Source organism: Sphingomonas sp. P3_C6, from assembly GCF_056402595.1.
Window position 1 is genome coordinate 57,672 of sequence record NZ_JBFUHB010000010.1, and the last position, 82,590, is coordinate 140,261.

At 64.2% G+C, this 82,590-nt stretch carries 77 protein-coding genes and 1 tRNA gene (1 of these 78 cut by a window edge); 41 read left to right on the plus strand and 37 right to left on the minus strand.

The window, feature by feature from the left end; translation table 11 throughout:
* On the minus strand, positions 1-3,665 hold the 5' portion of the coding sequence (locus tag AC1DT7_RS12000; protein WP_478036181.1) for an AMP-binding protein. Its footprint begins 235 nt before the window's first position; 3,665 of the gene's 3,900 nt are visible here — the first part of the coding sequence; its start codon is at positions 3,663-3,665; its stop codon lies off the left edge, out of view.
* A 449-nt stretch (positions 3,666-4,114) separates the two neighbouring features.
* Between AC1DT7_RS12000 and AC1DT7_RS12005 the strand changes: the two genes are divergently transcribed.
* From AC1DT7_RS12005 to AC1DT7_RS12040, 8 genes are all read left to right on the plus strand, one after another.
* On the plus strand, positions 4,115-4,390 hold the full coding sequence (locus AC1DT7_RS12005; protein WP_478036182.1) for a hypothetical protein: 276 nt from the start codon (positions 4,115-4,117) through the stop codon (positions 4,388-4,390).
* A gap of 310 nt (positions 4,391-4,700) precedes the next feature.
* Positions 4,701-5,963, plus strand: coding sequence for a threonine synthase (gene thrC / locus AC1DT7_RS12010; RefSeq protein WP_478036183.1), 1,263 nt, complete (start codon positions 4,701-4,703; stop codon positions 5,961-5,963).
* Positions 5,964-6,002: 39 nt separating this feature from the next.
* Complete coding sequence (asnB, locus tag AC1DT7_RS12015; protein ID WP_478036184.1) at positions 6,003-7,871, plus strand: asparagine synthase (glutamine-hydrolyzing); 1,869 nt, start codon at positions 6,003-6,005, stop codon at positions 7,869-7,871.
* Between the two features lie 53 nt (positions 7,872-7,924).
* Positions 7,925-8,515, plus strand: coding sequence for a nucleoside/nucleotide kinase family protein (locus AC1DT7_RS12020; protein WP_478036185.1), 591 nt, complete (start codon positions 7,925-7,927; stop codon positions 8,513-8,515).
* A gap of 15 nt (positions 8,516-8,530) precedes the next feature.
* On the plus strand, positions 8,531-9,406 hold the full coding sequence (locus tag AC1DT7_RS12025; protein ID WP_478036186.1) for a 3-hydroxyacyl-CoA dehydrogenase family protein: 876 nt from the start codon (positions 8,531-8,533) through the stop codon (positions 9,404-9,406).
* A 48-nt stretch (positions 9,407-9,454) separates the two neighbouring features.
* Positions 9,455-9,712 carry an acyl carrier protein gene (locus tag AC1DT7_RS12030; RefSeq protein ID WP_478036187.1) on the plus strand — a complete coding sequence of 86 codons (258 nt, stop codon included), beginning with the start codon at positions 9,455-9,457 and terminating at the stop codon, positions 9,710-9,712.
* 7 nt (positions 9,713-9,719) lie between these two features.
* A complete protein-coding gene (locus AC1DT7_RS12035; RefSeq protein ID WP_478036188.1) occupies positions 9,720-10,886 on the plus strand; it encodes an acyl-CoA dehydrogenase family protein in 1,167 nt (388 codons plus the stop codon).
* Positions 10,883-12,061 carry a class-II aminoacyl-tRNA synthetase family protein gene (locus AC1DT7_RS12040; RefSeq protein ID WP_478036189.1) on the plus strand — a complete coding sequence of 393 codons (1,179 nt, stop codon included), beginning with the start codon at positions 10,883-10,885 and terminating at the stop codon, positions 12,059-12,061. Before AC1DT7_RS12035 ends, AC1DT7_RS12040 begins: the two co-directional genes overlap by 4 nt.
* Here the strand turns inward: AC1DT7_RS12040 and AC1DT7_RS12045 are convergent, their stop codons facing one another.
* Both AC1DT7_RS12045 and AC1DT7_RS12050 read right to left on the minus strand, forming a co-directional pair.
* Positions 12,062-12,787: a 4'-phosphopantetheinyl transferase family protein gene (locus AC1DT7_RS12045; protein WP_478036190.1), complete on the minus strand. Its 726-nt coding sequence runs from the start codon at positions 12,785-12,787 to the stop codon at positions 12,062-12,064. It lies immediately after the preceding gene.
* A gap of 215 nt (positions 12,788-13,002) precedes the next feature.
* A complete protein-coding gene (locus AC1DT7_RS12050) occupies positions 13,003-14,478 on the minus strand; it encodes an asparagine synthase-related protein (RefSeq protein WP_478036191.1) in 1,476 nt (491 codons plus the stop codon).
* A gap of 36 nt (positions 14,479-14,514) precedes the next feature.
* On the opposite strand from AC1DT7_RS12050, the gene AC1DT7_RS12055 reads away from it, so the two are divergent.
* The gene (locus tag AC1DT7_RS12055; protein WP_478036192.1) at positions 14,515-14,727 is read left to right on the plus strand and encodes a hypothetical protein; all 213 of its coding nucleotides are present in this window, start codon (positions 14,515-14,517) and stop codon (positions 14,725-14,727) included.
* 205 nt (positions 14,728-14,932) lie between these two features.
* Here AC1DT7_RS12055 and AC1DT7_RS12060 read toward each other — a convergent pair whose 3' ends face one another.
* The 4 genes from AC1DT7_RS12060 to AC1DT7_RS12075 form a co-directional block, all read right to left on the minus strand.
* Positions 14,933-15,169, minus strand: coding sequence for a PqqD family protein (locus AC1DT7_RS12060; RefSeq protein WP_478036193.1), 237 nt, complete (start codon positions 15,167-15,169; stop codon positions 14,933-14,935).
* A gap of 90 nt (positions 15,170-15,259) precedes the next feature.
* Positions 15,260-15,409 carry a hypothetical protein gene (locus AC1DT7_RS12065; RefSeq protein ID WP_478036194.1) on the minus strand — a complete coding sequence of 50 codons (150 nt, stop codon included), beginning with the start codon at positions 15,407-15,409 and terminating at the stop codon, positions 15,260-15,262.
* 125 nt (positions 15,410-15,534) lie between these two features.
* Positions 15,535-19,875: a beta strand repeat-containing protein gene (locus AC1DT7_RS12070; RefSeq protein WP_478036195.1), complete on the minus strand. Its 4,341-nt coding sequence runs from the start codon at positions 19,873-19,875 to the stop codon at positions 15,535-15,537.
* 14 nt (positions 19,876-19,889) lie between these two features.
* Positions 19,890-21,593: a ShlB/FhaC/HecB family hemolysin secretion/activation protein gene (locus tag AC1DT7_RS12075; RefSeq protein WP_478036196.1), complete on the minus strand. Its 1,704-nt coding sequence runs from the start codon at positions 21,591-21,593 to the stop codon at positions 19,890-19,892.
* A gap of 71 nt (positions 21,594-21,664) precedes the next feature.
* Between AC1DT7_RS12075 and AC1DT7_RS12080 the strand changes: the two genes are divergently transcribed.
* On the plus strand, positions 21,665-22,855 hold the full coding sequence (locus AC1DT7_RS12080) for a helix-turn-helix domain-containing protein (RefSeq protein WP_478036197.1): 1,191 nt from the start codon (positions 21,665-21,667) through the stop codon (positions 22,853-22,855).
* 131 nt (positions 22,856-22,986) lie between these two features.
* Here AC1DT7_RS12080 and AC1DT7_RS12085 read toward each other — a convergent pair whose 3' ends face one another.
* A complete protein-coding gene (locus AC1DT7_RS12085; protein ID WP_478036198.1) occupies positions 22,987-23,217 on the minus strand; it encodes a hypothetical protein in 231 nt (76 codons plus the stop codon).
* A 146-nt stretch (positions 23,218-23,363) separates the two neighbouring features.
* On the opposite strand from AC1DT7_RS12085, the gene AC1DT7_RS12090 reads away from it, so the two are divergent.
* The 7 genes from AC1DT7_RS12090 (at position 23,364) to AC1DT7_RS12120 (ending at position 30,074) form a co-directional block, all read left to right on the plus strand.
* Entirely contained in the window at positions 23,364-24,107 is a 744-nt protein-coding gene (locus AC1DT7_RS12090) for an SDR family oxidoreductase (protein WP_478036199.1), read from the plus strand.
* A gap of 60 nt (positions 24,108-24,167) precedes the next feature.
* Positions 24,168-24,244, plus strand: a tRNA-Pro gene (locus tag AC1DT7_RS12095).
* A 340-nt stretch (positions 24,245-24,584) separates the two neighbouring features.
* Positions 24,585-25,658, plus strand: a complete 1,074-nt coding sequence (locus AC1DT7_RS12100; protein WP_478036200.1) for an alpha/beta hydrolase — start codon at positions 24,585-24,587, stop codon at positions 25,656-25,658.
* 13 nt (positions 25,659-25,671) lie between these two features.
* A complete protein-coding gene (locus AC1DT7_RS12105; protein ID WP_478036201.1) occupies positions 25,672-27,240 on the plus strand; it encodes a glycoside hydrolase family 43 protein in 1,569 nt (522 codons plus the stop codon).
* A 63-nt stretch (positions 27,241-27,303) separates the two neighbouring features.
* Positions 27,304-27,777, plus strand: coding sequence for a Cys-tRNA(Pro) deacylase (gene ybaK / locus AC1DT7_RS12110; protein ID WP_478036202.1), 474 nt, complete (start codon positions 27,304-27,306; stop codon positions 27,775-27,777).
* Between the two features lie 85 nt (positions 27,778-27,862).
* Complete coding sequence (locus tag AC1DT7_RS12115) at positions 27,863-29,476, plus strand: SulP family inorganic anion transporter (RefSeq protein WP_478036203.1); 1,614 nt, start codon at positions 27,863-27,865, stop codon at positions 29,474-29,476.
* On the plus strand, positions 29,460-30,074 hold the full coding sequence (locus tag AC1DT7_RS12120) for a ParB-like protein (RefSeq protein ID WP_478036204.1): 615 nt from the start codon (positions 29,460-29,462) through the stop codon (positions 30,072-30,074). Before AC1DT7_RS12115 ends, AC1DT7_RS12120 begins: the two co-directional genes overlap by 17 nt.
* Positions 30,075-30,082: 8 nt before the next feature.
* Here the strand turns inward: AC1DT7_RS12120 and AC1DT7_RS12125 are convergent, their stop codons facing one another.
* The 4 genes from AC1DT7_RS12125 to AC1DT7_RS12140 form a co-directional block, all read right to left on the minus strand.
* The gene (locus tag AC1DT7_RS12125; protein WP_478036205.1) at positions 30,083-31,030 is read right to left on the minus strand and encodes a DUF808 domain-containing protein; all 948 of its coding nucleotides are present in this window, start codon (positions 31,028-31,030) and stop codon (positions 30,083-30,085) included.
* Positions 31,031-31,336: 306 nt separating this feature from the next.
* Positions 31,337-31,753: a DUF4279 domain-containing protein gene (locus AC1DT7_RS12130; RefSeq protein WP_478036206.1), complete on the minus strand. Its 417-nt coding sequence runs from the start codon at positions 31,751-31,753 to the stop codon at positions 31,337-31,339.
* A gap of 18 nt (positions 31,754-31,771) precedes the next feature.
* Positions 31,772-33,412 (minus strand): glycoside hydrolase family 43 protein, encoded by a 1,641-nt coding sequence (locus tag AC1DT7_RS12135; protein ID WP_478036207.1) that lies wholly within the window; start codon positions 33,410-33,412, stop codon positions 31,772-31,774.
* The gene (locus AC1DT7_RS12140; protein WP_478036208.1) at positions 33,409-34,665 is read right to left on the minus strand and encodes an MFS transporter; all 1,257 of its coding nucleotides are present in this window, start codon (positions 34,663-34,665) and stop codon (positions 33,409-33,411) included. Before AC1DT7_RS12140 ends, AC1DT7_RS12135 begins: the two co-directional genes overlap by 4 nt.
* Positions 34,666-34,960: 295 nt before the next feature.
* Here AC1DT7_RS12140 and AC1DT7_RS12145 point away from each other — a divergent pair, with 295 nt between their 5' ends.
* Positions 34,961-35,989 carry an oxidoreductase gene (locus tag AC1DT7_RS12145; RefSeq protein WP_478036209.1) on the plus strand — a complete coding sequence of 343 codons (1,029 nt, stop codon included), beginning with the start codon at positions 34,961-34,963 and terminating at the stop codon, positions 35,987-35,989.
* Between the two features lie 75 nt (positions 35,990-36,064).
* On the opposite strand, the gene AC1DT7_RS12150 is transcribed toward AC1DT7_RS12145, so the two are convergent.
* A complete protein-coding gene (locus AC1DT7_RS12150) occupies positions 36,065-36,799 on the minus strand; it encodes a metallophosphoesterase family protein (RefSeq protein WP_478036210.1) in 735 nt (244 codons plus the stop codon).
* A gap of 188 nt (positions 36,800-36,987) precedes the next feature.
* Here AC1DT7_RS12150 and AC1DT7_RS12155 point away from each other — a divergent pair, with 188 nt between their 5' ends.
* The 4 genes from AC1DT7_RS12155 (at position 36,988) to mgrA (ending at position 42,087) form a co-directional block, all read left to right on the plus strand.
* Positions 36,988-38,064 (plus strand): LacI family DNA-binding transcriptional regulator, encoded by a 1,077-nt coding sequence (locus AC1DT7_RS12155; RefSeq protein ID WP_478036211.1) that lies wholly within the window; start codon positions 36,988-36,990, stop codon positions 38,062-38,064.
* Positions 38,065-38,096: 32 nt separating this feature from the next.
* Positions 38,097-39,005 (plus strand): hypothetical protein, encoded by a 909-nt coding sequence (locus tag AC1DT7_RS12160; protein WP_478036212.1) that lies wholly within the window; start codon positions 38,097-38,099, stop codon positions 39,003-39,005.
* Positions 39,006-39,139: 134 nt separating this feature from the next.
* Entirely contained in the window at positions 39,140-40,999 is a 1,860-nt protein-coding gene (locus AC1DT7_RS12165) for a glycoside hydrolase family 2 protein (RefSeq protein WP_478036213.1), read from the plus strand.
* 29 nt (positions 41,000-41,028) lie between these two features.
* Complete coding sequence (gene mgrA / locus AC1DT7_RS12170) at positions 41,029-42,087, plus strand: L-glyceraldehyde 3-phosphate reductase (protein WP_478036214.1); 1,059 nt, start codon at positions 41,029-41,031, stop codon at positions 42,085-42,087.
* 80 nt (positions 42,088-42,167) lie between these two features.
* Here the strand turns inward: mgrA and AC1DT7_RS12175 are convergent, their stop codons facing one another.
* The 4 genes from AC1DT7_RS12175 to AC1DT7_RS12190 all read right to left on the minus strand — a co-directional run bounded on the left by AC1DT7_RS12175 (position 42,168) and on the right by AC1DT7_RS12190 (position 47,601).
* A complete protein-coding gene (locus tag AC1DT7_RS12175; RefSeq protein WP_478036215.1) occupies positions 42,168-43,373 on the minus strand; it encodes a PepSY-associated TM helix domain-containing protein in 1,206 nt (401 codons plus the stop codon).
* 42 nt (positions 43,374-43,415) lie between these two features.
* Positions 43,416-45,503, minus strand: coding sequence for a TonB-dependent siderophore receptor (locus AC1DT7_RS12180; protein ID WP_478036216.1), 2,088 nt, complete (start codon positions 45,501-45,503; stop codon positions 43,416-43,418).
* Between the two features lie 346 nt (positions 45,504-45,849).
* Positions 45,850-46,083 (minus strand): hypothetical protein, encoded by a 234-nt coding sequence (locus AC1DT7_RS12185; protein ID WP_478036217.1) that lies wholly within the window; start codon positions 46,081-46,083, stop codon positions 45,850-45,852.
* Positions 46,084-46,212: 129 nt separating this feature from the next.
* The gene (locus AC1DT7_RS12190; RefSeq protein WP_478036218.1) at positions 46,213-47,601 is read right to left on the minus strand and encodes a M20/M25/M40 family metallo-hydrolase; all 1,389 of its coding nucleotides are present in this window, start codon (positions 47,599-47,601) and stop codon (positions 46,213-46,215) included.
* A 185-nt stretch (positions 47,602-47,786) separates the two neighbouring features.
* On the opposite strand from AC1DT7_RS12190, the gene ettA reads away from it, so the two are divergent.
* Complete coding sequence (gene ettA / locus AC1DT7_RS12195) at positions 47,787-49,466, plus strand: energy-dependent translational throttle protein EttA (protein WP_478036219.1); 1,680 nt, start codon at positions 47,787-47,789, stop codon at positions 49,464-49,466.
* Positions 49,466-50,008, plus strand: coding sequence for a hypothetical protein (locus AC1DT7_RS12200; RefSeq protein WP_478036220.1), 543 nt, complete (start codon positions 49,466-49,468; stop codon positions 50,006-50,008). The genes ettA and AC1DT7_RS12200 overlap by 1 nt, the downstream gene beginning before the upstream one ends.
* Here the strand turns inward: AC1DT7_RS12200 and AC1DT7_RS12205 are convergent.
* Complete coding sequence (locus AC1DT7_RS12205; RefSeq protein ID WP_478036221.1) at positions 49,998-50,291, minus strand: acylphosphatase; 294 nt, start codon at positions 50,289-50,291, stop codon at positions 49,998-50,000. The genes AC1DT7_RS12200 and AC1DT7_RS12205 overlap by 11 nt on opposite strands.
* Positions 50,292-50,395: 104 nt before the next feature.
* On the opposite strand from AC1DT7_RS12205, the gene AC1DT7_RS12210 reads away from it, so the two are divergent.
* Entirely contained in the window at positions 50,396-50,842 is a 447-nt protein-coding gene (locus AC1DT7_RS12210) for a nucleoside deaminase (protein ID WP_478036222.1), read from the plus strand.
* Positions 50,843-50,849: 7 nt separating this feature from the next.
* On the opposite strand, the gene AC1DT7_RS12215 is transcribed toward AC1DT7_RS12210, so the two are convergent.
* Positions 50,850-51,116, minus strand: a complete 267-nt coding sequence (locus AC1DT7_RS12215) for an acylphosphatase (RefSeq protein ID WP_478036256.1) — start codon at positions 51,114-51,116, stop codon at positions 50,850-50,852.
* A 262-nt stretch (positions 51,117-51,378) separates the two neighbouring features.
* Between AC1DT7_RS12215 and AC1DT7_RS12220 the strand changes: the two genes are divergently transcribed.
* A complete protein-coding gene (locus tag AC1DT7_RS12220; RefSeq protein WP_478036223.1) occupies positions 51,379-52,056 on the plus strand; it encodes a DUF3108 domain-containing protein in 678 nt (225 codons plus the stop codon).
* Positions 52,057-52,189: 133 nt separating this feature from the next.
* Here the strand turns inward: AC1DT7_RS12220 and AC1DT7_RS12225 are convergent, their stop codons facing one another.
* The 3 genes from AC1DT7_RS12225 to AC1DT7_RS12235 form a co-directional block, all read right to left on the minus strand.
* Positions 52,190-52,570, minus strand: a complete 381-nt coding sequence (locus tag AC1DT7_RS12225) for a DoxX family protein (RefSeq protein ID WP_478036224.1) — start codon at positions 52,568-52,570, stop codon at positions 52,190-52,192.
* A 78-nt stretch (positions 52,571-52,648) separates the two neighbouring features.
* The gene (gene greB / locus AC1DT7_RS12230; protein ID WP_478036225.1) at positions 52,649-53,131 is read right to left on the minus strand and encodes a transcription elongation factor GreB; all 483 of its coding nucleotides are present in this window, start codon (positions 53,129-53,131) and stop codon (positions 52,649-52,651) included.
* Positions 53,132-53,314: 183 nt separating this feature from the next.
* A complete protein-coding gene (locus AC1DT7_RS12235) occupies positions 53,315-55,306 on the minus strand; it encodes a lytic transglycosylase domain-containing protein (RefSeq protein WP_478036226.1) in 1,992 nt (663 codons plus the stop codon).
* 89 nt (positions 55,307-55,395) lie between these two features.
* On the opposite strand from AC1DT7_RS12235, the gene dapA reads away from it, so the two are divergent.
* Both dapA and AC1DT7_RS12245 read left to right on the plus strand, forming a co-directional pair.
* The gene (gene dapA, locus AC1DT7_RS12240; RefSeq protein WP_478036227.1) at positions 55,396-56,277 is read left to right on the plus strand and encodes a 4-hydroxy-tetrahydrodipicolinate synthase; all 882 of its coding nucleotides are present in this window, start codon (positions 55,396-55,398) and stop codon (positions 56,275-56,277) included.
* Positions 56,278-56,953: 676 nt separating this feature from the next.
* Complete coding sequence (locus tag AC1DT7_RS12245) at positions 56,954-57,190, plus strand: hypothetical protein (protein WP_478036228.1); 237 nt, start codon at positions 56,954-56,956, stop codon at positions 57,188-57,190.
* 99 nt (positions 57,191-57,289) lie between these two features.
* Here the strand turns inward: AC1DT7_RS12245 and rplI are convergent, their stop codons facing one another.
* The 5 genes from rplI to AC1DT7_RS12270 form a co-directional block, all read right to left on the minus strand.
* Positions 57,290-57,892 carry a 50S ribosomal protein L9 gene (rplI, locus tag AC1DT7_RS12250; protein WP_478036229.1) on the minus strand — a complete coding sequence of 201 codons (603 nt, stop codon included), beginning with the start codon at positions 57,890-57,892 and terminating at the stop codon, positions 57,290-57,292.
* A 12-nt stretch (positions 57,893-57,904) separates the two neighbouring features.
* Positions 57,905-58,129 carry a 30S ribosomal protein S18 gene (rpsR, locus tag AC1DT7_RS12255; protein WP_034158365.1) on the minus strand — a complete coding sequence of 75 codons (225 nt, stop codon included), beginning with the start codon at positions 58,127-58,129 and terminating at the stop codon, positions 57,905-57,907.
* A 14-nt stretch (positions 58,130-58,143) separates the two neighbouring features.
* A complete protein-coding gene (gene rpsF, locus AC1DT7_RS12260) occupies positions 58,144-58,566 on the minus strand; it encodes a 30S ribosomal protein S6 (protein ID WP_372853702.1) in 423 nt (140 codons plus the stop codon).
* A gap of 158 nt (positions 58,567-58,724) precedes the next feature.
* On the minus strand, positions 58,725-59,507 hold the full coding sequence (locus AC1DT7_RS12265) for an acid phosphatase (RefSeq protein WP_478036230.1): 783 nt from the start codon (positions 59,505-59,507) through the stop codon (positions 58,725-58,727).
* A gap of 117 nt (positions 59,508-59,624) precedes the next feature.
* A complete protein-coding gene (locus AC1DT7_RS12270; protein ID WP_478036231.1) occupies positions 59,625-59,996 on the minus strand; it encodes an RcnB family protein in 372 nt (123 codons plus the stop codon).
* A 279-nt stretch (positions 59,997-60,275) separates the two neighbouring features.
* Here AC1DT7_RS12270 and fabD point away from each other — a divergent pair, with 279 nt between their 5' ends.
* The 6 genes from fabD to AC1DT7_RS12300 all read left to right on the plus strand — a co-directional run bounded on the left by fabD (position 60,276) and on the right by AC1DT7_RS12300 (position 66,139).
* Entirely contained in the window at positions 60,276-61,211 is a 936-nt protein-coding gene (gene fabD / locus AC1DT7_RS12275; protein ID WP_478036232.1) for an ACP S-malonyltransferase, read from the plus strand.
* A gap of 161 nt (positions 61,212-61,372) precedes the next feature.
* Positions 61,373-62,110, plus strand: a complete 738-nt coding sequence (gene fabG / locus AC1DT7_RS12280; protein WP_478036233.1) for a 3-oxoacyl-[acyl-carrier-protein] reductase — start codon at positions 61,373-61,375, stop codon at positions 62,108-62,110.
* 105 nt (positions 62,111-62,215) lie between these two features.
* Positions 62,216-62,452 carry an acyl carrier protein gene (locus AC1DT7_RS12285; RefSeq protein WP_272627031.1) on the plus strand — a complete coding sequence of 79 codons (237 nt, stop codon included), beginning with the start codon at positions 62,216-62,218 and terminating at the stop codon, positions 62,450-62,452.
* Positions 62,453-62,583: 131 nt separating this feature from the next.
* Entirely contained in the window at positions 62,584-63,843 is a 1,260-nt protein-coding gene (gene fabF / locus AC1DT7_RS12290; RefSeq protein WP_478036234.1) for a beta-ketoacyl-ACP synthase II, read from the plus strand.
* A 6-nt stretch (positions 63,844-63,849) separates the two neighbouring features.
* The gene (gene mltG / locus AC1DT7_RS12295) at positions 63,850-64,815 is read left to right on the plus strand and encodes an endolytic transglycosylase MltG (protein WP_478036235.1); all 966 of its coding nucleotides are present in this window, start codon (positions 63,850-63,852) and stop codon (positions 64,813-64,815) included.
* 64 nt (positions 64,816-64,879) lie between these two features.
* Positions 64,880-66,139: a hypothetical protein gene (locus tag AC1DT7_RS12300; protein ID WP_478036236.1), complete on the plus strand. Its 1,260-nt coding sequence runs from the start codon at positions 64,880-64,882 to the stop codon at positions 66,137-66,139.
* Here AC1DT7_RS12300 and eda read toward each other — a convergent pair.
* The 8 genes from eda to AC1DT7_RS12340 form a co-directional block, all read right to left on the minus strand.
* Entirely contained in the window at positions 66,122-66,727 is a 606-nt protein-coding gene (eda, locus tag AC1DT7_RS12305) for a bifunctional 4-hydroxy-2-oxoglutarate aldolase/2-dehydro-3-deoxy-phosphogluconate aldolase (RefSeq protein ID WP_478036237.1), read from the minus strand. The two genes, AC1DT7_RS12300 and eda, sit on opposite strands and share 18 nt — an antisense overlap.
* Complete coding sequence (gene glk / locus AC1DT7_RS12310) at positions 66,724-67,692, minus strand: glucokinase (protein WP_478036238.1); 969 nt, start codon at positions 67,690-67,692, stop codon at positions 66,724-66,726. Before glk ends, eda begins: the two co-directional genes overlap by 4 nt.
* Before the next feature lie 2 nt (positions 67,693-67,694).
* Positions 67,695-69,512, minus strand: a complete 1,818-nt coding sequence (edd, locus tag AC1DT7_RS12315; protein ID WP_478036239.1) for a phosphogluconate dehydratase — start codon at positions 69,510-69,512, stop codon at positions 67,695-67,697.
* A complete protein-coding gene (gene pgl / locus AC1DT7_RS12320) occupies positions 69,509-70,219 on the minus strand; it encodes a 6-phosphogluconolactonase (RefSeq protein ID WP_478036240.1) in 711 nt (236 codons plus the stop codon). The genes edd and pgl overlap by 4 nt, the downstream gene beginning before the upstream one ends.
* Positions 70,220-70,266: 47 nt before the next feature.
* Positions 70,267-71,727: a glucose-6-phosphate dehydrogenase gene (gene zwf, locus AC1DT7_RS12325; protein ID WP_478036241.1), complete on the minus strand. Its 1,461-nt coding sequence runs from the start codon at positions 71,725-71,727 to the stop codon at positions 70,267-70,269.
* Positions 71,728-71,811: 84 nt separating this feature from the next.
* On the minus strand, positions 71,812-72,741 hold the full coding sequence (argC, locus tag AC1DT7_RS12330; RefSeq protein ID WP_478036242.1) for an N-acetyl-gamma-glutamyl-phosphate reductase: 930 nt from the start codon (positions 72,739-72,741) through the stop codon (positions 71,812-71,814).
* On the minus strand, positions 72,738-73,088 hold the full coding sequence (locus AC1DT7_RS12335) for an SH3 domain-containing protein (RefSeq protein ID WP_478036243.1): 351 nt from the start codon (positions 73,086-73,088) through the stop codon (positions 72,738-72,740). Before AC1DT7_RS12335 ends, argC begins: the two co-directional genes overlap by 4 nt.
* Positions 73,048-73,368, minus strand: a complete 321-nt coding sequence (locus tag AC1DT7_RS12340; RefSeq protein ID WP_478036257.1) for a MarR family transcriptional regulator — start codon at positions 73,366-73,368, stop codon at positions 73,048-73,050. The genes AC1DT7_RS12335 and AC1DT7_RS12340 overlap by 41 nt, the downstream gene beginning before the upstream one ends.
* A gap of 216 nt (positions 73,369-73,584) precedes the next feature.
* Between AC1DT7_RS12340 and secG the strand changes: the two genes are divergently transcribed.
* Together secG and AC1DT7_RS12350 are read left to right on the plus strand one after the other, a co-directional pair.
* Positions 73,585-73,953, plus strand: coding sequence for a preprotein translocase subunit SecG (gene secG / locus AC1DT7_RS12345; RefSeq protein WP_478036244.1), 369 nt, complete (start codon positions 73,585-73,587; stop codon positions 73,951-73,953).
* A gap of 88 nt (positions 73,954-74,041) precedes the next feature.
* Positions 74,042-75,676 carry a CTP synthase gene (locus AC1DT7_RS12350; protein ID WP_478036245.1) on the plus strand — a complete coding sequence of 545 codons (1,635 nt, stop codon included), beginning with the start codon at positions 74,042-74,044 and terminating at the stop codon, positions 75,674-75,676.
* Positions 75,677-75,728: 52 nt separating this feature from the next.
* On the opposite strand, the gene AC1DT7_RS12355 is transcribed toward AC1DT7_RS12350, so the two are convergent.
* Together AC1DT7_RS12355 and AC1DT7_RS12360 are read right to left on the minus strand one after the other, a co-directional pair.
* Complete coding sequence (locus AC1DT7_RS12355) at positions 75,729-75,887, minus strand: hypothetical protein (RefSeq protein ID WP_478036246.1); 159 nt, start codon at positions 75,885-75,887, stop codon at positions 75,729-75,731.
* 207 nt (positions 75,888-76,094) lie between these two features.
* Entirely contained in the window at positions 76,095-76,565 is a 471-nt protein-coding gene (locus AC1DT7_RS12360) for an Hsp20 family protein (protein WP_478036247.1), read from the minus strand.
* Positions 76,566-76,821: 256 nt separating this feature from the next.
* On the opposite strand from AC1DT7_RS12360, the gene AC1DT7_RS12365 reads away from it, so the two are divergent.
* From AC1DT7_RS12365 to AC1DT7_RS12385, 5 genes are all read left to right on the plus strand, one after another.
* Positions 76,822-79,302: a TonB-dependent receptor gene (locus tag AC1DT7_RS12365; RefSeq protein ID WP_478036248.1), complete on the plus strand. Its 2,481-nt coding sequence runs from the start codon at positions 76,822-76,824 to the stop codon at positions 79,300-79,302.
* A gap of 429 nt (positions 79,303-79,731) precedes the next feature.
* Positions 79,732-80,982, plus strand: coding sequence for a lipoprotein-releasing ABC transporter permease subunit (locus AC1DT7_RS12370; protein ID WP_478036249.1), 1,251 nt, complete (start codon positions 79,732-79,734; stop codon positions 80,980-80,982).
* Positions 80,975-81,649 carry an ABC transporter ATP-binding protein gene (locus AC1DT7_RS12375; protein ID WP_478036250.1) on the plus strand — a complete coding sequence of 225 codons (675 nt, stop codon included), beginning with the start codon at positions 80,975-80,977 and terminating at the stop codon, positions 81,647-81,649. The genes AC1DT7_RS12370 and AC1DT7_RS12375 overlap by 8 nt, the downstream gene beginning before the upstream one ends.
* Positions 81,646-81,846, plus strand: coding sequence for a hypothetical protein (locus tag AC1DT7_RS12380; RefSeq protein ID WP_478036251.1), 201 nt, complete (start codon positions 81,646-81,648; stop codon positions 81,844-81,846). Before AC1DT7_RS12375 ends, AC1DT7_RS12380 begins: the two co-directional genes overlap by 4 nt.
* Positions 81,843-82,325 (plus strand): glutathione peroxidase, encoded by a 483-nt coding sequence (locus tag AC1DT7_RS12385; RefSeq protein WP_478036252.1) that lies wholly within the window; start codon positions 81,843-81,845, stop codon positions 82,323-82,325. Before AC1DT7_RS12380 ends, AC1DT7_RS12385 begins: the two co-directional genes overlap by 4 nt.
* Positions 82,326-82,590 lie beyond the last annotated feature (265 nt).

An 82,590-nucleotide genomic window follows, 5' to 3' on the forward strand; every position in this document is an offset into this window, starting at 1 on the left:
TCGAGCGCGCCGCCCAGCATCGTCGCGGTCACGGAATCCATGCCGAAATCGCTGAACCGGTCCTCTGGGGCGATGGTGGCGCGGCTCTGACCATATTCAGCGGCGAGCCAGTCCTTCAGCCAGTCGAGGATCGCACTGGCCGGTCCCGCCATCTCAGCTTCGAGGGGAAGCGCCGGTGTTTCGACCGGGGCCATGGCAGGCAAGGGTGCCGCCCGGGTCGATTGCGCAAGCAGCGGATCGAGCCGGTTATCCTCGCCCGCCAGGGTCTGCTCGATATCGCCGATCGTGCCCGCATACCCGGCGACCAGTTCCTCGATCTGGCGCGCGTCCAGCAGCGCGGCAGCCGCAGGCGTCGCCGCGAGTGCCTTGGCCAGCCGCCGTTCGTATCGCAGCCGGGACCACTCGGCCGCGCGGGCCAGCAGCGGCGTCGGCGCCGTGCGATACTGATGGCCGACACAGGCAAGCAGCAATGCATAGTTCGCGATTTCGCCGATCTGGAGATGGGCCCATTGCCTGGCGGCATTGGGACCGCCCAGCCGGGCGCCCGTATCGAGACAATGCGCCCAGACGATCTGCGCCGCGCCGCGCAGCTCCTCGGCGAGTGCCGGCTCATCCAGTTCCTCGGCAAGGAAGCGGCTAAGCTGCTCGGGCAAATGGATCAGTCGCGATCCGACATGCATGTTCATCGGTTCGGTGGGGCCTTCGAAGATCCTGAGCACCCGCGTGTCGCGCAGGATCTGCGGCACGATATTCGTTTCGATAAAGCCGCGCCCGGCCAGTTGCTGCATCAGGCCATCAGCGGCGCGCCAGGCGAATTCAGGTCCGGCCGTCTTGCAGACGCAGAACAGCTCGGGCGGAATGTCGATGCCGCGATCGAGCCAGGCGCCAACGCTTTCGGTGAGTGCCCCGATCGCCGTCGCGGCCGCGCTCAGGTCGCTCATCCGCATCAGGGTGGCTGGATTGTCGATCAATCGCCCGGTCGCGATCGATCGCCGCGTGCCGTGCCGGACCATCAACTGCAGGCAGCGCTTGATAATGCCGACGCTCAGTGTCCCGATGGCGAAGCGGCCGAACTCCATCGTGTCCGTCGCCGCCGTCATGCCGTCGCCCAGCTCGCCGAGTCGGTCGGCGGCGGTGACCCGCACCCCTTCGAGCAGCACCTCGCTCTGGACCATCGCGCGCATTCCCATGGTCAGCGCTTCAGGTCCGCTGCGCAGACCGGGGCTGCCCTGGCGCAGCACGAAGCCCGATACGCCGCGCGGCGTATCCGGCCCATCATCCTCGAGCTTCACAAAGGTATTGATCACGCCTGCCCAGCTCGCCGATCCGCTCCACAGCTTGGTGCCCCAGAGCGACCAGCCGCCGGTGCCATCGGGGCGCCCGATCGAGGCGAGGTTGCGGATATTGGAGCCGGCATTGGCCTCGGTCATCGCGAAGGATGCAAGCTCCCGGCCCGGCGCGAGGATCGGCAGCAGCTCGTCGCGCTTTTCCTCGGTCGCGAAGCGCAGGATCGGACGGATGCCGAGCCCGTTATTGACCAGCACGAACGAGGCAAGCGTCGTGTCGATCGCGGCGAGCTGCTGGACGATCCCCCCCAGCGCGCGGTTGCTCAGCCCAAGCCCGCCATAGGCCTTGGGTGCCTGGAGACCGAGAACACCGCGATTGCCGAGATCGAGCACGACATAGGGCGGAATCGAACGTCGCTCATCCATCAGTCGCGAATTCAGGCGCTCGCCGGCATAGAAGCGCAGCCAGTCGAGCAGGTCGCCCACTGCGGCGGATTCGCCGGTCGTGGCCTGAATCGACAGTACAGTGCCGTCCGTGGCCGGGGCCGGCTCGGCCGGTCGCGCTGGGCGCTGCTTTACCGTCGATCGCAGGAACGGGGCGTCGGGGCCAACCGAATTCCGCAATCTGGGCGATACCCAGGTCAGGACGGCGGGCAGGGCGCCGGCAAGGAAGTCACGACGGCAGCCATGACGCTGCTTCTTGCCGCTATGCGTCTTCGGCAACCCGCGCGGCCCGAGCAGCACCACTGCCGATACTTCAAGGTCATGCTGTTCGGACACGGCCCGGCGGATCGCCCGGACGATCCTGTCGCCGATCCCGCTCTCGCCGTCGCCATCGAGCGCGCGTAGATCGCTGCGCCGCACTTCATGCGCTATGACCAGACGCGGCTCGCCCTGAACCTCCACGGTGAAGGCGCTGCCGCCGCCCGGCTCGAGCACGGGATCGCAGCTTTCCACGGCAATCTCGATATCCTCGGCACCATGGTTGACGCCGCGGATGATGATCAGATCGTCGATCCGCCCAAGCACGAACAGGCTTTCCCCCAGCATCCCGCCAAGATCGCCGGTGCGCAGGAAATCCTCTTTCATAGGGTCGCCGGCGAGATGCGCGTTGAACTTGCCGGCTGTCGCCTCCGGCCTTTGCCAATAACCGGCGGCGATGGACGGGCCGGAAAGCCAGATCTCGCCGATGCGCCCCGGCGCGAGCTGCTCCCCGCTTTCGGGATCGACCACCAGAAGGCGTGTCGGCGCCTCCGTGCCGCTCGATGATACGAGCGCCCGGCCTGGTTGGCCCTCGTCCACGGGAACCAGTCTGCCCTCGGCCAGCCCGTCGCTGGCGACGGTCACGATGGTCGGCGCCAGATCAGGGCCCGAGGTCGACGCTACCAAGGTCGATTCGGCCATCCCATATGCCGGGCACATCGCCTCCGGGCGGAAGCCGTAAGCGGCATAGGCGCGCGCAAAGGCCTCGACCGTATCTGCGCGGACCGGCTCGGCACCGTTCGCGACCATCCGCAGGCTGCTCAGGTCGAGACCCTGCCGCTGCTCTTCGGCAATCGCCGCGCAGCTTTGATAGGCAAAATTGGGCGCGGCCGTGTGGGTGATGCGGTGACGGGTGATAGTTTCGAGCCAGGACAGTGGCCGCTGGGAAAAAACGGCCGGGTTCATCAGAAAGCCCGGGCAGCCGGCAAATACCGGCTGGAGGCAGCCGAAGATCAGCCCGAGATCATGATAATGCGGCAGCCAGGACAGGGCACGGCTCTCCGGCGCGACCTGCCATAGCGCCGCCATGTCCTGCGAGTTTGCCATGATGTGGCGATGACAGATTGCTACGCCCTTGGGCGCAGCAGTCGATCCGGACGTATATTGCAGATGGGCGATATGATCGGGCGTGATTCCCGGGTCGCGCCACGCCGCCGCGTCGGCCGCGGCCAGGTCTTCCGGGGTCAGCACGGCGATCGGGTCGAGCTGTTCGGCCAGCACCGGCCGCATTTCAGGCGTCGTCAGCACCAGGGGAGCGCCTGAATCGGCCGCGACGCCCTTCAAATGAGTCAGCGGGCGACGCGGGTTGGGATAGCGAACCGGAACCGCGATCACGCCAGCATACAGGCAGCCGAAAAAGCCGATCAGGAAATCGAGCCCCGCCGGATAAACCAGCAGGACAGGCGCGTCGGCTGGCATCGCTCCGCGCTGTCCGACCGCCTCGATCACTCGAACCGCGACCGCCCGAGCCTTTTGATCGAGCTCGGCATAGGTCAGGCTGACGTCGTGACCAGTCCCGAGTGGCAGGAAAGTGTAGGCGACAGAATCTGGATCGGACATCGCCCGGGCACGCAAAATCGCGACGATCGTTTGGGGTGTCGTCAAGGCAGCGTCCATACCCGCAATCCTAACAATATGGATTTGCGAGCCGATCATGGCTGACGCTCGAAGCTTCGTTTCGAAATTGTGACAAAACTATTGTCTTCCCTCAAATTAGACCTCCCGCCGACACGGTCAAAATCAGATCAAACGGCGCGGCTGCGTGCGAAGCGAAGGCGGTGCTTAAAGTGTACGATTCCAACGCTGCGCATTCGGTCAATCCGTTATTTCGAAATCGCCAATCTGTAACATTGGGATGCCGGTAGATTGGCACGAGAACCACCTAATATAGTTGATCGTAATTTCGTAAAATGCGCGTTGTTGTATCAGATAAGTCTTCAGTATAAACTTCCGTTGCTGCCGCGAATCCAGCTATCACCTTAGCTCGAAAGATGGCGCCACCTTGTAAAACTGTAGCCAAAGTGGTTCGAATAATTGTATTGAACCTCTATTATTGTAATTCTAGGATGAAGGCCCCGGATCATAAGGAGGAGGTTGTTATGTCTAGTGAGCAAGCAAAGAATGAAGCCAAGGACGGCAATAAACTGAAGGCAAAGGCCCAGAAGGACGACGCCCGGAAGCAGGCGGAAAAAGAGACGCACAAGGCAAGTGCCAAAGCCGAGCACAAGGCTGCTGCGAAGGCGCAGTACAAGGCCGCTGCCAAGGCCGAGCACAAGGCTCCCGCCAAGGTTCAGTACAAGGCTGCCGAAAAGGCAAAGGCGCACCAGCTCGCCGGCCATTGATCTGACCTTGAACGTGAAGTTTCGCCGTGCCGTTGAGAATTGCGGTGTGACGAACCGGGCGTTGAATGGTCAGATCGAGTGCAGCGTCCGGGACAATGGCCGGATGCGTGGGCGTGGGCCGGACAGCATTGTTGTTCGCGCCCACCGTCCCGCACTTCAGATCATTCCCCGCAACCCGCAATTTGGTCGCTGAAGGACTGTCGCCGATGCCGTCAGCGGTCAGGAAGATGTGCCGTGCCGGATATGGCCCGCGCCCCGAGCATCCGTTGTCGCGCGCCGTGATCGCCAGCCATGTTTGAAGCCCCCGGCCATGTTTGAAGCCCGAAGTCCGCTCCGGACTGGTCGTGCCGATTGCGTTGCCTGCGGTAGATCACATGTCCTGACGGCCAGAAGCGAGACGTGCGATTGCGATCGTGGTGAGAATCTTGCCGTACGATATCGTCTCGACGGGAAGACCGGCAGCGCCCTGCGGCACAGCCTCGCCGAAAACGCGCCCTCGCTGTGGCGCTATGCACCCATCCTGCCGGTGGAACCGCGCTTCGCCAGCCGTCTTCAGGTCGGCTGGACGCCGCTGGTCGACTGCGGGCGGTGCGGATCGGTGAAACTCTTCCTGAAGGATGAAACGCGCATGCCGAGCGGCTCGCTCAAGGATCGGGCCAGCGAGATGGTCGTGGCGGTCGCGGTGGCGAACGGCATCGATCAGGTCATCGTCGCCTCGACCGGCAATGCGGCGGCCTCGCTCGCCTGTATCGGCGCAGCGGCCGGGGTCCGGGTCACCGTGCTGGTGCCGGCGACCGTGCCGCCCGCCAAGCTCGCGCAGATCGTCGCCTTTGGCGCGCGCGTCCACCGGGTTGCGGGGCGCTACGATGATGCCTTTGTCATGGCCGGCAAGATTGCCGAGACACAGGGAATCATCAACCGCAGCACCGGCCTCAACCCGTTCACGCGAGAAGGCAAGAAGACCTGCGCGCTCGAGATTGCCGAGCAGCTCGGCTGGGAGGCGCCAGACTGGGTGATCGTGCCGACCGGCGACGGCAACATCCTGAGCGCCGTCTGGCAGGGCTTCAAGGAACTGGCGGCGCTCGGCTGGCTGACGCGATTGCCGCGCCTCGTCGCGGTGCAATCCGTGGCGTCACGGTACATCACCAGCGTCTTCACCAACGATGAATCGCTCGCGACGGGCAGTGGCGAGACGATCGCAGACAGCATCACCGTCGGCCGCGCCCGCGATGCCACCGCCGCGCTGGCGGCGCTGACCGAGTCGGAAGGCCTGGCGATCACGGTCGATGACGCGGAAATCGTCGCCGCGGTGATGGCGCTCGGCGCCCGCTTCGGCCTGTTCGCCGAGCCATCGAGCGCAGCTGCCTTCGCCGCGTTCGAGCGGTTGAACGAGTCGGGGCGGTTCGAGCCCGGCAACCGGGTGGTGTGCCTGATCACCGGCACTGGCCTGAAAGACCTGCGTCCTGTTCTGGTGGCCTCCGCGCTCGACGCCGAGCCGGCGATTGATCCGGCCGACTGGCGGAGCATCGTGCCGTCGGCCGCGCGGCCGGCCGAACGGGCCAGCTGCCCATGATCTCCCCGTCCACCCCTGGTTTTCGATAGGATCGCGGCCTTGTGTGGCATTTGCGGCGCGTTCAGCCTCTCCACCGGCAGGCCGGTCCCGGAGGCTGCCATCAGCGCGATGAGCCGCACCATTACGCATCGCGGCCCGGACGATGACGGCCTGTTCGTAGAGGGGCAAGTCGGCCTCGGATTCCGCCGGCTCAGCATCGTCGATCTGGCCACCGGCAACCAGCCGATCCCCAACGAGGATCACACCGTCTGGCTTATCTGCAACGGCGAGATCTTCAATCACCGCGAGCTGCGCGACGAACTGCTCGCCGGCGGCCATCAATTCCGCACCCGGTCGGATGCCGAGGTCCTGATACATCTCTATGAGGAGATGGGCGAGCGGCTGCTCGAGCGGATCAACGGCCAGTTCGCCTTCGCGCTGTTCGACAAGACGCGCAATCGCCTCTTGCTGGCGCGCGATCATTTCGGCGTGGCACCGTTGTTCTACACGGTCGTCAACGACACCTTCGTCTTCGCCTCCGAGGTCAAGGCGATCCTCGCTTATCCCGGGGTCGAGCGCCGTGTCGATCTTACCGGGCTCGACCAGATCCTGTCGCTGCCGGGCCTGGTCAGCCCACGCACGATGTTCGGGGGCATTCGCAGCGTGCCACCCGGCCACCGGCTGATCGTCGATTCCCGCGGAGTCGAATCGCGCGCCTATTGGGATCTCATCTACCCACTGGAGGGTGAGGTGGACGGGACGCGCTGCGAAAATTCCTATCGTGAGGAGCTTGAGGCAAGCCTGATGCAGTCGGTGCGGCGGCGCCTCCAGGGCGAGGTCCATGTCGGTGCCTATCTCAGCGGCGGGCTCGATTCCTCGCTGGTCACTGCGATGATGGCGGCGAACACCACCGGCCAGATCAGCACCTTCTCGATCAATTTCGGTGACCGGATGTTCGATGAGGACAAATATCAGAAGATCGTCGCCGACCATGTCGGGTGCCGGCACAATCAGGTCGAGCTGAAGCTCGACGCGATCGAGAGCCGGCTGAAATTGGCGATCTGGCATTCGGAATGCCCGATCAAGGAATCCTACAATACGGCCTCGCTGAAGCTCTCTGCCGCGGCGCGGGCGCACGGTGTCCCGGTCGTCCTTAGCGGCGAGGGCGCCGACGAACTCTTCGCCGGCTATATCGGCTATCGCTTCGACGCCTTTCGCCGCCAGCGCGGGGCTGGCGCCCCGCTCGAACGGCGCGAGGCCGAATTGCGGCGGCGGCTCTGGGGCGACGAAGGCATCTTCTACGAGAATGATCTCGCCAGGCACGAAGCCGAGCGCGAACTGCTCTATGCGCCGGCGGTCCGCGAGGGTTTCGCGGATTTTGAATTCTCGCGTTCGGGGGTCGTCGATACCGATCGGCTGAAAGGTATCCACCCCCAGCACCAGCGCGCCTATCTCGACATGAAAATCCGCCTCGGCGATCATCTCGTCGGCGATCATGGCGACCGCATGCTGCTGGCCAATGCAGTCGAGGGCCGCTTTCCCTTCCTCGATATCGAGATCGCCGATTTCGCCCGGCGATTGCCACCCGACCTTAAGCTGCGCAATCACGTCGAGAAATATATCCTGAAGGAGGTCGGCCGCTCCTACCTGCCCCCTGCAATCGTCGACCGCGAGAAATTCGCGTTCAACGCCCCGGGCAGCGCCTATCTGATCCGCCAGGGCACCGACTGGATCCAGGACATGCTCTCGCCCGAGACGATCCGTCGCCAGGGCTATTTCGACGTCGGGCGGATCGAGGCGCTCAAGCGCCGCAGCCTCAATGGGGAAGCAGCACCCGGCGGCGGCAATGAGAATGACGTGCTGATGACCGTGCTGACCTTCGGCATCTTCCTGGAGCTGTTCGACATGCCCCAGCTCGGCAATTGCTGAGGGGCGCGGCAATGGCCTCCCAACCCCCATCATCGGCGAGGTCTGGCTTCGTCGTGGCCATCAGCGGCACGTCCGGCTCGGGCAAAAGCACGGTGATCGACAGGCTGGTCGGCCATCTTGGCAATGCTACCCGGCTGCATTTCGACGACTATACCGTGCTGGGCAACGATGTCGCCGAGATCAGGACATGGCTCGAGGATGGCGCGGATCCGAATTGGGTCAAGACGCCGAAGCTTGCTGAGGACTTGGCCAGGCTCGCCGCCGGCAACCCGATCATCCGGTCGGAAGGCGCGACGATTCACCCCGCTCCCTTCATCATCCTCGAGGAGCCGTTCGGCCGAGMGCGTGCCGAAATGGCGCCGTTGATCGATCTCGCCGTCCACCTCCACGTGCCGCTCGACATCGCGCTCGGTCGTCGCATTCTCCGCGCGATCAGGGAGCAGGACGAAGCCGAGGCGGTGACCCACGCCGAGCTGGTCGCCGACATCGAAGGCCAGATGCACGCATTCCTGGGCGGCGGACGCGACGCCTATCAGGCGATCGACCGTTCGGCGCAGCAAGCTGCCCATCTTGTTCTGGACGGCGTGCTGCCGGCCGTCGAGCTCGTCCGCTCGATCGTGTCAAGGATAGAGTCCGGGAGATGAGCGATATGAGGGGGAGTGTGTAAGGCTATGGGCAAGCGGGAGTTGCAGACGATCGGTGTCGTCGGCGCGGGGGTGATCGGGTCGGGCGTGGCGCATCTCTTCGCCCAGTCGGGTCATCACGTCGTCCTTGTCGACCGCGCGCCCGGCCAGCTCGACGTCGCGCGCCAGTCGATCCGGCGCAATGCGAAGCTCTATGGGTTTCTGCAGAAGATGGCGGTCACGCCGGACGACGTGATGGCGCGGTTCACCTTTGCGGAAGATGTCGGCGCCCTGTCGGACGCGGATTTCGTGATCGAGAACATCACCGAGAACTGGGAGATGAAGCAGGCCGTCCACGTCCTGATCGACACGGTGGTGCGTGAGACCGTCCCGATCGCCGCCAACACTTCGGCCATCCCGATCACCCGGATCGCGGGCGTCGGCCGCCATCCGGAGCGGGTGGTGGGCATGCACTTCATGAATCCGCCACCGGTGATGCCGATGGTCGAGATTATCCGTGGTGCCCGCAGCAGCGAGGATGCGCTCGCCGCTGCGCGCGCTCTGGTCGAGCAGGCGGGCAAGCAGTCGATCACCGTCAATGATTCGCCCGGCTTCGTCACCAATCGGGTTATGATGCTGATGGTCAACGAGGCGATGTTCCTGGTGCACGAGGGGGTCGCACCGCCCCAGGATGTCGATCGGCTATTTAAGACCTGTTTCGGCCATAAGATGGGGCCGCTCGAAACCGCCGACCTGATCGGTCTCGATACCGTCCTGCTGTCGCTCGAGACGCTCTACAACGAGTTCAACGATACCAAGTATCGGCCGTGCCCGCTGCTCCGGCAGAAGGTCTATGCCGGCACGGTCGGCCGCAAGAGCGGTGAAGGTTTCCATCGCTATGACGAGCCCTGAGCCCGGCACGACCATCCAACCATCATCTTCAACAACGGGAACAGCGCTATGGCGGACGCGGAACTGATCGATACCATTGGCGGCTTCATGTCGCGCGCCTTCGAAGGGCGCGAGATACGCGTCGATGAGGATATTTTCGAGGCGGGCTTCGGCAATTCGATGTTTGCGATGCAACTGGTCAACTTCGTCGAGCGCAAGTTCGGGATCGAGATCGATAGTGAAGATCTCGAGATCGACAATTTCAGAACGATCGGCCGCGTCGCTGCTCTGGTCGAGCGCAAGCGCCTGGTCTCCGGTTCGCTCTGACCCGCGCATGGCCATCCGGGAACCAGTGGTAGAAGACGAGGCGGCGTGCCGCGAACGGTGGCGTGCCTTTGCCGAGAGCCATGTCGCACCCTTTGCCGATGCGATCGATCGCAACGAGCATATCCCGGCCGCGGTCGTCGCCAGTCTTCGGGAAGCCGGTGCTTTCGCCAGCGGCTTTCCCGAGGTTCATGGCGGCGTACCCGGCAGCGATCGCGACCCGGTCGGTGCGGCGATCCGCCACGGCATGATGCACGAGGCGCTCGGTGCGGCCAGCGCCTCGGTGCAGGGCCTGGTCAACGTTCATCATATGGGCGGTAGCGCCATCGCGCGTTGGGGCACGGCGGCACAGAAAAGCCATTGGGTGCCGCTGCTGACCTCCGGCGCGCAGATCGCCGCGCTTGCCATCACCGAGCCCAATGTCGGCAGCAACGCCGCCGCGGCGGAAACCCGCGCGACGCGGAGCGGCGAGGTGTGGTCGGTCACGGGCACCAAATGCTGGATCACCTGTGGGCAGAGCGCCGATGTCTTCGTGGTGGTTGCCGGCTCGGACGAAGGTCCGACCACTTTCATCGTGCCGCGTAGTGCCCCGGGGCTGACCATTGAGCCGATCAACGGCATGCTCGGTTGCCGGGGCTATATGATGGCGAAGCTGCACTTCGACGCGTGCCGTCTGCCGGCCGAGAACCTGCTTGGGCGGCCCGGATTCGGCGTGACGCATGTCGCCTCGACCGGGCTGGACTCGGGCCGTTACAACCTTGCCTGGGGTTGTGTCGGGCTGGCGAGCGCCTGCCTCGATGCCGCCTTTGCCTATACCAGGGCACGCCGTCAGTTCGATGCGCCGCTATCGAGCTTCCAGCTCGTCCAGCAGTTGATCACCCGGATGATGACTGACATCCACGCCGCTCGGTTGATGTGTCGTGACGCTGGCGTCATGCGTGGTCGGCGCGATCCTGAGGCGATCAAGCAGGGGGCGATGGCCAAGTATTTTGCATCGACGATGGTCAACCGGGTCGCGAGCGACGCCCTGCAACTTCACGGCGCGCAAGGCTGCGGACCTGACCTCCCGCTCCAGCGCTATTTCCGCGACGCGCGGATTATGGAGATCATTGAAGGCACCACGCAGATACTGGAGGGGCTGATCGCCCGGCTCGGCTATCAGGACCAGGCCCTGTGAGCGGCGGTATCGTCAGGACCTTCGCGCTGGGCAGGATCGGGGAGGGCGGTGTCCGGGCGATTCTCGACGGGTTGCGGGCGGTGGGACGGGACATTGGCGATGTCGCGTTCGAGCCCGAAAGCGGAGAGTTGACGGTCGAGCTCATGAACGAAGCGGCGGCCGAGCAGGTTGAGACCTTCGTCTCCGGCATGCGTCGGACCCAGCGGCTGATCGCCCGGAGGATCCTGCGCGAATCGAGTTCGTCCGCCCCCTCGCGCGGCTGCACCGATGCGGAACTGGCGGTATCGCCCGATCTGCAATTGATCGGTGAGGGGCTGACTGGACTGCGCGGACCGCTCCTGCAATTGTTCCGCTTCTTCGAACGACACTTCAAGGCGCTGGCCGACGAATTCGGTGCCGAGGACAATCATTATCCGGTGATGATCCCTAACGCGCTGCTCGCCGAAATGGGGTATTTCGGCCATTTTCCGCAGCACGTCACGTTCTGCTGCCATTTCCCTGACAGCCTGCCCGTGCTCGAGGCGGTCGCCGCTGAAGCGAAAGAGTCGGGCGATCCTGAATTGCTGGGGCGCCAGTTCGCCGATCGCCTTGCTCCACCCGGCCATGTGCTGACGCCGGGGGTGTGCCTGCCCTGTTATGCGCAGCAACGCGATCGGGTGTTGGGCCCCGACGAGGTTCGCACGCTGACCATGCAAAATCATGTCTTCCGTTACGAGGCGAACAACTTCCGGCCGCTTGCCCGGGGTTGGGATTTCACCGTACGCGACATCGTCTTCTTTGGCAGCAATGCCGATCTTGTCCGCAAGCGCGCGGAGGTCATGGAACGGATCTTCGCCTTTTGCGAAGAGCTTGATCTCGACGTAACGCTCGAGCTCGCCAATGATCCCTTCTTCCTCGATGCCAGCCGGGACAAGGCGATCTACCAGCGCATGGGCGAGGTCAAATACGAGCTGCTGTTTCGCCTGCCCTTGCGCGATGCGCCGCTCGCCGCCGCCTCGTTCAATCTGCACCGAGATTTCTACACCAGCCTCTACAATGTGCGCATGGCCAATGGCGATCTCGCCGAGAGCGCATGCATGGGGTTCGGCTTCGAGCGCTGGCTATATGGCTTCGTCTGCCAGAAAGGCCTTGATCCGGCGTACTGGCCAGCCCGTGTCACCGCCGCGCTCGGATAGTTACACGGCGAGAAGTTGCTCGACGGAGAACTCGATCCTTAAGGCTGGTGCCGCCTCGCCATGCCGGGTCGCCAGTGCCAGCCAGTGCGGGCCGTAACGCTCGCTATGCAGCGACCACGCGGTCGCCGGACCATGTGGCTCGGGCAGCGCGATCAGTTGCGGTGGCTCGCCTCGCAGCACGATCCGGCTCACCGGCAATGACAGGCCGAGCCCAATCGCCTTGGCTATAGCCTCTTTCGTCACCCAGATCCGCAACAGCCGGTTCGCACGGTCAGCGCAGCCATCAAGCTCGGCCAGTTCATCCGCCGCGAGGACGAGATTCGTAAAGGTCGATTCGTCAGGCTCGCGCGCGGTGCTTTCGACATCCACACCGACATCGCCACGGCGGCTCACCGCAACCGCAACCAGGCCGTCGGTATGCGACAGGTTGAAATGAACAGCCCCGAACGGCGGATCGAGGCTCGGCTTGCCATGGGCATCGATGGCGAACCGCCATGGCCGACGTTCGGCCACGATTCGGTCGAGCGCATGGCGCAGCAACGTGTGGGCGGCGGCGTAGTTCAGCCGGTCGCGTTCTAAGATGAAGCGCGACGCCCGATCGCGCTCCGCGTCGTCCAGCCGGGAGAGCAGCCCGGTCACGTGCCGCTCGTCTCCGGGGTGCGTGCTGCAGAGGAAAAGCTGGATCGTCATTGACACAGGATGGCCGAAGATGAGGCTGGGAGCCATGCAGTTTCGCCGGTGATCGCCGGCGGTTTCGGCGCTATGATCCGGCAAAACGCCGGAAGTTTCACGCCGCTTTCGAGTCCAGTACAGCGCCAGGACAGGTCGGTTGTGATCAGCGGTATGACGCGCGTCCGGTTTGGGTCCGAGGCGGCGTCCAAGCAGCGCCTGGCGGCAAAGGGTGTCAGACCGATGACGCACGCGGAAGGCGGAACTGGGCGTCAGTTGGTCCCCTCGACGAACCGGATGAAACGGGCCGTCGCGATGGCGCGTGGCAGCGCAAGCTCAATCGCCGCCAGACCGAACCGATCACCGGGGTCTCCCGGAGACAAGCCTTGCATGGCTTGCCTGAGCCGGGGCAAATTCAGCCGCTCGCTCATGGCGGGATCGCCTGCGAGCAAGTCCAATTCGGCTATCAGCGCCTGCTGATCGCGGCCCAGCCGCAGCGGCAAATCGGCTGCCTGCAGGCCACGCCGCTTTTCGTTTAGGACCATGTCCGGCACGCGGCCGCTCAGCATCCGCCGCGCGAGCCAGCGCGATTGGCCGTCGCACAGATACTGATCGTCGGGGATGCCCAAGCAGAATTCGACGAGCGGGCGATACGCAGTCGGATCGCGCATAGGGATGCCGTGAATCAGGTCCATGGCTTGCCGCACCTCGCCGGATTCCGTCATCGCATTGTCGATCATCTGGGTGCGACGGCCCCGCGTCGAGCGAGGTGACCGGTAGGTAGCGTCATGACCCATCGCAAAGGCGCGCTGCTGCACCCGCATGCGCGCGGCATAGTCGGGGTCCAGGGGGCACCAGCTCTCGAATGGGTCGACGACCTCGCGCGATCGCCGGCCGATCCATCGCCGATATAGCGCGTTGGGTAGAAACGGCAGCAGCGCTCGCGATGCAAGCGCACGTGTGAACGGCCGGCGATCGCGCGCCGCCCGCAGTTCGCGTGCGAGCCGGACCCAGCGTCCCTGCGCGAACCAGGTCGGCAGCGAGCCCGCGCCGTTGAAGCTGAAGGTGATATTGCCCATGGAGCCCGACAGTATGACATCGCATCCGCGTGCCGTCGCCCTGGCGTAAAGAGCGTGGATCCAGTGGAGGTTCATTGCGTTGCGCGGCGCGGTGCCACCCATCAGGAACATCGCGTTCAGGCGGTGATCGAACGACAATCCGGCAGCGTCGATTGTCTCCGTTTCGAGTGACGGATACATGGCCGCCAACGCCGCGACATGGTGCCGCTCGTCACCGAGATGACCGGGGGGACCCTCACCCTGCCATTTGGGTTCGGGAATGCCGGTCAACCCGAGCAGCGGCCGACCGGGACCCAGCGCTTCGATGGCGAACGCTGCGACGGCCTGTGAGTCGAAGCCGCCGCTAAGGCTCACCGCCGGTCTCGAAAATCCATTGAGCGCCGCTCGCGTGCCCTCGGCGAGCAAGGCGCTTGCCGCCTCGGCGTAATCGTCGTCGCGTCTGAGCCGGACCCGCGGAAGAGCTGCTGGATCGTAATAGCAGGTAGAAGCAATCCCGCTGCGATCAATGACGACGCGGTGTCCAGTGCGAATCCTAGTCACCCCCCTGTACCAGCCCCGTTCGGCATCAGCGTAGTTGAGGTAGAGGCTGTCGGCGATCTTCTGTTCGTCCACCTCGGCCGCGATCTCGCCGCTTGCGAACAGGATGCGCGCCAGCGACGCGACGATCAAGCGCTCGCGGTCGTGCCAGATATGGAGCGGTGGCGCATGCAGCGGCGATCGGGCGCACCGGACCCGGCACCCATTCGGAAATACGAGGATCGTCGCGAACTGGCCGATCGCGCGGAGATCGACTGCGTCACCCCATCGGGCATAGCCCTCGGCATAGAGCGCGGCCGGGTCGCGTGTGGTCACCCCGAGATCGCGCCGAAACGCTTCCGCATTGTCCAAGAATCCGGTGAACAACAGGCTCCCGCCTGACGGTGGGATTGCTGCGCGCCACCCGCGCGCTTCGGCCGGTGTTCGGCAATGTGACGCGAGCAGCGCCCCCCGCACGGATTCATGGCCGACGGGCGTGTCGAGGCCGACGCCAAGGGAAGCGGTGAAGCGGCGGACGACCACGGGATCGACCGGACCGTCATGCCAATTGAGATAGAGTCCGATCATCCGCAGTCCAACACGTCGACTAACAAGTGACCAGGAAGCGAGCCTGCTCCAGCTCATCGATGAAGTGATCGACTTCCAGATCGCAGGTCGCGGGGTCCACTTCGAAGCGTTCCGAAACGATCGACTTTATCGCGGCGGGGTCTGCCTCATCGTCGGGTACCCGCCAGATCGCTAGTGCGACACCGCTAAGCAGTTCGCGACCACCCAATGAATTTTTCCGCGGCGACGCGCTTGTCAGGCGGCCAACGCGCAGCATCTCGCCGGGCGGCGCCTGAGGGGCGGCTTCCGCCGATCCAGATGGAGTTCCACTCAATATGTTGATCCCGTCTATACGCCGTTACCAGCCTCAGGAAGCCGCATCGCTCGGGTCGAATTCGAAATCTGGCCCGCCCTGAACGCCCCCGGATTCAACATCCTCCATCGTCCCGAGCAACTCGAGGCGCGGAGTGACCCAGGGAAGCTTTTCGCATTCCGCATGCCTGCTGTCGGTCGTCATCGTCATTCTCCTCGCTTTCAGTTGAGATCGGGATAGCGGTTCGCCTTCAATGACCAGGTGGTGACGACGTCAGGTCGGCGTCGTTGACGGCGTTCCGGGTCGGGGCGGTGGTAACGCTCACGTCGTCAGCGAAGGAAGCTTGCCCGCTGTTCGTCACGTTCCACGGAATTGGTGACGGTACCGCCGCCTACGATCTGGCCGATCAATCCGCCGGCGTACAGCGGAGCGGCGACGTCGCCGCTCGCGTAGCTGTCCGCCACCGCGCCGCCGTCATGCTTGCCGATCAGGCTGCCGGCGGTGTGCACCGATGCATTCACATCCCCCGTAGCGTAGCTGTTCGACACCAATCCCCGGTAGAGATAACCGATCAGGCCGCCCACGTAGCGGGTGCCATTGACCGGGCCGGTTGCGAACGACTGCTCGATGCTGCCCGCCGCATAGCCGACCAGTCCGCCGACATCGTCGGTGCCGGTGGCGGTCCCAGTGGCGTTGCTGCGAATGATCGTGCCCGTGACCTGATTGCCGATCAACCCGCCGACCAGCGTGGTGCCGACCACATTCACMGCGCTTGTCGAGTCGGTTATCGTCCCGCTCTTTTGCATGCCGACCAGCCCACCGATGCCGCTTGCGCCGATCACCGCGCCGCTGATCGTCAGGTCGTCGATCGTTCCGGAAGACACGCCGAACAAGCCGACGTTTTTGATCGTCGGCCGGTTGATGCTCAGGTTGGTTAGGCTGTAGCCGTCACCATAGAGCGCGCCGGTGAAGCCGTAGATGCCGCTGGTGATGCTGCCGATGCCCCGGAAGTCGATCCCGCCCCAGACGTTGCCCGCACCATCGGTGCCCAAGGGGGTCCAGCCGCTCGCGCCCCATATCCCCGCCGAGGCCGCCGTGCCGTTGGTGGTGGCAAGGTCGATATCGTCCAGCAGGGTATAGTTCCCCGACAGGTTGGCGTTGATCAGCTGAAGCTGGCGCGCGTTGAACACGCCGATCGTGCCGCCGCTTACCGCCAGTGCCTCGCCGCGCAGGATCGGGCGCATGTCGCTGCCTTGATACCAGTTGGTGTCGAAGTTGGAGAAACTGGTGTAGCTGGCCGGGTTGCGGGCCTGGGCGGTTGTGAGTCCCGTCACCAGGACTCTGTTGCCTGACCCGGCGCCCACCGCAGCAGATCGGCCCGTGCTGGCCATGTCCCAATAGGAAAGTCGAAGCGCGGAGTCGGACGCCTGTGTGCCGACCAGACCGCCGGCATGCTGCACCGCCGTCACCGCGCCGCTGGCCCAGACGTTGGTTATGGTTCCACCTGTAAGGCTACCCACAATGCCACCCGCGTCGTTTCCGGTGGCGGCAACCGACGACGTAGAGAAACTAGTGGTCAACGTCGCGTCGTTGGTCAGCTGGCCGATCAAGCCTCCGATCGCGCCGTTGCCGGTTACCGAACCCGAGGTCGATAGCACGCTGGAGTTCGCCCCGAGGGTCCCGAACAGCCCACCGACGAAAATCCCGCCGTGAACAGCGCCGTCGAAATGCACGTTCGTCACCGTTCCGCCGTAAACATTGCCCGCGATGCCGCCGGTGCTCTCTCCGCCGATCACGGTGCCGGTCGCCCAGACATTCGCCAGGTTCCACCTCGTCAATCCGACGACGGCGCCGGTGCCGCCTGCTCCGGTCACTGCCGCGTCGATCAAACGAAGGTTGCGAATCGAGACGGGCCCACTGTTTGTGTGCTGCGAGATGAGGCCGACCAACTCGGTTGTAGCCCGATTGATAGTGAGGTTGCGGATCGCATGATTGGCACCGTCCAGATTGCCGTTGAAGCTGCTGCCCAAGCCGATCGGCACGAACCCGCCGCTGCCCCAGATGCCGGAAGTCAGCACCCCGTTTGCCGCCGCTGCGTCGATGTCGTTGGCGAGCCGATAGTTCGCCCCTAGGTTCGCCGACATCAGCTGTAGCTGGTTGAGAGAGGAGACCGGGATATATCCGTCGGTTCCCACCGCAGCGGCCTCGCTGCGCAGGATCGGTCGCATGTCGATCGTCTGAAACCACGTGTTGGTGAAGTCGAGGCCAGCATAGGCTGCCTGGGTCCTTGCCTGCGCGCTCGTCAAGCCGACCGCACCATTGACGCCGAAAAAGACGGCGTCAGCGGCCGTCGTGGTGTCGATGTCCCAGTACACGTCGGATCCGATCGTCCCATCGGCCGCGCCGATGACGATAGCGCCCTTCAGACGCTGCGATGTCAGCAAACCCGAAACCCAGGCCGAGTCGATCGACGTGTCGGCATAGTTGACATAGGCAATACCCACCGCCCCGTTATTGGCGGTGACCGACGCCGTGACATAGGCGTTGCGGATCGATGAAGTGCCATCCAGAATATAGACCATGCCCGCCGCAACGTCGGTGGCCGAAATCGATCCCTGCACCGAGACATTGGTAAAGGTCGAGTTCGTCGCGGTGTGCGCAATCCCCGCTGCGATCCCGGATTGCCCGCTCGCGGTAAACCGACCGTCGATGTGAACGTTATCGACGATGGAATCATCGATGAATGGGGCAAGGCCCGCCACGCGACCGAAGCTCGTTCCACCAAATTCGATCGTCGCGCCGGTCAGCCGCAGGTTACGAATCGTGGCGTTCTGGAGCCTCGAGAAAAAGCCGGAATCGTAGTAGGAGGGCTGGCGTATATACAGGTTCTCTATGGCGAAACCCCGACCGTCCAGCGTTCCGCCGAAGAACCCCTCCAGAAGTGTTCCGCTTTCCCCGCCGATCGGGCGAAACCCTGCGCCGGCGTTCCAGTTCACCGTGTCACTGGCATCGATGACGTTGGCGAGGGCGTAGCTCGAGAAGCGGCGCGAGGTCATGCCCTGAACGCCGTAGATGTCGGTCAACAGCCAGGGCGAAGCCCGCGACCCGCTGCCGCCAATAGCACGGAGGTAGCTGCCACCGTTGATCGCGAAGCTGCCCGCCTCGAAGTCGGGAAGCGTGGCTGCCACGGTGCTGAAAAAGCCGCTCGACAGCTCGAACCTGCCGATGGCGATCGCACCGGTCTGGCTGATCGTCCCCCCGGCCGAGAGCGTCAGCCCGCCCGACCGTCCCGTGATCGCCGAATTGAGTGAAATGTTGTTCGCAGCATCGAGTGTCAGGGTCGCGTTGCTCGACCAGGTGAGCGGAGCGGCGACCGTGATGTTACCGGCCTGCGTGCCGCCGCTGCCGGTTTGTACGGTCACGTTGGCGGTCGCGAGGGCTGCGGTGAGCACCGCAGCATTGAGCACACTGTTGTTGGCGTTTGCCGCGAAGCCCGCCATTCCACTGCTGGCGGCGTTCGAGATCGTCAGATCATAGGGGTCGAGCAGCAGCGTGCCGAATCTCGATCCGGTGAGATCCGTGGTGCCGGCGTAGCCGAGTTGCCCCTTGGACGAGACTTCGGCTTCGCCGCCCTTGGCGCCGATACCACGCGCGCTGATCGTGCCGGCGAAATCGGTCGCTCTGTCCGACCACAGCACGACATCGCCTCCGGCGCCGGCTTCGGTCGCGTCCGCCAGAATGCTGGTGGCGGTATCGACCCGTAGCATATCGGCCCGCGCGGTGCTGCCCAGGCCTTGGCGGTCGCCGCCGACCTTGACCGATCCTCCGCCGTTCTTGCCGGACACGTCGATGATCGCGCCGGTCAGCGCGATGTTGCCCCCTGTCAACGTCACGCTGCCGCCGCTGGTCTCGATGCCCCGCGCCTCGATGACGCCGCTGAGATTGACCGTGCTACGTACCGCCGCCCGCGCTTGCGCCGCGCTCAGTATCACCGAGCCGCCGTCCGCCGCGATACGTCCCGACATCGCCAGGTCTGCGCTCTGATCGGCGCCGATCGCGACTTTCAGAAAGCCGTCGCTTGAGAAATCAAGCGTCGCCCGGCTGCCCGTGCCCATCGCCACCTTGCCCAGCGGGGCGAGAATCAGGCCGCTATTGCTGACCCTGCCGCCAAGCAGCGCGGCATATCCGCCGCGTGCGATCTCGATGTGGCCCGCATTCACGACGCTGTCGCCGCTGCCGTCAAAGTCGTAGCGGCCGGCCATGAAGGCCTTATCATTGATGTCGAGCGTCGATCCCACGAATCCGGCCGCCTTCACGCCGCCGGTGGCGGTGATCAGGATGCCGTTCGGATTGACGATGAACACGCGGCCATTCGCATTCAGCTGTCCCGCGATCGTTGTCGTCGTACCGCCGGTCACTCGGTTCAGCAGTACGGCGGTGGTGGACGGTTGAACGATGTCGACGCGGTTGCCCTGATCGACGTTGAAGCTCTGCCAGTTGATGACCGCGGAGCCGCTCGTCTGGCGGATCGAGAGCGCGCCGCCCGAGGCGCCGCCGATTTCCGCGGAGCCGGCCGCCACGCTGCCACCCGTTGGCAGTGACTGTGCCTGGGCCTGGAGTGGGACGATCGCCGTCGACGCGAGCAGCAGGGCGGAGAATGATCGGATCATGTCGAAGTACCTCTTCAGACCTGGGTGATGAGGGAGAAGGTGACGCGCCTGGCAGTGCCGGGGACGCTGTCGATCGCCGCGCAACCATATTCGGCCGACGCTGTGAGCCGCGCCGACAGGGCGAGCCTAGCGCCGACGCCATAGGCCGACGCATCGGTACGGCGGCGCTCGAATGCGGTCGGTTGCATCAGGTGCACGCCGCCATGTGCGCCGAAGACATAGGGTGAGAGGCGCGCGCCGATCCTGGTCAGGTCGACTGGTGCGCGAAGCTCGCCGCGCACTACGTAGCCGCTGTCGCCCTGGATGAGCCCCGAGGGGAGCGGGGAGATGCCGTTCAACGTCGCGATGCCGAACTGCTCGGCATTCGACATCGACTGTCCCAAGCCCGATTGCGCGCGGGCGTTGATGTCGAGGGAGAGGTTGCGTGCGAGCGGCTGACCGACGCCCAAGCCGAATTCCAGCTTCTGGACGGTTGCGTCCGATCCTGCGCGGGACAGGGGCAGTATCGCGCTCGCCTCCGCTGCCGAGCGGGCATTGAAGATATCGAGCCCGAATGACCCCTTTACCGACCCGGTGACATAGCCACCGCCCGGCAGGCGCGTGAACACATCGACGCCGCCCCGCAGCACGCGCTGTCGATCCTCGGACAGCGGAAAATTCACCGGGTCGAAGATCCGCACCCGTTCGCGCTGCACGTCCAGCCCGAGATCGCTGCCGAGCGTGAACGAGCGCGATCGCACCAGCGGATATTGCGCGCGCACCGAAAGCCGTTCGAACCGGCTGGCAATGCCCGGCAGTGTCGGGTCTTGCCGCGGCGCCAGCCGGGCATCGGTATATTCGGTGGTGATGGTTAGCCCGTCACTACCGAGCGGCAGCACGAAACCGCCCGCAAGGGCGCGGTTACGCGGCGTCGGATCGAGTACGCTGGTGCCATGGCCTGTGTTGGGCAGGCCGCTGGCGCGCAGATAGATCGTCTCGCCCGCGCCCAGTACCGAATTGAGGTTGATGCCGAGCCCGAAACTGATCCTGCCCAGGTCGTGCGACAGCATATTGTCGAAAGTCAGAAAGCCGTCGACCGGCCGGTGGCGCCCCTCGATGATCAGCACTGTCCCGCCGAACTGCGTGCCCGCAGCGATCGTCGAGGAAAGCGAAAGGCCCGGGACATCGCTCGCGAGCATCAGCCGGCGCTCGATCTGGCCCAGCGTGACGCCCTTGCGGCCAACCAGCGGCGCCAGAAGAGAGTTTACCCGGCCGCGCACCCGCCTCGACAAGGTGCCGGTTTCGGTGCTTTCGATAAATCCTTCGACCAAGCGTAGTTGTATCGTCGCGCCGCCTTCGGCGCCGGCCAGCGTCTGCGCCGGCACCACGACGCGGGACAGGGCCCGTCCACCGCGGGAGATGGCCGTCTCGAGTTCGGCGGCCGCAGCGAAGACCTCGGCGACTGAAACCCGCTTGCCGACCAGCCTTGCCTTTAGCCGCGCGACCGCGTCGGTCGGTGGATCGCCGTCGATCGCCACATCTGCGACTTGTACGAACGCGTTGTCGGATCCCGCGGGCGCGCCGACGCCGGTGCTTTCCGGAACCACGATTGCCCTCTCGTCGCGGACAGTCGGGGGCGCGAAGCTCGGCGGCGTGACCTGGCTCGCCGTCTGCGCATGGGCCGCGCAAGCCAGCCCCGAAAACGAGCTGCCAATCGCGGTCCAGGCCAAAAGCTTCAAGTTCAACGTGCGCCCCCGAGAAGCCAGGGGCAGTCCCCTGAACAATCTGGGACGGTTTACTAACCACGTATTTGGCACCGCCAATAGCGGTTTGTCTCAAGTCACAGGCTGCCGCCCGAAAGTGTCTCGCCGGCAAAAAATATATTGGCGACGCGTCGGAACTCGGCCAACCAACTGGCAAGATACCGGCCTTATCAGGCGTTTGGAGAGCGAACATGCATCGCTGGTCAGCAGATTTGAACCTCGACAGTTCGATCCCGCGAGTCGACTATAAGCGTGGCGAGAACGAGACGCTTCGAGCATATCTCACCCGTGTCGCGGCTTCGATCTCGTTCGCCTTCCTGCTCGATCCGGACGAGGTCGTCGACCAACCCGGCTTCGCGATGGAGACTCAACTTGTCGTGCTGCCCGAGGGGCTCGTCTCTCGCACTAGTGCGAGTGGCAGCTTCACCTTGAGCCGCGACCAGAAGCGGATCGAGACGACTGCAACCGACCACCTGCTCCTCTATTTCATCGAAAGCGGTGTCACAGAAGTGACGCCGACTAGATTGAGCCGTCCCTTGCAGTGCGGCGATATTCTACTCTTGGACCTCAATCGCCCAGGCAAGTTGTTGCAGCACCAGATCCGTAACATTCGCATCATCATGCCGCGATCGGCATTGACCGGCGACATCGACGAGCAGGATCTGCATGGCTGTGTCATCCCGGCTACCCATCCGCTGGCCGGGCTAATGGGCGATTGCGCCACGCGGTTGATCGACGACGCGCCGCGGATGATGCAGCGTCACGGATCGGCGACCCTGCGCGTGTTGTTCGAATTGCTCAGCACAGCGCTTGCCGACCGAGTCGAAATCACGAATGCCAAGCTACCGATGAAGACGCGGATCGATGTGCTGATCAACAATAATCTCGAGCGGGCGGAACTGACGCCGGCATGGATTGCGGATCGGCTTGGTATATCTCGTGCGACGCTCTACCGAACGATCCAGTACAATGGTGGTGGCGTGAAAGATCTGATCATCGACCGCCGCCGTTTGCGTGCCTGGCCGATGCTGACCGATACCGAGGGCCCATCTTTCGTCGAAATCGCGCGACAATCGGGCTTCGGCTCGCGCGCAAAGCTTGCACAGAGCTTCGCCAAGTTGCTCGGCAAGTCGCTGGAGGAAATCCGCTTCTCCGATCCAGACACACGAGTGAAGATGCACCTCACCGTGTCGGACATGCTGCTCGGCAATTGGGAAAACCGTATCGGAAAGCGGTAGGGCGACCTGCCGGCTCGGCGGCAGGTGCGCGCGCATACGGGTGGGCAAAAGCTTCGGTTGAGTGGCCGGTTCGGTATGGACCCGCGCGCGCTGAAGGCGATCACGCACCCTCGGAGGGAACCCGGCGCGACTCAGTCGGCTGTGACGACCGGATGATCGAGCCTGACGGTATCGAGCAGCCGCTCGATCTCGGCATTTTCGCGCGCATCCCCGTTCGGACGAACCGACCAGTTGAATGGCGCGTGCGTGGCCAGATCGTGCATGTGGATCGGCCCGATCGCCATGCGCCACTTGCGGGCGGTGCCGCCGGCCTTGCGGATCAATCTGGCGACGAGCAAATCCTGGAGCTGGCTGGCGGTCATCGGCCGTCTCTTGCCGGACGGGCACGGTTGCGCAACCCTTCAACGCAGAGTGGACGGGTTTTCGCCACTCCTGCCGGAAAGACATTTTGCGTAGCGATTCGATGGCCGTACAAGCGCCGGTAGAAAAAGAGCGGGGAGCTGCCTTCATGGGCAATCGGGTCGCGGTCGTGACGGGCGCCGGGAGCGGTATCGGGCGTGCGGTGGCGCTTGCTCTGGATGAGGCAGGCTGGCGTGTGGCGCTGGCCGGGCGGCGGCGGGACGCACTCGATGAGACGGCGGCTTCGGGCGCCGCGTCGATGCTCGCCATTCCGTGCGACGTGGCAGATGCCGATTCGGTTGACGCGCTGTTCGACACGGCGGTGGGAAGATTTGGCCGGATCGACCTGCTGTTCAACAATGCCGGCATCTCGACCCCGCCGGTGCCGCTCGACGAATTGCCGGTCGAGGCGATCCGGTCGCTGCTCGACATCAACATCCTCGGCAGCTTCCTGTGCGCCCGCGCCGCGATGCGCACGATGAAGCGCCAGACGCCGCAGGGCGGGCGGATCATCAACAATGGATCGATCTCGGCCGACCGGCCGCGCCCGAATTCTGCACCCTATACGGCGAGCAAGCATGCCATCACCGGCCTGACCAAGTCGATCGCGCTGGACGGCCGTGCATTCGGCATCGCGGCGGGGCAGATCGATATCGGCAACGCAGTGACCGAGATGAGCGCCGCCATGGGCCAGGGGGTGGCTCAGCCGGATGGTAGCATCCGCGCCGAGCCGAGAATGGATGTCGGCCATGTAGCCCGCGCGGTCGTCCAGATGGCGGCGTTGCCACTCGACGCGAACATTCCCTTCATGACGATCATGGCGACAAATATGCCGCTATTCGGGCGGGGGTGATGCGCATTCGCTTTGCGGCCTTGCTTAGCTGGAGTCTCCCGCCTAAAGCCGCCCTCCAGTCGGGGAGTGGCGCAGTCCGGTAGCGCGCCTGCTTTGGGAGCAGGATGTCGCAGGTTCGAATCCTGTCTCCCCGACCATTTTTCCAAAATATGAAGCAACGACGTCAAAGGACTCGTCAGTTCGACACACGACATGTGTCGGGTGCAAGGCGCACGCTTCACCCGGCTCCGCAACTCGATCTCGCCGCTCCGTGCGCAGCGATGATATATAATCCGAGTTTTATTTGGCATCTCGGGGAGTGGCGGCGTGCCCTGCCGGTTGATTGCGGGCGCCTTACCAGTCGAGAGTGCCTTCCCACATCCCTGGTTTCACCATCCGTGTCGCGAGGGCTTTCTCCTTGACGGGTAGGGTATTTGTCGGAGTAATGGATGCATCGTCCACGCGGATAGGACGTGGGTTGAGGAAGAGGGGAATGCGATGAAGCTCGTCGTAACCGCGGCCGTTGCCGCCCTGTCGTTGCTTACCGTGCCTTTGGAGCCGTTGATGGCGCAGGCGGCGACCGATGTGCCCGCGCCGGTGGCCGGCGCCAAGCAGGCGACGATGCAGCGGATCAAGGTCAATGCGCCGACCATCGCCGGTAATCTGGAAGGGGAGAGCGCCGACCGTGACGTGATCGTAGTGCTGCCGTCCGGCTATTCCGCCAACCCGAAGCGCCGTTATCCGGTGGTCTATGCGCTGCACGGCTATTCGATCGGCGCCGAGCAATGGATCAAGGAGATCCATGTACCCCAGACGATCGAGGGCGCCTTCGCGAAGGGGGCGAAGGACATGATCGTCGTCTTCCCCGATTCGAAAACGATCCATAACGGCTCCATGTATTCGATGTCCCAGACCACTGGTGATTTCGAGACCTTCATCGCGCGCGACCTCGTCAGCTATATCGACGCTCATTACCGAACCCTCCCCAACAGGCTGAGCCGCGGCCTGGCTGGCCATTCGATGGGCGGATACGGCACGTCGCGCATCGGCATGCGACATCCCGACGTCTTCGGTGCGATCTACATGATGAGCCCCTGCTGTCTGGGTGTTCGCACCGCTGGCCAGATGGATCCGACTGCACTCAAGGCGCTCGAGGCGGTGAAGACACCCGCGGATTCGGCCGCCTTGCCCTTCGGCCTTCGCGCCCAGCTCGCTACCGCCGCAGCCTGGTCGCCCAACCCCAAGAACCCGCCGCTCTATTTGGATCTGCCGGTCAAGGACGGGCAGGTGCAACAGGATGTGCTGGCAAAATGGGCGGCGAATTCGCCGCTCGCCTTTGTCGATCAATATATCGGCAATTTGAAACAATATCGCGCGATCGCCATCGATGTCGGCGACAAGGACGGGCTGAAGGCTGATGCCGCCAAGTTGCACGACGTGCTCGACAGTTACGGCGTCGCGAACAGCTTCACCATCTATCCGGGCACCCATACCAGCCATGTCGCTTTCCGGTTCCAGGATGAAGTCCTGCCCTTCTTCAGCGAGCATCTCGATTTCGCTCCGAAACGCTGAGCGAGGGCGAACGATGAAGGCGATCACGAAGCGCATTGGACTGACGCTGCTGGCGATGTCGGCGGCGGGGGTAGCGACTCCCGCGGCGGCGCAGGCCTGGCGGTCCGACCAGGGCGATGGGAGTTTTCGCAATCCCGTGCTCTATGCCGACTATCCCGATCCCGACGTCATCCGCGTCGGGTCGGATTTCTACATGGTCAGCACGACCTTCGTGAATGTGCCCGGCATCACGCTGCTTCAATCGAAGGATCTGGTGAACTGGCAGCTCGTCTCGCATGTCGTGCCGCGGCTCGACGGGCGGGAGCAATATGATTTCACGAACGGCAATGGCTATCGCAAGGGGCTCTATGCCTCGGCGCTGCGGTATCGTGACGGCACATTCTATATCGTGAACACGCCCGTCGGGCAGAAGACCCGCATCTACTCCTCGCGGGACATCCGTGGGCCATGGAAATATCTTGAGCTGGACCGAGAGGCGTTCGACCCCGGTTTCTTCATCGACGACGATGGCAAGGGCTATATCGCCACCGCCTCCACGGCCGACGGGACGATCACCCTGCTGACGCTGAATGCGGATTTCACCGGCGTCGTCGATTCCCGGAAGATCCACTACATCAAGGGTGCCGAGGGCTCTCACATCGTCAAGCGCAATGGCTGGTATTATCTGTTCAATGCCCTCCCGCCGCGTCTCGGGCTGACCGTCTCGCGGGCGAAGAGCCTGTTCGGTCCGTGGGAAACGCACGACCAGATCGACGACAAGACGGGCGGCCATCAGGGCGCGATCGTCGATCTGCCCGACGGGCGCGATTTCGGTTTCGTGATGGTCGATGCCGGGTCGATCGGCCGCATGACCAATATGAGCCCGATCTTCTGGCAGGATGGATGGCCGGTCTGGGGAACGCCCGAGGCCCCGGGGCGCGTGCCCGAGCGGGCGCAGAAGCCGATCCAAGGTTTCCCATTCGTCGAGCCGCCCGCCTCCGACGATTTCTCCCGGCCGGTGTTCGGGCTGCAATGGCAGTGGAATCACAATCCTGACGATACGCGGTGGTCGCTTACGGAGCGGCCTGGTTTCCTGCGCCTCAGGCCGACCGTGGCGTCCCAGTTCTGGGTGGCGAAGAACAGCCTGACCCAGAAAGGGCAGGGGCCACGCAGCCGTGGCGAGGTGAAGCTCGACATTCGCCATGTGAAGCCGGGCGATGCGTGCGGTTTCGGTACGCTCGGCCAATATAGCGCCAATATTGCGGTGCGGCGCACGCCGGCCGGGAAACCCTATCTCAGCATGGAGGTGGGCGAGGACACACAGGCTGGCCCGAAGATCGAGACGCGGGTCGCGTCCCAGCCTATTTCCGGCAACTCGGTGTGGCTGCGCACGGACATGGACTTCAAGACCGATCGGGGATCGCTCTCCTACAGCCTTGATGGCCGGCGCTGGTCGGTGCTGGGCGGCGACTTCCCGCTTGCCTTTGCGTGGCGGACCGGGACCTTTCAGGGGGAGCAGTTCGCCATTTCCTGCTACGCCCCGACGCTGAGTTCGGGCTATGTCGATGTCGACTATTTCACGCTCGGCAGTGGCGGCGGATGACGTAAAGGCATCGCTCCGGCTGGCCGCTGCGGCCGAGGTCGGGATCGACGCGGATGAAGACCAATGTCCAAGGCCACCCAGGCAACCCGTACTCTTACCGCCGCGGGCGTAACGTTCACGCTCCACAGCTATGATTATGATCCCGGCGCCGAGCGTATCGGGCTCCAGGCCGCCGAGGCGCTCGGCGAGGCGCCGCACCGCGTGCTCAAGACGCTGATGGCGCTGGTCGACGGCAAGCCGGTGTGCGTCGTGGTGCCGTCCGACCGCGAGGTCGCGATGAAGAAGCTGGCGGCGGCCTTTGGCGGGAAATCGGCCGAAATGATGAAGCCCGCCGATGCCGAGCGCCTGACGGGCTATCATGTCGGCGGGATCAGCCCGTTCGGCCAGAAGCGTCGTGTTCCAACCGCGATCGAGCAGGCGGCGCTGGCCGAGGATCTGGTGTACGTCAATGCAGGCCAGCGCGGCCTTCAGGTCCGGCTCGATCCGAATGCGGCGGCGACCATCCTTGCGGCGGTCGTCGCGCCGCTCGCGACCTGAGCCTGCCAGGGGGTGGCATTCAAACGGGGGACGAGGTTCCGTGACGACGAATCCCGGTAAGACAGACGCTCCTCCGCGCATCGGCATGAATATAGTCGCGGGCTTTTCCGTTGCCGGCCTAATGCTGCCGGAGGCGGTCGCCTATGCCGGTATAGCGGGGCTCTCGCCGGGACGGGCGATCATTGCGGCGCTCGCTGGCGGCGCGGCCTATACGCTGTTCGGCCGCAGCCGGTTTGCGATCATCGGGCCGACCTCGTCATCTGCGGCCATACTGGCGGCGGCGCTGGCCACCCTGCCGGGCAGCCCGGCCGAGCGCGGCGTCATGGCGACGATGATGGTGGCGATCGTCGGGGCGTCGTTCGCGCTGATCGCCGCCTTTCGTCTCGGCAGCCTGTCGGCGTTCATCGCCCGGCCGGTGCTGCGCGGCTTCGCCTTCGGGCTGGCGATCAACATCATCATCCGCCAGTTGCCGCATCTGCTCGGCTTGTCGCCCGTATCGACTTCGACGCTTGCAATGTTCGCTGAAGTCATGGCGTCTGTCACCCGGGCGAACGCGGCGAGCGTCGCGATTGGCCTCACTGCGCTCGGGCTGTTGCTTGGACTGCGCGCGACGACGCGGTTACCGGCGGCGCTGATCGTCCTGCTGCTTGGCGTGGCGGCGTCGCGCATGATCGATCTCCCGGCCCTTGGGGTGGCATCGGTCGGGCCGATCGATTTCGACATGGCGTCCTGGACCTTGCCGGGGTTCAGCTTCGCGCTCTGGTCTCGCCTCGCGCAGCTTGCGGTCCCGTTGACCCTGATCCTGCTGGCCGAAAGTTGGGGCACCGTGCGGACGCTGGCCCTGCGCCATGACGATGCGGTTTCCGCCAATCGCGAATTCGGCGCGCTGGCTGGTGCGAACCTCATATCGGCGTTCGCGCAGGGCATGCCGGTAGGGGCAGGTTTCTCCGCCGCCACCGCCAATGAGTCGGCTGGCGCTACCAGCCGGATCGCCGCCGTCGCCGCGTTGGTCGCGCTCGCTGCCGCGGCGTTGCTTGCGGGCCCGACGATCGAGGCGCTGCCGGCCCCCTTGCTGGCAGCGGTGGTGATCGCGGCATTGAGTCATGCCCTGTCGCCGGCACCGCTCTCCCGCTTGTTCAGGATCGACCGCGACCAGTGGATCGCGATGGCGGCGGCATCGGGCGTCATCCTGTTCGGTGTGCTCGACGGTATGCTGATCGCGGTGCTGCTGTCGATCGGGGCGCTGCTCAACCGGCTTGCGCATCCCGTGGTGAGCGAACTCGGCCGCCTGGGCGACACGCATGATTTCGTCGACCGCTCGCGGCATCCCGAGGCGCGGACCATCGATGGCATCGCGATCTTCCGGCCGAACGCCCCGCTGTTCTTCGCCAATGCCGAACAGGCCCTTGGCGCCATCGCGACGATGGTCCTGGCCCGCGCTGGTAGCAAGGATGTCATACTCAGCCTCGAGGAGACCGACGATCTCGACAGCACGGCGCTGGAGACGATCGCCGAGTTCGAGAAGCAGCTCAATGCGAAAGGTCTGTTGCTACACCTCGCACGGGCGCATGATCGTGTTCGCGACGTACTGGCGGTGGCGGGGTTCGATCGACTGGCCTCGGGTGCGTCGTTCAGCGTCGCTGATGCGGTGCGCGTCGTGGAGGCAGGTAAGGGGAATGACCATGTACAACCTGTCTGAGCCGCGCCTTCAGCCAGTAAAGCTTGCCACGCTACGGCCTACCCAGATGGCGGTCGGCATGATCGAGGTGGAGCGCAAGCGGCAGGAGTGGCTCGATCATGCCGTCGCCGATGGGCCCGACTTCCTGGGCAGCCATCTGATTCCCGTGGTGCTCGGGCCGAAGCAGGTGCCATGGCTGATCGACCATCATCATCTTGCCCGCGCGCTGCACGACGAAGGCGTCGAGCATGTGCTGGTCAGCGTGGTCGCGCGCCTATCCCATCTGCGCAAGTCCGAGTTCCTGACGTTCATGGACAATCGCAATTGGCTCCACCCTTATGATGCCAAGGGCGCGCGGTGCGACGTGACCGACATGCCGCGCACGCTGAGCAAGTTGGGCGACGATCCCTATCGGTCGCTGGCCGGGGCGGTCAGGCGAGCGGGCGGCTATGCCAAGACGGACACCCCCTATTCGGAATTCCTCTGGGCCGATTTCCTGCGCGGGCGAATCCCAATGAAAACGGTGAAGGGCGATTTCGAGAAGGCGGTGCACAAGGCGCTGGCGGTGGCGCATTGCGAGGATGCGACTCACCTGCCGGGCTATTGCGGCACCTTCTGATCAGCGTTTCAGTGGGCGGCTGCGTGCCCGCCCTTGCGCGGGATCATGTGCATCACCGCGACGATCACGCCGCCGACGATCATGCCGACCACTGCCGATCCGATCGCGCCGACCAGCCATTCCACAAGGCCTGGCACCACGGGCGATACATGCCCGACTGCCTTCGCCGCGTCGTGCAGGCCATGCGAGACGGCGCCAAGACCGAATTCCTCCAGCCCATGCACGATGAAGCCGCCGCCGACCCAGGCCATGGCGGCAACGCCGAGCGTCGACAGGCCTTCGAGCAGCAGCGGCATCGCCTTGACCAGTCCGCGGCCCAGCGCCCGCACGCCGGCCGATTTCCGTTGGGCGAGGTGGAGGCCGATATCGTCCATCTTCACGATCAGCCCGACCACGCCGTAAACGCCGACCGTGATCGCGATGCCGACGGCGGCCAGCACGATACCCTGCATCAGCACCGATTGCTCGGGGATGTCGGACAACGCGATGACCATGATCTCGGCCGAGAGGATGAAATCGGTACGCACCGCGCCGCCGACCTGGCGCGCTTCGAGCGCCTTGGGATCGGTGATCTCGACCACCTCCTGCGCGTGGCTCGTGCCGCTGACCGCTTCGACGATCTTTTCGGTCGCCTCGAAACAGAGATAGGCGCCGCCGATCATCAGCAGCGGCGTGATCGCCCAGGGCGCGAAGCTGCTCAGCAGCAGGGCGGCCGGCAGCAGGATCAGCAGCTTGTTGCGCAGCGATCCGACCGCGATCTTGGCGATGATCGGCAGTTCGCGATCCGGCGTGAGGCCGACGACATAGCGCGGGGTGACGGCCGTATCGTCGATCACCACGCCCGCCGCCTTCACGCCCGCACGGCCCGCCGCAGCGGCGACATCGTCCACAGAGGCCGCCGCCAGCTTCGCGATCATCGCGATATCGTCGAGCAGCGCTACCAGGCCTCCGGGCATTCCATCTCTTTCTGTCGTGGCGTTTCAGGGTTGGTATCGCATTTCGCGCGAAGCACCAGAGGATCACGGCGCCGCCATATCGAAATGCAGCACATCCTCGCGCGATCCCGGCCTCATGTTGGTCGCAGCTATCAGGCCGGTCCTGGGGCCGATGGCCCGACGGTGGCGATCAGCTTGAACTTTTCGCACCACAGCAGCATGGCGGGCTCGAAACCGCCGTTCCGGGCGAAGGATCCTTCGTGCGCCTCACGCCAATAGTCCAGGCTCCGGCCGCCTTCACCTTCCGACTGCACGCGTTGAGCGAGTTCAGTCCGATATCTGGTGCCCGTAAACGTCCAGATCGAGGGCAAGGCCTCTCTCGCCGATCGAACAAATCGTTTTCGATGTGAGATTGATTCCTTCATTCCAGCTGGCAAGGAAGAGCCCGCAAAAGATCTTGCCGCGATAGCGTCCCGAGAAACTTCGCCAGACGTCCAGATCATCGGAGAGTCTGGACAGGATTCCCTCGATTTGTCCATTGAGGTCGGCAGGTTCACTTCGTGCGGCCTTGATCCGCCATGAGCCTGTATCTGCGACTTTCTTCACACCCGACGCGGTGAACCATGTGCCGCCCCTCCGGACGCCGATCGTCGGTTCGGCACCCATAGCGGCCGTGATCTCTGCCGGATCAAGATTATCGCCATAGAAGCCGACCAACGCAGCCGATTTATGAAGGGCGCCCATGTCTTGGCCTATACCTGATCAGCCGGGTGAACGCGTCGGATCGACGACGTACGCCCGCTCGCGATAGTCGAACCAGTCGAAATCGGCCGTTCGCAGCCGTCCGGAGGTGTCCTGGCACGCCACCCCGACGAACGCTCCGGTGAAATTGGCAAGTCCAGGCGCGCTGGCTTCGTCGGAGAGGATGCTGGCGTCGAACTGCTCGCGCAGCCAGGTCCATTCGGTGTCGCCCTCGACGCGAAAGGCGAAGCGGAGGCGTTCGTAATCGACCTCGGCGCGGAGCTGGATCCGGCCTGCGGCAGTGATCGGATGGATTTGGGAAAAGGCATCGGCCTGTGGGGAGTCGGGCAGGGCCGACATGACCTGGATCTGGCGCCCACCGGTCTCGCCGGCAGTGACGAACAGATAATGGAATTTCGAGCTATTATAATAGCAGATCAGACCCGCCGCCTGCTGGTAGTTTTGCGGCGCAAACTCGACGACCGTCTCCGCCGAATAGCAAAAGGCCTGTTGTCGCCGCGCGACCAGCGCCTGTTCGAACAGGCTGCCGAGTGATTCGCGGCCGAACAGACGGAGATGGCCGGGACGGGCGGTGAGGCTGAACAGCGTTTCCGGCTCGGGCGAGCGGAGCCACTGGAAGTCGATCGGCAACTCGGCATCGTCGAAGTCGGAACGGGTCGGCAAAGTCGGTGTCGGTGCATCGAGCGTCGGCGCTGGAATCTCCAGCACCGGGATACTGTCGCCGCTTGTGGTGTAGAGCCAGCCATCGTCGGCCCAACGCATCGGCTGGATCGCGGTCTCGCGGCCCATCACGCATCGGCCGCGATTGGGGAGGGGGCGGCCGCAGAGATAGACCATCCAGGGCTCGCCCTCCGGTGTCTCGACCAAGTCGGCATGGCCAGCACGCTGGAGCGGCGCGTCGGGCCGATCGCGCGCACTCAGGATATAGGTGTCAGGATGCAGTTCGTACGGGCCGGTCAGGTTGCGCGAGCGGGCCATGGTCACGGCATGGTTCCAGGCCGTGCCGCCCTCCGCGGTGATCAGGTAATACCAGCCGTCGCGCTTGTAGAGATGGGGCGCCTCGGTGAGGCCGAGCGGCGTGCCTTCGAAGATCACGACCGGATCGCCGATCAGCGCGCGCGCCTCTGGCGAATATTCCTGTAGCACGATGCCGGCGAAGCGGTTGCGGCCCGGCCGGTGATCCCACAACATGTTGGTGAGATATTTGCGGCCGTCATCGTCATGAAACAGCGACGGGTCGAAACCGCTGCTGTTCAGATAGACCGGGTCGGACCAGTCGCCTTCGATCGTCTCGCTGGTCACCATATAATTATGGAAATCGCGCAGCGACGCGCCCGAGGCGCCACCGGTGCTGGTGCGGCCATACCGCTTCACATCGGTATAGATCAGGTGGAATCGCTCGCCGTCATGGGTGAGGCAGGGCGCCCACACGCCGCAGCTGTCCGGGTCGCCACGCATGTCGAGCTGGCTGGCGCGCACTAGCGGCCGGGCGACGAGAGTCCAGTTCGCCAGATCGCGCGAATGGTGGATCTGCACCCCAGGGAACCATTCGAAGGTCGAGGTCGCGATATAATAATCCTCGCCGACGCGTACGATCGACGGGTCGGGGTTGAAGCCGCGGAGAATGGGGTTGCGGATCATGCGGTCTCAGGGTCCTTTTGGGGTTCGGGAGCACGGACGAGAATCCACATCAGCGCGGCGGCGAACAGGTCGAGGATGCCGAGCGCGATGAAGAAGGGGCCATAGCCGATGGTCTCGACGAAATGGCCCATGGCGAGCGAGAACAGTAGCACGCCGAAATTGGCCATTGTCCCGGCGATGCCGGCGGCGGTGCCGACCTCGTTTCGCGGGAACAGGTCGGACGCCATGGTGATGCAGGTGACCGACAGCGTCTGGTGCGCGAAGCCGCCAAGGCAGAGCAAGGCGACCGCGGCGGCTGCGCTTTCGACCTGGCCGACGAACATCATGCCCATCATCAGCACCGCGCCGAGCGTATAAGCGCCGCGCCGCGCATTGATGAGGCCGATCCCGCGGCGCTGAAGCCAAAGCACCACGGCGGGCCCGAACAGGCAGCCGAGGTCGGCGGCGATGAACGGCAGACCGGCAAACATGGCGATCTGCGCCAGGTCGAAATGCCGCACCGTCGTCAGGTACAGCGGCATCCACAATGTGAGGGTGCCCCAGACCGGATCGGCGAGGAAACGGGGCAGGGCTATGCCCCAGAGGTTGCGCCGGAGGAGCAGTTTGCGCAGCGGCGGCTTGTCCTTCGTCGCGCGGAGATAGGTTTCCTGCCCCTCGAGGATCTCAGCCTTTTCCTCCGGCGAGACGGTTGGGTGGCTCTCGGGGGAGTGATAGAGGCGGCGCCAGCAGGCCGCCCAGATCATCGCGAGCACCCCCGCGACCACAAAGGCGCCGCGCCAGTCCCACACCATCACCGCACCCGCTACCAGCAGCGGCGCCAGCACCGATCCGAGCGAGGCACCGATATTATAGACGCCGCCGGCAAAGCCGCGCTCGCGCGCCGGGAACCATTCGGAGATGACCTTTAGCGCGCCCGGGTGCGCCGTCCCTTCGGCAAAGCCGAGCAACGCGCGCAACGCGGCGAGGCTGAACCAGCCGGTCGCCAGCCCGTGCGCCATGGTGATGATACCCCAGGCGGCGGCGAAGATGGCAAGCCCGCTCTTCAGCCCGATCAGGTCGAGGATATAGCCGGCTATCGGTTGCAGCATGATGCCGATCTGAAAGCCGCCGGTGATCCAGCTATACTGCTCGGTGCTGATGTGCAGTTCGGCCATCGCGGTCGGCGCGGCGACGCCCATGATGCTGCGGGTCAGGTAGTTGAGGATGGTGCCGATCATCACCAGCCCGATGATCCACCAGCGGATCTTCATCATCCTGCCCATCCGCATCGCCCATCTCTCCCGCGAGCGTCGGGCGCCGCTGTCGGGCTCGATCGCTTGACGATGGTAGCGATAACGATTTGCCCCCGGGAGGCAAGGCCGGCCCAGCCGAGCGGGACATTCCCCTTGCGGGCGGGGCAATGATAGCGGTCGCATCGGCAGGGCGAGAATGGCAGCACGCCATCAAAGCAATTGCGCGCCCACGATGCCAGAGGGCATGGCGATTCCCGAGACACGGCCGATACGCCGAAACCTGTCGGCGCGGTGAAACGGATCGGGAGGATGACGGATGATCGATGTCGGTGTGATCGGGTTCGGGCTGGCAGGCGCGAGTTTCCATGCGCCTTTGGTCGGGGCGGTCGGGCGGCTCAACCTCGCCGCGATCGTCACCTCGCGCGCCGATGAGGTCGCGAAGGCCTTTCCGAAGGCAACGGTCGTGCCGACGGCGGAAGCGCTGATCGCGGACCCGTCGATCAGCCTGATCGTGATCGCCACACCCAATGATCTTCATGCGCCGCTGGCCAAGGCGGCGCTTCAGGCGGGCAAGCATGTCGTGATCGACAAGCCCTTCGCGATCGACCCGACCGACGGCGTCGAATTGATCGCGTTGGCCAGGGCGCGCGGGCTGGTCCTGTCGGTGTTCCACAATCGTCGCTGGGATGCCGATTTCCTGACGGTGCTCGACGTGCTGGGCAGCGGCGCCCTGGGTGACGTGATGCTGGCCGAGCTGCGCTGGGACCGATTCCGTCCGGCGATCAAGCCGGGCTGGCGCGAGGCGAGGGTCGACCAAGGCGGCGGCATGCTCGCCGATCTCGGGCCGCATCTGATCGACCAGGCGCTGCAGTTGTTCGGCCGGCCCGAAGCGGTGACCGCCGACATCGCGGCGCAACGTCCGGACGTGGTGGTCGATGATTATTTTGAGCTGACGCTGCATTATGGCGAGCGTCGCGTGATCCTTTCGGCCTCGACCCTTGTCGTGTCGCCGCGCCCGCGCTTTGCGCTTCATGGCAGCAAGGGCAGCTTCGTGAAGCATGGCCTCGACCAGCAGGAGGCAATGCTCCGTGCCGGTGCGAGTGCCAACGACGCCGGCTATGGCGAGGAAGCGCCCGAGGCATTCGGCACGCTGACCCTGGCCGACGGCCAACCCGAACTGGTCCCGTCGATCCGTGGCGACTGGCGGCGTTATTATGAGGGCGTGGCTGACGCGATACTCGACGGCGCTCCGCCGCCGGTAGATCCGGCCGATGCGCTGATGGGCCTGAACCTGATCGCCCTGGCCCGTCGCAGCGCTGCCGAAGGATGCAAGTTGACCGTCTGATCCCGCAGCCCTTATTCCCCTCCCGCTTGCGGGAGGGGTTGGGAGAGAGCCTGCGTCACCCAGCCCCGTTATGCGCTAAACACGCCCCGTCCTAAGGGCTTTTGCCCAATCGGGACGGCCATGTGCTTCGGCATCTCTGGCTGTGCGCTCCCAGTCATAATCGACCTTCAGCAACTCGGCGGACCATCGGCCTTCCACCTGACCGATGATGGCATAGCGTGCATGAGGCGATCCGCTCTCGACGATATGGTGAAAGGGGTTGTCGTCTTCATAGGCAGGCAGCCCGACGCTTCCCGGGTTCACGATAAGGCGCCCGTCGGCGAGGCTGACGGTACGGGCGAGGTGGGTATGCCCGCAGAGGATCACCGTGGCGCGCGTGTCGCCAGCGCGTTGTTCAACCTCGGTCTGCGTGGCTTCCCGTATCCCGTCCTCGGTGACGGTTTCGAGGAAATAGCCAAGGTCGCTGTGTGGTGTACCATGCACCAGTAATATGTCGTCTGCGACAGTGAGGCTGGCGGGAAGACCACCCAGCCATCGCAGTTGATCACGGCGCAAATGCTGCGCAGCATAAAGATCGGATTCGCCCATTCGCTCGCGCGGCAGGGTCACGAGCTGGCGCTCGTGATTGCCCCGGATGGTGGGCAGGGCCAGCGGCATCAGGCGATCCACCGTCTCGGTCGGAAACAATCCGCCCGAACAGATGTCGCCCAGATTCACGGTCTGGTCGACTCCGCGTGTCGCGATGTCGGCAAGGACTGCGTCCAGCGCGGCAATGTTGCCATGAATGTCGGAGATGACGGCGATCCTCATCGGCTATGGTAACCAATCGGAACCAGGCGCGTAACCCCGCGCGACGTAGGGAGGGTCTGCCCATATGGTAACGGCATGCGAACGCGGCGTGTTTCAAACCCGCAGGCATCTGGCGAAACCTTGCATGCAAAGGTGGTGCGAAGATGAAATAATGGGCTATTGGTGGGAATAAGGAGAGCCACGCTACCGTGAACGACAAGACCTCGCGCCGCCGTCGAACGGCACCGACGATCAGAGACGTTGCCCGCATGGCGTCGGTTTCATCCATGACCGTCTCGCGCGTCATCAATGGCGAAGCCAATGTTCGCCCGGCGACTCGCGACGCAGTCAATGCCGCCATCGCGGCGCTCAGCTATTCGCCGAACCCGGCCGCGCGCAGCCTGGCCGGCGCGGCGCCGGTGCGGATCGGGCTGCTCTACAGCAACCCGAGTGCCGCCTATCTGAGCGAATTCCTCGTCGGCAGCCTAGACCAAGCAAGCAAAAGCGACGTGCAACTGATCATCGAGAAATGCGACCTGGGGGATCATGAGATCGAAGTCGCCAAGCATCTGATCGGCAGCGGCGTCGATGGGCTGATCCTGCCGTCGCCGCTCAGCGATTCGGTCAAGCTGATCAAGACCATCGCCGATGAGGGCGTGCCGGCGGTGCTGGTCGGCAGCGGCCGCCCCGCCGAGGAACTGAACGCGGTCAGCATCGACGAATATTCGGCCGCTTATTCGATGACCGGCCATATCGTCTCGCTCGGTCATCAGCGCATAGGCTTCGTCGTCGGCCATCCCGAGCAGATGGCCAGCGAGGAACGGCTGCGCGGTTATCGCGACGCCCTTGCTGCGGCCCATATACCCGTGGACGAGGCCCTGATCGCGCGAGGCCTGTTTACCTATAGATCGGGGTTGGACGCAGCCGAGAAGCTGCTCGAGGTGGCGAATCCGCCGACCGCGATCTTCGCCAGCAATGACGATATGGCGGCCGCCTGCGTCGCGGTGGCGCATCGCCATGGACTCGACGTGCCGGGCGACCTTACCGTGTGCGGCTTCGACGACACCACGCTTGCCACCGCGATCTGGCCCGAGCTGACCACGATCCATCAGCCGATCGCGGACATGTCCCGCGCTGCGGTCGAGATGCTTGTGTCGGTCATTCGCCGCCCAAGGGCGAGTGACGAGAAGCCGCAGCATATCGTGCTCGACTTCACCCTGGTTCGCCGCCAGTCGGACGCGGCGCCGCGGCGTCGACCTCCCACCAGGCCGTTGCGCCCGGCCTGACTCGTCGAACTTTTGGTTCAGGAGCGGACGCGATGTCGAAACTCATAGTGGCAACGCTCGCGGCCGTCCTCCTGTCGGCGCTGCCCGCGGCCGCGCAGCAGATTGGCGACCCCGCTTATGCACCGTTGATCGAGCATCCTGCCTATGCCGGGCAGGGTCCGGTCGTTGCGATCGACAAGGCCCACCGGAATTTCCACACCCTGGCAGGCCGCTACGCGTCGTTCGCCAAATTGCTGGGGGCTGATGGCTACCGCGTCTCGGCATTGGCAACGCCGCTTTCGACGGAGGCGCTCGCATCGGTAACCGTGCTGGTGATCGCCAATGCCAGCGCCGTGCCGCCCGAGACATCGGCCTTCACCGCCGGCGAGATCGCCTCGGTCAAGGCCTGGGTCGAAGGCGGCGGATCTTTGTTGCTGATCGCCGACCATGCCCCTTTCGGCACGGCCACCGCCGATCTCGCCCGCGCGTTCGGCGTCGATATGGGGCAGGGCTATGTCGGGGCCCATCAAGGGGGCAAGGTTACGTTCGCCATTGATTTCGCCGATGGCCAACTCGGCGACCACCCGATTCTTCATGGGCGCGACGAGAAGGAGGTGGTCAGGCACGTCCGCAGCTTCACCGGACAATCGCTTGGCGTTCCTGACGGGGCGGTTTCCTTGCTTCGCTTCCCAGCAGATGCGGAGGAGGTCGCCGAACCCTCCCAGGCAATGGCGCTGCTCAAAGGCGAGGCAGCACAGGGCGTTATGGTGAACGGTCGTGCCCAGGCGGTGGCGATGACGGTGGGCAAAGGGCGGCTCGTCGTTGCGGGGGAGGCCGCCATGTTCTCGGCGCAGGTCGTGCAGCACCGTGACCAGCCTCCACGCTATATAGGCCTGACAATCGCCGACGATCAGCAATTCGCGCTCAATACAGTGCACTGGCTTTCTCATCTCATCGGATGAATCGTCGCCGCTGTCGCTGCATCTGCAAAGTTCGATCGGGCTTTTGACAAGCTTGCCTGATACCATTTCGCGCATCGAAACGGATCTGGAACGGGGCGGATGACGAGGTGATGGCGCTGGCGGAGAGATGGGGCATGCGCGCCGGTGTCGTGGGCCTGATCGGGCTGTGTGTGATGGCGCTGGCGATCGTGCCGGCTCAGGCGCAACAGGCGCCGTTGCTCACCTCGGGCGATCTGCGCCCTGGCACGAACCTCGACGGAGTTTGGACCTATTCGGTCGATCCATATCGCGACGGCGTGGCCGGCTTCCATGGCGGACAGCCGGGCCCCGGCCATCGCCGTTATGACGATGCCGATGTCGACGCGCTCACCACAGCCGATCCGCGCGCGCTGTACGAATATGATCTGGACCGCTCGCCGCGCGCGATCCTGCCGTCGTCCTGGCTGACCCAGGATTCGACGCTGCGCTATTATCAGGGCCTGATCTGGTACCAGCGCCGCTTTCCCGCGGCGCCGACACCCGGCAAGCGCCAGTTCCTGCGCTTCGGCGCGGTCAATTACAGCGCCGATGTGTACCTCAACGGCCGCAAGCTCGGCCGCCATGAAGGCGGCTTCACGCCCTTCTCGTTCGAGGTGACCGGCATCCTGCGCAAGGGCGACAACCGCCTCGTCGTCGGGGCGGATTCGGAACCGAGCCCTGTCACCGTGCCGCCGCCCGTCACCGATTGGGAGAATTATGGTGGCATCACCCGCTCGGTGCGGCTCGTCGAGACGCAGGCGACCTATGTCGACGATGCCTGGGTAAGGCTCGGGCGGGACGGGCGGATCTCGATCGACGTCGCGCTGAACGGGGACAAGGCAGCCGGGCTTCCGGTGCGCTTCTCGGTGCCGGCGCTCGGGTTGAGGATCGACGGCAAGGCCGACGGGGCGGGGCGCTGGACCGCCACGGCCGCCGCGCCTGCCGGCTTGCGCCGCTGGTCGCCCGACAGCCCGATGCTCTATGACGTCGTGGTCGAAGCAGGCGCCGATCACTGGCAGGATCGGGTCGGTTTCCGCACGGTCGAGGCGCGCGGTGCGCAGATACTGCTCAACGGCAAGCCGGTCTTCCTGCGCGGTATCAGCCTGCACGAGGAGGAGATCGGCACCAACCCGACCCGCGCGATCACCCCTGCCGCCTCGCGCGCCTTACTGAGCGAGGTGAAGGGCGGCCTCAACGGCAATTTCGTGCGGCTTGCGCATTATCCGCACGGCGAGGTGACGACGCGTATGGCGGATGAGCTCGGCCTGCTCGTGTGGAGCGAGGTGCCGGTCTATTGGCGGATCGCCTGGGACAATCCCGACACGCTGGTGCGGGCAAGGGCGATGCTGGCCGAGAATATCCTGCGCGATCGCAACCGTGCCGCGATCATCCTGTGGAGCGTCGCGAACGAAACGCCGGTCAGCGAGGCGCGTAACGCCTTCCTCGGCACGCTGGTCGACGACGTCCGCAAGTTCGATCCCGATCGGCTGGTGACGGCCGCCCTGCTCACCGAGCGCAAGCAGAAGGACGGGCATCCGGTGATGACCCTCGCCGATCCGCTTGCGTCGCGGCTCGATGTGATGGCGATCAACACCTATAATGGCTGGTATTCCGACGATCGTCTCGCCGATCTGCCGGCGATCGGCTGGGAGACTCGGGTGGACAAGCCGCTCATCCTGTCCGAATTCGGCGCCGATGCGCTGGCCGGTTTCCATGATTCGGTGACGGAGCGGAAATTCTCCGAGGAATTCCAGGCGGATTATTATCGCCAGACGCTGGCGATGGCGGGGAAGATCCCCAATCTGGTGGGCATGTCGCCCTGGATCCTGAAGGATTTCCGGTCGCCGCGTCGCCAGCATCCGATCTATCAGATGGGGTGGAACCGCAAGGGGCTGATATCCGAAACGGGCCAGCGCAAACAGGCGTTCGACGTGTTGGCGAAATGGTATAGCAAACGGGCTGCCGTCCGGCCCTGAGTACCATACTCACCCACAGGAGTTTCCCGGTGCCTTATCCCACGCCCTATACCGCCGATCCCGCACGTTATGACGGGCGCATGCCTTATCGTCGGTGCGGCCGGAGCGGGCTTGACCTGCCGGCGATCTCCCTCGGCCTGTGGCAGAATTTCGGCGGGGCCGATATATTCGAGACGGGCAGGGCGATGCTGCGTCGCGCATTCGATCGGGGCGTCACCCATTTCGACCTCGCGAACAATTACGGCCCGCCCTACGGATCGGCCGAGGAGAATTTCGGCCGCGTGCTCGCTGCCGATTTCGCCGGGCATCGCGACGAACTGGTCATCTCCTCCAAGGCCGGGTGGGACATGTGGCCGGGCCCCTATGGTGACGTCGGCGGATCGCGCAAATATCTCATCGCGAGCTGCGACCAGAGCCTCAAGCGCATGGGGCTCGATTATGTCGACATCTTCTATTCTCACCGCGTCGATCCAAAGACCCCGCTGGAGGAGACGATGGGCGCGCTCGCCCACCTGCACCGCCAGGGCAAGGCGCTCTATGTCGGCATCTCCTCCTATTCGCCCGAGCTGACCCGCAAGGCGGCGGCGATCCTGCGCGAAGAGCGGGTGCCCCTGCTGATCCACCAGCCGAGCTATTCGATGCTCAATCGCTGGGTAGAAAATGGGCTGCTCGACGCGCTGGATGAGCTTGGTACCGGCTGCATCGCGTTCTCCCCGCTCGCGCAGGGGTTGCTGACCAGCAAATATCTCGGCGGTGTGCCGGAGGGAGCGCGGGCGACCAAGGGCGGCTCGCTTGGCCAGTCGATGCTGTCCGACGAGAATATCGGGCGAATCCGCGCACTGAACGCGATCGCCGAGCGGCGCGGCCAGTCGCTCGCCCAGATGGCCATCGCCTGGGTGCTGCGCGATCCGCGAGTGACCTCGGCGCTGATCGGCGCACGGACGGTCGAGCAGCTCGACGAATCGCTCGACGCGGCCAACACGCTTGGTTTCGACGAGGCGGAGTTAAACGAAATCGATCAGTATGCCGGAGAAGGCGGGGTCGACCTGTGGAAGGTGTCTTCCACCCTCGGAACTGAGCACGCCTGATATCCTGCGAGTGGGCTTGCCGTGGTCGGCGGCGGGAGGGACCCACCTGTTCCAGCTTTCCGCGCTGGTCACGGAAAATTCTAGCGCGCCCGTTCCGCCAGCAGTACCGGGAGCATGACGAAAGCGGTCAGGACCAACAGGAGCGCGAGCCATCGCCATCCGGCCATTCCGTGCCAGACGCGCCCGAGGCCGAGACCAAACGGCGTCGCATGTTTGAACTCGCGGCCGATGCGCAGCGCATAGATCACCACGCCGGATACAGAAAGACTGGACAGCAATCCGCCGAACAGGAACCAGAGTATCTTGGTCCAATAGCCGCCGAACGTACCAAAATGCAGCGGATCGGCCATCTCGCTGATCCGCTGGTGGAGGTTCAGGTCCGCGCCGTCATAGTCGGCGAGGACGCGGCCCGACGCCACATCCGTCCATACCGCGTTGGCGCGGGGGCGGACCAGTATCGCGCTCTTCGAACCTTCGAAGACGAATGCTGGAGATCTGGCCGAAGGGAATTGAATGCTCTGGATGTCGATCTGTGGGTCAGCAGCGCGGGCTGCGCGCAGGCTCATCGCGAACCGCTGGCCGGCTTCGAGCGGACCGTGCGCTGCAATCGGCGCCTCCTTGTTGAACGCGACGCGGGGAACCGGGGCGTCGGCGCCCATCTGTTCGACGAAATACCAGATACCGGTCAGCGTGATCAGCGCGACGAACCACAGGCTCCAGACGCCGGCCATCCGGTGGAAGTCGCCCCACCATGTACGTGAGTCACGCTGGCGCGGAAGCTTCAGAAAGCCGCGCCACCACTTCTTGTAGACCATGAACGAGCTGACCAGGCTGATCGACATCAGGAAGGCGAGGGAGCAGACGATCGGCACGCCGATCCATACTGGCAGGTTGAGATGTCGGTGCATGTTCCGCAGCACACGCTGCGCCCCGACCCATGGTGCCTCGCCCTGTACCGCACCGGTGGCTGGGTGGATATGGAGCAGGCCGTAGCGGCCATCGTCCCAGATTACCGAAACCTTGGCCGCGAAGGCCCCGGCGATCGGCTCGTCGATGCCCTGGACCTGCTTGATACCGGGATGGGTCGTGGCGCTGGCTACGATCTTCTCCCAGTCCGGCTCGGCCCCGACGCTCGATGGCGATACGCGCAGCGACGGCTGGAGTAACCAGTCGATCTCGTTCGCGACGACGGCCAAGGTCCCGGTGAGGAAGACGAAGGTCATGAACAAGGCGAGCTTGAAGCCGACCCAATGATGGACGTGCCACCAAAGGCGGCTTGCTTTCATCTTGCCCGTTCGTCCGGCTGCAATGGTGGCCGTCGCCATGACTCAGAACTTGTAGGCGAGTTCGAGGAAGGCCGAGCGCGGTTCCCCGGGGAAATGGCCGCCGCGATCGTTGAAGCCTGAGGCGGCGTAGGTCTTGTCGAAGAGATTGTCGATGCGCGCACGCGCTTCCCAGTGGCCGCGACCATAGGTCACCGAGGTGTCGAAGACCATGTAGGGGTTGACCGGTTGGTTGGAGAGGCTGATCCGCCGCGAGACGTAATTGCCGCCAAAGGCGAAGGCGAGGCCGGTCCGCGGCAGCTGGTAGCGCGTCCAGAAGCCGAGCTTGTGCCTGGGGGCGTTGGCGAAGCGGCCGCCGGCGACGGCGTTGGTGATCGCCGTCAGCCCGTTGTTCCTGGTGATCTTCGCGTCGTTGTAGGAATAAGCGATCGTCAGCACCCAGTTCCGGGTGACGTCGGTGGCGACATCGAAATCGACGCCCTTGGAGGTGACCTCGCCGAAAGCGATCGAGTTGTTGACACCATCGCCTTCCGGATCGCCACGGGGATCGGCCTGGAGCAGATTTTCGCGCCGAATCTTGTAGACCGAAAGGCTGGACTGGAGCCGGCCGTTCATCAGTGCTGTCTTGACCCCACCCTCGATGATGTCGCCCGTGGTTGGCGCGAAGGGGCCGCCCGCGCGTGGGTCTTGCGCGGTCGCGCCTTGCGGCTCGAAGCTGGTCGCATATTGCGTGAACAGCGAGACGTCGTCGCGCACCCGCCAGACCAGGCCGATGCGGTAGCTCTCGTCGCTACCCTTGAAGCGCGAGGCGGGGCCGCTGCCCGGTCGCGACACGTCCTCGAACCTGTCGGTGCGGATACCTGCCACCGCGACGAATCGCCCGAGCGTGGCCTCGTTGAGCAAATAGAAGCCGCTGCGGGTGGATTCTGTCAGGTCGCGCACCATCGGCGGCAACGCGTAGCTCGCGGGATCGCAGGCGCGATAGACGGGGTCGGAAAAGGTCAGCGGGCAGGGGAGCCCGGCGGTCGCGGTGGCACGGCCTGTTACCGATCTGCCGTCGAAGATCGCGTCGGTCTTGCTATAGTCGAAGCCTGCCAACAACCGGTTCGAGAACCGATCGCCAAGCGTGGTCGACCAGATCGCATTGGCGGCGAACGACCAGACGTCGTTGTCGCGCAGTTGGTCGCGATACTGGCGCGCGACACCATCGAATCGGCCATCGCGATTGCTGTCGAGCAGCGTGATCGGCTCGTGATATTTCTGCGTCTCGACCGCGTCGATGTGGCGGGCCGACGCGTCGAGCTTGAGATTGTCGGTCGGCTCGAGGTCCAGCCGGGCCTGGGCCGTGGTAGAACGCAGGTCGAGAAAGTCACTCGGCTCGTTGTGGTTCCAGCGGCGGTCGGCGAGGAAATGGCCTTGATTGTCGACCGGAATACCCCGCAGGCGATTGGCGTCGAGGTCGAGCTCGATCCTGAATATCTGTGCGGTAAGTTTGGCGACGCCGAAATCGAAGGTGGAGCCGGCGTCAAGGACCAGCGATCTGTTGCCAGCGAAGGTGCGTGGAAGGTCGCGATCTTCGAAAAAGGCACCGGCGCGCAGCGAGATCACGTCATTGACCGGCCCGGTCACCTCGGCCTGTGCCCCGTAGCGGTTCCGCGTGCCGCCGACGACGCCGATCGAGCCCGAGAAGGTCTGCGACGGCTTTTTGGTGACATAGTTGAAAAGGCCGCCGGGCGAGGTCTGGCCGTACAGCATGCCCGCCGGCCCTTTCAGGAACTCGACCCGCTCCATGTTGAAGAGCTGCGGCACCGAGAAGCCGATATAGGGATCGCCGCGGAGGCCATCATAGAAATTCTCCTGCTGGCGGAAGCCGCGTGCGGTTACGCCTGCGTAGGAGAAGAAGCTTACGCCCGAAATGTTGCGGTAGAGATCCTGCGCGTCGCGAGCGCCCTGATCCTTGATCAGCTCCTTTGTGAGAACCGTGATCGCTTGCGAAGACGCCAGCGGCTCGGTCGGAAGCTTCCCGCTGGCCGTCTCCTCGACGCGATAGAGCCGCGCCGCGCGCCCGGTGACGACCACCTCGTTTGTCTCGGCCTCGCTCGTAGCGCCGGCTTCAGGCGCTTCTTGCGCCATCGCCGGGGCCGACATGACCGAACAACACAAACTCGCGGCTAGCCGATAACGCAATTTTCATCCCCCTGCTGGCGTTCCGGGAGGGCGTCTAGGTTTCATGCTATTGCGAGTCAATATTGTTAAGGCGCTTGCAATGGCAGCGGAGAGGCCGCGTGCAAGGACATGTCGCCAGGACTGCTAACCGGTCCGGCGGGGGGTGTTCTTGAATCGCACCGGATGGATCGGGAAAGGCATCGTTGCGCACATTGGCGTCATGACAGCCAGCTCAGAGCGCCAACGAAAAAGGGCGCCCCCGAAGGGACGCCCTCTCGAAACGACCGACCGGGCCGGGGCCCGGTCGAGTCGATTACATGTTCGACGTGACGGCGTCTGCGGTGTTGTGCAGGCCTTCAGCAGCGTTGTCGATCGCGTCGGCTGCAACAGCGTTCGACGTGTTGTCGGCAATGGCCTCGATGTTGTCGGCTGCATTGTCCAGGGTATCTGCCACCGCTTCGACGTTGTTCTCGGCCGGGGTGGGCTTCGAGCAGGCGGCGAGCGACATCAGGCCGGCGGCGGCGAGAACAAAGGCGATCTTCTTCATGCGGATGCTCCCAAGCATAGCAAAATTCGCGGCCAGCCCGATTGCTACCACGAGCGGCTTTTCATAGCGGCCGTTGCAGGTGCGTCAATCGCAATTCATCTTATAGAAAGGTTCGATGACGGTTTTCCGTCATTTCTTGACCGGAACCGGTCCAATCTCTTCCGGGGCGTTCGCAACCACGGCAAGCATTGCCGTCCAGGCAGCTACATTCTGGCGAAGCTGCTCGGGGTCGATCACGTCGATCATGTCCTCGGGCGTGTGGTGATAGTCGAAATAGCGCAGGCCGTTCTGGTTGAGATCGACCCCGGCGACGCCGGTCGCCAGCACCGGTTCGACATCGGTGCCGCCGTTCGATGCGCCGGGTCCACGGATCACACCGATCGGGTTCAGCGCCGCCGCCAGCCGGTCCGCGACCGGCTTTGCGCTGTCGGGCAGGTTGGTCTCGAAACGCCAGACCCGGTCGGCACCGAAATCGGATTCGGTCGCGATCGCGTGGCGTTCGCCAGCATGTGCCTTGGCATAGGCCTCGCCGCCGAAACCGCCCGTTTCCTCGTCGCCGAACCAGACGACGCGAATCGTGCGCCGAGGGCGCTTGCCCGAATCCAGCAGCATCTTGGCCGCCGCCGTCGTGATGCCGACGCCCGAGGCATCGTCGATCGCGCCCGTGCCGAGATCCCAGCTGTCGAGATGGCCGCCGATCAGCACGATGCCGGCATTGGGATCGGTGCCGGGCACCTCGGCTATGACATTGCCGGATTCGCGCAGGCCGACCCGCTTCGGCGTCAGCACCAGATGGAGCGTTACCGGCTTGCCGCGCTTCACCATGCGCTCGAGGTTCGCCGCGTCTGCCACCGACAGGGCGGCGGCGGGGATCGGGGTCACACCGGCCTCGAAATTGGTGACGCCGGCATGCGGTCCGCGGCCATGATCGGTACCGATCGAGCGGATAACGATCGCGCTCGCGCCCTTCTTCGCCGCGATGCTCGGCCCCTGGCGCCGCGCGGCACCCTGGCTGCCGTAGCTCGATCCGTCCATCGTCGGCTGCATGGTGTTGGAGACGAAGGCGATCTTGCCCTTCAGGCTGCCGTCGGGCGCGGCGCGCAGATCGTCGATGGTGGGGAAGAACACCACCGGCAGGGTCAGCCCCTCGGGCGGCGTCGCGCCCGAATTGCCGAGCGCGGTCAGCCGCAGCGGCTGCGGAAACGGCGAGACGACTTCGGCGCTTTCCTGGCCACGAACCCATGTGTCGAGCTGATAGGTCTCGATCCGCACATTCTGGAAGCCGAGGCTCTTGAGCTTGGCCACGGCCCAATCGCGCGCCTTGGCCTGTTGCGGCGAACCGTCGGGGCGCGGGCCGATCTCTGTGGTCAGACCCTCGACGATATCCCAGGCGACATCATCCTTCAGTGCCGCGTCGCGCAGCTTCCCGACGGCCGGGTCGAGCGACGCCTGCTGCGCTGCTGCAGGACAGGCGAGGGCGAAGGCGGCAAGTGCCGCGGGAAGAGAGACATTGCGCAAGATCGGGTCCTCCGTTCGCCCGGAAAGGTGCAGGGCGGTCGCATCGTCGCTTAGAAGCAAGCAAGGTGTCTGGACAAGCGCCGCGCAGACGGATTTTTGAAGATGATCCGGTTTGCCAATTGCCGCCGTAATCACTACATGCGCCAGCGAAATTCCCCGCATTCCAAAGACGGAGCCGATCGGCGATGGCCGTGCAGTACAGCTATGTGATGAAAGGTCTGACCAAGACCTTCCCCGGCGCCCCCAAGCCGGTGCTCAACAACATCCACCTCCAGTTCCTTCCCGACGCGAAGATCGCGATCATCGGCCCCAACGGCTCGGGCAAGTCGACGCTCATGAAGATCATGGGCGGCATCGACCCCGATTTCGTCGGCGAGGCCTGGGCCGCCGAGGGCATCAAGGTCGGGTACCTGCCGCAGGAGCCGCAGCTCGACCCGACCAAGAACGTCATCGACAACGTCAAGGACGGTGTCCGTCCGATCGCCGATCTGGTCGATCGCTTCAACGCCATTTCGGCGGAGATGGGCGATCCCAAGGACGACACCGATTTCGACGCGCTGATGGAGGAGATGGGCGATCTCCAGGCCCGCATCGACGCGGTCGATGGCTGGAGCCTCGACAACCAGCTCGAAATCGCGATGGAGGCACTGCGTTGCCCGCCTGGCGACAGCCCGGTCACCAACCTCTCGGGTGGTGAGAAGCGTCGTGTGGCGCTCTGCAAGCTACTGCTCGAAAAGCCGCAGATCCTGCTGCTCGACGAACCGACCAACCATCTCGATGCTGAAAGCGTCCAGTGGCTTGAGAACTACCTCAAGGAATATACCGGCAACGTCATTCTCGTGACCCATGACCGCTATTTCCTCGATAACGTGGTCAACTGGGTGCTCGAGCTCGATCGCGGCCGCTACTACACCTATGAGTCCAACTATTCGGGGTATCTCGAAAAGAAGGTGAAGCGGCTCGAGCAGGAAGAGCGCGAGGAGCAGGGCAAGGCCAAGGCGATCGCCGACGAACTCGCCTGGATGCGCCAGACCCCCAAGGCCCGCCAGACCAAATCCAAGGCGCGTATCCGTGCATTCGACGAGCTGATGGAGAAGCAGGAGAACCGTTCGGTCGGCAAGGCGCAGATTCTGATCCAGCTGCCCGAACGTCTCGGCGGCAAGGTGATCGAGGCCAAGGGACTGACCAAGGCCTATGGCGACAAGCTGTTGTTCGAGAACCTCGATTTCGTGCTGCCACCAGGCGGCATCGTCGGCGTGATCGGACCCAACGGCGCCGGCAAGTCCACCCTGTTCAAGCTGATCACCGGTCAGGAACAGCCCGACAGCGGTACGATCGAGGTCGGACAGACGGTCAAGCTCGGCTATGTCGACCAGAGCCGCGACGATCTCGATCCCAACAAGAATGTCTGGGAAGAGATTTCGGACAAGCTCGAGGTCTTCCGTTTCGGCAAGCAGGAGCTCGGCACGCGGGCCTATGTCGGCGCGTTCAACTTCAAGGGGCAGGACCAGCAGAAGAAGGTCGGCCAGCTGTCGGGCGGTGAGCGCAACCGCGTCCATCTCGCCAAGATGCTGAAGGAGGGCGGCAACGTCCTGCTGCTCGACGAACCGACCAACGACCTCGACGTCGAAACGCTGCGCGCGCTCGAAGAGGCGCTGGAGAGCTTCGCCGGCTGTGCCGTGGTCATCAGCCATGACCGCTTCTTCCTCGATCGCCTCGCGACCCACATCCTCGCCTTCGAGGGCGACAGCCATGTCGAGTGGTTCGAGGGCAATTTCGAGAGCTACGAGGCGGACAAGCGCCGTCGCCTGGGCGACGCAGCCGATCGGCCGACGCGCCTCGCGTACAAGAAGCTGACCCGCTGATGCGTGGCGGCGACGATGAAGATCGATCGCCGAAATACGCGCATATCGAGCGGGAACGCCGCTTTCTCGTCGATCGTGCAAGCCGGCCGGAACTGGCCGGCTTGCCCTTCGTGTCGATCGACGACCGCTATCTCCAGGATACGCGGATACGGTTGCGCCGGATGCGTGATAGCGCGACCGGGCGGACCGTGTTCAAGCTGACCAAAAAATATGAATCCGCCGATCCACTCGTGCGGCCGATTGTGACAGCCTATCTGGCCGAGGCCGAATATGAGGCCTTTCTCATGCTGCCGGCGAGAACTCTGGCGAAACGCCGCTACAAGGTGTCAGGCACCGATTTCGGGATTGATCTCTTCGACGGGGTACTCGACGGGCTCGAACTGGCCGAGATTGAATTACCGGACGACGTGGTGCTTCGGGCAATGACCCCGCCGGCCTGGGCCGTACTGGAAGTGAGCCAGGATATCTGCTTCGAAGGGGGCCATCTCGCGAGGCTTGGCCTTGGTGATGTGGCAACACTTCTGGCCAATCCTAGGCCGTAAACCGCTTCGTGAACCCCTTGGGCGGGCGCTCGCTATCGGCGTGAGCCTCGACGTGATCGATCCGCGCCCTTGGCGGGCCCTCACGCAGTTTGTCGATCAATGCGTTGGATGCGTCGCTTTCACCGACGATCAGAATTTCGAGTCGGCCGTCGTTCCGGTTGCGGACCCAGCCGGTTAGGCCGAGCGCCTTGGCATGGCGGACCACCCAGTCGCGGAAGCCGATCCCCTGGACCTTGCCGGAGACGAAGACGCGTTGGGTCGTGGCTGGTATCGTGCTGATCATTGGTTTCTTTCCCGAATGGGGGCGGGGATCCCGACCCGTCGCGCTCTCGACCGGAGATAATCGTGGCGGTACGCCTGTGCCGACAGCAAGTAAGAGGCCGAGCGATGACCGACAGCCATGCCCCCTTCGTCACGCGCTGCTTCGATCTGGCCGTCCAGGGCAGGTCCGAAGGCGGCCTGCCGATCGGATCGGTGCTGGTTGGCGACGGGCGGATCCTCGGCGAAGGCTATAACCGGCGAGTCCAGCAGGGCGACCCGATCGCGCATGGCGAAATGGACTGCCTGCGCAATGCCGGTCGCCGGCCAAATTATCAGGGCACCATCCTCTATACCTCGCTCAGCCCCTGCATGATGTGCGCCGGCACGATCGTGCAGTTCGGCATTCCCCATGTCGTGATCGCGGAGAACCGCAATTTCGGCGGCAATGAGGATTTCCTGCGCGACCGCGGCGTGCGCGTCGATGTGATCGACGATCAGCGCTGCATCGATCTGATGGCACGCTTCATCGTCGAGCATCCGACGCTGTGGGACGAGGATATCGCTATCGGCTGACGTCTCGTCAGGCGTCGATCGCGAGGCGCTTGTTGAAGCCCTTGAGGCGGACCTCGCCGACTGCCTGCACCTCGACATCGTCGACCCGGGCGAGCTGTGGCCCCTGTCGGCAGGCCTCGACCAGCGCGGTCAATGCCTTGTCCTCACCCGATGCCATGATCTCGACGCGGCCGTCCTGGACGTTGCGGATCCAGCCCGTCACGCCCAGCGCATTGGCCGTCCAGATCGTCCAGTTGCGATACCCGACGCCCTGGACCTTGCCGCTCACGATCATTCTCTGTGTCGCGCTCATTTGTCGTTTCTCGCTGTACACGACCGTGCGACCCCCGCCCGGTCAGGGTCAGACCCTAACAGCGGCCGATCCGGCCAAAAGCCGGGACGCGGCATATTCGCCGCGATTAAGGCAGCTTCCGGCGTGAGACGACTGATTTTCGAGACGGTTAGCCGACGCTTTTCATAGGTCTGCGCCTGCCTTGCGAAACCGGGTCACTGGCGTATTGCTCTAGCAATACGGTTTGATCGGGAAGGAAACGGCCATGATTCTCGCGACGATGCTGGCGCTGGCGGTAGTGCCCGATGGCGGCCGGCTGAGCGTCGGCGCCACCTGTTATGCCATCGTGCGGGACACGGCCACGGGCCCGGCGGTGATCGGCGCGACATGGCAGAGTGTCCGCGAAACCGAGGCGGCCAGCGAGCCGGCATGGGACATCGTCGTCCATCAGCGCCTGAGCAACGGCGCCTTCGACCTGCGCGATCATTTCGTGCTGGCGCGCAAGGACCTGCGACCGATCGCCTTCGACAATCGCAAGCTTGGCAAGGATCATGTCCGGTTGCGCTATGCTGACGGCCGGATCACGGGATCGCGGCTGGAGAAGGACGTCGCCGTGCCGGTAGACCTTGCCGCGCCGACTCCCGTTTGGGAAGGCAATCTCTGGGGGCTTACCTTCGGCGCGCTGCCGCTGGCCGCCGGCGGCGACTACAGCTTGCCATTCTACCAATATGACAAGGGTTTCGGGAGTTTCACGCTGCGGGTGACGGGCAGCGAGACGGTCGACACACCCAAGGGCAAGGTGGATGCCTGGACGGTCGATGCGGGCACTGGCCCCGACCTGCGCGTCACCTATCTCATCGGCAAGGCCGACGGTGCTGAACTCGGAACCCGTGCGCCGGGTTTCTCCACGCGCCTTGGCGGGGATTGCACAGGGCTCGACTGACATTATTCTGGCCGCCCCGGCCGATAGTGACAAGCCGAGATCGGACGATGCCGTCAGCCCGGGTCGGGCGCGCGGTGCGAGGCACTGTCTGCGTCGATTGGCAGCGCGACGGTCCCGCTGGGCGGGGCGCCCGTCACCCCCTGGCACGGGCCGAGTCAGCGCTCCACACGCCGCCGCCGGCAGCCGCCATGTACAGGAAGATGAAGCAATAGAGCATCGCCGGCTCGCCCTGGTTCGCCGCGGGGAAGAAACCCTGCGGCGCATGGACCATGAAATAGGCGGCCGCGCTCATGCCCGAAAGAACGAAGGCGACGGGGCGGGTGAACAGCCCGATCACGATCAGCGTGCCGCCGACCAGCTCGAGCACGCCGGCCGTGGTCAGCAACGGATTGAGCGGCATCGGAAAGGGAGGAATGCCGAAGAATTTGGAGACACCGTGCTGGAGAAAGCCCAGGCCGGTGACGATGCGCAGGATGCTGAGAAGCTGGGAAGACCAGGTCGCGGGGATCGGCATGACGGTTCCTCTCGGATCGTTTCGTTGCGCGATCGTTTCACGACGGGCGGGTGACGTCAATCGACCCTGCCGGAAACGCTAGGTTGCCGGGTAGGAGATGGCGATCACCTCATATTCGCGCTCGCCAGCGGGGAGGGTGACCCGGCGGAGGTCGCCGATCGCCGACCCGCGCAACGCGCGGGCGAGGGGCGCATTCCAGCCGATCCGGCCGGCCGCGGCGTCAGTCTCGTCGTCGCCGACAAGGGTCAGCACGCGTTCGACATCATCTTCGTCGGCGATCGTCACGGTCGCGCCGAACCAGACGCGCGTGCGGTCCGGCTGGGCGGCGGGATCGATCACCACGGCCGCCTTCATCCGCTTCGCCAGCCAGCCCAGCCGCCGGTCGATCTCGCGCAGCCGCTTGCGGCCATAGATATAATCGCCATTCTCCGACCGGTCGCCATTGCCCGCCGCCCAGGAGATCACATCGACCAGCTTCGGCCGCTCATCGCCGAGCAGCGCGCGATACTCTGTGCTGAGGGCGTTGTAGCCCGCGGGCGTGATGTAGTTGGGGCGGTCCATGAGCCATTCTAAGCTGGTCGAAGCGGTGGCGCTACAACGGCAATAAATGCCGCTTCCCCGGCGAAGGCCGGGGTCCAGTTGGGAAGTCGAGGTAATGGGGTGCGACGTTGGCCGGAAACGTCCCCCAACTGGGCCCCGGCCTTCGCCGGGGAAGAACAGCGGGTTATTGGACGAACTGTTCTTTCAGCCCGGCGTCGACTTGCCCAGATACCAGCTGATCCGCCGCGTCCCGCTGGATCGCGAGCGGGTCGGGTTCATCAGGTCGTAGACGACGGCATTTTCCAACACCCGCTGGACGTAGTTCTTGGTCTCGTAGATCGGGATCGCCTCGATCCAGTCGATCATGTCGACTCCGGGCGTGCGCGGATCGCCATTGGCCTTCAGCCATTTGTTCACATTGCCCGGGCCGGCATTGTACGCGGCGACGGCCAGCGGATAGCTGCCATAGAGCCGGTAGATCCGCTCGAAATAGCTCGAGCCCAGACTGATGTTGTAGTCGGTGTCGTTGGTCAGCGAGCCCGGATCGTAGGACATGCCCAGCTTGCCCGCCGTCTCCCGCGCGGTGCCGGGCATCAGCTGCATCAGCCCGCGCGCGCCGGCATGGCTGACGGCCGCTCGATCGAACTGGCTTTCCTGCCGCGCGATGGCGTGGATCATCGTCCAGCTGTCCTGGCTCGATGCCGGCACGCGCACATTGGGGAAGCCTACCGTGCTATATTCGCTCAGCCCGTTCTGTAGCGCGCTGCGTCCGACCATCACGCCGAGATCGGGCCGCCCAAGGGTGCGCGACAATTCGGTCGCGAGCACATGGTCGCTGTCGGTCTTGGCGTCGAGGGCGATCTGGCGGACGAAGACGGTCTGGTCCTGCCAGGCGCTGAGCGTGCCGAGATACTGCGCCGCGCGTACCGTCTCGCGGTTGTAGAAGGCGGCACGGATCTGTGGATCGACCGGTTTCATCAGCGGGTCGCCCGGCGGGGTCATCGCCTGGCCGAGCCGCTCGATCGCGAGCTGGCCGTAGAACAGGTCGCGGAAACCCGCCGCGCGCGCATAATAGCCGTTGGCCTCGCCACGGCGACCGGCTGCCTCGGCGGCCCGGCCCGCCCAATAGAAGCCCTTGGACTGGGTCGTCGGCGTCTTCGATGCGCTGCCATAGCGCGTGAACATGCCGATCGCGTCGGCCGGCCGGCCGAGCTGCTTCATCGCGGTCTGGCCGGCGAGCCAGGCAAGGCTCGTATAGTCGTCGCGCTCGCCATAAGGCTGTTCGCTGACATCGGTACCGGCCGGATAGGCATCGTCGAGCTGGCGCGCGATATCGAAGGCGATCGAATATTGTGCATCGGCGGCGGCGCCGCGCGCATTGGTCAACAGCGTCTCGAACCATTTCTCCGGGTTGCCGGGGTATGAGGCGAGACTCTGACGGCGGGCGAGCAGGCTGCGCGCGCTGGGCGAGGCATTGTTGTTGCGGAACCAGGCGGCACGATCCGCGAGATAGCCCGGGTCGCCCGCGCCGATCGTGCTCGTCGACGAGGCGAGATCCGACGCATTCGGCGCATTGGTACGCAGGGCAAGCCGCGCCTCGAACACGGGGCGCTTGGACGAACTGACCAGCGCGAGCTGGCGCTGGGCCGACTGGATCGATCCCTGCCAGAGCAGCATATCCATCCGGGTGTCATGATCGGCCTGGGTCAGGGCGCCGGAGAAACTTCCGATCAGTTTCGCTTCGTCCAGGGCGGAGAGCGTTCCGGACACCCAGGCATTTTTGGCGGCGAGGTTGGCCTCGTCACGCGAGCCGGTCGCTGCCAGCGCTTCGGCGAAGCGGGTCTTGCCGGCACCGGTCAGCGGCGGATAGCGTCGGAAATAGGTGACGACGGTGCCGGGCGAGGCTGTGTTGATGCCCAGCGCATTCTCGGCGCTGCGCCGCATCGCCATCTCGCCGGGCCAGCCGGGATGGGCGAGCAGGAAGCGCGCATATGTATCGAATGGATAGGTAGAACTGTCGCGGAGCGATTTCCATTCGCTGATCGTCGCGGAGAGGGCGCCATTGGCGGCAGCCGACCCTTCGAGTGCCTGTTGCGCGCGGCCCCAACCAAGCTGTTCCTGGGCCGTTCCGGAGGTCATCGCCAGGCCTGAAACACCAGCGACCAGCAATCCCGACTTAATCAATGACGGTATCATGTGGACAGGATATGGGAGCCGACCTTATTTGTCGCTGAACAATTTACAAAAATGCGACGGAATCACCGTCGCGCAGGAGCAAATCAAATATGTTCTCGGGATCGATCCCGGCGCTCGTCACGCCGTTCGATGAAGACGGCGCTTTCGCGGAAGGTGCCTATCGCGATTTCATCGACTGGCAGATCGCCGAGGGATCGGCTGCCCTGGTGCCCTGCGGCACGACCGGCGAGGCGGCGACCATGTCGGCCGAGGAGCATTTCCATGCCGTTCGCGTGTGCGTCGAGCAGGCGGCCGGTCGGGTGCCGGTGATCGCCGGGGCAGGCTCGAACGATACACGGGTCGCGATCCAGAACATCAAGGCGGCGAAGGAGGCCGGCGCCGATGCGGCGCTGATGGTGCCGCCTTATTACAACCGCCCCAACCAGGAGGGTATCTTCCGGCACTTCGAGGCAGTGGCGAACAGCTGCGACCTGCCGATCGTCCTTTATAATGTGCCGGGCCGCACCGTGACGGACATCGCGGTCGAGACGATGGGCCGTATCGCAGAGGCGTTTCCCAGTGTCGTCGGCGTGAAGGATGCGACGGGCGTCATCCAGCGCGTCTCCGCCCAGCGCGATGCCTGCGGCCCGGATTTCTGCCAGATCTCGGGTAATGACGATATGGCGCTTGCCTTCATGGCGAGCGGCGGGCGTGGCTGCATCTCCGTGACGGCCAATGTCGCGCCGAGGCTATGCGCCGAGTTCCAGGCGGCGTGCCTTGCCGGCGATTATGCCAGCGCGCTCGACTATCAGGATCGCCTGTTCCAGCTCCACGTCTCCTTGTTCACCGATGCGTCGCCCGGGCCAATCAAATACGCGCTCAGCCGCGTGCGCCCGGATTTCCCGAAGACGCTGCGCCTGCCGATGACCTGGCCGGGCGAAGCGAGCCAGCGCGCGGTGGATGCCGGGCTGGCAAGAGCCGGGCTGCTCTGAGGCGATCGCGCTGCTGGCACGATCGATTCAACATCGGCGACAATAGGGGAATGTAGCGGGTGAGGGGGAGCCTCTGGTGCTCCTGCCCCGCTCTTTCTCCTTGTGAGCCTGTTGGAACAATCGCGCCCGTGCGACGCGGGCTCTTTCCCTGTTCCCGCGCGGGATTTCCCTGTTATCCGCTTATGAATTCCCTGTTTTCGATAACAGGGAATTCCCGATATTCCACTGATATCGCTAGGAAAAGATTCGCATTGTCGGGGGCCGCGGCGAGAAAAATCGAAATTCCCTGTTAAATTCCCTGATRACCGGCGGGAACAGGGAAAATCGGGCGGGCAACCGGACGAGGTCGAGACCACGCTCTGTTGGAAGATTTTCTGCTTCCAGCGGCTCGACGCGGTTAAGATCGGAAGCTGCGGGTTGGCGCGAACATAATTGCTCTCGTCGTGAACCGAGCCCTCGAGCGAGGCCGGTCGGTCGGCCGCGACCGGGGTAAGCCAGCCCGGGCCAAGTACCGCCATGGTGCGACCGATCCCGATTTCGTCAAAGCCCCTGAGGTAAATCGCCGCATGATCGCAGCGGATAGGCGAACGGAAAAGACAATTGGATTAAAACACGGAAACCGTTCCGAGCGGGGAATGCGGCGTGTCGCGACGGTCGGATACGGACTTTGTAACGGGTGACGGCGCTCACGTTAACCGAATCTCACCGCCCTGACTCGGCTCGTCGCTGGAAGGTTCCGCTTGGCCGTAAAAATATTCCCGTTCATCCTGTTGAAACCTTTGGGCGCGGTGCGCATTTTCCCTTTCAAGTTCCTCAACAGGAAATGAAACAGGCCATGAAATCCGTCGTTCCGCTCTTCCTTGCCCTGATCCCGCTAGTGGCGGTGGTGGGTGCGTGCGTCGCGGTGCCGTAACGCCGAAATACCCCGTCACCCGCTTGATTGCGGGACAAAAGAAAAGGGCCGCCCGGACATCGTCCGGACGGCCCTTTTTCTATAGTAACCTTGGCAGGTTCAGCCTTCGGCCGACTCTTCTGCTTCCGGCTCGGACTGGACCTCGGCGGTAGCGCCCGGCTCGGCGTTCGGGTCATAGGCTTCGACAAAGCCCGCCTCGTCCTTCTCGAACATCGCGGACATGACATCGACGCCCTTCGCCTGCATCTCGGCCTCTTCAGGCGAGCGTGCGACGTTGACCTTGATCGTCACGGCGACTTCGGCGTGCAGCGAGACCTTCACCTCATAGACGCCGATGGCCTTGATCGGCTTGTTCAGCACGATCGCCGACTTCGGCACCTTGTGGCCTTCGGCCTCGAGCAGCTCGAGCAGATCGCGGACCGCGACCGAACCGTAGAGCTGGCCGGTGTTGGACGACTGGCGGATCAGCGTCAGCGTGATGCCGTCGATCGACTTGGCTTCGGTCTCGGCTTCGCCGCGGCGTGCGGCGTTGTCGGCCACGATCTTCTCGCGGTTCTTCTCGAAGACCTTGCGGTTGGCTTCGTTCGAACGAAGCGCCTTCTTGTTCGGCAGCAGGAAGTTACGGGCGAAACCGTCCTTCACCTTCACCACGTCGCCGATGTTGCCGAGCTTTTCGACTCGTTCCAGCAGGATCACATCCATGAGTCCGGCTCCTTACTTAACGATATAGGGCAGCAGGCCCAGATGACGGGCGCGCTTGATCGCCTGGGCGAGCTCGCGCTGCTTCTTGCCGCTCACCGAGGTGATGCGGCTCGGGACGATCTTGCCACGCTCGGACACGAAGCCCTGCAGCAGCCGGACGTCCTTATAGTCGATCCGGGGGGCGTCCTTCGCGGAGAACGGGCAGCTCTTGCGGCGGCGGAAAAATGGGCGTGCCATTGTCTATATGCTCCTTATTCGCCGTCGAAGTCGCGACGCGGGCGCTCAGGCCGGTCACCACGGTCCGGACGGTCGCCACGGCCCTCACGGTCACCACGACGCTCACGGTCACGATCGCTCTTGCGCATCATCACCGACGGACCCTCTTCGAGGGCGTCGACCTTGACGGTCATGTAGCGGATGATGTCTTCGTTGATCTGGGTCTGGCGCTCCAGCTCGGCGACGACACCGGCCGGTGCGTCGATTTCGAGCATCACGTAATGCGCCTTGCGGTTCTTCGCGATCTTGTACGCGAGGCTGCGCAGGCCCCAGGACTCGGTCTTCACGACCTTGCCCTTGTTGTCTTCGATGATCTTGGTGGCGGTTTCCGCCAGCGTGTCCACCTGCGCCTGTGCCAGATCCTGGCGCGCAAGGAACACGTGCTCGTACAGAGCCATGCTGCTTTCTCTTCTCTTGGCCGATCGCTGACGTACGCACCATGCGCAACGCCCCTCCGGCTATCGTCTCTCAATGCAACCGGGGCGGAAAGCTGGCGCTTTCTACCCCGATGGACGCTCCCTTAGCCGAAACGGCGTGAAAGGCAAGCCTTGGGGCTTTAGAGAATGGGCTGCGCGAGCAACGCCGCTTCCGCCGGGCAGTTGCTCGGCTTCGGCGTTGCCGGATCGGCCCGCAGCGCCGCGATTTCCGCTTGCGCCGCCGCCATGTCTGCCTTGAAGGCGGGTTGGGAATGGTCCGCGGCGAGGGTTGCCGATGCCGTGGTGTACCCGGCCTGCACCGCAGTGGCGTTATGGGCCCCGCAGACGATCCGGCTTTCGCCATAGGCCCGGCCGCGCGTCAGGATCGGCGTTGCCCGGTCAGGCGCGATCTCGGCGAGCAGCAATGCCCAGGTCCAGCCCCAGGTCGTATGGCCCGATGGATAATCGAAGCTTCCCTTCAGTTGCTCGGGCGGCTGGCAGGTCTTGCCCTTGTCGATCTGATAGGGGCGAAGCCGCTTGAAATAATCCTTGGCGGTCGCGGACTGGGTGCCGGTGTCGATCCCGGCCTTGACGATCAGGGCCATCGTCTTCGGCGCCGTCTGCGGGGTGAGTGAGACACCCACGGCACAGCTGAAGGCGTCGAACATCGCCGGGATGCCGGTCGCGACGTCGCGGGTCGCCAGGTCGCCGCGCGGCGTGCCCAGCCAGTGCCGGGTGGCCTTGAAGATGCGACGATCGGCGCGATAGCGCTCATCGCCTTTCAGGGGAGCCGGCGGCAGCACCTGGACGATCTGGAGCGTGTCGGGCGGCAGATAGCCTGCGCGTTGCTGGCCGAGCACCAGTTGCGGCACGATGGCCGCCACGGCGACCGTCGCCGCCAGAAATAGAGTCCGTCTGCTCATACCCGCCCCGCTCCAGCACCGAATCGATCCATGCCATGCCACGGTCGGGGCCACGCAGCAAAGAAGCGGCGGGGCATTTCTGCCCCGCCGCTCCGGAAGGTTTGTAATGGCCTGGTATCAGCGCAGCGCGCCGGCCAGGATGGCTGCGATCACGCCGCTCGAGATGCCGACCAGCAGCGCGTCATTGCCCGACTGGACATAGCGGTAGCCGCGGGGCGGGGCCTTCAGGTGACGGCCGCGATAGTCGTTGATCACACGGTAGTTACGTGCCTGGCGATAATCGAACCGCTCGCCCTTGCGCCAGCTGTTGCGATACTGCGGGCGGCTCTGGCGATAATCGCGCTGGACGACAATGGTCTTGCCCGGCTGATGACGGATGACCGTCTCGTGGCGCTGCTGAGGCTGGTACTGGCCCGCCGATGCTGCGGTGGCGGCCAGCGGGCTTGCGACCATCGAGACGGCGATCGCGCTCAGGATGAACTTCTTCATAATACTCACTCCTCGGTGTCGTTGCGGCGCCTCGTTGCTGGCGTCTGACACCTATCTAGGCAGCGGTTGTCGCAGGCCCGTACCGGCAAAGGGCCGAAATGGTCGCGAAGTGTCGCAGAGCTTGTCCCAAACTGAATGGAGGTTCAGAAAAGCCCGGAAAACTGCGGATTCGTGCAGCGGGGATGGTCACTTCGACATCGCCGTCGCTCGTGCGGATCGGCGGAAACTTGCACGTGCGGCCCGGGCTTTCTACTGGCGCCGGCTCAACAGGAGACGTTCATGCGCGCATTCATCTTTCCCGGGCAAGGCAGCCAGGCAGTCGGCATGGGCCGCGCCCTCGCCGAAGCCAGCCCGATCGCCCGCGCGGTGTTCGAGGAGGTCGACGAGGCGCTTGGCCAGCATCTTTTCCGGCTGATGACCGAAGGTCCCGAGGACGAGCTTCAGCTTACCGAGAATGCCCAGCCGGCGATCATGGCCAATGCCATCGCCACCCTGCGTGTGCTCGAGAAGGAAGGCGGCATCCGCCTGGCCGACAAGGCCGATTATGTCGCCGGCCATTCGCTCGGCGAATATACCGCCCTGTGCGCCGCCGGCGCGCTCGATGTGCCGACTACGGCGCTGTTGCTCAAGCACCGCGGCAAGGCGATGCAGGCGGCCGTGCCCGTCGGCGTGGGTGCGATGGCCGCACTGCTCGGCGCCGATCTCGAAAAGGCGCGGGTCATCGCCAATGCGGCGGCCGAGGGTGAGGTCTGCACCGTCGCGAACGACAATGATCCGAGCCAGGTGGTGATCTCGGGCCATCGCGGCGCGATCGAACGCGCGGTCGCCATCGCCAAGGAATATGGCGCCAAGCGTGCGGTATTGTTGCCGGTATCGGCGCCCTTTCACTGCCCGCTGATGCAGCCCGCGGCCGATGCGATGGAAAAGGCGCTGGCCGAAGCCCGGATCGATTCGCCGCTGGTACCTGTGTTCGCCAACGTGACCGCCTCGCCGGTCGGCGATGTCGACACGATCCGCCGGCTGCTGGTCGAACAGGTCACCGGCATGGTGCGCTGGCGGGAATCGGTGCTGGCCATGTCCGACACCGGCGTGGAGCGCTTCATCGAGTTCGGCGGCAAGGTACTCGCCCCGATGGTCAAGCGCATCTTGCCCGACGTGGACACGGCGAGCGTGATCTCGATGGACGACATCGAGGCGTTGGCGAAGGCGCTGTAACAACTCCCTCTCCCCTTGTGGGAGAGGGAAGGGGCCCGCGCCGAAGGCGTGGGAAGGGTGAGGGGGACACTCGTTGGATAGCGTCCCGAACCTCACTCCCCCACATCCGGCGCTTTGCGCCACCTTCTCCCACAAGGGGAGAAGGAAAAGAGGAGACTAGAATGTTCGATCTGACAGGCATGACCGCGCTGGTGACCGGCGCTTCCGGGGGAATCGGCTCGGCGATCGCGCAGGCGCTGGCGGGGCAGGGTGCCCGTCTGGCGGTTTCCGGGTCCAATGCGGACAAGCTCGACGCGTTCAGGGACAGCCTTGGTGGCGATCACGTCGCCTTGCCCTGCAACCTGTCCGACGGCGCGGCGGTCGATGCGCTGGTGCCGGGCGCGGTCGAGGCACTGGGCAAGCTCGACATCGTCGTCAACAATGCCGGCGTCACCCGCGACAATCTCGTCATGCGCATGAAGGACGATGAGTGGGATCAGGTAATCCGGGTCAATCTCGAGGCCGCGTTCCGCATCGCCCGTGCCGCGGCCCGGCCGATGATGAAGGCACGTTTCGGCCGTATCATCTCGATCACTTCAGTGGTCGGCACGACCGGCAATCCGGGACAGGCTAATTATGCCGCCTCCAAGGCCGGGCTGGTCGGCATGTCCAAGGCCCTGGCGCAGGAACTCGCCAGCCGCGGCATCACCGTCAATTGCGTCGCACCCGGTTTTATTCGCTCGGCGATGACGGATGTTCTGCCCGACGCGCAGAAGGAAGTCCTGAACGGGCGAATCCCGGCCGGGCATATGGGCGAAGGCGCTGATATCGGGGCTGCGGTCGTCTATCTGGCAAGCCGCGAGGCGGGATATGTCACCGGCCAGACGCTTCACGTGAATGGCGGCATGGCGATGATCTGATCAGATCGGTGCCGATCCTGCAGGCTGCGCCCTCTTGCAAGGGCACCAAGCGCGCTCTACGTGCGTTCAGGAAATGAAACCCCCAGCGATAGAGGGACGATAACAATGAGCGAGACCGCAGACCGGGTTAAGAAGATCGTCGTCGAGCATCTCGGCGTCGAAGCCGACAAGGTCACCGAAGACGCGAGCTTCATTGACGATCTGGGCGCGGACAGCCTCGATATCGTCGAGCTGGTGATGGCCTTCGAAGAAGAGTTCGAAGTCGAGATTCCGGACGATGCCGCCGAGAAGATCACGACCGTCAAGGACGCGATCACTTTCATCGACGAGCACAAGGACTGATCAGGCGGATGGCGCCCCGGCGCCCCGCCTGGCCCTTTGTGGGCAGGAATACATGAACGGCTCCCCGTCCCAGGGTAACCAACCGGGGCGGGGGGCCGTTCCTATTTGACGAACGAAGAACGGAGATGGCCATGCGCCGTGTTGTCGTAACCGGGCTCGGGCTTGTGACGCCGCTGGGTGCCGATGTGGAAACCGCGTGGGCGAATATCATCGCCTCGAAATCGGGCGCGGGCATCATCACCCGCTTCGATGCGACTGACTATGCCTGCCGCATCGCATGCGAAGTGAAGCCGCCGGAGCATGAATATGGCTTCGATCCCGGCAAGCGAGTCGATCACAAGGTGCAGCGCCAGGTCGATCCGTTCATCATCTATGGCATCGATGCCGCCGGCCAGGCGCTCGAGGATGCCGGCCTGACCGACATGACCGAGGAAGAACGTTTTCGCGCCGGTTGCTCGATCGGATCGGGCATTGGCGGCCTGCCGGGCATCGCCAGCGAATCGATTGTGCTCCACGAAAAGGGGCCGCGTCGCGTGTCGCCGCATTTCGTTCATGGTCGCCTGATCAACCTGATCACCGGCCAGGTGCAGATCAAATATGGCCTGATGGGTCCGAATCACGCAGTCGTCACCGCCTGCTCGACCGGCGCGCATTCGATCGGCGACGCAGCGCGGATGATCGCGATGGACGATGCCGACGTGATGCTCGCGGGCGGCGCCGAGGGTGCGATCTGCCCGCTCGGCATCGCTGGCTTTTCCCAGGCGCGCGCGCTGTCGACCAATTTCAACGATGCGCCTGAAAAGGGCAGCCGCCCCTATGACAAGGATCGCGACGGCTTCGTCATGGGCGAAGGTGCCGGCGTGGTCGTGCTCGAGGAATATGAGCGGGCCAAGGCGCGCGGCGCCAAGATCTATGCCGAAGTGATCGGCTACGGCCTGTCGGGCGACGCCTATCACGTCACGGCGCCGCACCCCGAGGGTTCGGGCGCGTTCCGCTCGATGGAAATGGCCATGCGCAAATCGGGGCTGGCGCTGTCGGACATCGATTATATCAATGCGCACGGCACCTCGACCCCACTCGGCGACGAACTCGAACTGAACGCGGTGCGCCGGCTGTTCGGGGACGACATCGCGAAGCTGTCGATGAGCTCGACCAAGTCGGCGATCGGGCATCTGCTCGGCGGTGCCGGCGCGGTGGAGAGCATCTTCTGCATCCTCGCGCTGCGCGACCAGATCGCGCCACCGACGCTCAACCTCGACAATCCGAGCGACAATTGCGTCGGTGTCGACCTGGTGCCGCATGTTGCCAAGAAGCGCTCGATCAAGGCAGTGCTCAACAACAGCTTCGGCTTTGGTGGCACCAATGCCAGCCTCGTCATGCGGGCCGTCTAGGGAGTCGTGCGCAAGCTCGGGTGCCTCGGCCTGCTGACCGTCCTCGCCGCGATCACGGCGGCGTTTATCGGGCTGCAATTCTGGACGTGGCCGGGGCCGTTGAAACGGACCACCACGGTCCAGATCGCGCCCGGTACCAGCCTCGTCACCGCATCGGCCCAACTCGAAAAGGCCGGGGCGATCCGTTCGGCGAACGAGTTCAGGTTGTTTGCCCGGCTTGTCGGCTCCAATGCGCCGATCAAGGCCGGCGAATATCGCCTGCCGCCGCATCTCAGCCAGTCGGATATTCTGAAGGTTCTTCAGGGCGGCAAGACGCTTCAGCGTTTCGTGACGGTTCCGGAGGGCTGGCCCTCGGTCATGGTCAAAGCGGCGCTGGACAAGACGCCTGGTCTCGAAGGCGATGTGGCCGTGCCGGGCGAAGGCACGGTGCTGCCCGACAGCTACAGCTTCGAGCGCGGCTATACCAAGGCGTTCATGGTGCAGCGGATGCAGAGCGCGATGAAGCAATATCTCGCTCAGGCATGGTCGAGGCGCAAGCCGGGCATCGCGGTCAGGACGCCGGAGGAGGCGCTGGTTCTCGCCTCCATCGTCGAAAAGGAAACGGGCAAGCCGAGCGAGCGGCGCATGGTCGCCGCAGTCTATTCCAACCGACTGAAGCGCGGAATGATGCTCCAGGCCGATCCGACGATCATCTATCCGATTACGAAGGGAAGGCCCCTTGGCCGGAAGATCCTGTTGTCGGAAATCCGCGCGGTGAACGCCTATAATACCTATTCCATGGTCGGATTGCCGGCGGGGCCGATCTGCAATCCCGGCCGCGCGTCTATCGATGCGGTGCTCGATCCCGAACAGAGCAGTGCACTCTATTTCGTCGCTGACGGAACCGGCGGTCATGTGTTCGCCAACACGCTCGAACAACATAATGCGAATGTCCTGAAGTGGCGGGAGATCCGGCGCGAGCGCGGAATCTGAGCATCCGTCCTTTGCCCGGAGGCGCTCACCCGATAAGGAGAGCCGGGCAATCGGGGGACGCGTCGTGGGGTTAGGTCAGGGCACGGCGGTTGCAAGGCGCACTGGGCTGTTACGGCCCGACCGGCTGCTGGTCGCGCTGCTGATCGCGACCTTTCTCACCTGCTGCCTCGGCTGGCTGTTCAAGGCGCATTGCACGTTCGACGATGGCGGCTGGACCGCGTCGGAGCAATATACGACCGGCTGCTATTCCGATGCGATGCCCTTCTGGGGCGGACGCGAGATCGCCGCGGGCAAGGTGCCGTATTTCCAGGCGCGGATGGAATATCCCGTGCTCACCGGCGCGCTGATCTATCTCGACGGCCGGGTTACGGCCGGCTTGTTCGGCCGGGCCGCGACCGCCCCGCATTTCCTGTTCGTTGTCGCGCTGGTCAACACGGCGATCGCGCTGCTGGTCACCTGGCTGCTCTGGTCGATGCGGCTCGCGCCGTCGCGCCTGTGGTGCTGGGCCCTGGCCCCGCCGCTCATCCTCTATATCGGACATAATTGGGACATCCTCGCCATCGCGCTGGCAGTCGGGGCGGCGGCTCTCGCCCAACGCGGCAAGCTGGTCTCCGCCGCGGGGATCGCGGCGCTGGGCGGGGCCGCCAAGCTCTTTCCACTCCTGCTGCTGCCGCTGCTCGGGCTTAGTCCATTAATCGGCCTCAGAATCCGGCGTCTGGCGGGGATGATCGCGGCGGCAGTCCTTGCCTGGGGCGTGGTCAACCTGCCAGCAGCAATCTTCGCTCGCGCTAACTGGCTGGAATTCTATGACTTTTCTGGCATTCGCGGCAGCACGGCGGCGTCGCTATGGGAACTCGCAGCTCAATTCAACCTGCTCCAGACGAGCATCGATCAGCGTAACCTATGGTCCGGTATCTTGTTCCTGCTCGGCGCCAGCGTCATCGCGGGGGCGGGCGCATGGCGGCACTGGCGGCATATGTGGGTGCTGTTCACCCCCGTTCTTGCGTGGTTCCTGCTGGTCAACAAGGTCTATTCGCCGCAGTTCGACCTGTGGATCCTGCCGCTTATGCTGGTGACATCGCGCCGCATCTGGCCGGTCGCGCTGTTCATGCTCGGCGACATGCTCGCCTATTTCGCCGAATTCTGGCTCTTCGCCGGAATGGAGGGCGCGCGGCCGTCCATTGGCCAGACCGGGGTGCTGGTCGCCGTCGCTGTGCGCGACCTCGCGTTGGTCTGGACGATCCTCGCCGCCCTGCTGAGCCGGGCGCCGGACTGGATCGATCGTGCAGGGGCTGAAAGGCCGGTGTCAGCCCCGCAACGCTGAAGCGGCGCGGGCCTTCGCCTCGATCTCGGCCAGGGTGCCGACGGTCACCCAGCTTCCGCCCACGCACAGCACCGGCGCGAACGATAGCCAGTCGGGCGCGCTCGCCTCGGTGATGCCGCCGGTCGGGCAGAATTTGCACTGATAGAAGGGCGCGGCGAGCGCCTTCAGCGCCTTGATCCCGCCGGACGTCTCCGCCGGAAAGAATTTGAAATGTTCGAGCCCGAGGTCGAGCCCGCGCATGATATCCCCCGCCGTGGCGATCCCCGGCAGATAGGGAACGCCGCTCTCGATGATCGGCGCGGCGAGCCGCTCGGTCAGGCCGGGCGAGACGATGAACTCGGCGCCGGCGTCCATCACCTGTTCGAACTGCTCGGTCGAGACGACGGTGCCCGCGCCGACGATAGCGCCGGGCACCTGCTTCATCTCGCGGATCGCGTCGAGCGCGGCGGGGGTGCGCATCGTCACCTCGAGCACCCTGAGTCCGCCGGCGACCAGCGCCTCGGCAAGCGGCCGGGCCATTTCGGCATCCTCGATCACCAGCACCGGGATGACCGGACTGGTCTGCATGATCGTTTCGATACCGCTCATCGAGTATGCTCCTGGGCAAAGGCGGCCGCGGCGCCGAACAGGCCGGGCTGGGGGTGCGTGATCAATTTCACCGGTATCGACTTCATCAGCCCCTGGAAACGGCCCTTTGCGGTAAATCGCTGCTCGAAGCCGGATTGCAGCAGCCGATCCTTCAACCGCAGACCGAGGCCGCCCGCGATCACCACGCCGGTCGGGCCGTGGGCGAGCGCGAGGTCGCCGGCCACGGCCCCCAGGCTGAGGCAGAAGCGGTCGAGTGCGGCGAGGGCGAGGCTGTCTCCATCTTCGAGCGCCAGCTTCCAGATCGCCTTGTCGTCCAGCCGCTGCAACGCACGCCCCTCAATGGCGCCCAGCGTCTCGTAGATCGCTACGATGCCTGGTCCGGCGACGATACGTTCGGCCGAGACGCGGTTATAGGCCTGGCGGAGCCGTTTCAGCAGCGCATCCTCCAGATCGTCGAGCGGGGCGAAATCCATGTGCCCGCCTTCGGTTTCGATCACATGATAGCCATCGGGAAGGCGCAGCACCTGCGCTACTCCCAGCCCGGTGCCAGGTCCGCAGACCGTGATCGAGCCGTGGTCGGGGAGGGGCACATCGGGGCCGCAGAGGTGCTGGAAGCACTCATGCCCGACCTGCGCGACCGCATGGCCGATCGCACCGAAATCGTTGATGAGACTGTAGGTGTCGACTTCAAGGCGCTCGTTGATCAGCGCGGGGCGGATGATCCAGGGATTGTTGGTGAGCTTGATGAGATCGCCGCCGACCGGCGACGCGACGGCAATGGCCGCGGCCCGCGGTAGCGGTCGATCGAGCGACGCCCCGAAGGCCTGCCACGCGGTCTGAAGCGTGGCATAGTCGGCCGTCTTCAGCGTCGATGGCTCGCCCAGCGAAACGACACGGCCATCCGCGACTTCGGCGATGGCGAACCGCACATGCGTTCCGCCGATATCGAGCGCGACAACTTCCATGCCTACCATCCCATTGCGGCGAGCATTGCCGACGCACCTTTTTCTGCCTCATTGGCGCCGCCGCGAAACATGGCGAACAATTCCCGGCCCATGCCCGTGGCGGCGGGCGGCGCTGTCACGAAGGCGCGGGCTGCCCATTCATCCGGATCGACCAGCGCGAGCAGTTCGCCGGTATCGGCCGACAAACGAACGACATCGCCGTCGCGAAGCTTGGCCAGCGGCCCTTCGCCAAGTGCCTCGGGTGAGCAATGGATGGCGCAGGGTACCTTCCCGCTCGCGCCCGACATGCGCCCATCGGTGACGAGCGCGACACGGAAGCCGCGATTCTGAAGCACCCCCAGCGGCGGGGTCAGCTTGTGCAGTTCGGGCATACCGTTGGCACGGGGGCCCTGGAAGCGTACTACCACGACGACGTCTCGTTCGAGTTCGCCGGCCTTGAAGGCTGCCTGGACCTCGGCCTGATCGGAAAAGACCCGGCACGGCGCCTCGATCGCCCAGCGATCGCGTTCCACCGCGCTCACCTTGATGCAGGCCCGGCCGAGATTGCCGGTGAGAATACGAAAGCCGCCCTCCGGTGCGAAAGGCGACGTGACCGGACGCAGGATCGTCTCGTCTCCACTGGCCCCTACATCCCCCCAAACCAGCGCCTCGTCCTTGATAGCCGGGCTTTTGGCGTACGTTGTCATGTCATCCCCGGCGACCGTCATCAAGTCCCGGTGAAGCATTCCCCCGTCGAGAAGCTCCCGGATGACATAAGGCATGCCACCCGCATCCTCGAAACCGTTCACATCGGCCGAACCATTGGGATAGACACGCGCGATCAGCGGCACGGCGCGCGAAAGCCGGTCGAAATCCTCCCAGTCGATCACGATGCCTGCTGCCGCAGCAATGGCGGGGAGGTGGATCAGGTGGTTGGTCGACCCGCCGGTCGCGAGCAGCCCGACCGCTGCATTGACGATCGCCTTCTCATCGACGCATTCGCCCAGGGGGCGGTAATCGTCGCCGTTCCAGCCGATCGTCGCCAGCTGGTGCACCGCCGCGCGCGTGAGTTCCTGGCGCAGCTTGGTGCCCGGATTGGCGAAGGCGGCGCCGGGCATGTGAAGGCCCATCACCTCCATCATCATCTGGTTCGAATTGGCCGTACCGTAAAAGGTGCAGGTGCCCTTGGAGTGATAAGCGGCGATCTCTGCGTCGAGCAGGTCCTCGCGAGTCGCCTTGCCCTCGGCGAATTGCTCGCGAACGGCGGCCTTTTCCTTGTTGGGCAGGCCAGATCGCATCGGCCCGCCGGGAATCAGTATCATCGGCAGATGGCCGAAGCGTAGCGCGCCCATCAACAGGCCCGGCACGATCTTGTCGCAGATGCCGAGCAACGCCGCGCCCTCGAACATACCATGGCTGAGCGCCACCGCGGTCGACAGCGCGATTGTGTCGCGGCTGAACAGCGACAGCTCCATGCCGGGATAGCCCTGGGTCACGCCGTCGCACATCGCCGGCACGCCGCCCGCGACCTGCGCCGTGGCGCCGGCCTCGCGTGCCCAGACCTTCATCTGCTCGGGATAGCGATAATAGGTCGCATGGGCCGACAGCATGTCGTTGTACGACGTGACGATGCCGATATTCATGCGGCCGCCGGCCTTCATCGTGTCGCGATCCTCCTCGGTCCCGGCATAGCCGTGCGCGAGGTTGGCGCAGCCGAGCGCAGGACGATCGACATGATTGTCCCGCTCGCGCCGGATCAGCGCCAGATAGGCGTCGCGGGTCGGCCGCGACCGGGCGATGATCCGGTCGGTGACGGCGCTCACATCGGCATGAAGCGTCATGCAGGACTCCAATGGATGTCGACCGGCAGCTCTGCATCGGCAAGCACGCGGCCAATGGGGAAGGAAGAGGACGGCCCCTGCTTGATCGCCTGCTCGATCACCTTGCGCTTCTTGTCACCGGTAACGGCGATCATCAGCGCCTTGGCCGAGACGATCGCGGCGCGGCTGAGCGTGATGCGCGCGACCGGCGCGTCGGCGGGCATAGGATCGGGCATGACACCTAGTGCACGGCGCTCGCGCGGCCCGTTGATGGCTTCCTCGAAATCGGGGCCGGGGAAGATCGAGGCGGTGTGACCGTCCTCGCCGACACCGAGCAGGCAGAGATCGAGCGGCCAGTGATGGTCGGCTAGCCGGGCATCGGCTGCCTTGCCGGCGGCGCGATAATCCTTTGCCGCCTCGCTCACGATCGGGATCACGCGGGCGCCCTTGGGCAGGAATGCCTTGCCGATCGCGGTGATGTTGGACAGCGGATCGCCGAGCGGCACGATTCGCTCGTCGGTCGGGATGATCGTCACACGCTTCCAGTCGAGCTTGGTCGCGGCGAGCTTCTCATAGATCGGCAGCGGGGTCTTGCCGCCGGCGAGCGCAATGACGCACCCGCCGCGCGCATCGATCGCGCTTTCGATCACGAAGCCGATATCGCCCGCAACGGCCGCCGCCATCTCGGCTGCGTCGTCATAATCCCACCATTCGATTTCTTCGCTCATACATCACCTTAGGTTGTTCGTTGCGAGCGGTGGTGCCGCTTCGCGTCTCAATCGTCTTGCCAGGTTACCCCGTCGCGTTCTGTGAGCGCGATCGCCGCCGACGGACCCCAGGTGCCAGCGCCATAGCTTTTCGGCTTCACGTCGTTCGCTACCCAGCCGGCACGGATCGCGTCGATCCATTCCCATTGCGCCTCAACCTCGTCGCGGCGGACGAACAGGGTCGGGTCGCCCTCGATCAGGTCGAGCAGCAGGCGTTCATAGGCGATGCGACGGCGCGTGCCGGCGAATTCGGCGTCGAGGCTGAGGTTCAGCGGCACCTCGCGCAGACGGATTCCGTCGCGGTCGAGGCCCGGCTCCTTGGCCATCACCAGCAGCTGGACATATTCCTCGGGCTGAAGGCGGATGACCAGCATGTTTGGCTGGAGCAGGCCACCGCGGCTGGCGAACATCGAATGCGGGACCGCCTTGAACTGGATCGCGATCTCCGAATGGCGGTTCGGCATGCGCTTCCCGGTACGCAAGTAAAACGGCACGCCCTGCCAGCGCCAATTGTCGACATGCGCCTTGATCGCGACGAAGGTCTCGGTCGTGGAAGGCTTGCCGAGTTCGTCGATATAGCCCTTCACGATCTCGCCGTTGACCGCGCCCTTGGTATATTGGCCCGTTACGGTGACGAGCGGCGCTTCCTCCGGCTTGATCTTGCGTAGCGAGCGGAACACCTTCGCCTTTTCGTCGCGGATCGCGGTGCCGTCGAAGCGGGCGGGCGGTTCCATTGCGATCAGCGCCAGTAGCTGGAGCATGTGATTGGCGACCATGTCGCGCAGGGCGCCTGCGGTATCGTAATAGCCCGCGCGATCCTCCAGCCCGACCGTTTCCGAGATCGTGATCTGGACGTTGTCGATGCCCTGCGCGTTCCACACCGGCTCGAAGAAGCTGTTGCCGAAGCGGAGCGCCAGGATGTTCTGGACCGTTTCCTTGCCGAGATAATGGTCGATCCGGAAGGTCCGGTTCTCGGGAAAGGCGCTCGCGACGGTGTCGTTGATTTCCCGGCTGGAGGCAAGATCGTAGCCGAGCGGCTTTTCCAGCCCGATGCGGACGGTGTCGCCCGCAAGACCGGCCGATTCGAGACCGCGGATGACCGGCTCGAACAGGGAAGGGGCCGTCGACAGGAAGATGGCGAGGCCGCCCGAAACGTCGCCGACCTTCTTGGAGAGCAGATTGTAATGGCCGAGATCGGTCGCATCGAGCGGTTGATAGCCGACGCGTTCGAGGAAGCTCTTGACGGCCTTCTCGTCCTTGCGGTCCTCCGGCAGGAACTCGTCGAGCGCATGCTTGGCGAATTTGCGATAGCTCGCATCGTCATGATCGGACCGGGCAGTGCCGGTGATCGTCAACCCTTCGGGGAGCAGCCCATCGGCGTGAAGCCCATAGAGCGACGGCAACAACATGCGTTGCGCAAGGTCCCCCGTTGCGCCGAACAGCAACAGCTTGCCTACCGGATCGCGCATAATGTCTCCTGATGGCGATGTCGCACGTGCGACTAACAGCGCGTGTGCGCCGGGCCAAGGTGAATAGGCACTCGGTCCGGACGATTAAAGCGTCAATCCGGCGACCGGATCGAATCCCGCCATGATGTTGAGGTTCTGGACTGCCGCGCCGGCGGCGCCCTTGCCGAGATTGTCGAGCGTCGCGACCAGACGGGCCTGGCCCGTTTCCGTATTGCCGCAGACGCGGAGGCTCAGCCGGTCGGTGCCAGCATCGTCCTCGATCGCGACCGTGTCTCCATCGGCCTCGACGACCCGGACGATCGGCGAATCCTTATAGGCCTCGCGCAATACCGTCTCGAGCGCGACGAGCGTCGGACGCCGTACGAACATGTGCAGCGGCAGGGGCACCTCGACGATCATGCCGCGATAGGTGTTGGCGACCGACGGCATGAAGATCGGCGGGTGCTCGACGCGCGCATGCTTCTGCATCTCGGGCACATGCTTGTGAGCGAGGCCGAGCGCATAGGTTCGCGCGGCGGGCGGCGGATTGGGACCTTCGAACTCCGCGATCATCGATTTGCCGCCGCCCGAATAACCAGACACGGCATTGACCGTGAGCGGCCAGTCGACCGGAATCAGCCCGGCGCGCACCAGAGGCCGGACGAGCGCGAGGAAACCAGTCGGGTAGCAACCGGGGTTGGAGACTCGCTTCGCCTCGGCGATTGCAGCCGTCTGACCTGGCTCGAGTTCGGGAAAGCCATAGGTCCAGCCATCGCCGGTGCGATGCGCCGTTGAGGCGTCGATCACGCGGGTGCGATCATTCTCGATCAGCGCGACGGCTTCGCGTGCCGCGTCGTCGGGCAGGCAAAGGATGACGAAATCGGCGTCATTGATCAGCTTTGCCCGCGCCTTCGCGTCCTTGCGACGCGATTCGCTGAGGCTCAGCATCTCGATATCGTCGCGGCCGGTCAGCCGATCGTGTATCTCCAGCCCGGTCGTGCCGGCCGCACCGTCGATAAAGACCTTTACAGTCATTGGGCCGGCTCCAGCGCGGCAGCGTCGATATACCCGACGAGGTTATGGGCGACGGCAATGCCCCAGGCCTTACCGCCGGCGAGGTCCAGCACTTCGAAAATCTCACCCGGACGAAGCACGTAAAGGGTCACCGCATCATCGGCATCACTGGCCATCAGCGACGCCGTGATCGCGATACGGCGTGGCATCGGGGCGGCATAATGCGGCGCGAAAACACGATCGGCCAGACGGATGTCGGCGACATCACGCCGCACGGCGTCGTGCAGCGGGTCCAGGGCTACGGACGGCCCGAGGAGCGCGAAGCTCCTACGCTGAGGCCCGCCTTGTGGCAGGTTGCTCGGCGTCATCGATAAACTGGCCAAACTCTTCAAGAAACTCTGCCCCTTCAGACGTGCGCGCGACGAATATATTGCGCTTGTCGGTTTCATCGCGCTGTCGGCGCAGATAGCCGAGCGAACCGAGCCTGTTCAAGGCGCGCGTAACAACCGGCTTTGAAACGTTCAGCACACGGGCAAGCCCGCGCACAGTATGGGGTCCAGGATTGAGATATACCACCAGCAACAGCGCCATTTGCCGATTGGTGAGGTCGGGCTCGCCCGACCTTACATAATCCACCAGCGTCCGCATCCAGCCGCCCAGCGATTGATCAGGAAGTGTGGCCACGTAAAATTCCACATTTTGCCCATGCCCCGCACGTTGGGGCACCGGACACATAACGTTCATAATCCCGGCTGGTTTCAGTGCGGAAACGAAATGTCCCATCGAGCGGTGCCCGTTGCGGTTGATTGGAAGGCCCGGCTCGCCTATGTGCCCGCCTTCCCAAGCCACAGGTTGCGCCTTTTCATGTTCAAGTTCCTTCTTGTCGTACACGCGTTCATCGCCGCCGGTCTGGTGACGGTGATCCTGATGCAACGCTCGGAAGGCGGCGGGCTTGGCATGGGCGGCAGCCCTTCGGGCCTGATGTCGGCGCGCGGCGCGGCGGATTTCCTGACCCGCGCCACCTCGATCCTCGCGACGCTGTTCGTCGGCCTGGCGATCCTGCTCGCAGTGATTGCCTCGACCGGCCACAGCACGGCCAAGATCGACCCCAGCCTGGCGCGGACGCCTCCGCCGGCAGCCGGCACGCTGCCGCCTCCGCCGACGGCGCAGCCCACGGCCGCCCCTGCGCCGACTGCTCCAGCAGGCAACAGCGCGGTTCCGCTCGCGCAGTAAGCGCGGGCTTTCTTCGCCACTTTTTTATAACGATATTGGAGTCGCGCGCTTGTCGCGCGGCCCATCATGACGCTAGGCCTTTTCTCCCATGGCGCGGTTTATCTTTATCACCGGCGGCGTGGTCTCCTCGCTCGGCAAGGGTTTGATGGCGGCGAGCCTTGCGGCTCTCCTGCAAGCGCGCGGCTATCGCGTGCGCATCCGTAAATTCGATCCCTATCTGAACGTCGACCCCGGCACCATGTCGCCCTACCAGCACGGCGAAGTCTATGTGACTGACGACGGGGCGGAAACCGACCTCGATCTCGGCCATTACGAGCGTTTTACCGGCGTGGCCTCGCGCCAGTCCGACAACGTCACCTCGGGCCGCATCTACCAGCAGATCATCACGCGCGAACGTCGCGGCGATTATCTGGGCGCGACGGTGCAGGTCATCCCGCATGTCACCGACGCCATCAAGGAATTCGCGCAGGCGGAAACCGACGATCTGGATTTCGTGCTGTGCGAGATCGGCGGGACCGTCGGCGACATCGAATCGCTGCCCTTCATCGAGGCGATCCGCCAGTTGCGGAACGATCTGGGCCGCGGCCAGTCGGTCAGCATCCATGTCACCCTGGTGCCGTACATCGCGGCAGCGGGCGAACTAAAGACCAAGCCGACCCAGCATTCGGTGCGGGAGCTCGCCGCATTGGGTGTCCAGCCCGACGTGCTGGTCTGCCGCTGCGAGCAGCCGCTCCCGGCAAGCGACCGTGCGAAGATCGCCCTGTTCTGCAACGTGCGGAAGGAAGCGGTCATTCCGGCGCTCGATGCGAAGAGCATCTATGCCGTGCCGATGCAGTATCACGCGGAAGGTCTGGACGCCGAAGTGTTGCGCGCCTTCGACATCGAACCGGGCGAGGCGCCTGACCTGTCGCGCTGGTCGGACATCGTCGATCGCCTGACCAATCCTGAAGGTGAGGTAACGATCGGCGTGGTCGGCAAATATGTCGGCCTGCAGGACGCGTACAAATCACTGAACGAGGCGCTGGTGCATGGCGGTATCGCCAACCGGGTCAAGGTCAATATCGAGTGGATCGACGCCGAACTGTTCGAGGCCGAAGATAACGACATCGCGGCGAAGCTCGAGCCGATGCACGCGATCCTCGTTCCTGGTGCGTTCGGTGAGCGTGGTGCCGAGGGCAAGATCGCCAGCGTGCGGTTCGCGCGTGAGCGGGAAATCCCTTATTTCGGCATCTGCTTCGGCATGCAGATGGCGTGCATCGAGGGTGCGCGCGATCTTGCCGGCATCAGGAATGCGAGCTCTACCGAATTCGGCCCAACCGAAGAGCCGGTGGTCGGCATGATCACCGAGTGGATGACCGAAGCCGGCATCGAGAAGCGCGAAGAGGGCGGCGATCTGGGCGGCACCATGCGGCTCGGCGCCTATGACGCGAAGCTCGACGGCAACAGCGTGGTCGCCTCGATCTATGGCGGCACCGACATTTCGGAGCGTCACCGGCACCGTTACGAGGTCAACACCGGGTACCGCGATGCGCTCGAAAAGGGCGGGCTGGTCTTCTCGGGTATGTCGCCTGACGGCATGCTGCCGGAAATCGTCGAGCGGCCTGACCATCCATGGTTCGTAGGTGTGCAGTTCCATCCCGAGCTGAAATCGAAACCGTTCGATCCGCACCCGCTGTTCGCGAGTTTCATCGGGGCGGCGGTGCGGCAGTCGCGGCTCGTCTGATCGGAGCGGGGTGAGGTTACATCACCCCGACTTCAGCGGCGTACCCAATATTTCAGTGAGCCGTGTCAGCCCGCTCGGCCTGGGCTTCATATTCCCGCGCCATGGCGATCAGCGTCTCAACCGTGTGACGATCGCCAACCGTCGTTGCGAGCCGCCGGCACCGTTCCGCCTTGCGGTGCAGCGTTTCGATCTCGGGATTGTCGGCGAGCATTTCGTGTGATCCACTAACCGTCAACAAAGCCGGATCAACCGGCGATTCCGCTGAGTCGGTGCGCGTTCTCATCGGAGTCTCCCGGGTCGAACAGACCTACCATGCGGTTAGAACGTTGATTTGGATCAGCAGTTCCCGGCCGGATAAAAAGAGGCGCCCGAGGCACTTGGCCCGGACGCCTCTTCCATGCGGCAGCAGCGGCTTGGGTTACGCTGCCTCGCTGTCCTTTCCACCGTCGATCGCTGCGAGCGGTGCGCCCGTCTTGATCGCGACGGTCTTGGGCTTCATCGCCTCCGGCACTTCGCGGACGAGTTCGATCGTCAGCAGACCGTCATTCAGCCGCGCATCGTCGACACGGACGAAATCGGCGAGCTCGAACCGGCGCTCGAAGCTGCGATTGGCAATGCCGAGATGCAGGAAATTGGCAGTGCTGCCTTCCTTATCGGTCTTGTTGCCCTTCACCTGGAGCAGGTTCTGCTGCGCGGTGATCTCGATCTCCTCGCGGCCGAAACCTGCCACGGCGAGCGTGATGCGGTAACGGTCCTCGGCGAGGCGCTCGAGGTTGAAGGGGGGGTAATTGTCTGCCGTCGACTGGCGCGCGCTGGTTTCGAGCATGTCGAACAAGCGGTCGAAGCCGATCGTCGAGCGGCGATAGGGGGTCAAATCGAACTGACGCATGTTGGTCTCCTCATTTCGAAGCGAAATGGTCCTCATGGGTGCCCGCCTGTGCGCGGCACCCGCTCTTCACGCGGCCCAATCGGCACCGCGCACCGCAAATCTGGGGCGTTTTGGCGACCGTTCAAGAGGCGAATCGGCAGATTTACGTGGGTGAAAGTTCAGCTTTGCCTCCACGAAGTTCTTACGGGGTGAAACCATATCGATTGAGTGGGAATTATAGTGGCGACTCGACTTAACGAGCCCAAAGGGGACACTGATGCTCGCCACTCTGCCAATGCTGTTGCTCGCCCAGACTGCACTCGCCTCCAAGACGGTTGTGATCACGGACGCGGGCGCAGCGACCGCGGTTGCCACGCCGGTTAGCGCGGCTGCGGGTGCCGCCGACGAACCGCAGGATCAGGCCGCCGCCGCGCCGGGTGGGGCCGGTGACATCGTCGTCACTGCGCGCCGCCGCGTGGAGCGCGCGCAGGAAGTGCCGATCGCGATGTCGGTGATCGGCGGTTCGGAGATCGAGAAGACCGGCGCGTTCAACGTCAACCGACTCCAGCAGCAGCAGCCGTCGTTGCAATTCTATTCCAGCAATCCGCGCAACTCCGCGATCAACATTCGCGGCCTGGGTGCGCCGTTCGGCCTGACCAACGACGGTATCGAGCAGGGCGTCGGCTTCTATGTCGACGGCGTGTATATCGGCCGCATCGGCGCTTCGACTTTCGATTTCGTCGATGTCGCCCAGGTTGAGGTTCTTCGCGGCCCGCAGGGCACGCTCTACGGCAAGAACACTACGGCCGGGGCGCTCAACATCACCACGCGCGCGCCGAGCTTCTCGCCCGAAGCCAAGGTGGAGGTAAGCGGGGGCAATTATGACTTCGTCCAGGCCAAGGCTTCGGCCTCAGGCCCGCTGTCCGATACCGTTGCGTTGCGCCTGTCGGCGTCGGCCACGACGCGCAAGGGCACGATCTACAACGTAACCAGCGACGAGTATCTCCATCGCCAGCGCAACCTGGGCCTTCGTGGTCAGTTGCTGTGGAAGGCGACCGATGCGCTCGACCTTACCCTATCCGGCGATTTCAACGTCCAGAGCCCCGATTGCTGCGTGCAATATTATGCGCGTGTCGGCCGTACCCAGCGGCCGCTGAACCGCCAATATGATGCGCTTGCGGCTGCTTTCGGCTACGCTCCACCCAGCAAGAACCCGTTCGATCGCATCACCGATGTGGATGCGAGCATCAATTCTCGCCAAGAAATCGGCGGCGTCTCGCTGGTCGCCAATTGGGATATCGGCTTTGCGACGCTGACGTCGGTCAGTGCGTGGCGCTATTGGGACTGGCAGCCGCAGAACGACCGCGATTTCATTGGCTTGCCGATTACCACGGTTTCACAGAACCCGTCGCAGCAAAAGCAGGTTTCTCAGGAGGTGCGTCTCGCCTCGAACGGTGCCGACAAGCTTCAGTATACCGTTGGCGCTTTCTACTTCCATCAGACTATCGATACGCAGGGCTCGCAGGTTCAGGGCTCGGCCGCGAGCCGCTGGCTGCTTAATCCCGGCAACGTGCCGGTCGGTGCGACCGGCTGCGCGACGCCGACGGCCAACGCCTGCAACCCGGCGGTCCTCAATGGACTGACATCCACCAATACGATCAGCTTCGACAACACCAGCTTCGCGGTGTTCGGTAAGCTCAACTGGGAAGCAGTGGACGGTTTCCACATCCAGCCGGGTCTGCGGGTCAACTATGACAAGAAGAGCGGCTCCTATCTCTCGGTGGTCACCACCCGAACCGGCAGCACCACGCTGAACGCCGATCAGGCCGCAACGCTCGCGCCGCAGAGTTATGCACCCCGTTTCAGTGCGTGGAACGTCTCGGGGGATGTCACCCTATCCTATGACTTCACTTCCGACGTGCATGGCTATGCGAGCTACTCGAAGAGCTTCAAGTCGGGCGGCATCAATCTCTCCGGCCTGCCGCTCAACGCAGCCGGCACCGCCGTCGACCTCACCACGCAGACCGTGAAGCCCGAAAAGGTCGACGCGTTCGAAATCGGCCTGAAAACTCAGTTCCTCGATCGCCGCGTCACGCTGAACCTTGCTGGTTTCTGGACCGAGATCCGGGACTATCAGGCCACCGTGAACAATGGCCAGCTCACCGTAATCCGCGGCTATCTCGCCAATGCTGGCAAGGTCCGGTCACGCGGGTTCGAATTCGACTCGAGCTTTCGGCCCAGCGATCGGTTTAACGCCTATGTGAATGGCGCTTACACTGACGCGATCTACGAGAAGTTCACGAACGCACCTTGCCCGCCGGAACTCTCGGGCGGCACCGTCACGACTGGTACGCCTGGTGGTGCCGGTGTTCCTGGCGGCCTCAGCCCGGTGGCGTGCGACATCTCGGGCCAGCCGCTGCCGGGCATCTCCAAATGGTCGCTCTCGTTCGGCGGCGAATATAATGTGCCGGTCGGTAGCTCGGGCGGTGAAGTCTATGTCGGATATGACGGCAGCTATCGCTCGCGCTTCTCGTCCAACCCGTCGCCATCGGCTTACACCTGGATCGAAGGCGGATCGCTCTCGAACTTTCGCGTCGGCTATCGCAAGGACGGCTTCAATGTGTTCGGCTGGGTCCGCAACGCCTTCAACCGCAATTATTTCGAGCTGCTGTCGACTCAGTCGGGCAGCACCGGCCTGATCGTCGGGCAGCCGGCCGATCCGCGTACTTTTGGTGGAACGATCAGCAAGTCTTTCTGACGACCTATACGAACCGTCATTCCGGCACTGGCTGGAGTGGCGGTTCGAAACAGCGATGCCTGGATGATGATGACGGCCCCGGTTCGTCATCGATTCGAAAGATAATGCCTGTAAAAGACAAACGCCCGGACTGTCTCCAGCCCGGGCGCCTGCGTGACGACTGCTCGTCAGCCCCCTTGTCCCGCTTCCGCTACACACCCGTTCTTGACGGGCGGAACTGAAAGCATTCCCCGAACCACGGCCGTTGCCTGTGTCTCAGTGTCCCGACGCTAGGATCGGCCCCGCGATTTGTCACCGGGATTGTGGCAACCGAAAGCGGATTGCGGCGACCCTGTGGCGATTGCGCAACACGCGCGTTCAGTTGCCAGCAATGCACGCCCAGCCTAGAGCGGCAGGACCATTTACCCTGGGCGGATTGTTCCGAACATCATGATCCTGTCGCGCTACGAACGCATGATCGCCCGCCGCTACCTGCTGCCGGGCAAGGGCGAGGCATTCATCCTGCTTGTCGCCGGTTTCAGTCTCGGGGCGGTGATGTTGGGCGTCGCCGCCCTCGTCATCGTCATGAGCGTGATGAACGGCTTCCGCGCCGAGCTGTTCGACAAGATCGTCGGACTGAACGGCCATGCGGTGGTGCAGGGCATCGGCGGGCAAATTCCCGACTGGCGCAACGTCGTCCAGATCGCAAAGGCCACGCCGGGCGTGACCAGCGCGACGCCGCTGATCGAGCAGCCGCTGATGACGAGCTATAATGGCCGGGTCGAGGCTGTGCTGGTGCGCGGCCTGAAAGTCGAGGATATCCGCCGGAACCCGGTCATCAGCTCAAAGGTCGTGATGGGCTCGCTCGCCAGCCTCACTGACGGCAGCAACCGGATCGCGATCGGATCGCGCCTGGCCGAGACTCTCGGCGCCCAGGTCGGCAGCGAGATCTCATTGATCAGCCCGCAGGGCCAGACCACGCCCTTCGGCACGGTACCGCGCATCGTTTCCTACACCGTCGGCGCGATATTCGAGATCGGCGTTTACGATTACGACAAGGCCTATGTCATCATGCCCATGCAGGATGCCCAGACCTTGCTGCTGATGGGCGATTCGGTCGGCATGATCGAGATACAGACGACGAATGCCGACCAGGTCGGAACGATCCTTGCACCACTGGCCGACAAGGTCAGGGGCAGGGCGGTAATCGCCGACTGGAGGACGATGAACGCCCAATTGTTCGAGGCGCTTGCGATCGAGCGGGTCGTAATGTTCTGCGTGCTTTGCATCATCATCCTGGTGGCCGCGTTCAACATCGCCTCGTCACTGATCATGCTGGTGCGCGCCAAGACGCGCGACATCGCGATCCTGCGCACCATGGGCGCCACCCGAAAGGGCATGATCAAGATCTTCATGACGGTTGGCACCACGATCGGGTCGCTCGGCATCATCGCCGGGCTGGTGCTTGGCTTCACCTTTCTGATCTTCCGGCAAGAGGTTGTCGATTTTGTCCAGTGGATCAGCGGCCAGAATCTCTGGGATCCGTCGATCCGCTATCTGACGATCCTGCCGTCCAAGACTGACCCGTTCGAGATGATCGCGATCGTGCTGATCGCCTTCCTGCTCACCTTCCTCGCCACGCTCTATCCCGCCTTCAAGGCGGCGAGCACCGATCCAGTGCAGGTGCTGCGATATGAATAATCCCGTGCTGGCCGTCACCGGCCTGACTCGCAGCTTTACACAGGGCGACGCGACGATCGAGGTTCTGCGCGGCGTCGACCTGACGGTGGGTGAGGGCGAGATCGTCGCGCTGCTCGGCCCGTCCGGGTCGGGCAAGTCGACCCTGCTCCAGGCGGTCGGGCTGCTCGAAGGCGGATTTGCCGGATCGATCCGCATCGCCGGGGAAGAAGCGGCGAAGCTCGACTCGCATGGCCGCACGATGGTGCGCCGCGACTATCTCGGCTTCGTCTATCAGTTTCATCACTTGCTGCCCGATTTCAACGCGACCGAGAATGTCGTGCTGCCCCAGCTCATCCGCGACCGGAGCCGCACCGAGGCTGATGAGCGGGCGACGTCGCTGCTGACCGCGCTTGGCCTCGGCCACCGGCTGACCCATCGGCCGAGCCAGCTTTCCGGCGGCGAGCAGCAGCGTGTCGCGGTTGCCCGCGCGCTCGCCAACAGGCCGGCGCTGGTGCTGGCGGACGAGCCGACCGGCAATCTCGACGAGGCGACCGCCGATATCGTGCTCGCCGAATTCCTCCGCCTCGTGCGCGGCGAGGGCTCGGCGGCGCTGATCGCGACTCATAACGAGCGGATGGCGCTGAAGATGGACCGGGTCGTGCGGCTGCATGAGGGCAGGCTGGCGTGAATACCTGGCGCGATGCGCCGATGTTCATCCGTGCCGGCTGGCACAACCGCATCGATGGCGTGTCGCGCGGCCACAAGATCATGCCGGATGGCCATGTCCGCGATACCATGGTTTATTCGATCATCGACGGCGCATGGCCGGGTGTCCGCGCCAATCTGAATTATCTGATGGCGCGTCACGAGGAGAGGCAGCGATGAGCGCGATTACCGAGATGAGCGTTAAGGCAGCCGATGGCACCACCGCCGATCTGTCGGCCTATGCGGGGCAGGTACTGCTGATCGTCAACACGGCGTCAAAATGCGGCTTCACCCCGCAATATGAGGGACTTGAGGCGCTTCACCGCAAATACAAGGATCGCGGGTTCGAGGTGCTGGGTTTTCCGTGCAATCAGTTCGGCGCGCAGGAGCCGGGCGATGCGGCCGAGATCGCCAATTTCTGCACGCTGACCTATGACGTGACCTTCCCGGTCTTCGCCAAGATCGACGTCAACGGATCGAACGCCGACCCCTTGTTCGAAAAGCTGCGCAAGGACGCGCCCGGCCTGATGGGCTCAACCTCCATCAAGTGGAACTTCACCAAGTTCCTGGTCGATCGCGACGGCAAGACCGTGTCGCGCTACGCACCCACGACCAAGCCCGAAGATATCGAGAGCGATATCGAGAAGCTGCTGGGCTAGGCTGATAAAATGCATATTAGAGTCGGATGACATTAGCTTGATCCGTATCCGGAGTTGAGCAAGTAATTGCGGCATTCATCTGGGCTGAAGGTGTCTAGAGTCATTCTCGATCAGGTTTGCACGTACCCGGCGTGTTTGAGGTAGTTTGCACATTCGGCAGGTCTGACAGTTTCGAGGATGGTCTTGAGGGCGTTGCATATGGCGTCGAAGGATCGAGGTGCCATTCGCCTGAGCAGTTTCTTGATTTTGGCGAAGAGCTGCTCGA

What these genes read in the sequence shown, in the direction of transcription:
- AC1DT7_RS12200 (WP_478036220.1), top strand. Translation starts at nt 49,466, where the DNA reads ATGCGTGGCGGCGACGATGAAGATCGATCGCCGAAATACGCGCATATC.
- fabF (WP_478036234.1), top strand. Translation starts at nt 62,584, where the DNA reads ATGCGCCGTGTTGTCGTAACCGGGCTCGGGCTTGTGACGCCGCTGGGT.
- AC1DT7_RS12350 (WP_478036245.1), top strand. Translation starts at nt 74,042, where the DNA reads ATGGCGCGGTTTATCTTTATCACCGGCGGCGTGGTCTCCTCGCTCGGC.
- AC1DT7_RS12205 (WP_478036221.1), bottom strand. Translation starts at nt 50,291, where the DNA reads ATGATCAGCACGATACCAGCCACGACCCAACGCGTCTTCGTCTCCGGC.
- fabD (WP_478036232.1), top strand. Translation starts at nt 60,276, where the DNA reads ATGCGCGCATTCATCTTTCCCGGGCAAGGCAGCCAGGCAGTCGGCATG.
- AC1DT7_RS12265 (WP_478036230.1), bottom strand. Translation starts at nt 59,507, where the DNA reads ATGAGCAGACGGACTCTATTTCTGGCGGCGACGGTCGCCGTGGCGGCC.
- AC1DT7_RS12360 (WP_478036247.1), bottom strand. Translation starts at nt 76,565, where the DNA reads ATGCGTCAGTTCGATTTGACCCCCTATCGCCGCTCGACGATCGGCTTC.
- AC1DT7_RS12335 (WP_478036243.1), bottom strand. Translation starts at nt 73,088, where the DNA reads ATGACGCCGAGCAACCTGCCACAAGGCGGGCCTCAGCGTAGGAGCTTC.
- fabG (WP_478036233.1), top strand. Translation starts at nt 61,373, where the DNA reads ATGTTCGATCTGACAGGCATGACCGCGCTGGTGACCGGCGCTTCCGGG.
- AC1DT7_RS12175 (WP_478036215.1), bottom strand. Translation starts at nt 43,373, where the DNA reads ATGAAAGCAAGCCGCCTTTGGTGGCACGTCCATCATTGGGTCGGCTTC.
- AC1DT7_RS12005 (WP_478036182.1), top strand. Translation starts at nt 4,115, where the DNA reads ATGAAGGCCCCGGATCATAAGGAGGAGGTTGTTATGTCTAGTGAGCAA.
- AC1DT7_RS12045 (WP_478036190.1), bottom strand. Translation starts at nt 12,787, where the DNA reads ATGGCTCCCAGCCTCATCTTCGGCCATCCTGTGTCAATGACGATCCAG.
- AC1DT7_RS12375 (WP_478036250.1), top strand. Translation starts at nt 80,975, where the DNA reads ATGAATAATCCCGTGCTGGCCGTCACCGGCCTGACTCGCAGCTTTACA.
- AC1DT7_RS12285 (WP_272627031.1), top strand. Translation starts at nt 62,216, where the DNA reads ATGAGCGAGACCGCAGACCGGGTTAAGAAGATCGTCGTCGAGCATCTC.
- AC1DT7_RS12120 (WP_478036204.1), top strand. Translation starts at nt 29,460, where the DNA reads ATGTACAACCTGTCTGAGCCGCGCCTTCAGCCAGTAAAGCTTGCCACG.
- AC1DT7_RS12160 (WP_478036212.1), top strand. Translation starts at nt 38,097, where the DNA reads ATGTCGAAACTCATAGTGGCAACGCTCGCGGCCGTCCTCCTGTCGGCG.
- glk (WP_478036238.1), bottom strand. Translation starts at nt 67,692, where the DNA reads ATGGAAGTTGTCGCGCTCGATATCGGCGGAACGCATGTGCGGTTCGCC.
- AC1DT7_RS12035 (WP_478036188.1), top strand. Translation starts at nt 9,720, where the DNA reads ATGGCCATCCGGGAACCAGTGGTAGAAGACGAGGCGGCGTGCCGCGAA.
- AC1DT7_RS12210 (WP_478036222.1), top strand. Translation starts at nt 50,396, where the DNA reads ATGACCGACAGCCATGCCCCCTTCGTCACGCGCTGCTTCGATCTGGCC.
- AC1DT7_RS12220 (WP_478036223.1), top strand. Translation starts at nt 51,379, where the DNA reads ATGATTCTCGCGACGATGCTGGCGCTGGCGGTAGTGCCCGATGGCGGC.
- pgl (WP_478036240.1), bottom strand. Translation starts at nt 70,219, where the DNA reads ATGAGCGAAGAAATCGAATGGTGGGATTATGACGACGCAGCCGAGATG.
- AC1DT7_RS12385 (WP_478036252.1), top strand. Translation starts at nt 81,843, where the DNA reads ATGAGCGCGATTACCGAGATGAGCGTTAAGGCAGCCGATGGCACCACC.
- AC1DT7_RS12225 (WP_478036224.1), bottom strand. Translation starts at nt 52,570, where the DNA reads ATGCCGATCCCCGCGACCTGGTCTTCCCAGCTTCTCAGCATCCTGCGC.
- rplI (WP_478036229.1), bottom strand. Translation starts at nt 57,892, where the DNA reads ATGGATGTGATCCTGCTGGAACGAGTCGAAAAGCTCGGCAACATCGGC.
- AC1DT7_RS12215 (WP_478036256.1), bottom strand. Translation starts at nt 51,116, where the DNA reads ATGATCGTGAGCGGCAAGGTCCAGGGCGTCGGGTATCGCAACTGGACG.
- AC1DT7_RS12180 (WP_478036216.1), bottom strand. Translation starts at nt 45,503, where the DNA reads ATGGCGCAAGAAGCGCCTGAAGCCGGCGCTACGAGCGAGGCCGAGACA.
- AC1DT7_RS12030 (WP_478036187.1), top strand. Translation starts at nt 9,455, where the DNA reads ATGGCGGACGCGGAACTGATCGATACCATTGGCGGCTTCATGTCGCGC.
- rpsR (WP_034158365.1), bottom strand. Translation starts at nt 58,129, where the DNA reads ATGGCACGCCCATTTTTCCGCCGCCGCAAGAGCTGCCCGTTCTCCGCG.
- AC1DT7_RS12105 (WP_478036201.1), top strand. Translation starts at nt 25,672, where the DNA reads ATGAAGGCGATCACGAAGCGCATTGGACTGACGCTGCTGGCGATGTCG.
- AC1DT7_RS12340 (WP_478036257.1), bottom strand. Translation starts at nt 73,368, where the DNA reads ATGCGGACGCTGGTGGATTATGTAAGGTCGGGCGAGCCCGACCTCACC.
- AC1DT7_RS12090 (WP_478036199.1), top strand. Translation starts at nt 23,364, where the DNA reads ATGGGCAATCGGGTCGCGGTCGTGACGGGCGCCGGGAGCGGTATCGGG.
- thrC (WP_478036183.1), top strand. Translation starts at nt 4,701, where the DNA reads ATGTTTGAAGCCCGAAGTCCGCTCCGGACTGGTCGTGCCGATTGCGTT.
- AC1DT7_RS12060 (WP_478036193.1), bottom strand. Translation starts at nt 15,169, where the DNA reads ATGCTGCGCGTTGGCCGCCTGACAAGCGCGTCGCCGCGGAAAAATTCA.
- AC1DT7_RS12055 (WP_478036192.1), top strand. Translation starts at nt 14,515, where the DNA reads ATGCAGCGGCGATCGGGCGCACCGGACCCGGCACCCATTCGGAAATAC.
- dapA (WP_478036227.1), top strand. Translation starts at nt 55,396, where the DNA reads ATGTTCTCGGGATCGATCCCGGCGCTCGTCACGCCGTTCGATGAAGAC.
- AC1DT7_RS12140 (WP_478036208.1), bottom strand. Translation starts at nt 34,665, where the DNA reads ATGATGAAGATCCGCTGGTGGATCATCGGGCTGGTGATGATCGGCACC.
- AC1DT7_RS12135 (WP_478036207.1), bottom strand. Translation starts at nt 33,412, where the DNA reads ATGATCCGCAACCCCATTCTCCGCGGCTTCAACCCCGACCCGTCGATC.
- secG (WP_478036244.1), top strand. Translation starts at nt 73,585, where the DNA reads ATGTTCAAGTTCCTTCTTGTCGTACACGCGTTCATCGCCGCCGGTCTG.
- AC1DT7_RS12130 (WP_478036206.1), bottom strand. Translation starts at nt 31,753, where the DNA reads ATGGGCGCCCTTCATAAATCGGCTGCGTTGGTCGGCTTCTATGGCGAT.
- edd (WP_478036239.1), bottom strand. Translation starts at nt 69,512, where the DNA reads ATGACGCTTCATGCCGATGTGAGCGCCGTCACCGACCGGATCATCGCC.
- AC1DT7_RS12125 (WP_478036205.1), bottom strand. Translation starts at nt 31,030, where the DNA reads ATGCCCGGAGGCCTGGTAGCGCTGCTCGACGATATCGCGATGATCGCG.
- ettA (WP_478036219.1), top strand. Translation starts at nt 47,787, where the DNA reads ATGGCCGTGCAGTACAGCTATGTGATGAAAGGTCTGACCAAGACCTTC.
- AC1DT7_RS12355 (WP_478036246.1), bottom strand. Translation starts at nt 75,887, where the DNA reads ATGCTCGCCGACAATCCCGAGATCGAAACGCTGCACCGCAAGGCGGAA.
- greB (WP_478036225.1), bottom strand. Translation starts at nt 53,131, where the DNA reads ATGGACCGCCCCAACTACATCACGCCCGCGGGCTACAACGCCCTCAGC.
- AC1DT7_RS12185 (WP_478036217.1), bottom strand. Translation starts at nt 46,083, where the DNA reads ATGAAGAAGATCGCCTTTGTTCTCGCCGCCGCCGGCCTGATGTCGCTC.
- AC1DT7_RS12115 (WP_478036203.1), top strand. Translation starts at nt 27,863, where the DNA reads ATGAATATAGTCGCGGGCTTTTCCGTTGCCGGCCTAATGCTGCCGGAG.
- AC1DT7_RS12065 (WP_478036194.1), bottom strand. Translation starts at nt 15,409, where the DNA reads ATGACGACCGACAGCAGGCATGCGGAATGCGAAAAGCTTCCCTGGGTC.
- ybaK (WP_478036202.1), top strand. Translation starts at nt 27,304, where the DNA reads ATGTCCAAGGCCACCCAGGCAACCCGTACTCTTACCGCCGCGGGCGTA.
- AC1DT7_RS12085 (WP_478036198.1), bottom strand. Translation starts at nt 23,217, where the DNA reads ATGACCGCCAGCCAGCTCCAGGATTTGCTCGTCGCCAGATTGATCCGC.
- rpsF (WP_372853702.1), bottom strand. Translation starts at nt 58,566, where the DNA reads ATGGCTCTGTACGAGCACGTGTTCCTTGCGCGCCAGGATCTGGCACAG.
- AC1DT7_RS12270 (WP_478036231.1), bottom strand. Translation starts at nt 59,996, where the DNA reads ATGAAGAAGTTCATCCTGAGCGCGATCGCCGTCTCGATGGTCGCAAGC.
- AC1DT7_RS12145 (WP_478036209.1), top strand. Translation starts at nt 34,961, where the DNA reads ATGATCGATGTCGGTGTGATCGGGTTCGGGCTGGCAGGCGCGAGTTTC.
- zwf (WP_478036241.1), bottom strand. Translation starts at nt 71,727, where the DNA reads ATGCGCGATCCGGTAGGCAAGCTGTTGCTGTTCGGCGCAACGGGGGAC.
- eda (WP_478036237.1), bottom strand. Translation starts at nt 66,727, where the DNA reads ATGAGCGGTATCGAAACGATCATGCAGACCAGTCCGGTCATCCCGGTG.
- AC1DT7_RS12165 (WP_478036213.1), top strand. Translation starts at nt 39,140, where the DNA reads ATGCGCGCCGGTGTCGTGGGCCTGATCGGGCTGTGTGTGATGGCGCTG.
- AC1DT7_RS12235 (WP_478036226.1), bottom strand. Translation starts at nt 55,306, where the DNA reads ATGATACCGTCATTGATTAAGTCGGGATTGCTGGTCGCTGGTGTTTCA.
- AC1DT7_RS12365 (WP_478036248.1), top strand. Translation starts at nt 76,822, where the DNA reads ATGCTCGCCACTCTGCCAATGCTGTTGCTCGCCCAGACTGCACTCGCC.
- argC (WP_478036242.1), bottom strand. Translation starts at nt 72,741, where the DNA reads ATGACTGTAAAGGTCTTTATCGACGGTGCGGCCGGCACGACCGGGCTG.
- AC1DT7_RS12100 (WP_478036200.1), top strand. Translation starts at nt 24,585, where the DNA reads ATGAAGCTCGTCGTAACCGCGGCCGTTGCCGCCCTGTCGTTGCTTACC.
- AC1DT7_RS12150 (WP_478036210.1), bottom strand. Translation starts at nt 36,799, where the DNA reads ATGAGGATCGCCGTCATCTCCGACATTCATGGCAACATTGCCGCGCTG.
- AC1DT7_RS12370 (WP_478036249.1), top strand. Translation starts at nt 79,732, where the DNA reads ATGATCCTGTCGCGCTACGAACGCATGATCGCCCGCCGCTACCTGCTG.